We start from the raw sequence: 105,624 nt of genomic DNA on the forward strand, positions 1-105,624 counted from the left end.
GGTGATCGTCAAACCGATCCTTTTTTGGTTAAAAAACGTTCGCGATCTCGCCCTGGCTAACCACCTACCTAAAGCATTGTGCCATAAACACTCACTTGCTTGAGGTGAGAGCGCCGAGCGTTGTGAATCACCCTTAAATTTTATTGTTAGGCGCAAATTGCTTTACTTTGTATCCTTTTATTGAAGTGTTCATGAGCAGAATCAGACACATCGCAACCCAAGTATTTCCTAGATAAGTTATTTGCGGCTATTAAGGTCGAGCCAGAACCAAAAAATGAGTCTGCAACTATTTCATGTTCAGATGAACTTTGTTTGATAAGAACTTCTAGTAGCTCAACAGGCTTCTCTGTCGGATAACCGCGCCAAACACGCTTGTGCTCCAGAACATCAGAAATGCTCAGATCATTTAATTTTCTTTTGCCTTTTTCAAAAAATAGAACAAATTCATAACGCGCTCGATAATGATACCCCATACCAATAGCGCACTTATCCCAAACAATAGGCTTCCAAAATTTAAATCCAACTTGTTCAGCTATAGGTTTAGCTATAAACATTGTTTCTTGGTCACAGAACAAATAGAAGTGAGACCCTTTTTTCAACACTCTATAAATTTCGGTAAATAACTCTTCAAATCTAGCATTAGGGAAAACACTAAACCACTGATTACTTGAAGATTTACTCTCTTTTAACCGCGTTGTAGTGCCAATTTTTCTGTGTTTTTCTAGAGACTCATAAGGTGGATCTGTAATAAAAAGGTCAATGCTAGAATCGTCCAGTGTTCTTAGCCAATCAACTGCATCCATTTGATAAATTTGTGACATTAAATTGCCCTGAGTTACTCAAACCGAGTAATTTAACACAATAAAGCAGATACGGCTAAGCCGCATCTGCTTTATTGCTAATTAATTACATTTAGGGTCACTAGCCTCACAATGAAGGCTACGACATTCGCGACAGTAAGACTGCACACGAACTGTGCCATCACCCATACTTCTTAAACCAAATAACTGTTCAACTTCTTCAGCGTTTGTAGCAACTGTATGACACCCACGACATGGGCAACTAGCTTTAGTTAAATCTGGCATATGATTTTCTCCTTTAGCTTCATAACCATACTAGGTGTACGGGTAATCAATTGAATATCAACCAGTGGTGCATGATATTTTTGCGCCTAACGCCAAGTTCACCGGATTAGGGAAGTTGGCGTTTTTTTTGGAACAAAAAAAGTGACAGCTTACCTAAGTCCGCGTGTAACTTTTTGTTATGTCTTTTACTGATCACCTAAAATTCTTAATAGCCTACGATTCCTGTAATACTCAAAAATCTGCATTGCCAGCATTGAAAAAATTAGTAGCAATTGGATTGAAGCCATTATATAAAATTTAATATCAGCATCTGGCTTACCAAGGGAGGGATGCCCTTTGGTCTTCTTTATGAAGTCTGAAAATGACTCTTCGATTTCAAGATCACTTTCTGTAGAGACTACCTTTACTAGATCATTATTAGTTGTTTTGACCTTGACCAGCTCAACCTTGGAATCAGACACAGAATAAGAATATAACATTATCTTTGGGAAACCCTGATAAGCAATAAATCCCATTAAACCTGACATAAGTAAAAGCAGTAAAAGAAAAGGAATGCCTTTTCTTTTAAGTGTTTTTTGGCTGTCTTTCTTAGGCTTAGTTTCCGTTTCATCAATACTTTTTGTGTTTACAATTCTGTGCTGAAATTTGAGAGCATCTTTGAATCTCTTCGAGTTACTCTCATCTACCTCTTCTTCTGGTAGTTTTGCAAGAGCATGAAACCTAACATATTCCCTACAGCGAAAGAGACCCGTAGAGATTGAGATGGTATTTTCGTCTTCTTGTTCCAAACTAGCTTTAACATTTGAGTCAATAACTCTTCCGGTTAGCCATTTATAGCCATCTGGCAGCTTTATAGTTATGGGTTGCTCCACCATATCTGGAGTAATATCGAACTTTCCTGAATTAATGAAGGCTCCATTTAACAGCACTAAATTTTCATTTACCGCTGAACCATCATAAGTTACCGCTAGCTTATCGAGTGAATTACCGATTGCATCAAAAAGCTCTATTGTTTGCTCATTAACAAAAGTGACTCTCCCTGAATATCTACTCTTTACAGTAAGGTATATCCCCACAACACCAAATATTGTGGATACAGACACCCCTAAAATTGACCAAATCACTTCTGATGTCACTTTAAAACTCCATATTTAGACATAACATTGTATTAGCACGCACGCTCACTTTCCCAAAACCGTTATACGCATCTTTTCGTTCTTAACTGACTGTTATTAAAAACATTTATCGCTTTTACTGTCAGTCTCTTCCCCGCGAAAGTGTGCATACCGCCTATCACGGCTGGTGCATTCACACTATCCCCAAACCTAACAATGTAAATCATTGATTATTAAAACCTTTCTTTTTAGTGGACTGAGAAAGCGTGAATGTATGATGAGAAAGCGTGCATCCTATTTGGCTTTTCTATCCGATAGGCTGTTTGCCTATCCAGTTTCTCCACGCTACCGCCCGCCGGTTTGCGGCATCCAACAGGCCTTAAAAATGTCGATTGTGGTAGTAGCCTATCAAAAACCTTGTTAGCTTTTCATGTCCTAATGTCCAAAATGTTAGCGAGCGCTTATTCTGTGGGTCTGGTAAGGGGGCGTTGGCTTGAGTCTAGGGGCTTGTATAGGGGCGCCTTAAAAATCAGTCGATGGGGCTTTTTGTTGTTTACGTTGAAAAAATCAGCCAAGCGGTCTTTTTTTACCCAACTTTTCTGTGTATTTCACTAAATTTGTCCAACAAAATGTGATTAAGGTTGGTATAATTTTCACCACTTTAACCTCCTCCGCACGCTGCTGGATATTTGTGCTGTGAATATAGACGTCAATAACCTCCTGCTCCAAAACGATATTTTGCTCCTTTTTGTGGTACTTGCCATGGGCCTTGCGGTTGGAAAGGTCAAAATTGGTAATGTGCAACTCGGGGGATCCATCGGTGTACTGTTTACCGCGATCATTTTCGGTAACGCTGGGTTCACCTTCTCGCCTGATGCGCTCAGCATCGGTTTTATGCTGTTTATCTACTGTGTAGGTATTGAGGCAGGCCCGAACTTTTTTGGCGTGTTTTTCCGTGACGGAAAATCTTACCTATTGCTCGCGCTCACCGTGTTGTTAAGCGCTATTGGGTTGACGTTGTTTTTTCAAGATCAGTTGGGGCTGGATACCAGTATTGCCACTGGCATGATGGCAGGCGCACTCACCGCTACTCCGGTGCTCGTGGGCGCGAAAGATGCGCTTAACTCTGGCTTAACCGGCACCGATGGCGAGCAGCTGGGGATGATGATCGATAACCTCAGTGTCGGCTATGCCATGGCCTACCTTACCGGTTTGGTGAGTTTGATTGTGCTTGCCAAGTTAATGCCTAAGCTGCAACGCCATAACCTGGAGCACTCTGCTCAGCAAATTGCGATTGAGCGCGGGTTAGGCAGTGAGTCACAGCGTAAAGTGTATCTGCCTATTATTCGCGCCTATCGGGTTGGCCCAGAGCTGATTGATTGGATTGATGGCCGTAATCTGCGTGAGCTGGGTATTTATCGCCAAACCGGCTGTTATATCGAGCGGATTCGCCGTAACGGCATTTTGGCTAACCCCGATGGCGATGCAATTTTGCAGCAAGGGGACGAGATTGCCTTAGTGGGCTACCCAGACAGCCATGCGCGCCTCGACCCCAGTTTTAGAAACGGTAAAGAAGTGTTTGATCGTGACTTGCTCGACTTGCGCATCGTCGAAGAAGAAATCGTGGTGAAAAACGACAGTGTGGCGCAAAAGAAGCTGTCCGATCTTAGCTTGTCGGAATATGGCTGCTTTTTAAACCGCGTGGTACGCGCGCAAGTCGAGATGCCGATGGACCAAGGCATTATTCTGAATAAAGGCGATGTGTTGCAAATCAGTGGCGAGAAAAGCCGCGTAAAAGGGCTGGCGGATCGGATTGGTTTTATCTCGATTCATAGCCAGATGTCGGATTTGCTCGCGTTTTGTTGCTTCTTTATTCTGGGGCTTGGGTTGGGGATGATCACCCTCACTTTTGGCCAAGTGACCTTTGGGCTGGGTAATGCCGCCGGCTTGCTGCTGGCAGGGATCAGCCTTGGCTTTTTACGCGCCAACCACCCTACCTTCGGCTATGTGCCACAAGGGGCGCTGAATATGGTCAAAGATTTAGGCCTGATGACCTTTATGGCCGGGATTGGTCTGAGTGCCGGTAGCCGGCTATTTGATTACATCGCGGATATGGGCTTTTCGGTGATTTTGGCCAGCATTGTGATTAGCGTGATCCCCGTAATTATTGCTTATCTGGTGGGGGCCTATGTGCTTAAAATGAACCGCGCCTTATTGTTTGGTGCGATTATTGGCGCACGCACCTGTGCCCCGGCGATGGATATGATCAATGAGCACGCGCGCAGTACCATTCCAGCACTGGGCTACGCGGGCACCTATGCGATTGCCAACGTGATCCTGACACTCGCCGGCACCTTGATGATTATTTTGGTGTAAGCCGTCGAAGAGAACGACGTCACGTCAGGCACAATTCAGCCAACAAAACTTATAATCAATGCGTCCAACCATGGGCGCTTTTTTGTTTTAAAGAGGCTTTTATGCAGGTATTGATTATTGAAGATGATTCGATTTTAAGTCATCACCTAAACACTGAGCTCACTGAGCTTGGGCACCATGTTCGCTGTGCCAAGACGGCGAGCGAAGGGCTGTATTTTGCCGATCAATACCCTAACGATATTGCTGTTGTTGATTTGGGCCTACCCGATCAAGATGGGATCAGCTTGATTCGGGACATTCGCGCCAAAGGCTTGCGCCTGCCTATTTTGGTACTGACCGCACGGGCGAACTGGCAAGACAAAGTCACGGGACTAGATGCTGGCGCTGATGATTACTTGGTTAAGCCGTTTCAAAAGCCGGAGCTGGTTGCCCGCCTCAATGCCTTGGTGCGCCGAAGTGCTGGCTTTGTCAAACCCACGATTACCGCCGGTGATATTGAGCTCGATTTGTTAGCCAAAGCGGTGACGGTGAACGGCCAGCCACTTGAGTTAACCGCGTTTGAGTATGATTTGTTTGAGTATTTGATGCGTCATAGCCGTGAGGTGATTTCCAAGCAGCGCTTGCTCGATGTGCTGTATCACGATCAAGATGGCGATCCGAACACCATTGAGGTGATGATCAGTCGCCTGCGCAAAAAGCTGCTCCAAAGCGGCCATAGCAACCCGATCTCGACCGTGCGAGGTCAAGGGTATCTTTTTGAAATTCAAGCTGAGTGAATCATGAAACTAGGCCAATTTACCTTGTGTCGTTGTCGACCAAGATTGCGCACTCGAGTGCTTGCGACGTCTATCGGTATCATACTGGTTTTTTCTATCGCCCTAGCCGCTTTAATTAATAAGCTCTATCAACAAAGCTCGATGGCCGCTTATTCTCGCGATCTGGCCTCACAAGTTCCCATGGTCATGGCGCAACTGAGTAAAGATGGATTGATTCGCGCCGATGAGCTCACGGCGTGGATCCAATCGCTGGATCCCTCTAGCAGCGACTATATGTCCGTTCTTTGTACGCGAGATAAACATACGCTTTGGACCTCCCGCGATGTTCGCGCCTTTGATATCGACGATATTTGCGCGCTGTTGCCTGATCTGACCAAAAAACCGCAGTACCTTTCTATTGCGGGCTTTAACGTGGTTGCTCAACGGCTGTCTTCCGAGAAGCAACCTGGCGACAGTGATAACCGGCTGTTTGTGCTGCGTAACGTGGATACGCAAAAACAACAGTTAGCTGATTTAGAGACAGAGACCTGGTTTTATATCAGTTTGCTGTTTCTTTCGGCCTCTGCCATGGTAATCGCCGCCTGCCATTGGAGTTTTTCTCCGCTGCGCCGATTGGCACGAGAGCTGATTGCGATTACCGAATCACGGCAAAAAACCTTGGACGATGATTATCCTGATGAGCTACAAGATGTTACCCAAGCGCTTAACCGGATGATCACCCAACGCGAGAAGCAAAAAACGCGCTATCGTCACGCGATGGATGATTTGGCCCACAGTTTAAAAACGCGCTTGTCGGCCACCAACGCCTTGTTAGACGACAATCGCTTATCGCGTGAAGCACTGAACAAACGGATCCTAGAGCAAGTCAGCCAAATGGATGACATGGTGCAGTATCAACTAAAACGTGCGTTGGTGGGGCAATGTGGGTTAAAACGCGAAGATAGCCCACTGTCTGCGCCTATCGATAGCTTGGCCGGGATGTTAGATAAAGCGTATCGCGATAAACCGGTTAAAGTGATCCGCGCATTTGATCAACATGCCTCTTTGCCGATACACCACAGTGATTTGATGGAGTTACTCGGTAACTTGTTAGAAAACGCCTATCGATTCTGCCTTGAGCAAGTGAAAGTGCGCGTAGAGGATCAAGGCGAGGTGTTTCAGCTTATCATTGAAGATGACGGCCCTGGAGTGCCGGAGTGCTATCGAGAGAGCATTTTTCAACGCGGCGTGCGCGCCGATCAACTGAACCCGGGCACCGGAATTGGCTTGGCCGTGTGCGATGAAATTATCGCTAGTTACGATGGTAATATCCACGTCACGGACTCGGTATTACAAGGCGCGGCATTTGTGTTGACTATTCCTAAGCGCTAAACGACAAAACGCAGCCTTAACGGGGCTGCGTTTTTTGTTGCGCGCTGTCGCGCGTTTTTGTCGCTGGTGCGTTGGCGATATCGGTCGTTAGGGCTTAGTCGCCATCAGGATCGGCCAGCAAATCGTCTTTGGCTGCCATCATATATTGATACATCGACCAGTACGTTAGGCCTGCTGCGACATACAAAGCAATATACCCTAACCATTCAATCCAAGGGGCGCCATGCCACAACAGCATGGTCAGTGCGAACATTTGCGAGCCGGTTTTAAATTTACCTACCCAAGACACCGCGACACTGGCACGTTTGCCGATTTCGGCCATCCATTCTCGCAATGCAGAAATAATCACTTCGCGCGCAATCATGGTGGCAGCGGGAATCGTGACCCAAATAGACGCATAGTGCTCGACAATCAACACCATGGCAATCGCCACCATCACTTTATCTGCAACGGGATCGAGAAATGCGCCAAATCGAGTCGATTGTTTTAAACGGCGTGCTAAATAGCCATCTAACCAATCCGTCGCCCCCGCAATGATAAAAATCAGTGCCGCCACAAACGGCGCCCACGCGTAGGGAAGATAATAAGCAACAACAAAGACCGGGATCAGCGCAATGCGCAAAAAGGTCAGAATGGTAGGTATATTTAGACGCATGCTCAGCTTTTTATTTTAGGAGTAACTAGGTTATGGTGCCCCATTGCCGCTAACCTTGCAATGAGGAATGAATTTTCTCTGCCAATGTTGCACTGATGCCTGGCACTTTGGCGATTTCTTCGACACTGGCGTTTTTCAGCTCTTGGAGCCCGCCGAGGTATTTGAGTAGTGCTTGGCGGCGTTTCGGGCCAATCCCGTCGATTTGTGTAAGTACACTCTGTTTGCGTGCTTTGCCTCGCGCGGCGCGGTGTCCGGCAATCGCATGGTCGTGGCTTTCGTCACGAATATGTTGAATCAGGTGCAAGGCTGGCGAGTCGGACGGCAGCGAAAATTCTTCGCCTGAGATTTTAATTAAGGTTTCTAGCCCAGGTCGACGGCTGGTGCCTTTTGCCACGCCTAATATCAGCGGGTTAATCGGCCAGTCGGCGATTAGGGGCTCAAGCACTTCCCAGGCGCGGTTAAGCTGCCCTTTGCCGCCGTCAATCACGATAATGTCGGGGATTTTTTCCGGCTCAACTTGCTTACTATACCGACGCGTCAGCACTTGCGCCATCGCCGCATAATCATCACCGCCGGTGATCCCTTCAATATTATAACGGCGGTACTCTTTTTTCAGGGGGCCATCTTGATTGAACACCACACAAGAGGCGACCGTTTTTTCTCCCATGGTGTGGCTAATATCAAAACACTCCATCCGTTTAACCGGCTCCAAGCCCAAGGTTTGTTGTAGCGCCTGATAACGGTGTTGGATGGTCATCCGATGATTGATTTTACTGGTCAAGGCGGTGCGCGCATTGGTGTTGGCCAACTTTAAGAATCGCGCTCTAGCGCCCCTTGGTCGACTTTGTAGCTGGACGTTGCGCCCGGCGATTTCACTCAGGGTCGTCGATAGCCAGCCAAGATCATCGCCAATATCGTCTGAAATCAGAATATGGCTTGGAATGGTGCGCCCTTCTGCTTGCGCCAAATAAAACTGGCTGACAAAGCTTGAAACCACTTCACCTGGCTCGGTCTCGGCAGGCATCTTAGGGAAATGGCTGCGGCTGCCCAGCACTTTGCCTTGGCGCAAAAAGAGCACATGGATACAGGAGACACCATTTTCGACTGCAAAGCCAATCACATCCAGATCATCGTCACTGTCTTGCGAGACAAATTGCTGCTCTTGCACGCGCCGCAACGCTTGAATTTGATCGCGGTACTCGGCGGCCTTTTCAAACTGCAGCTGTTGGCTGGCAGTTTCCATCTTGGCGACCAAGCTGTCGATCACTTCGCGATCTTTACCTTGTAAAAACATGCGGGCAAAATTAACTTGCTCGGCATACTCTTCATCACTGATCAGCCCAGACACACACGGCCCGGCACAGCGGCCAATTTGATACATTAAACACGGACGGCTGCGGTTGGCATACACCGAGTCTTCACACTGGCGAACAGGAAAGATTTTCTGCAATAAGTGCAGGCTTTTACGCACCGCGTTGGCATCGGGAAACGGGCCAAAATATTCGCCCTTTTTCTTTTTCGCGCCACGATGGATCGCCAGCCGTGGGTGCTCATGGCCACTGAGGTAAATGTACGGGTAGGTTTTATCATCACGCAGCAAGACGTTGTATTTTGGACGATGCTGCTTGATCAGGTTGTGCTCAAGAATTAACGCTTCGGTTTCAGTGTGGGTGACGGTGACTTCCACATCAGCAATGTGACGGACGAGTGCTTTGGTTTTCTCACTCGACACCTGAAGCCGGAAGTAACTGGCTAATCGCTTGCTGAGATCTTTGGCTTTACCCACATAAATGATCTCACCGGTGGCGTTCATCATTCGATAAACGCCTGGCTGGTGAGGCACGGTTTTAAGAAAACTCTTGGCATCAAAGGTGTTTGGCACTGCGCGATCTCGTACTGCTTAACTTCGCTTTAAAGGCTTTCGGTATCTAACATGCCGTGACGAATAGCAAGGTGGGTTAGCTCCACATCACCATTGATATCTAGCTTGCTAAATAAGCGATAGCGATAACTGTTCACCGTCTTTGGACTGAGGTTTAACTGCTCTGAAATATCGGTCACTTTTTGCCCTTTGGTGATCATTAACATGATCTGCAGTTCGCGCTCTGACAGCTCTTTGAAAGGATTATCAGAAGAGGTAGAAAACTGACTCAGCGCCATTTGCTGGGCAATATCAGGTGAAATGTAGCGTTGGCCACTGTTCACCATGCGGATCGCATTCACTACTTCATCAGCCCCTGCGCCCTTGGTGAGATACCCTGCCGCACCGGCTTGCATCACCTTGGTTGGGAACGGATTTTCAGTGTGAATTGTGAGCACAATAATTTTGGCGTCTGGCGAGTAGCGAAGCAACTTACGTGTGGCCTCTAACCCGCCGATACCTGGCATATTCATGTCCATCAGGACAATATCGGCGTGATTTTGCCGGCACCACTTGAGTGCGGCTTCACCGCTGTCGGCTTCCCCTACCACTTTTATGCCACGAACGTCTTCTAAAAGACGCCGAATCCCTGTGCGAACCAGCTCGTGATCATCTACAAGAAAAACATTGATCAAACTTGTATCTCCACTTGGTTTGGTTCGCCAACATGCTGCGTGAACGCAACGGTTGGACTTGTCTTACGCATCTCTTAAGTTTTACCACGGATGAAAAGGCAACAACAGAGCAGATGTGCCGAATCACAAATATTCATACATTAAGCTGATAAAAAACAATCCAAGTGACGAGATCGTCGCCAATACGGCGACAATCTCACCAGTCTCGCGGCTATAACCCAGGTAGCGTGTTGATGATGTGTCAGTAATTTTCCACACCAGATTTACACGCTTTCCGTGTGTCGTTATGCCAGCACATGGTTACAGCGCCAAACATAGGTACTTCATTTCGAGGTATTCATCCAAGCCCCATTGCGATCCTTCGCGTCCTAACCCAGATTGTTTGACCCCTCCGAACGGTGCTACCGCCGTTGAGATCAAACCGGTATTAATCCCCACCATGCCATATTCCAGCGCCTCGGCAACGCGGTGTACACGGCTGATGTCACGGGCATAAAAATACGAGGCTAAGCCAAATTCCGTGTCATTGGCCATAGCGATGGCTTCCGCTTCATCGTCGAAAGCGAACAGCGGTGCGACAGGACCAAAGGTCTCTTCTTTCGCAATCCGCATCGCCGAGGTCGCGTGTTTAATCACCGCCGGTTGGATGAAGTTGTCGCCTAAATCGGGGCAGTCACCCCCCAATAAAATCTTGCCACCGTGTTGCTGGGCATCGTCCAAGTGTGCTTTCACTTTGTCGATGGCGCCACGATTAATCAACGGACCAATGTCAACGTTGCTGTCAGTACCCTGCCCAACGCGTAATTGGCTCACTGCCTCGGTGAATTTTTCAGCAAATGCGTCATAAATACGCGATTGCACGTAAATACGATTCACGCACACGCATGTTTGTCCCGCGTTACGGAATTTAGCGGCAATCGCCCCTTCTACGGCGGCATCAATATCGGCGTCATCAAAGACGATGAATGGGGCGTTACCGCCAAGCTCCAACGACAGCTTTTTAATGCTTGGCGCACATTTTTCCATTAGCTGCGCGCCAATGTCGGTCGAGCCGGTAAAGGAGAGTTTACGCACACGTTCATCGGCACATAAGGTATCTGCAATCGGACCCGCCGTCCCGGTGATAATGCTTAGCACGCCAGCAGGTACGCCGGCACGCTGCGCTAATTCACCCAATGCCAACGCTGATAAAGGGGTGTCGCTGGCCGGTTTGACCACCATGGTACAACCAGCAGCAAGCGCGGCCGCTGCTTTACGGGTGATCATGGCGGCGGGGAAATTCCAAGGCGTGATGGCTGCTGTCACACCTATGGGCTGCTTGATCACGGAGATGCGTTTATCGGCCTGCTCGGCAGGAATAGTTGCGCCATTCACACGTTTGGCTTCTTCAGCAAACCATTGCAAAAACGACGCGGCGTATTGGATCTCACCGGCAGATTCTTTCAGCGGTTTGCCCTGCTCGGCGGTCATGATCGCGGCTAAGTCCTCGGTATGCTCGAGCATGAGCTCATACCAGCGATAGAGGATCTCAGCTCGAGCTTTGGCGGTAAGTGCTCGCCACTCGGGCAAGGCGGCGTCGGCAGCATCAATCGCGCGACGTGTTTCCTCCGCCCCCATATTGGGCACCGTTGCCAAGCACTCACCGTTAGCAGGGTTCGTGACTGAACGTGTGGTTTGATGATTGGCATCAACCCATTGGCCATTGATTAAGGCTTGAGATTTGAGTAGTGCCTGATCGTGAAGCTGCATAATGGCTCCTTTTTTGTGTCAAAAGGCTGGAGAGTTCGCTTGAATCTTGATAGCACCTTGCCAGCTCACCTTTGGCACGGCAAGATAATCACTGAGATTAATCAGCATAAGCCTGTAAACGCCCAATGTCTGCTCAAATAGGCAACAGACGAAGCGAAAATAATAATAAGGCTTATCCTTCCGGCGCAAACACAGCTGGCCCTTCAACAGAAAAAGGATGCTCTATGCGTATTTTTAGTCAGTTCGATAGCGGGAATATTCGCGTTCTGAATGATAGCGACATCAATAATATCCAGCTTGCCATTCATCATGACAATCAATCTGAATTTTATCAGTGGTTCCATTTTCGCTTAGAAGCGGACGTGGATCAGGCTCATACACTCCACATTCAACAGCTCGCTGGGTCGGCCTATCCTGAAGGCTGGAAAGATTACCAAGCCGTTGCCTCATATGACCGCGATACCTGGTTCCGCGTGCCAACCGAGTTTGATGGCGACACCTTGACGATTAAGGTCACGCCGCAACATGGTTCGATGTACTTTGCCTACTTCGCGCCTTATAGCTATGAACGCCATTTGGATCTCATTCACCAGGCGCAGACCTATCCACAGTGCCAGCTCGAAACGCTAGGACAAACCTTGGATGGTCGTGATATTAGTTTGTTGAAAATCCGCGCGGATTTAAGCGAGTCTACTCAACCAAAAACGCCCATTTGGCTGATTGCGCGCCAGCATCCCGGCGAAAGCATGGCGGAGTGGTTTATGGAAGGTTTACTCGACCGATTGCTTGACGACACCGATACCACTGCACAGGCATTACTAGAAAAAGCTGATTTTTATGTGGTGCCGAACATGAATCCCGACGGCAGTGTGCGCGGCCACCTACGCACTAATGCGGTGGGCGCAAACTTGAACCGCGAGTGGCAGTCGCCCACCCTTGAACGCAGTCCCGAGGTGTATCATGTTCGTGCCCGTATGGAGCAAACTGGGGTAAAAATGTGTTTGGATATCCACGGTGACGAGGCCATCCCATATAACTTTGTCGCCGGCTGTGAGGGCATCCCCTCTTATGATGCGCGCATGGCGGACTTGGAAGACAGATTTAAGCGTACGCTGCTTACCGTGACGCCGGAGTTTCAAGACGAGCACGGCTATGAAAAAGATGCACCAGGCAAAGCGAACTTAACCGTTGGCTCAAATTGGATTGGTGAGCGCTTTAAGTGTTTGTCGTACACGGTCGAAATGCCGTTTAAAGATCATAACAATCATCCCGATCCTGACTTTGGCTGGTCACCCGGGCGCAGCCAAGCATTTGGCCGAGACATGCTCAGCGCAATCCTTGGCGTGGTTGATGGCCTTTAACAAGGCTAGCTAGCAAGCGGTAAGGCAAAAGCAAACGAGCCGGTGACACTGTCATCGGCTTTTTCTATTTAAGTGATTGATTATTTCGACTTGGGCTATCACACAAAGGCGCTTACATTAGGGGTAAATCATTCAACGAGGACGCACAATGACAACTCTTACCTCGCGCTGCCCCCACTGCCAAGCAACCAACCGTATTCCTGAAGCGCGCATTAATGACGCACCTAACTGTGGTAAGTGTCAATCGGCACTGCTCGATGGCAAGCCTATCGAAGGCACTGCAGATAACTTTGCCGCTTTATTAAATAGCGACAAGCCGGTTGTCGTCGATTTCTGGGCTACCTGGTGCGGCCCCTGTCAAAGCTTTGCACCCGCTTTTGAAGCAGTGGCAGAGCAGGAATCAGGTCGTGCCCGTTTTGTGAAAATTGATACCGAGGCCCAACAAGCCCTCGCGGCGCAATATCGCATTCGTAGCATTCCGACCCTGATGGTGTTTAAAAACGGCGAACGGGTTGATGTCTTAAATGGTGCTTTGCCACAAAATGCGTTCAGCGACTGGGTCAACCAGCACCTTAGCTAATCACACACTATCGGTTTATCGCCGTTTTTCCATCGTGTGATTCTGGCGCAGCGCTAGACTTTAAGCGCTGCGCTATACTTTGAGTGCTGCGCCTTGTTTTACCGCGCGGATCGCCACATTGGTATTGATGTCTTTCACCATGGCGAGCGTTTGCAGCTGACGCATAAAGGCTTCGTAGTGCGGCAGATCGCGACTGACTACTTCCAGTAAATAATCATACGTGCCCGATATCACATGGCCGTTAATCACTTCATCCATTTCCACTAGCGCATGCTCAAAGGTAACAATTGCCTCTTCTCGGTGGTTACTCAGGCTGACATTGACAAAAAATGTCATGTTTAGCCCAATCCGCTGACGGTTGAGTGTGACCTGGTATGAGGCAATGATCCCATCAGCCTCAAGCTTTTTAATCCGTCTTGCGCACGGCGAAAACGAGAGCCCAACCGCATCGGCTATCTCGGCAACAGTACGGCGCGCATCATCCTGCAATAACGCAAGAATCGCTTTGTCTTTATTGTCCAAACCGCCTCCTTGATGGTTTTTATTAATTTATAGCCATAAAAAGATGATAATCGCTAATCCTGGCTCAAATCATCCTTTATTTTGCCACCAATCTCTTCTTTGACGCTGTCACACTTAAATAACGAATCGACAAGGAAGTGATTAATGATGCCTGCACCTTCACAACGTTTATTGGGCATGCTTGCCATGGGCTTGACCGTGACCATCTGGGCAAGCTTATTTATTTCATTACGTCAGGCCAGCCAATCGGTATTGACCTGTGGCGATATTGCCTTATTGCGCTTCTTACCCGCCGCGTTGTTATTTGGTTGGTTGAGTCGTCATCGAGTACGCCATATTGTCACTACCCCCAAACGTTATCTGTTTGCGATTGCATTTGGCGCAGGATTACCGTTTTATCTGCTGGCTGCCACGGGGATGCAGTTTGCGCCTGTGGCTGACGGAGCCTCATTAATACCTGGGATCTTACCGCTGTTTGTTTCCACCATTGCTTGGACTGTTTATGGCGAATCGCTCTCCATGGGACGACGATTAGGCATTAGTCTGATTGTGCTCGGTATTGGCGCATTTTTATGGCACTCCTTGTTCTTTTCACCTTGGCCTGTCACCCAAGGCCATCTGATTTTGCTCGCAGCCAGTATCAGTTGGGCCTGGTTCACCATTGGCGTACGCGTGACAGGATTAAGTGCTGCGGAAGCCGGTGCGGTATTAGCGATATCGGCTGTATTATTGCTGCCGGTGGGCGCATTGAGTGGGCTTATTTCGTTTAACCTACTCCAAGCGCCATTCGATGAACTTGGTTATCACATTCTTGCTCAAGGCTTGGGCGTGGGGATTATTGCCAACTACAGCTACGCCTTTGCCATTCGCCGGTTAGGAGCTGAAATGAGTGCCGCGATGGGGGCATTTACGCCTGTGGTGGCCGCGTTAATGGCCATACCGGTTTTCGGTGAAACGGTTAGCATACTCACTCTGGCGGCGATGGCGTTGATCGTGCTTGGCGCTGTGTTAGCCAGTGATGTGATCAAATGGCGTCGTGCACAAACCAAAAGCGACCCGCAGGCCGCTTAAACTTGGTACTTATCATTTGCCAGCATGATTTGATGCTGGCTGTGGTCGAGCATGAAAAAGCGCCCGTTATAAGTGATCACCACGACGCAAGGCATCAATGCGTTTTTCTAGCGGCGGGTGCGTCATAAACAACTCGCTCAGTGTTTTCTTGCCGTTGATACCGAACGCCATCATCGATCCTTCTAGCTTTGGCTCTTGGCTCACTTTTAAGCGCTCAAGTGCTGCAATCATTTTCTGTTTGCCCACCAGCTGCGCAGATCCGGCATCGGCACGGAATTCACGATGACGGCTAAACCACATGGTGAGGATGCTGGCCAGAATACCAAAGACGATTTCCAACACGGAAGAGATCAGGAAATACATCATCCAGTTGCCGCCGCCTTCGCCTTCTTCGTCACTATTCATGCCACTGACTGCCCCTGCGATCACACGTGAAATAAAGATCACGAAGGTGTTCACGACGCCTTGCATTAAGGTCATGGTGATCATGTCACCATTAGCAATGTGACTGATTTCATGCGCCAGTACCGCTTCGGCTTCATCGCGGGTCATGTTTTGCATTAACCCGGTCGAGACCGCCACGACAGAATCGTTACGCTTAGCACCGGTGGCAAAGGCGTTGATATCGGGTGAGTTATAAATCGCGACCGTTGGCATGCCAATCCCAGCACGTTGTGCTTGTTGGCTCACGGTGTTCATTAGCCAGTGCTCGGTTTCGTTACGTGGATGCTCAATCACTTGCGCGCCGACAGAACGAAGCGCCATCGATTTAGACATCAGTAGCGAAATGATCGAACCACCAAAACCGAAGACGGCCGCCAGCACTAGCAGTCCGGACAAGCTCCCCGGCTGCATGCCAGTCACGGCATAAATAATATTTAGCACAATGCTAAATACAATCAGTACCGCAAAGTTGGTAGCAAGAAATAATCCTATGCGTTTCATTATGTCTCTCCGTCGCTTAAACCCAGTGTTCAGCGCTTGCTTGTTGTATTGGTAAAAATTGTATTGGTGAAAGCTGTATTGATGAAAATAGTATGGGCATTCAAGATAAAAACAATCCTTTGATGCATTTTGTTACCAATAAAGTGATGTCGTCATCAAGCTCCGACCAGTTAGTGTGGCACGTTATTCCCATCTAATCTAAACAAAATGTGACTTCTCGCCAAGCTATATATTTGTCTTATTTTTCATTGGTTTAAAAATAAACAATACAGAAAAAGCCAATAAAAAAGACAAAAAGCCACGACTATAGACTTTGGTCGAGTTGTCTTCGCGCTCGAGTCAGGCTAATTTATACCCAGCTGTTTAAAACTACGACACTCACGAGGCTGTTTCGCAACGCGCAGACACCCTCATCAGACAGTATAAATCACAAACTGTTGCATACTTCATCCTTGCAACGCGTTATCAATGGAGTGAGACCATGGCAGAGCAAGAAAATTACCGCGTCGCGATCGACATCTTAACCTGTCATCTCGGCATGAGCTTTGATGAAGCCTGTTCAGAGCTTGGATTAGCGTCAGATGACGCGTCGGCGGCACGTCAAATGGCAGAGATACAGCAAAGCTTAATGGGCGTGCGAGGCGACCAAAAGTAACTGTCTATCTGCATCAGCGACTGAATAGACAAAGCCAGCATAGCGCTGGCTTTTTTGATCGCTACATTTCCATAAATTGTTTACAACCGCGAAACATCTAAGTGACTCGCGCATTGTGTTGGCGAAGCATCGGCAGCAAACGGCAAGTGCCCGAGACAAGGCGCATCTAAATGGGCGTCTAAATAGCGCACCATCTCGTCACTGTGCTGCGCCTTGGGATCCACGGCGTTTGCCACCCATCCGGCTAATTCAAGCCCGCGGGCACGAATGGCCTCTGCAGTGAGCAAAGCATGGTTTAAACAGCCAAGTTTAATCCCCACCACCATGATCACTGGCAGCTGATGGGTAACTACCCAATCGGCCAGCGTTTCCGTCTCACTCAGTGGCACTTGCCAGCCGCCGGCACCTTCTACCAATACCGGGCGAGCCTGCTGTTTTAAATGTACGAGCCCATCGCTCAGCATCTGGGTATCAATGGGCGTATTGGCTAACGCGGCCGCCCAATGCGGCGAACATGGCATTTCTAACAACACTGGGTTGATCGCGGCATACGGCAATGCGATCGCACTGGCGCGCTGCAAAGTGACAGCGTCACTATTTAGTTGGTGATCAGGCGCTAAATCAGCACCAGCGGCGACAGGCTTGTAGCCCACCGCTTGATAGCCTCGCGCGATAAAAGCGTGCAACAGCGCCGCCGTGGTATAGGTTTTCCCTACTTCGGTGTCGGTGCCGGTAATAAAGTAACTGTCATGCATGATGGTGAATCACTATATAGCCAATTTGATAGGTCGCCGGTAAGGTGTTGGCGGCGAGCGCAAAACGCTGATACGCCTTCTCCACCGCGCTAAACTGCGCTCTTGTCGCCAGCCCTTGCTGCCCCGCACCTTGCGGGCGATAGGTGGCACCAATGCCTTTTAAGCTTTTCATCACCGCATGGGCATTGGCAAAGGTCAGCTGTTCGCTTTCTTGCAACACGGTTGCGTGCATCAGCCCGGCGCGTTGGGTCGCCTGCTGTAACCCTGATAAAGAGATAAAGCGGTTCACTCGTGACGTGCCGCATGCTTGTTGCCACGCGCTATCGAGTTCACACAAGGATCCGGTGAGCAGTGTCGAAACAAGAATTTTCCCGCCGGGTTTGACGACCCGACGCAGCTCCGCCAATGGCACGTGTAAATCATCACACCATTGCAGCGCTAACGAGCTAAATGCCAGATCGACACTGTTATCAGCCAGCGGCAAATGCTCCGCATCAGCTTGTACGGCTAGCATGGCATCGCCGTAGCGCGCTTTTGCCGTCGCAAGCATGGGGGCGCTGAGATCCAGTCCAATCACTGTTTTAGCGTGAGTCATCCACTGCTGAGTGAAATAACCGGTGCCACAGCCGACATCTAAGACGGTACCGAGACGGACAGCCTTTTGCTTTTGCTCTGACTCAGCCAATGCCATCAACCGCTGGCCGACACGGCGCTGCAGCGTCGCGCTGTCATCATAATGGGGCGCGGCTCGGCCAAACGCGCGAGCAATCGCTTGTTTATCGGCGACGGTCATGCTGTCACCCCACACGCTTTGTCGCTCGCTAATACCGGCTTAAGCGCCTCAATCAATGCGGTGATATCTGTTTTTTGATGCTGCGCAGACAGGCTGATCCGCAAGCGTGCGGTGTTAGCGGGGACAGTCGGTGGCCGAATCGCTCCTACTCGGATATGGGCCTTCATCAGAGCGTGATTTACCAGCTGTAACGCTGCCAAATCGCCGATAATCAGCGGTTTGATCGGGCTAGGCGTTGCAAGCAGTTGCGGGAAGGGCTGCTTATCTAAAGAATGAGTACTGAAGGCATGCGGTTCGAAAGCAGAGTCGGTTTCTAACCAGTCCTGGAGGCCTTGCGCTAGCTGTTCAGCATGGGCGCTGAGTATTTCTCGCCGCCAGTGCTCTGTTCGTGCCAGCCTCATCGCATCCTCAATGAGTGCCGCTTGCGCGGGTGGCATAGCCGTCGAGTACACATAATGGCGAGCGAACTGGCGTAAATAGTCAATAATGGTGGGAGAAGCCAGCACTGCCGCGCCGGCGACGCCCAGGGCTTTTCCAAACGTCACGATTAAAATATCCGGCCGTGCGCCACGACTGATACTGCCCTCGCCTTCTTGCCCTAACACGCCAATCCCATGCGCATCATCCAGCGCCCAAAGCGCGCCCGATTGATTGGCAATCGCGGCAAGACTCTCGGTTGGCGACACATCACCATCCATGCTAAATACCCCTTCCGAGACAATCAGCGATGCGGAAGGCTGGATTTGCTTTGCGAGCAGTTGGCGAAGATGTGCCATGTCGTTATGACGAAAACGCCGCTGCGTGGCAGGGCTCAATAAACCCGCCTCAATCAAGGAGGCATGGTTGAGCTTGTCTTGAAACAAGGCATCGTCTTTGCCTAACAGCGTAAAGAGCAACGCCTGATTGGCGGCAAAACCACTATTAAACAGTATCGCTTGCGGGTAACCCAGCCAATCACACAGCTGATCACAAAGGGATTGATGCGCTGCGGTAAAACCAGAGACTACCGGCGAAGCCGTCGCGCCCACGCCCCAGCGTTCAAGGTGCTGCTGCGCCTTTTTGACCAATCGCGGATCTTGCGCGAGGCCTAAATAATCGTTACCGGAAAAGTTGCGCCATGACTCGGCGACGGCATTGTCACCACTTTGCCGCCACAGGCCTTGTTGCTGGCGTACGGTCAGCTCGTCCTGATAACGACGGATCAGCGCTGATCTTGTATCAGTCATCGTGCTTAGACACTGGCATCGTAGAACAAATCGCCCTCTTGCGGGCGCGATGCCACTCGCTCGGCCACTTGCTCAAGTAAGTCGTACTCAGTGACTTGATCGGGCTTTTGGCTGACCGCTTCGCGATTAATACCCAGCTTTTTAAATAGCTGCATATCCGCATCTTCGTCAGGGTTTGGGGTGGTCAACAGCTTGCAGCCATAGAATATCGAGTTGGCGCCAGCCATAAAGCACAAGGTTTGCATTTGCTCGTTCATGTCTTCGCGTCCGGCAGACAGCCGTACCGCCGATTTGGGCATCATGATCCGCGCCACCGCGATAATGCGAACAAAATCGAACGGGTCGACGTCATCGACGTTCTCAAGCGGCGTGCCTTTCACCTTGACCAGCATGTTGATCGGCACGCTTTCTGGGTGAGCAGGCATATTGGCCAACTCCATCAGCAAGCCGGCGCGATCGCGGGTACTTTCGCCCAGTCCGATAATCCCGCCTGAGCAGACTTTCATCCCCGCCTCTCGCACGTTGGATAAGGTATCAAGGCGCTCTTGATAGGTCCGCGTGGTAATGACGTTGCCGTAAAACTCAGGCGACGTATCTAAATTATGGTTGTAGTAATCTAAGCCCGCTTCAGAGAGCGTTTGGGCCTGCTCGTTATCCAGCATGCCCAGTGTCATACAGGTTTCTAATCCTAGGCTTTTCACTCCTTGGATCATATCGAGCAGGTACGGCATATCGCGTTGCTTGGGATTTTTCCAGGCCGCCCCCATGCAAAAACGCGTCGCACCCGAGGCTTTGGCTTTGTGTGCCGCTTCTAGCACCTGTTCGACTTCCATCAGGCGTTCTTTTTCAACATCGGTGCGATACCGCGCACTTTGCGGACAATACTTGCAGTCTTCTGGACACGCGCCAGTTTTGATCGATAACAGCGTGCTGACTTGCACTTGATTGGCAGGATGATATTCACGATGCACTTGCTGCGCGTCAAACAGCAAATCCATAAAGGGTTTATCGAACAATGCTTGCACGTCCTGTGCGGTCCAGTTGTGTCTTATTTCCACGCGGTTTTCCCCGTTGTTGTCGTTTTAATGCTTGGCTAGTCTACCCACAGACGTTAACCTGTCAACACAACAAGATCACACTGGTTTACATCTGATTTATTTATGAGCATTAACACCCATTTTGACCGTGAGCATATCTGGCATCCCTACACCTCAACGCTCGACCCTTTGCCTTGCTTGCCCGTCTCACACGCAAGCGGCGCCGAGCTACACCTTGAGGATGGCACTGTTCTGATTGATGGCATGTCATCATGGTGGGCAGCCATTCACGGCTACAACCACCCTGCTTTAAACGCTGCGGCGCATCAGCAAATTGATAAAATGTCGCATGTGATGTTTGGCGGTCTTACCCACCAGCCCGCGGTCTCGCTTTGTGAGCGCTTAGTCGCACATTCACCCGCCCCGCTCACGCAAGTCTTTTTGGCCGATTCAGGCTCTGTATCAGTAGAAGTAGCGCTTAAAATGGCGATGCAATATTGGCAGGGACGCGGCGAGTCACGCGCACAGTTTTTGACCTTGCGTCATGGCTATCATGGCGACACGTTCGCCGCCATGTCGGTGACGGATCCTGATAATTCGATGCACAAACTCTACAAAGGGTTTCTGCCCCAGCATCATTTTGTGCCGTCGCCACAAAGCCGCTTTGACGGTGACTGGAACCCTAACGACATACAGCCTATGCGCGACGCACTCACCAAGCATCACGGCCAACTGGCCGCGGTGATCTTAGAACCGATTGTGCAAGGCGCAGGCGGTATGCGCTTTTATCATCCCGAATACCTGCGTCAAGTGCGTGCTCTGTGCGATGAATTTGATGTACTGCTGATTGTGGATGAAATTGCCACCGGATTTGGCCGCACCGGTAAACTATTTGCCTGCGACCACGCGGGGATCAGCCCAGATATACTCTGCGTCGGTAAAGCACTGACCGGCGGCTACATGACCTTGGCCGCCACGCTAACCACCCGCCATGTGGCCGATACGGTCTGCAGCGGTGATGCAGGCTGTTTTATGCACGGCCCCACCTTTATGGGCAACCCACTCGCCTGCGCCGTGGCCTGCGCTAGCATGGATACCTTGCTAGAAAGTGACTGGCCGCAGACCGTCGCGCACATCGAGCAGCAGCTGAAAACCGGCTTAGCCCCTGCTCGCGCATTGGAATGTGTGGCGGACGTGCGTGTGCTTGGCGCAATTGGCGTGATAGAGCTGACCGATCCGGTAAATCTGGCTGATATCCAGCCCTTAATGACCGCCCAAGGCATTTGGGTTCGCCCCTTCGGCAAACTGGTGTATGTAATGCCACCCTATTGCATCCGCGACGACCAACTCCACCAACTCACCCAAGGGATGATCACCGCAATTAAGCAGTTTTTTGGTGAGTAGACAAGGCGTCAGTCACGATCGGTGCCAAATTTAACCCCGATGTCGGATGGCGCCGTGCAACGGGCGCGCGGCACACATCGTGATAATGATTGGCATCGTGCTGGCGCTTATGCCGACCTACGCGATATTCAGGATTTTTGAATACAGAGCGCTTCGCTTACGGAGTACAGAAGAGAGCAGATCGCGCTTGCATCGGCTCTTTCTGTATTCTGTATTCTGTATTCTGTATTCTGTATTCCGTCAGATGGTGCCATTGGCGACGTTGACTTTCGGTGCTGCGAAGCCACGGAAGATATTATGAACGGAGAGCAGCGCAAAGACGCCAACCACCACACCAAGGTGCCATGCTTCGCTAACCCCCAAGCTCAATAGCGCCATACTCATCAACGCGGAAATAATCATCTGTCCACCACCGGAGAGCGCAGCGACGGTGCCGGCTTGGTTAGAGTAAGGCTGCATCACCTGCGACTGGGAGCACGGCAGCGAAATCCCGTTGCCAAACACCATAAAAAACTGCCCTATCATCAGCAGCAAGGGATCCATGGGGGTAAACCATAGCCATATCGCTGAGATGAGCTGCATCACCGGTGCCATCAACAGCATACGCTTGGTACCCAAACGCGGCCGAATGCGCGACACCAGCGTGCTGCCCAGCAGTAACCCACATGTCGGAATAAGCGCCCACAGCGCATATTGATCCGAGGTCATCCCGATGCGCTCTTGCATCAAAAATGGCATCAGTGACACCGTGGTGATCACCAAGGTGAAGTTCAACCAGCTGATACTGGCGAAATAAAGAAAGTAGGGCGTTTTTAACAGTGCGCCATAACGACCAAGGATCACTTTTATCTTAGGCAATGGCGATCGCGTATGCATACTCTCTTTAAATAAGAAAAAGAGCACGCACCACACCAAGCTGGTATGAACCATCAATAAAATAAAGATCGCCAACCAGCCTAAGTTATGGTTAACAAAGCCACCAATCACAGGAGCCACAATGGGCGTAAATGAGGCGACCATGATCAGGTATGACATGGCTTGAGGAAGCTGATCCCCCGAATACGAGTCACGGGTAAAGGCTCGCGAGAGGACGGCACAACATCCCGTGCCCATCCCCTGAATACAACGGCCAATCACCAACCCGGTAAAACTGGCGCTAAAGCTCACCATCACGGTTAACCCAACCAGTGAAAGCAAGACACCGGCTAATAGCACGCGGCGGCGTCCGAGTGCATCCGAAATGGGGCCATAGATAAATTGTGACGGGCCAAACCCGAGCAGGTAAGCGGAAATAAGCAGTTGGACATCGTCCATGCTGAGATTGAAGTCACGAGCGATCCAAGGTAATGATGGAAAAACCAATCCCATGCTGAATTGCCCGATACTGACCGTTAAGCATGCCAGCAATACGGGCGACCAATTAAATGGACGAGTAGCCGATTGCATCTCAATTCCTATGCGTTCTGTGTGTTAGGCGAGCGAGGAAACTGTGACTCTAGCGAATGCTAAAACCACAAGCTGAGAGGCATGTTAACGCAATAACTCCCTGAATGGTAAACAATGATTGAGAATGTATATCAATGGCCAGCTATCGCTGGCCGGTTTTAAAAACTAGAAAGCCGGTTCGATCGTGCCATCAAAGGTTTTTTGTAGAAACGCACGTGTTGCCTCTGATTGAAATAGCGCCAACAAACGCTGATAGGTCGGATTATCTTTATCCTCTGCCCGCGCTGCCACGACCATCACCGCGAGCGGTGCGTCTTTCGATTCTAAGAAAATACCTTGATCACTTGGATTAAGCCCTGATGACATCACATAGTTCATGGTAATTGCAGCAGCATCGACATCTTGTAGGCTGCGAGGCAGTTGTGCCGCTTCTACTTCGACAAAATCGAGCTGCTTGGGGTTAGCGGTAACATCTTGTAGCGTCGCTTGAAAGCCAACGTTATCGGCCAAGGTGATCAGCCCTGCGTCTTGCAGTAATAGCAAAGCGCGCCCGGCGTTGGTCGGATCGTTAGGGATCGCAATTTGTGCGCCTTGGGGTAAATCGTCCACGCGCTGTACTTTGTCTGAGTAAATCCCCATCCGCATAAGGATGGAACGCCCAATCGAGACCAATTCACTATCATGGTTTTGATTAAAGTTATCGAGAAACGGCTGATGTTGGTAACTATTTAAATCAAGACTGCCATCTGCCAGACCGGCATTCGGAGAGATGTAATCCGAAAATTCCACCACTTCGACATGAATTCCTTCTGGTTTAGCCTGTTTCGCAACCGCTTCTACGACTTGCGCATGGGGACCGACAGTCGCACCAATCTTTATCGTTTCTGGCTGATCTGAGCAGCCGCTGATAATCAACGCCAGTAACACTGACGCAATCCAAAATCCTGGTCGCTTTAACGTCATTTCGATTCCCTTACTAAAATAGATGTTTAGACGTCCAGAATGCCACAACTTATAATGATGTCAACCTGATTGTGGTAATGCAGTCTCTGTCTTGATCGTATCCAACCCTGGTCGCGTAGTGGCAGGCATGTTGAATCAATAAGGAGGCGTAGATATGACAAAGCTGTTTCCTCTACCCTTGTTCTTACTACCCGGGGGCAGAGCTAAGCTGCGCATTTTTGAACCTCGCTATTTGCGCTTGGTCCGCGAATGCTCGGCGAATCAACAGGGATTCGTGCTGGCGATGATGCAAGGTAAACGTTTATATCGATATGGCACACTGGTGGACATTGTCGATTTTGAAACACTACCCGATGGTTTATTAGGCATTACCATTGCAGGTCGTCAACGGGTAAAAATTCAATCGACAGAGCAAGAAGCCGACAAGCTCTGGGTGGGCGAGATACAGGCACTGAATGACTGGCCACATGACGAGTTTATTGACCAGGAAGAAAATGAAGAAAAAATGCGTATCGCCGCAGGACTTAAAAATGTCTTCGCCGCCCACCCGGATCATGCTGAGCAATATGAGGCGCCGTATTTCGAAGACTTAACCTGGAGTTGCCAACGCTGGTTAGAAATTTTGCCGCTTTCTAACGCGCAAAAACAATGGTTTATCGCGCAAGAATCGGCAGAAGAGGCGAAGCAATTTATCAGTCAGCTTCTCGAGCAAGAAGTCGAGTGATCCAATTGTTTTAAGCCTCGTATTGGAAGCGAGATGGACGGCTACGACAGATAGGACTCAACTATGACTGCGCCACAAACCATGTATACTGAGACCACCATTTCCAGACGGGACACGCGTGCCAACATGACTGACGTGACGAAGGAAGAGTTGTCTGAATTATTAGCAAAAGTTGCAGAAGACCGCGACCGCATAGCGTTCGAACGTTTGTTCCGATTTTTTGGCCCTAAGATACGCGCTTATGGTTCAAAACATTTAAGAGCTGACGGCCAAGCAATGGAATTAGTACAAGAAACCATGCTAGTGGTATGGCGCAAAGCCCACTTGTATAATTCTGACAAAGGCGCGGCGACGACATGGGTATTCACTATCATGCGTAACTTAAGCTTCGATATGCTCCGCAAGGTGCAATCGAATCGCGAAGACAATTTTAGCGATGATATCTGGCCCATTCTCGAGTCAGGGCAACAGGACAACGAAACAGATTCCGGTGCTCAGTACATGATGGACCAAGAGCTTCTCAGTTTTATTGACGAGTTACCCGCGGTCCAGCAGCAGGTGGTTAGAGGGGTTTATCTCAAGCAATTGACTCATCAAGAGTTGTCAGAACAATTAAATGTGCCATTGGGCACCGTCAAGTCCCGATTGCGTTTAGGTCTAGAAAAGCTTCGCAATCACCTGGAGGTAAAACAATGATTAAGTATCACCCATCGACCGATTTACTGGATGCTTTTGCTGCTGGCAAATTGCCGACTTCGATGGCGATTGCGTTGTCTGCTCATGTTGAACTTTGCCAGGAGTGCCAAGCTTACGTGGCCACTGCAGAAGAAAAGCTTGCATCAGTGGCGTTTGATCAAGAAACAGTCGGCGACGAAGCGTTGATGGTAAATGAGTGGGATCACAATGCTGAAGATGAAATGCTATCCGCCATTTTTGAACAAGCGGCTGCCAACGATGCCGATGCGCTGACGCAATCTGGCGCGGAACAACCTGAAGCGCGCGCAACACAAATCACTGTCGGTGAAAAAACATATGCCTTACCCCGGGCGCTGCAACGATTCGGCGATTCAAATTGGGCATCCTTTGGTAAAGTTCAACGTGCGCGACTTAATCTTGACGAAGGGGCAACGCGAGCCAGTTTTCTTCATATCGATGAAGGCGGTTCAGTGCCTGCGCACACTCACAAGGGCTATGAGTTAACCCTTTTGTTGGACGGTACCTTTGAAGATGAAAGTGGTCAGTATGTGCCAGGTGACTTTATTTTACTCGATAGCCGTCACCATCATACGCCATACACAAAAGAAGGTTGCCTTTGCTATACCATTGCAGATGCCCCTCTCTACTTCACAAAAGGCGTGAGTAAGTTGCTCAATACCGTGGGACATGCGATTTACTAAAAATTTCTGTGCTAGTTGTTATCCTTCGGCGACCGCTATGGTCGCCTTTTTTTATGCTAGATGGCCGCCTAAATCCACGTATTTGCTCGGCTAGACCTAGAATTATCACCATTTATTCTGCAGCGATAACAGAATAATTACACTAAATAAACCTCTCATTAATCATAACTCGCCACTTCAGTCCTACCTAACTAGTTCAAAGTAACAATTTTCCCTTTACATAGGGTGAATTTAACTGGTTTAATTCGTCACTTCTAACGATTCATTAACAGCCATTGATAATAAACACAGTGAAGTGAGAGTCACATGAGTCAAACACAACTCGCCAGTGTCAGTCGAGGTAACTCGCTGGTACTTCAAATACTCATCGGTATTCTTGCCGGTGGTGTTTTAGCCTATCTATCCCCCGAGCTTGCTGGCACAGCCGGATTGCTCGGACAACTTTTTGTCAGCGCATTGAAGGCCGTCGCACCCATTTTGGTTTTCGTTTTAGTGGCAGCGTCCATTGCTAACCAGAAACAAGGCCAACGGGCCAACATGCGCCCCATTATTGGGCTTTATCTTATCGGCACCCTTGCGGCTTCATTGACCGCGGTGACCATGAGTTTTTTGTTCCCGACTACCCTCGAGTTTGCCGCAACGGATGCTAGCATTACGCCGCCAGAGGGCATTAGCCAGGTATTAAGTACGCTACTTTTCAATATCGTTGACAACCCTGTTAACGCGTTGATGAGTGGTAACTATATTGGTATTTTGGCTTGGGCGATTGGCTTAGGTATTGCTCTTCATCATGCGTCGAACGAAACCAAACGTGTCTTCTCGGATGTATCCGAGGGGGTATCGATGATCGTCCGCTTTGTGATCCGGTTTGCGCCTTTGGGTATTTTTGGCTTAGTGGCAAGCACGTTAGCGAAAAGTGGCTTTGATGCTTTGATGGGGTATTTACACCTTTTGGGGGTGCTACTCGGCAGTATGGCAACCATCGCCTTGGTGGTAAATCCGCTGATTGTGTATATCAAAACGCGTCAAAACCCCTATCCCCTTGTTTTTCGCTGCCTGCGTGAGAGCGGTCTCACCGCTTTCTTCACCCGTAGCTCTGCAGCCAACATTCCAGTGAATATGCAGCTATGCCGCCGCCTTGATTTGGATGAAGATACTTATTCTGTCTCTATCCCACTCGGTGCCACCATCAATATGGGAGGCGCGGCGATCACCATTACCGTATTAACCCTGGCTGCTGTTCATACACTCGGTATCCAAGTGGATATCGCCACGGCTGTGCTGTTGAGTGTGGTGGCCGCGGTATCCGCGTGCGGCGCGTCGGGGGTTGCTGGCGGCTCCCTATTGTTGATCCCACTCGCGTGTAATTTGTTTGGTATTCCACAAGAGATTGCCATGCAAGTGGTTGGGATTGGCTTTACTATCGGTGTTTTACAAGACTCTGCCGAAACGGGCCTGAATAGCTCAACCGACGTAGTATTTACCGCGGCGGCATGCTTGGGTGAAGAGCGTAAAAACAGCTAACCAACGCCCTTAGCCAAGATCAAAAAAAAGCAGGTGCATCAACACCTGCTTTTTCTTTAACCGCTTTTTAATTGTCAACCAAGGCAACGATTAGCCCTCCAGCACTTTCATCAGCAAATTGCCATCGTACATCGCCTGCTTTACCATCGCCGCTCCAGGCATCGTCGCTTGGGTATAGAAATAGCTTTCTTCCAAGACTAGGTACTTGCTATACAGCGGAATCGTCTGCGTTTTTAAACATTCCATAATCGCAGGATACAAGACCGATTTAGCACGATTGAATTCGCCACCAAATAATATTTTTTCTGGGTTAAATAAATTCACCACAATCGCTATGGCGGTTCCCAAGTGATGCCCAAGCTCGGTGATCACTTGGTGGGCCAAACCATCGCCTGACACCGCTGCATCGCATATAGCCTCTATCGTGAGGGGTTGGTCGTGCAAGCAACTCGGATGCCCTTCATTGAGCAATGTCTCCACCTGCTCATAGATCGCGGACAGGCTTGCGACCGTTTCCAAACAGCCATAATTACCGCAAAAACACCGCTTACCAAAGGGCTTAATTTGAATATGACCTAACTCGCCAACGTTACCGATCCGCCCTTGAAGCACTTTGCCCTCGAGCACAATACCGGCCCCAACGCCGCTGTGAACCGCGACCAGAACGGCGCTGTCTGCTTCTTTCGCGTTACCAAACAACTTTTCCGCTAGTGCCCAAGAACGGGTGTCGTTCCCCACAAATACCGGCAAACCGGTCTCTCGATGTAATACAGGCCCTAGAGGCATGTAGTCGACCTCGAAGTGCGGCATTTGAATCACGGTGCCTTGGGCACTATTTACCAAGCCCGGTAGCGAAATCGCAATACTGGTGACACGACCCACCGTTTGTTGGTGACGAGAGAAAAACGCGTTGACATGATCGACCACGGTGGTGAGTAATGCACTTTGCGCCACCACCGTTAATTCATGCCGTTCTTGAATCAAAATTTCACTGCTTAGCGAATGCAGCGCCAGAGTGAGATAACCTCTTCCTAGACGCATGGACAAAAATTGCCAGCCTTCGTTATCCAGCATAAGCCCTACAGCTGGACGCCCGCGCATGCTCGTTTCTTGGATCGGCGCCTCTTTTACAAGGTGAGCGTCCATCAGTTCGCGCACAATTTTGGTGATACTGGCAGGCGCCAGTTGACTGCGTTTCGAGAGTTCGATCCGCGAAATAGGCTCAAAACGGTCGATTAAGTTATAAATCGTGCCCGCATTTTTGCGCTTGATATGATCGATATGTCCCGGCTGCCCAATAATCATGCCCTTTCCTATTACTACGTGGCTGTGGCGATAAACCCTGACACCGCCTATTTAGGTGAATTTTTTTACTTCGCGAACTAATTGTGAAGCAATTGGCCGCTAGCACGTGACATTTGTCACTTTGTATCTTTGAAATCGCGTACAAACTCACAAAACCTGTCTAAACAGTAACGCTGTTCATCCTCTAATCGCGGGCTAAAAAACAAGATCTCAAACTTATTCGTTGGCATAATGCGGAGCTCATATTCTATCGCTATTAATCACCATGTACCGAGTCAACGAGATATTTGAAACGATCCAGGGCGAAGGCACCTTCACAGGGGTTCCGTCGGTTTTTGTCCGCTTGCAAGGATGTCCAGTAGGATGTGCCTGGTGCGATACTAAGCAAACCTGGGAAACGGATGATAAGGATCAGCAAGATAAGATCTTTATTATTGATAAGTCAGAGGATTCACCGACTTGGTGCTGGCTAGGAGCCGAAGATATCGTCACTGAAATCACGCAACGCTATCACGCTAAGCATATCGTGATTACCGGGGGCGAACCCTGTCTTTATGATTTGGTACCTTTAACGGAAGCCTTAGAAGAGGCTGGATGCCAATGCCAAATTGAAACCAGTGGCACCTATACGGTCTATGCGAGCCAAGCCACCTGGGTAACGGTGTCGCCCAAAATCAATATGCGCGGTAAATTGCCCGTTCTCGCCAGTGCGATGGCGCGAGCCAATGAGATAAAACATCCGGTGGGGACAGAAAAGGACATTACACAACTAGAGATTCTGCTTGAGACCTGCCCAGCCTCTCCTAGTGCAACCATTGCGCTGCAGCCGGTAAGCCAAAAGCCACGTGCAACCAAACTTTGCATCGACACCTGCATTGCGCGCGGCTGGCGTTTATCCGTGCAAACACACAAGTATTTGAATATCGCCTAAGTGACGATGACGGTGACAAGATAAATCGCGCCGTCATGGAGCAAAGCACACGTCGAAAAAGCGACAAAAAACGCCGAGTACTAAAGTAACCTCATAAAGTTAGGCACTGCTACTCGGCGTTTTTTATTTCTCTCGACTGCTTCTTATTTACCTCGAGTATTGTTACTCACGTCGAGTTTCGTTACTCACCTCGATAAGTGCAACCTGCGGTACAAGTTTCTTTCACCATGACCTGGCTTAACAGAGGCAGATTCGGTTTTACCTGTTGCCAAATCCAGTGTGCTAGCACTTCACTGGTTGGATTTTCTAGCCCTTCAATGTCATTGAGATAGTAGTGATCCAGGCGCTGATAAATCGGTTTGAAAGCCGCTTTTATTTCGGCAAAGTCGATCACCCACCCCGTATACGGATCAACGTCGCCTTCTACATACAAACGCACCGTAAATGAATGCCCATGTAAACGCCCACATTTATGGCCTTCTGGCACATTCGGTAAATGGTGTGCCGCCTCAAAGGTAAATTCTTTAAACAACTCAGTGGTCATTTTACTTCATTCCAACAACAACAAGAGGCCGCATGCTACTTAAATTCGCTGGCCGACTCAAACGCATTCATCCGACCACACCCGTTAGTCTGTGCGGCCAGAATGCCTCGCAATACGGGTTTCCATCTCATTATTGGGACGATTTACGTCGATGAAATCACACATTTTATATGAGGATACCGCCACAAGTGCGCTCTCGGTTTAACATAGTCGCTACAGGCTAGAACTGATAACTCTATAAATTAATAACAAATGGTTGACTCATGCGTATGACCCTTGCGAGCAAAATTCTTCTTGCTCTTTTTCTTGTTTTCGCTCTTGTGCTCGCCACCTCGCTGGCCTATCAGTCGCATCAACAAAAAGCCTTGATGACATCGATTGTCAGCGAGCAAACCTTAGATAAAGCGTCCAACTACTTTGATAGCCTTAATATGCTGATGCTCACCGGCACCATCAGTCAGCGTAATACGTTGCGAGAGAAAATGCTGTCACACAAAGGCATCGACGACGCTCGCGTGATCCGTGGAGAGGCAATTACCCGCTTTTTTGGCCCAGGAAATCCTGAGCAATCTGCTCAGGATGCCATTGACCAACGTGCCCTCAAAGGTGAAACCATTGTCGAAACCTTTGATGCTGATGCGGGAAAAGGATTGGTGGTCGCCCTGCCGATGAAAGCGAGCAGCGATTATCGCGGTACCAATTGTCTGCAATGCCACGTAGCAGAGGAAGGCACCGTACTCGGTGTTATCCGGCTCGAGTATGATCTTGAGCCTTTGTATAGCACTATCGATAGAGAAATGTTAATTACCGCTGGGATCATGGGCAGCATCGCTGTGATTGGATTTTTAATCTCACTCACTGTGATTCGCCGCTGGGTAGTCTCCCCGCTTAAGCGCGTCTCTGCCTTTATGAAACGCACCAGCCACGACAAAAATCTTTCCGAGCGCCTCAACAATACCCGTGACGACGAGATTGGTGAACTGTGCAATAGTTGCGACCAGTTGCTTGATAACTTTTCTGCCAGCCTGCAACAAGTTCAGCGCACCTCAGAAACCCTGTCTGCTGAGGCCATGAATCTGATCCGTGTCTCAAGCCATACCGATCAATTAGCTGATAGCCAACGTCACGAAACCAATGACATGTCTTCAGCCATCGATGATGTGCAGCAGCATCAACACGACATTCAAAATCGTACTCAAGAAGCAGCGCAATTGAGTGAATCTGCCGCAGGCAGTGCCAATCAGGGCAGTGATCTGGCGAATGTCGCGGCCAATGACATTCGTAAGTTGGTGGCTGATATTGGCCAAGTACGCACACAAATATTGGATGTTAATCAACAAAGCCAGCAAGTAACGACGATCCTCAGCGTGATCCGGGAAATTGCCGAGCAAACTAACTTATTGGCGTTGAATGCCGCCATTGAAGCCGCTCGAGCCGGAGAGCAAGGCCGAGGGTTTGCGGTGGTTGCCGACGAAGTACGCAACCTTGCCAGTCGTAGCCATGATGCCACTGGTGAAATCCAAACCATCATTGAAAACTTGTGTGCAGGCAGTGAAGCCTCTGCGCAAGCGGTTGAAGCGACCAGTGAAAGTGCTAATCAACGTGCAGAAACCGTGATGGAACTTTCTACCGCTTTGGGTAATATCGCCGACCAAGTTAGAACGGTCAATGACAACGCCAATGACATCAGCAAACAAAGTGATCACCAGGCGCAAATGACCGATGCCTTGCTCGCTCAAGTGGGTCGTATTCAAAGTCACGCCAACGATACCGCAACCAATGCTAATGAGGTAAAAGCGATTAGTGCAAATCTCGAGCAGCTGGTTGAACAACTTGAAGGGTTAATTGGCCAATTTCAGCTCTCAGACACGCTCAAACCTTGAAGCTATACAGGATACAGGTAAACTTGCTAGTCTAACTTGCAAAATCACTGATGCGGTCACACCCCGTTGGCCGCATTACCTAAACGGAGATAGAAGCGAATTATGACATACGCGCCTGTAGTAGACGTCCTGCGCGGCAAGGCGGCAGTCGACACTGAAGTGACTGTGCGTGGATGGGTCCGGTCACGCCGAGATTCCAAAGCCGGTATTTCTTTTCTTGCCATTTATGATGGTTCTTGTTTTGACCCTATTCAGGCCGTGGTCCCTAATGAGCTGGATAATTATCAGCAAGACGTTCTGCGCCTGACCGCAGGCTGCTCCGTTGAGGTCACGGGTAAGGTTGTTGAATCGCCCGGAAAAGGTCAAGCCTATGAGCTTCAGGCAACGGCAGTGAAGGTCGTTGGCTGGGTTGACGATCCAGACACGTATCCAATGGCGAAAACGCGCCATTCGATTGAGTACTTGCGTGAAGTGGCGCATCTCCGCCCACGTTCGAACGTAATTGGTGCCGTTGCACGTGTACGTCATACGCTCTCACAAGCCATTCATCGCTTTTTCCATGAGCAAGGCTATTACTGGATGTCTGCACCGCTGATCACAGCGTCGGATTGTGAAGGTGCGGGGGAAATGTTCCGGGTGTCTACCCTAGACATGGCCAATGTGCCAAAAACCGAACAAGGCGAAGTCGATTACGATCAAGACTTTTTTGGCAAAGAAGCGTTCTTGACCGTATCGGGTCAGTTAAATGCCGAAACTTACGCCTGTGCACTCAGTAAAGTGTATACGTTTGGTCCCACCTTCCGTGCAGAAAACTCCAATACTAGCCGTCACTTGGCTGAATTCTGGATGGTCGAGCCAGAAGTGGCGTTTGCCGATCTTGATGACTCTGCCGAGCTTGCAGAAGCCATGTTAAAATATGTTTTCAAGGCCGTGTTGGATGAGCGCAAAGATGACATGCAGTTCTTTGAACAGCGGATCAATAAAGATGTTCTGACTCGTTTGGAGAAATTCGTCAACGCCGACTTTGCGCAAGTGGATTACACCGATGCGGTCACTATTTTGCAAAACAGCGGCCAAACTTTTGAATTCCCCGTTGAGTGGGGTATTGATTTAGCCTCTGAGCATGAGCGTTACCTGGCAGAAGAGCACTTTAATGCACCGGTTGTGGTAAAAAACTACCCGAAAGACATTAAAGCATTCTATATGCGTATGAACGATGACGGTAAGACCGTTGCTGCGATGGACGTACTCGCACCAGGTATCGGCGAAATCATCGGCGGCTCTCAGCGTGAAGAGCGCCTAGATGTGCTCGACCAACGCCTTGAAGAAATGGGTCTAGAAAAAGAAGATTTCTGGTGGTACCGCGATCTTCGCCGTTATGGCACTGTCCCTCACTCTGGTTTCGGTCTGGGCTTCGAACGTCTGGTTTCATACGTGACGGGAATGAGCAACATTCGTGACGTGATCCCATTCCCTCGCTCACCACGCAATGCCAGTTTCTAAATAGATACACTTATCCAAAGGCTGCAGGTTGCAGCCTTTTATTTGCATTTAGCTTTCATTCATCATAACCATGGACGACACCAATGTTTGAGAAAATCTCTGCGGCACCTGCTGATCCTATCCTAGGGCTAACTGAAGAATTTAAAGCGGATCCACGTGAAGATAAGATTAACCTCGGGGTCGGGGTCTATAAAAACGAGCACGGCGAAACGCCCGTTTTAACCTCAGTAAAAAAAGCCGAGGCACTACTACTCGATAAAGAAATCACCAAATCTTATTTGAGCATTCCAGGCACCGCCGAATATGGCCTTGCCGTTCAGCGATTACTTTTTGGTGAGCATGCGGATGTCATTAAAGACAAACGCGCACAAACCGCACATTCTCCCGGCGGCACCGGCGCCCTTCGCTTAGCAGGTGAATTTATTAAACGCCACCTGGGCGATGTCACCATTTGGATCAGTAACCCAACTTGGGCTAACCATAAAGGCGTGTTTACCGCGGCAGGTTTAACGCTCGCGGAATACAGCTATTATGATCCGGCCAAAAATGACAAAGATTTTTCAGCGATGGTCGCTGATCTCGAGAAAGCGGCAGCGGGCGATGTCGTGCTACTCCACGGCTGCTGTCATAACCCAACCGGTATCGATCCGACCGAGCAAGAATGGCAAACCTTGGCAGATCTCTGCCAACGTAAAGGCTTACTGCCTATGTTTGACTTTGCATATCAAGGCTTTGCCAAAGGCGTAGAAGAAGACGCAGTCGGTCTGCGTATTTTCGCTAACGTCTGCCCAGAGCTGCTGATCGCAAGCTCATTCTCGAAAAACTTTGGCTTATATAACGAACGCGTTGGTGCCTTCACACTGGTCGGCCGTCAAGAGCAAGAAGCGGTCACCGCCTTTAGCCAAGTTAAAAGTATCGCCCGAGTGATTTACTCTAACCCACCTGCCCATGGCGCAGCGGTGGTAACGACGATTCTGAATGACCCAACGCTCAAGGCGGAATGGTTACAAGAATTGGCGACGATGAGAGACCGCATTAAAGCCATGCGCACGGAATTTGTCAAAACACTCAAAGCGCAAGGCGTCTCACGTGATTTTAGCTTTATTGAGCAACAAAACGGTATGTTCTCGTTCTCAGGGCTGAATAAGGATCAAGTGAATGCATTAAAGGCTGATCATGGTGTCTACATTGTCGGTTCCGGTCGGCTTAATGTTGCGGGTATGACGCACACTAATATGGTGCCACTTTGCACTGCGATCGCAAAGGTTTTAGACTAAGCGTCGCTGTCTTAAAAATGAAACAAAGGGCCGCTAGGCCCTTTTTTTGTTGGCGGCATTTATATTTAAACAATTTATTAACAAAACAATTAATAACAAGCCCATAGCCGCTACACTAAAACCAACCAGGTTTTTTTATGAACTGTGACCAAAAAGATAAACCCTATGAGTAATAATGAAGTTGTATTTGGTGACGATGAACGCCTCGTCTCGACCACTGATAAGCGCGGCGTCATTACTTATTGTAATCCGGAATTCATTCGTATTGCGGGTTATGAAGACAATGAGCTGACCGGGGCACCCCATAATATTATTCGTCATGCCGATATGCCGAAAGCGGCGTTCGCGGATATGTGGCGTAACCTTAAGGCCAATCAACCGTGGCGGGGAATTGTCAAAAACCGCTGTAAAAACGGTGATTATTATTGGGTCGATGCGTATGTTACGCCGATTTATGATCGGGGCCAAGTCATGGGCTATCAGTCCGTACGTGTTAAGCCTGATCCCGCCGTGAAGCATCGCGCGGCACAGGTTTACCAAAAGCTCTGTGCGGCAGAAAAAGCAGGGAAATCGCTTAAACACTTTTCGATTGCAGACCTGCCCACAGGTGTAAAACGGGGTTTAATGGCAATCGGTTTAGCCGCCGCGCCCATTTCCCTGATCTTTGATCGCGTGATTTCCGGATGGGATATTGCCGGCGCCATTGCGATGCCATTGATACTGGGGACGATTTTTCGCGATGAGCTTTTTACCCTGCCTACGCTTAGCCGCCGCTTTCAAACGGACTACGACAGTATTAGTCGCTATATTTATTCGGGCACAGGGCTAAGTTCGGTCGTTGATTATAAGGTTAAGCTACTTAATGCCCGAATTCGCACCATTCTGGGTCGTATGCTCGATGCTTCCCTGTCGTTGAACCAGTTTTCGGACGAATTAAGCGCCTTGTCGAAACGCGTCTCCGATGCGATTAACAAGCAAAGCGATCAGATTTCGTCGATTGCTAGCAATATTGACCATGCCTCGGAATCGGCGAATAAGGTATCTGACAATGCGCAACAAAGCGTTGAACTGCTTCAGTCTGTGCAGCAGCAGAGCCAAGAAACTGAATCCTGGTTACAACAGACCGGGGAACAATTAAAAGCGCTTTCCCAGCAATCTGAACACTCGCTCACGGCAACCCAACAGCTATCGGCTACTGCTGAGCGTGTGACCGAATCGATGAGTGAAATCAGTGGCATTGCTGAACAAACCAATTTGCTCGCGTTAAACGCGGCCATTGAAGCAGCACGAGCCGGTGAGCAGGGTCGCGGGTTCGCCGTTGTCGCCGATGAAGTGCGTGCACTTTCCAGCCGCACTCAAAGTGCAACCGAACAAATTCAAGCGTCAATACAAGAGATGCACAACACGATTGCACATTGGCAAACTCAGATCCATGAAAGCCATGAACAAACACAGCAGTGTGTTGATACCACGTCTAACAGTATTTCAAGCTTACATGCTGTTGCGACGGCCATCGAAGATGTGGTGGGAAGAACGAATGAGACGCATCATTCCGCGCAAGCGCAACTAGAGACATTTACTGACATTAGTCGCGACATACATAGCATTGAGTCCGTTTCTCAGCAGAACCTCAATGAAGTAAATGATGTCTCAGAGGCAAGCAGCCAACTTCGCGATAAAGTACGCCAGTTCCATGACATCGCTAGACAGTTCGAATAATCGCTGAGCGCTTCACATACTAGCTAAGCAGCGCGGATAAAAGCCAAGCAGTACAAATAAAAGCTTAAGCAGTGCGAATAAAAGCGCCATCTGGCGCTTTTATTATTGGATACCGTGCAAGAACTCAGCGCGTGTCGCTGCATTTTTCTTAAACTGGCCCCCTAACGCCGTTGTAGTCGTTTCACTGTTCGCGTCCATCACCCCGCGTGATTTGACGCAATAGTGTGTCGCTTCGATACGCACCGCGACATTGTCGGTCTCTAGCAGCGTCTGTAACGCGACTAAAATTTGACGAGTCAACCGCTCCTGGACCTGCGGACGCTGGGCAAAAAATCGTACAATGCGATTAATCTTAGACAAGCCAACCACTTTATTGTCGGGCAGATACGCCACAGTCGCACGACCGTCAATGGTTACAAGGTGATGCTCACAGGTGCTAGTCACAGAAATATCTTTTACCCGAACCATCTCATCACATCCCATTTTATTATCAATCATGGTTACTTTGGGAAACTGTGAGTAATCGAGTCCGGAAAAAATCTCATCGACATACATTTTGGCAATACGCGCTGGTGTTTCTGCCAAACTATCATCGGTAAGATCCAAGTCGATCGACTGCAGAATTTCACGCATGTGAAACTCGATTTTTTCTTTTCGTTCTTCAGAAGACATCTTTGATGCTGTTGTCATTGGGGTTTCGATCCCACGCGCGAGCAGAGCTTCCTGAACTTTTTTTGCAGCATCGCTTAATGCCATGATGGATTCCTTTTTAGGTATGCCTTAAGCCGTTCTTTTACTTACACACTGTAGTCACTATCAGATCAGTGTTGTCATTAAATAGAAGCATAACGTTAATATGCCAAAAATACACCTCGCGGAGACTGTGGATTTATCCGCTGGCGTCGGATTGCCTAATCTCAGCAGTTCATTTTTGTCAAGCATCGTGAACATCCATTCGATTTACCTTAAGCCAGATGCAAACTTGCTTAAGATCACACCCCTTTCTCTATCTCAAACACCATCATATCAATGAAATCAAACTGTCATTTTTGTTTGATATCGTTTGCAGATTGTATCGTATCGTTGACGCATTCGAATCACAGTCGAAAGTTGATATCCAAATCGACCGCAGCACTCTCCTGCTTAGCAATTATGCTGGCAAAAGACACCTCCCTAGTGAGGTTATTTCAATAATAATAAACACGCGATGGTATATCTTGTCCCCTCTACCGGGGACTTTTTTTATCTCCCACCAAAAAAGACATTATCTTGACATAAAGCCAATTTTTTATTGGCATATTTGTTATTAAGTTAACTACGCTTGAATTAACACCCACCGTTAGTGACTAAGGAGTCATTATGAAGAGACACGTATTGATGGCGGTCATGCTTGCTGCTGGCGTCACCGCCTGTAGCAGTAGCAATGATGCGAACAATGCTAAAAACGAGGTCACAACCTCTGGCGTTGCTCAGCAATGGCAACTGACCATGATTGATCAACAGGCTATCAGTGCGGAAGGATCCCCAACGTTAAACGTCAATAAGGATATGGAAGTCAACGGCTATACCGGCTGTAACCGTTACTTTGGTAAGGCGGAACTCGACAACAATCGCTTCAAGATTGATCGTATGGCCAGTACGAGAATGGCTTGCGCGGAAAACGCAATGGCGTTAGAACAAACCATGAGCCAAGTGTTGAGTCAATGGAGCGACGCTAGCGTGCGCAATAACACATTGTTACTCAGTAATGATACGCACACCTTAGTCTTTACCCCAGTTAACTCATCCAAGGCGACAGATGATCCGTTACTTAAGAGCCCAGCGGTAAATTCACGCTTCAACAAGGGTGAGAAATATTAACTCTATATCTCAAAGATCGATTCCTGATCTTAAAGACCGGCTCGTGAACGTAAAAGCCGATGAGTTATCCTAGAGGGCGGTACTTGTTACCGCTCGCTTTTTCACGACACCACCATCCAATGCCAACCTTTATCGACATCAGCTTTCGCTCGCGTCAAGCCTATTTCGCCATAAGCGCATAGTCTTGAAGCCGTCATTTCTTTTTGCTCAGTCACGGTGACGCCGCCTACAAACACAGCAACCCGACTCTCCGGTTCGTCCTCAAAAGGTATCTGAAGCCGTTTAACCGCGGTGACGCATTCTTCACCTAATCGCGAGGCACCCTCAGTGCGAGGCAATATCGCAATAAATTGACTTCCCGTGTAACGACAGACGAGATCGCCTGGTCGTTTAAGCATCTCATCAATGGCTTGTGCCACTTGGCGGATCAACTGATCACCCGCAACCCGACCGTATTGGCTGTTGTAATTAGATAGGTGCTGGATTTCGACCAGCATTAAGCTCAGGGGTGTTTCATCACGGACCGAGCGCTGGATTTCGCGCTCTAATGCTTGCTCAAATTGGGTTCGGTTATATAACCCCGTCAACCCATCACATTTGGTCATTGATTCTAATCGGCTATTCGCATCTTTGAGCGCATGTGTTTTTTGCTCGACTTGGACTTGAACACTGTACGCCCGTGCCTGCAGGCGATAGAGCAGATAACAAATCACAAAAAAGATGCCACTACCGATCAAAAACGTCCACATTGGCACCCAGCTTTGTCTTTGTTGCATGTAACTGACTGTGGGATAGCCCACCAACTCCCACTCTCGTCCGGCAAATAAAATGGGTTCAGCGGGCTGTTGTGCCAGCGAATCCTTCATTTGTGCCAGTTCAACACGATGGGTATGCAACACTTGGCGATAATTAGGATCGGTGGTATCAATTAGGGTGTAATTGATACCGTCATTCATCACGGTTTTTATCGCAAGATTGACCAGGGTTTCTACATCGATCACTGCCACTAAAAATCCACGCAAATCCTGGGTATCATCCCCTGCTAGTTGTTCGGGATCGACGAGGATCGGCATAATGAGTAAAAAGCCACGCACATCACCATACGCCCGTTCAATGGTCGTGGCAGGCGTAGCCACTGGCACACCAGTATTAAAGCTGGTTTTAAGTGCCTGGCGTGTGATGGGTGTTGAGCCCAAATCATAACCCATCACAGCGTCTGATTCATTGTTACCTGAGGTAAATCTAAGGGGAAAATACATATCACGGCGAGAGGCGGGTACTAACTGGCTCTGATCGTTGAGTTCAACAATATTGAAGCTTGTTCGATCAGGCTGAGCCGCTGTCATACCTTGTGTGTAATGCCGGCGTTGATGATGCATGACAATATCGGCCCACTCGATCGATTTGAAACTAGGATGACGCTTTAATACCCCAGAGGTTAGAGGCTGAAAATTGCGGGCGTTTAAGCGATGCCCAGCATCGAAGTGATTCTTAACCGCATAAAGCAGTTCAAGACCCAGGTTGACCTCGCGCGCCAGCGCCATTGCCGCATTATTAACATCCTTGTGCAGCTCTTTACGAATGGCTTCTTGCTCTTTTTGATAGAGTAGATGCGCCGTGAATGCCGCAAACCCTACGCCAATAAGCGCCGTTATGATGATGATACTCCATGCACGCCGAGGCATTATTACTATCCTTACCCTATATTACCTACGCAATAAATATGCTAGCTGCGCGATAAATATGCTAGCTGCGCGATAAACATGTTACCTACGCGATAAACGAGGGGGCGTTATAACCCACTTATCTTGTAAGCGTAGTGGGCAAGACTATAAACGATCAATTTTTTAACACTATCTTGGCATGCAGGCTACATTTACCCCATGACAACTGAGTTGAGACAAGTAACGGCTGCAAACATAAACAAGACACCTGCATTTATACGCCACAATGTGGGCTTAATTCGCTTTATTAAGTGCCAAATTTGCGCAGCGAGAGCCAACAAGCCAAACCCAGCCCCGGCAACAAACGCATTAATCTGGCTAGGTGCGATATCTGAATGACTTAACGCCGCCACGCTTGCGACAAACACCATCAGTCCCATAAACGCCATCACACTTGCCAGTGGTAATAACGTGTCAAAAGCCTGCAAACGTGAACGCGCACGCACTAATAGACCATGCCCCAAGCTTGCACCAAGTAACACCAGCTGTAATACCCCGGCGACAACCAGTAGCCCACCCTCAGCCATCAGTATGGTAATCCATGTAACAACGCCCAATAAATTTGCGACATACAACAAAGGAATGGGACCTGACCGACGTGTTTTGCCCGTTTTTGATCGAAACGCAAATATCCCTAACGTTAAGAAGGGTAAGATGGCGAAAAAACTAGATGGAACCAAGATCAACCAAGCAAAAGTCGGCACCCAAAAAGCATGATGAAAACGCCCTCGCTGGCCGGGGCAAATATCGCCCTTCAAAAGGGCTAACGACAACACGAGTTGTGCCCCCAAAACAGCAGACACGATCGCGGGAACAAGTAACACGTACATAACAAAAATTACCTTACATAAAGCATTAAAAAAGAGTCAACTATTGAACTGATTACATTAAAAAGCGCCATCGATCACATTGAATGCACGAAACAGACTCAAAACCGCCAATAAACTGGCATGTTTGTACACTTATACCAACCTTTATGACAGATAAAAACAACATGACCGCACGACGCGATAATAACAAAGTGGCGCGAGCAGCGGGAACCTTTGCACAAACGGAAAGGACAATGGGTGCAATGATGAGTGAGACCTTAGGGCACATTATTTATAAGCTCCAAATATCATTTTTTGAACTTTGGAGTGCAAAAAAACACGCCAACAGTTTTAATAACACGCGTAGTACCTATCTGCGCAGTCGCTTATGTGTACTGTGTTACGTTTGGGCTGGGCTCACGATCGCTTGGTCTGTCGCTGATTTTCTATTCCTATCGGACACTACCGCCGCCGCCCAACTATCATTGCAACGCTTGCTATTAGGTGGGATGCTAATAACGATTGGTTACGCAGTGAGTCGAGCTAACAATCTAAAATCGGCTAAACTCGGTCTCGTCGCGATGGTGATTGCCACCAACGCCTTTTATTTCTCTGCCAGCCACACCCTTCATTTCCCTACGGAGAACACCGCGTTTTCCTATAGCTACACGCTATTGCCGATCATTCAGATAGTCATGCTCACTATCTTTCCGCTCACCATGCGCGAAAGTTTATCGTTAATGACAATTACTTTAGCTTGCCATCTCTGGGTGGATTCGTTCGGTGGCACCATGACCAGTCCCGACAATATTGCCTCATACTGGTTACAGACAGTGATTGCCTTCATGGTGGTCTGGTCACAGCTTTCGCAATTACATATGATTTTGCGCCTTTATCGCCAGGCGACACTCGATCCGCTCACTGGGATCTATAATCGCCGAATGCTGCTTCAACTGGCAATGCGCGCACTCGCCGTGAGCGAGGAACGACATTCTCCCTTTTCTGTGTTGTTGCTTGATTTGGATAAATTTAAACGCATTAATGACAAATGGGGCCATTACGCTGGCGACGTTGTTTTACAGTCGTTTACACGTACAGTGCAAGAGCGACTAAGAAAATCTGACATCTTTGGTCGTTTTGGTGGCGAAGAGTTTATCGTATTCTTACCTAAATGCAGTGGTGAGGTCACGGCACAAATCGCTAACCGATTACTCGAAGAAGTCGAAAGTATGGATGTGCCAATTGATGAAAGCCGAACGCCGCTCAAGGTGACCGCGTCGATTGGTATCTCCACCTTTCAACCCGGTGACACACTCTCATCATTGATTGAACGAGCGGACAGTGCGCTTTACCAAGCCAAAGCCGAAGGACGAAATTGTGTCCGTGCCTACCAACCGGGTCATCAAACCAGTGTTGATGCACGAAATTCAGTGAGCCGCGACAACATTGATATGCCGACCGAAGCATCACTTTAAATCAGCCGCACGGTGAGTCGACGGCGTTCATGCCATAAGCCCATCGTACGGCAAGCTCATGGCTCAGTATGATACGAGGCCGTGCTCATGGGGCCGCCGTTTGCTGGTGTATTTTGCGAGCGCGGCTTCGACTCACCACCCGGGATAACCCAAACACCAAACCTAATAAAACCAGTCCCAACGCTAATGCGGCAATGACCACGCCGAACCATGCATAATGCTGCCAAGCCGCGATGAGATAAAAGCCGCCAAGACTGCCACCGACATAATAATGTACCAAATACAAAGCCGTTGCGGTTGCTTTGCCTTGTGCAGCTTGGCGGCTCACCCACCCATAAGCTAAAGAGTGAGTGAAAAAAGCCCCACCGCTAACCACCAACAACCCAACAACTATCCAAGGTATATCATGACTTAATGTCACTAATACGCCTAGCATCGCCACCAAGGTGCCAAAGGCCATGCCTCTGATTGCACCATATTTGAGCACCCACCGGCCACTGAGCCGTGATGTCACCGTACCGGCGAGATAACAAACAAATACCGATGACACCAAGCTTACTGGTAACTGATAAGGAGGCGCTACAAGTCGAAAGGCGGTGACCGAAAATAAGTTAACAAACAATGCAAAATTCACCCCACCAATAAGCATGGCTATCCACAAACTTGGCGTACGTAAATGCGACAAGACCCCACGTGAATGGGTGAGCAACGATGTTCTACCTGGGGAGAAATAGCGTTGACGAGGCAGCAATTTTGTCACGATCATCACTCCCGCCAGTGTGAAGGCCGCCATGGCGAGGACCGCACCATGCCAGCCCCACCAATCGGTCATTATACCACCAGCAACGCGACCAGAAATGCCACCCAGTGAATTAGCACTGATGTAACTGCCCACGGCGATCGCTAACGCCTTGGGAGAAAACTCTTCGGCCATGTAAGCGACCGCCACCGCCGCGAATCCACCAAGAGACAAGCCCATCAACGCGCGCAGCAGAACAATCATCCAAAATGATGAGGTACTCGCCATCGCAAGCCCAACAAGCGGCAGCATCCATAAGCTGGTCAGCATCACAGGCCGACGCCCAATACGTTCAGAGAGCACCGCCCAAGGCACTAAGGAAAAGGATAACCCTAGCGTTGCCGCCGCAAGCAACCAGTTCGCACGCGTTTCACTGATCCCATCACTGGCTGCAAACACAGGCAACATCGGTTGGAACAAGTAAAGGTTACAAAAAATCAGAAAAGAGCCGAACGCAAGTGCAAATGCCGTCAGCCGATAACGTGATGAGCCAAGCTCAATCATGACAACCTCACCGTTTAGTCAGATGACCCTATACTAGCAACGGCAATGTGCGTAATAAAATAGATTCACGTTAAGTTAGTTTCATTGTCAGCTATTAGTGCGTCACAATGCCGAACATCACATATTGCCCCTATACTCTATGCAGGAATATCGCTAAAATCGCCGGCCAATTAATCGCCCGCTTTGGCGCATGACTGCAAATCATTTGCTCACACGCGCGGCAGACCAAGAGACAAAGACGTGACACCGACTGCTATATACGACTATACCCCCTACTGGGCCGCTTGCTTCGGGCCTGCGCCTTTTTTGCCAACCAGCCGAGAAGAGATGGATATTCTTGGTTGGGACAGCTGTGACATCATCATTGTCACGGGCGATGCCTATGTCGATCACCCCAGTTTTGGTATGGCCGTGATTGGACGCACCTTAGAAGCACAAGGCTTTCGAGTCGGGATCATTTCGCAACCCAATTGGCACACTAAAGAAGACTTTATGGCACTCGGTGAGCCTAACCTGTTTTTTGGTGTCACCGCGGGTAACATGGACTCGATGATCAATCGCTACACAGCGGATCGTAAACTGCGCCATGATGATGCTTACACCCCGAATAATGAGGGGGGTAAAAGACCTGATCGTGCTGTCTTGGTGTATTCTCAACGTTGTCGAGAAGCTTACAAACAGACACCCATCGTGCTCGGAGGCATTGAAGCAAGTTTACGCCGCCTGGCTCACTACGATTATTGGTCAGACAAAGTTCGTCGCTCTGTGTTGTGTGATGCAAAAGCCGATATCTTATTATTTGGTAACGCGGAACGTGCATTGATTGACGTTGCACACCGCTTGTCACGCGGAGATTCATTGGCCAATATGACGCGTATCGCGGGCACGGCCGTAATGATGAAGTCACCGCCTGAGGGAATGGCAGAAGTAGACTCAACTCGCATCGATAAGCCGGGTAAAGCAATGACGATGCCTAACCCTTATGCCACTGAGACCCAGTGCGAGACCAGCAAAAAAACGGAACCTGACGCGGCGAAACCGATTAGTATTCGTCCTTCTCGCCACGATGCCAAGAACACCTTTGTTCGCTTACCCTCGTTTGAAAAACTCAAAAACGATCGGATTTTATATGCGCATGCCAGTCGAGTGATGCATTTAGAGGCGAATCCCTACTCTGCACGTGCGCTCGCGCAACAGCATGGTGACCAACTGCTTTGGATTAATCCCCCTCCGGTGCCGCTGACCACAGAAGAAATGGATTACGTTTTTGGCTTACCTTACGCCCGCGTGCCGCATCCGCAATACGGCCAAGCTAAGATCCCGGCTTACGATATGATTAAAACATCGGTGAATATCATGCGCGGCTGTTTTGGTGGCTGTTCGTTCTGTTCAATTACCGAGCATGAAGGCCGGATTATTCAAAATCGCTCGCAAGCGTCGATCATTGAAGAGCTTAATGATATCCGCGATAAAGTGCCCGGCTTTACAGGTACCATTTCAGATTTAGGTGGACCGACAGCCAACATGTATCGCTTAGGCTGTGCCGATCCGAAAGCTGAGCGAAACTGTCGTCGTCCGTCATGCGTTTTCCCAAAAATTTGTGACAAGCTCAATACTGATCACCGTCATACCATCGATCTCTATCGTAAAGCCCGTCAAGTCGAAGGGATTAAGAAGGTGCTGATCGCTTCAGGCGTACGTTACGATCTCGCGATCGAATCTCCAGAATATGTCAAAGAGCTGGTCACGCATCATGTCGGTGGATACCTCAAAATCGCGCCCGAGCACACCGAGAAAAACACCCTCGATCTGATGATGAAGCCTGGCATGGGGGCGTACGATCGATTTAAAGCCTTGTTTGAGAAATACAGTAAAGAAGCGGGGAAAAAGCAGTATTTAATTCCCTACTTTATTGCCGCTCATCCTGGCTGTACCGACGAGGATATGGTGCACCTGGCGTGCTGGCTGAAAGAGAATGACTTTGAGTGCGACCAAGTGCAAAACTTTTACCCATCGCCAATGTGTAACGCCACAGCGATGTATCACTCAGAGACCAATCCACTCAAAAAGGTGCGTTATAAAAAACGCGAAGCACTGACCGTCGCCAAAGGAGAGCGCCAACGTCGCTTACATAAAGCCTTATTGCGTTATCACGATCCGGCGAACTGGCCACTGATCCGTGAGGCGTTGGTCTCGATGGGTAAAAAACATTTAATTGGTAACGGCCCGAAATGCTTAGTCCCCACAGAAGATAGCGTAGCGACAACAGGTCGCCAACGTCGCTCAGGGCGTCACGGCACTCAGCGCTTTGCCACTAAGCATCCAAAGCAGCCCGATATCCGCCAGCCTAACAGGCACAAACCGAAGACACATAAACAAGCGGGTTCCAACGCTAAGCGTCGAGATAAACGGACTTAAGATTTGTAGTCAAACGTCACTATACGGCTCAAGGACAAAAGACAAAGAACAGAAAATAGAAAGCAAAACGCCCCAACAATGGGGCGTTTACGATAACGTGTCGGCGTTAGGCCAATATAAGCGATGGCGATTACGGCCTTGGCTAACGGATAAGCTCCATAACGATGACGCCCAATGCCAGCACGCATGCAATGGCCCCAATGACCCAAGCAATTTTTTTCTGCGTGCTCTCTTCCAAGTATTGCGCAGCGGTAATACCGAGTAAAACTAGCAAGATAATAACAACTGTTTTAAGCATTTGTTTGCCTTAGCTTTTAGCTCTTTATTTTACTGTACGCGAAATAACCACAGGTGCAATCCTTTAATTTATACGTTGCCAGAGCGCGCAAGATCAGTGCGCGTATGCGCAAGTCGCAATAATACCTGCAGTGGATGCAACAGCGGTGTCTCACTAAATCGCTTCACTTGGCTACGGCACGAATACCCAGTTGCGACAACCCGCTCTTTAGGTAAGTCAGCCAGTTTAGGTGACCAACTTAAATCATAGATGGCTTCTGAGGTATCGCGCTTATCGGCTTCATGGCCATAGGTACCCGCCATGCCACAGCATCCTACAGAAACGGGTTTAAGCTCTGCGCCAAAATGGGCGAATAAATCAACCCACTGTTGCTCTGCATGAGGTAACTGCGTTTTTTCTGTGCAATGACCAAATAAGTACCAAGGCTCGGACGTATGCTCAGCCTTTGCTGGTAGGCTAGGCACCACATTCGTTAACCACTCATGGCTCAGTAGGACGTTAAAATCACCACGATAACGGCCCAGCGCCTCTTGATATTCATCGCGGTAACACAGCACTAAAGCAGGATCGACACCCATCATCGGAATATTCAGCGCCGCTAGCTGATTTAAAAAGCCAGCGGTATTACGCGCGGTTTGGGCAAAACGTCGTAGAAAACCTTTTACGTGTTGTGCTTTACCGTTGGGCTTAAAGGGAATCAGCATCGGCACTTTTCCCAGTCGGCGGACCAACTTGATCAAGTCGTGAATCAGTGGCGCTTCATAAAAACTGGTAAACGGGTCTTGCACGATCAACACATAGTTTTCACGCTCTTGCGTGGACAAGGCTTGTAGCCACTCGAGATCAAATTTGAGGGCATGATCGCCTGCCAATGCCTGGGCCAATGTCGGCACCGATAAAGCGGGTGTATCGGTGTAACCAATGAGTTTGGCTGTTAAGCCTTGTGCCCACTGGGGTTGGGTTGCGGCATTGACTAACCTAGGCGCTTTAGCCATTAATGGCAGCAAGCTTTCAATATTTGCGACCAGGTGATCTTTGATCGGACGCGGATAACGGCTGTAGTACAACTGCATAAACCGGGAACGAAAGCTGGGGACATCGACTTTAATCGGACACTGACTGGCGCACGCTTTACACGCCAGGCAGCCACTCATCGCTTCCATAACCTCATGGCTAAAGTCATCCGCCTCTTTTTGGCGGGTAAAGTAACGCCCGAATTTCGCCATCATTTCACGGACTGAGGGAGATTGCGTCATGAGTGCTTGCTCGACATCCAACGGATCAACGCCCTGCTCCGCGAGCAAACGTAACCACTCGCGCACAATCCCTGCCCGGCCTTTAGGTGAGTGTCGACGGTCATAACTGACTTTCATCGACGGACACATGGGTGACGACGTATCATAGTTAAAGCACAACCCGTTGCCATTGCATTCCATCGCGCCTTTAAAGCTATCTCTAACCTCAACCGGGATCTGGCGGTCATAAAAACCACGCTTGGTATCATCGACCTGCACCAAAGCATCGTCGCTGTGAATCGGGGTACAAATTTTTCCAGGATTCATCCGGTTTTGCGGATCAAAGGCCGCTTTTACCCGACGCAATTGCCTGAACAGAGTCTCACCAAAAAAGGCAGGACCGTACTCAGAGCGATAGCCTTTACCATGTTCGCCCCACATCAATCCGCCGTATTTCGCCACCAGTGCTACGACCTGATCAGAAATGGTTTTCATCACCCGCTCTTGTTCGGGATCGCACAAGTCAAGCGCGGGGCGCACATGCAATACCCCTGCATCAACATGGCCAAACATGCCATAGTGCAGATGATGGCTATCGAGTAATGCGCGGAACTCACTGATAAAGTCCGCCAAGTTTTCTGGTGGCACACAGGTGTCTTCGGTGAAGGCTACAGGTTTGGCCTTGCCTTTCGTCGCGCCCAGTAATCCAACCGATTTTTTGCGCATGGCATAGATTTTATTAATCGACGCCAGATCACGGCAGATCTGATAACCAATCACGCCTTTTTGCTGTTTCGCTATCAAGCGATCGAGTTGCTCACACAGGGTCGTAATTTGTGCCTCAATGTCGTCGGCATCATTGCCAGCAAACTCGACCATATTAATGCCGTGCATGACCTTACCCGGCACATCCTCCAGCAGATCACTGACGGTATGCCACACAATATCATTACGCGCTAAATCAAGGACTTTAGCATCAATGGTTTCAACTGAAAGCGCCTTAGCTTCTACCATCATGGGCGCATTACGCAACGCTGAATCGAAGCTGTCATATTTAATATTTACCAAGGTGCGTACACTTGGAATGGGCGTAATATTGAGCTTGGCTTCGGCGATGAAGGCTAAAGACCCCTCGGCGCCACAGAGCACACGGCCAATATCGAACTCCGTTACGGTTTGATCGTAAACATGTTTAAGATCATACCCAGTCAAAAATCGGTTGAGTGGCGGAAAGGTGTCGGTGATCAGATCACGATGTTCGCGACATACGGACGACACGGTTTCCAGAGCACGTCCGGCTAAATCACCTCGCGCCATCGCTTGCTTGAGCGGCTCCGGCTTAAGCGGTTGGGTCTCCAACACACTGCCATCAATCAATACAGCTTTTAATCCCAGCACATGATCCGACGTTTTGCCGTAACGTAACGACCCCTGCCCCGATGCATCGGTATTGATCATCCCACCGATCGTGGCGCGATTACTGGTCGATAAATCCGGCGAGAAAAAGTAGCCATACGGACGCAACACATCATTGAGCTGATCTTTAATCACCCCGGCTTGAACACGCACCCACCCTTGTTCAGGGTTGACCTCTAAAACCTGGTTCATATGACGGGAGATATCCACCACCACATGTTGGGTCAGTGACTGACCATTTGTTCCTGTGCCGCCGCCGCGTGGCGAAAACTTAATGTCACTGAAAGGTGGGGCTTGAACGGTCTCACCAATGATGCGCAGATCATCAACCGACAACGGGAAAAGAACGGCTTGAGGCAGTGCTTGGTACACACTGTTATCCGTCGCTACCGCCAGACGGCTTGCGTAGGTCGATTCGATATCGCCCTGAAACCCGCGTCTTGCAAAGCGGTAAGAAAATCAACGACGGCGGACGACAAGCCCGCCTGTGGGTGTATTGCCGGTATCATTGCGGTTCCTGTGCGAGTATCACCATGCCTGGTGCAATTTTAGTTATGCGCCTACTTTACCTTAACTCTTGGCACAGCCAAAGCGATCACAGGGTAAATCCTTCGCGAGTCAATCCTTAAATCCTCATCACCATTCCCGCCAACCGAGCCTAGTGCTTGACCATCTCGCAAGCTCTGGGCTCGCAATCAAAACCCAAGGCCCTAAACTCCACGCTGCCATGGATACAACGATCAATACAATCCAACTCATTCCCGTCACCTGCACCACGCCCCAAGCGGCCAGAAGCAGCCCAGCGACCCCCAAGAAAATCCAGGCCAAGGTCAATAGTTTTCCCATCATGCTCGCAGCCGGTTTATGACTGGGGAAAAGCTTGTGCCAGACCTGACCGGTATATATCCCAGCGCTTAATGCGGCTAAGTAGAGCAGATCGGGTAACTTTAATGCTAACGCCAATAATGCTAGCAACGCACAGACCAATAGCCACAGCCGACCGGTGGTCAGTAGCGGTCGATCTTTCCCTATGGTCACTGCATCTATTTTCACGGTTGCCCAGGCTAGGCTGCTTCCCACTAAGGCGCCAATCACCACATCACTAGCAAAGTGAACGCCCAAATACATGCGGTTGAGCCCCATCAAAATCATCACCGCCAAAGCAAGCACTAACGACCCATATGCCTGTCCATGCGTATCACGACGCTTTAGGTACCAGGCGGTGACAACGGCTGCCGCTAATAAGGTGTGACCGCTTGGTACCGTAAAGCCATCTGCCTTACCGATTTGCAAGTCAGGCCATAGGTAAAACGGTCTTGGCATCGCAAATCCTGTTTTTAACGTGATAGAGACAGTCGCCGCACTGATCAAAAGAAAAAGCAGCGACAGCGCCGATTTATGGCCACGAAAAATAAGAAATAGTGGAACCAAGGCAACGTAAAATGCAATTTCTCCTAAGATGTTGATCAGTCTGAATAAGTATTTAGTCATCGCGCTCGCGACATCGCCCAAGTGCGCGACCACCGTTTGTAGGCCAGAGACGAGGCCATACTGACTTACGTAAAAGGCAGGCGCTAGGGCACTAAAATCCGCTAAAGCAGCGACATCACTGCTAGGCGTTTTTGCCGCCAGAGACCATAGCAACTCACCGCGATCTTTAAATCGATAGCGATAGTCGCCTGCCTGTGCAGGCGGTATTAACAAGGCTTTATCGATTTCAGATCCAAAGTGCAGCGCCTGCCAAACCGGCAACACGCCTGTGCCATTGGCGTTCGAGACAACCGGTAGCGGCGTTTGGCTTTGGCAAGCAAACAATACCCCACGTTTATCTTTGTGAGCGACCTTCCCCACATTGACGCGAAGAGCCGTTTCTTCAAACACTTCACGCGCCAGGGCTCGGGTCGGTGATTCAGTCAAATTCACTCGTCCACCGGGTAAACCATATCGCCCGGTGACTCTATCTTTTATCAACAGTAGTCGCCCAGCAGGATCGGTAATCACACAGGCGACCCCTGCGATCCCTTGCTCCGTTGAAAACGTATCGTCACCTTGTGCTAAGGCATAACTCGACACCCACCAACTAAATACTGACAATAGTACAGCGATACTCCATTTCATTCGGCGGCTCCTGAATGCACCTGTCCTGATAAAAGATAAGGGAAAAGAATGACACAGCCAGACCCTCTCAGCCCCTATTATTACCATCATAACTTTCAAAGCTTGATCGGTTTAGTGTCTGAACGTGACTGGGATCTGCTCACAGGCAAAGAACGGGCTTGGCTTACCTGCTTTCAACAGCTTAGCTTCAAAGCCCAATGTTTGCTGGTCCGTTTATTGATGCGCCGCCATGATTACTTCTTAGCCGACAAACTGACCTATCCCGAGCTCGGAGACACCAGGCCACTGCTCCACAACTTGGCCGATAACGGATTTGTCAGCATCACCGATACTGCTCCCGCTGACGTCTTATTTAACCTACTGAGTAAGGCGCAATTGATCGATGCGTTTCCAGCGGTGGCCTTAGCGAAAAGTGCGAGTAAGACACAGTGGCAAACAGCGATCACTGACACCTATGACGATCCGCTCATCAGTCCCTACGCGCTAGTCGTCTGCCACCAACCGGACCTACTCCCCGTCTTGTTGTTATTGTATTTTGGTAATTCACGCCAAGATTTGAGCCAATTTGTCGTCGCCGAGCTCGGTATTCAGCAATTTGAATCGTATCCTGTTAGTCAGTCTGAGCGTTTGTTTCAACACCGCCAACACATTGATGATTGGCTGCACTTGTCTGCGCTTACCGACACGGTTTGGCAAGCAAAGAAAGCCAAGCGTCCAGCGTTGATTCTTGCGCTACAATCACGCCTTCCTCAGCCGTTTGAGTGGCCGCCACTTGAGCGCAAAAGGCAACGGTTAGTTAATCGTATTGCACGTGAGTTTGAGCGCCACGATGACTTCCCTTGTGCCACATTGCTTTACCAAACCACCACGCAACCGCCAAGCCGGGAGCGACAAGCTCGCATGTTGATTAAACAAGGTTATATTGATGACGCATCACGCATCATTGCGGCCATGCTCGACGCGCCTCACGATGAGGAAGAATATGACGTCGCTTGTCGTATCGCCAAACAAAAGCCCCTCAGAGAGCATGCCCGTTTGGTGCCGACAAACTCAGTCAATCCTGCCATTGTGGATAGTGAGACATTGACACTCCCCCTTGAACATCGGGTGGAATGGGACGTTGCGGCGTATTATCGATGCCAAGGCTGGCAAGTATGGTATAGCGAAAACAGTTTGCTGAATGCGCTGTTCGGGCTCTTTTTTTGGGACATTCTATTTTTACCCATCAGTGGCGCCTTTGTGAATCCATTTCAACGTGGCCCGCGCGACCTGTATAGCGACGACTTTGTCACCAAAAGACAACCCCAAATTCATGCGCGCTTGGCAAACATTAATCAAGCACGCGATTGGATAGCACGACACTATCAACAAAAACAGGGGCTCAGTAATGATTGGGTCAACTGGTCTGTGATTGAATGGCCGCTGCTTGACGCCGCCTTACACGCCCTCAGCGACACACAGCTAAGCGCGTGTTTTAAGCGTATTTTGTTCGATCGACGCCATAATCGACGCGGTCACCCCGATTTGTTTATGTGTCGAGGCGACGCTTATCAATGGGTAGAAGTGAAAGGCCCAGGAGATGTGTTGCAGCCTCATCAAAGCCGCTGGCTTCAGTTTTTTCACCAGAATGGCATTTGTGCCAAAGTCGTCTATGTCACTTCAGCTACGTCAAACAGCTAGTCAGGTCTAATCGTCAATAGAAACGATCAATGTATGTGACGTTGTCACTTAGCGTCTTCAGTATGAGGATTAAAGATGTAGTGCGAGCCATCGTAAACAAGTCGTTTAATCAAGGCTTCACAGTGTTTAAGGCCACCGCGGTCAAACGATACGCCGTAGCGTTGCATTCCCCATTTTTGCTGACGGTTTTCCACTTGCCCGCTTAATACAAAGCAATCGTCGCTATCGGGCGCTTGGATTTGTATCGCGATTTGATGGTGCTTTTCAAAAACGGGCGCAATAGCATCAAAACTAAACCCACAGCCACCTGCAGAAATATCGGTAAGATTGACCGACAAACGACGACTACCTAGAGGAACTTCACCTTTCACATTTAATTCATAACGATTATCTTTGCGCTGTTGAATCAATTTGGCTTGCTGTGGTAACTCAACCACCACCAAATTAACGGGCGCTTTGAGTACGGTGGAAATTTTGGATGCAAACCGTACTTTCGCGCCTTCACCCTCATCAGAAACGGCATCCACGGCGAGGCGATAACCTTCAATAAAAAATTGATTAACCTGATTGAGGTTTTCCGTGGGCAGAGAAAAGAACAACCGTTTTTCGCCATCAAAACCGATAAAGGTACAGTCAGAGCGATACGTTTGCCCCACCGGGGTTTTAATTTGTACCTGGGTGGTCGTTCCGTGTTTCATGAATGCCACGGCTCGCAGACCAATGACGGTGTCTTCTCTTACGGTTCTATATTTTTTGGCCTTAAGCTGAGGCAAAGACTGCATCATTCTCAATTCTTGCGGTTAAGAGAACAAAGGTAACGGCAAATTCAATCCCCGTTACCACTTGGAAGCCATGACGCGCACGTAATGCGTTATTGGCACGTCCAGCTGTTGACACGTCAAGCTGTTGACACGTCAAGCTGTTGACACGTCAAGCTGTCAACACATCAAGCTATTACACGTTAACGATAACAGCCGTTGGCTACAGCAGGTACATAACAAACTGCATTAAAGGTACCGTATTGCCGCTCGAACCAACCACTTGATTACCTTCAATCCGGGCGGTAAGCGTGGTTGTTCTTTCCGACTGCGTGACGAACCCCGCACTGGATAAGTTACTGACTTTTTCTCGCCATGGCGAGCGTGAAAGCAACACGTTTGGTACCGCCACATCCAGATTGCCAGACAACTGACTCACCAGCTGATTCAGGCCAAACTCACCCGTGGCGTCGCCACCGCTTAGCTCAAGGCGCATATCAACGCTAACGTCCCCTTCTGGAAGCGTCAGGCTTGCCGGCGACAAATTAACCGATAACCCCGACTGCAACAAATCCACAACGGCTTGTTCCATCGCAGACGCACTTCCCGGCGCCGGGCCCTCTTGCCACTGTGACGATAGCAATGCGATCTGAGACATAGCCGTATAATCAAGGTGGTTAGCATCTAACGCGACCACCAAGTTGCGCCAACGGGTTTGATCTGGCAACGTTATCTCACCAACGGTGAGTTGATTGGTATTATTCAGCGACCGCGCTGACGCCGATTCAACCAGCTCATTGCCAATTTCAAGCTCAACCTGAGCAAGCTGGACCGATTGACCATTGCCGTTATCTAGCTGCGCTTGCTCAATCGAGAGCGACTGATTACCAATCCATAATCCCTCTTGCAGATAACCTTGGCCGCTCCCTGTGATGGTATCAACTTTCAACTGCTGGCCATTATCATCATTAAAGGCGAGAGCAGGCAGTGAGAAGGTTGCTTTACCGCGTCCTTTGCGGTCAATCTCGCCTTTAACACTCAGTTCACTTGCGGTTAGATTACTGTTTGACTCCGAAAGCGAGAAAGGCGCCACCGTCAGATGATAGTCAGAGGCGCCGGTCAGCAGCGTATCAAGGTCTAAGCGAACCGGTGTCGGATTACCTGGCCATACCTTTTGAGTAATTTGTTGTAGCTCTGGGGTCATTACCAAAGTATTGCTCGACGAGACCCCCAATACACCGTGAGATATCTCTGATGTGATCTCGTAGGCAACCGGTAACCCTGACTGCTCCAATAATGCTTTACTCTCGCCCTTAAACTGGACACGCGTAACCGCTTGTGAGCTTAAGTAGCCTCGCTCATAGGTCTGTTTCTCGAGCGTAAAATCTGCGGTTGTGCGTTGATCCACTTCACGCTCATACATTGAGTGCGCAATTTGGCCCGTTGCAAATGGCCAACATGCAACCACCGCAAGGCCGCCGGCAATGGCGCCATACTTTCCTAAAAACATGTCTTTTTTGCTCCAAGGACACGAAAACCATTAGTGTAACCAAAAATGGACGCTGACGATAATATACTAATAGATTGGGATACAGGTTTAAGTCAGTCAGCAAGCATCATTTGTCTATCCATCGAATAGGTCACGATGGGCGCGCGCATTAAGGTTGCGAGGTTTAGCAGGATATGTTCATGAATGTCGACTATTTCGCATCATTGAAGCGAATAAATGCCTATAATCAAAGCGAATTCGCGACAAATCGGCAGAGTGTATGAACCCTTATGTGATATTGTGCATTGACCAAGACCCTATCGCGGTGGAAAAGCTCTCTCACGACCTCGCGCCGTTTCGCGATGTCTTTGATCTATGCAGTACTGATACCCCTGACGATGCCTATGCGTTGTTAAATGATTTGAAAGCGAACGAGCAACAGGTGGCGTTATTGATTTGTCATAACGCGCCTGGGAACAATGATGGCATTGATTTATTAGTCAACGTTGACAACCATGCCGCCAGTAAAGGGGCGCGTACTATTTTGCTCAGCGAAGCGCCGCAGTACGATGTCATTTTGCAGGCAGTCAATGAGGGCCGGTTAAATTATTGCATGCACAAGCCGTGGCGAGCAGATGAATTACGGCGGGTCGCAGAGAAAGAACTCACAACCTATGTCTTGCGGCATTGCCAACACGATCTATTGCGTTATAGCGAAGTGCTGGATCATCGCACCTTACTGGATGCGCAAGTCGAACGTGAGATTAACCAATTTCAGTCACAATTGCTCGCGCCAGCCGAAAGCAATAAAGCAGACATTGCCGACCGAGTGATTGCTGGCCTTTATGCCTTTTTTGACGGCAATGACGAAAGCCGTGCCTGCCGAACCTACAGCGCCAACCATGTACTCACGAAAGAAAACCAAGATAACGCATTTTTGTGGTTTATTGCCGAAGGCGACGTTGGGCTCTATAAAACCGACGATAAAGGGCAAGTGCACCATGTCTCTACCCTCTCTGCCGGCAGTTTGATTGGTAGCATGTCGTTTGTCACTGGCGAGGTCTCTTTCTCGACTGGGCGCACACTCACTCGCACCCGAGTGATCAAAATCGACCATACGCTATTTAGCAAAATAATGACCAGCCGCTCAGAGCTGTTACCCCTGTTTATTCAATACCTACTATTGCATTTTAACCAACGCTTAAAGCGCAGCATTGATACCGAAATCCAGCTACAGCAAACACTCGCTTCGCTGGATGAGGCCAATCGCCAGTTGTTAGAAAAAGAAAAAATGGCGCTCCTGGGCCAGCTGGTCGCCGGTGTCGCACATGAACTCAATAACCCTGTTTCCGCGATTTTACGTAATAGCGACGCACTTGCCGACGCTTTAGAGCACGTCGCAAAAACGCCCCTTGATGCTGCCAGCCGCGAACAAGCCCTTACCCTTTTGCAAAACAACCGCGACAGCACCCCGCTATCAACCGCCACCGCGCGAACACATACACGTACGTTAAGTGAAATGACCGGGAATAAACGCACGGCACGAGACCTGGTGAATATTGGCCTGTATCAACAAGATACGGTGACCAACTGGCAACAACGTTTGGGACCACATTTTGACACTGAATTGGCGACTTGGAAGCAATACGCCCGTTGTGGTCGCCTATTACGCTCTAATCATGTATGTGCAGGTCGGATCGCCGATCTCGTCAAAAGCTTACGCACCTATGCGCGCCAAGACAGCGAACAGCGCCAGCGTACTCATATTATTGAAAGCATTGATGACACCCTGACGTTATTCGAACACCGACTCAAACCGCACCAATTAGAAAAGTACTATGACTGGGTGCCTGACATTATCACTCAGCCATCAGCTTTGGCACAGGTTTGGACCAACCTTATTGCCAACGCACTGGATGCGATGCCAGAGCCGGGCACACTTACCGTGACAGTTAAAACCCTTAACGACCAAGCATCTGGCATGATTCAAGTATCGGTGACGGATACGGGGATAGGAATGACGCAAGAACAGCAAGAAAAAATGTTCGCGTTAAACTACACCACCAAGCGCGAGGGGCATTTTGGTTTGGGTATTGGCCTGACCATGTGTCAAACCATTGTTCATCAGCAAGGGGGCGATATTCAGGTCCGCTCCCAACTCGGGAACGGCACCACGATGACAGTCACCTTGCCCATAGCACTCCCCGCCTCTGCCAATAAGGAGCCACAAGCATGAGCCAATATTTAATTTTATGTGTGGATGATGAACGCGATGTCCTCGATAGCGTGATAGACGATTTGCAAGGTTTTACCGATCACTTTGAGGTCGAAGCCGCCGAGTCCGTTTCCGAGGCACGCGATGTGATTCGCGATATGGCCACGGAAGGAACACAACTGGCACTTATCTTGTGTGATCACATTATGCCAGGTGAATTAGGCGTCGATTTTCTCATTGAGCTGGCTAGTCAGCCTCAAACCGCTTCGGCACGCAAGGTCTTACTCACGGGTCAAGCAGGGCTGGAAGATACAGTATCAGCGGTGAATCATGCCAGTTTGCACTATTATCTCGCAAAACCGTGGCAGAAAGACACCTTAGTGAGCGTGGTGACCGATCAATTAACCAGCTATGTGGTTGCTCACGAACCCAATTTGTTCCCTTGGGCTAGCGTACTCGATACCCCGCGTGTCGTGGAGGCGATTAACCGCAACAAATGGAATATGGACGGCGAATAGTCCCAATTTATTGCCATAACCGCGCATTGGGTCAGAAATGCGTAAAAAAGCCTAAATGACGGGCGGATGTGCTTGTTTCAGCGCGCAATCGTCTTATAGAATGATTTCAACACCAATAACAAGTGGAATTGATAATGCGTAAATCTCTTTTAGCTAGCGCGATTGTCGCGTTGGCTTCTTTCAGCGCCGTGGCCAATGAAGAAGACGCCAACCTCACCACCATGAGTAATTTTAGTTACGATTACTTGGAAGGACGTGTCGGTGTTAGCCCCCTCACCTATGGTGCAGGATTTAGCATGTCTATTCACCCTAATGCGCACATTCGTGTTGAAGCAGATACCGAGTTTGATTCGGATTGGGATACCGCTGCAGGGATTGGTTTTCATGCACCGATCAATAACTGGGCAGACTTGACCGGTGAATTGCTTGCGCGCGGCGTCAATAAAGAGAACTTCAACAGCGATGTGGGTTTAGAAATCAATCTTGGTATTCGCCAATGGTTGGGGCCACAAGTTGAAGTGGGCGGTGAAATCGGTCTACTCACCGTGGATGATGAAGAAGATACGTTTGGCTCTGCTTACGGTCGATTCCACGCAACCGAACTGTTCTCGTTAGGCGCGGCATACCGAGTTAACGAGTGGTATGGCGACCAGTTTATGTTTACGACACGCTTTAAGTACTAATAGCCATACAGCCAAGATCAAAAAACCCGCTTTGATGCGGGTTTTTGTTTTTCTGTCAGTGACGAAGGTTCGCTTCTGCCCAGTCCTCAGCGAATCAATAACATGGGTACCGTCGATTCAATCAGCAGCTTGGTGGTGTTACTTCCGACAAAGAACTGACGTAGTTTTGAATGCCCGTACGCCCCCATCACAATCATACCCACTTGATTTGACGCTTGATAATCTAAGATAGCTCGGTGTACCTCACCCGTGAGTTGCGCTTGCACGACATTGACGCCTGCCGCTTGCAATCGCTCAGCCGCCCGTTTAAAAGCAGCCAATTTCTCTTGCGAATCTTCTACCATCACTAAGTGACAAGTCATTCCCGCTAATAATGGGGTGACGAGCGCCTTCTCCACCAGCTTTTCACTGATGTCACTGCCGTCAAATGCGAGCAAATAACTGTCAGGTGTCGAGAACTCACCATTAGCAATCAGCGTGTGTGCCTTAATTGAACGCACGACACTTTCAAGTTGTGAACCGATGGCTCTAGCATCACTTTGATGTACTTCACCAGATTTTCCCAGCACCAAGACACGCGTTTGTGCTTCCAGCTCAAGCAAGGTTTCAACCAAGTTGCCATGACGTTGCAAGGTGCTAACATCACCCAAACCTTTCGCTTTGGCGTCGTCTGCCAGCTCAGAAAGTAGCACTTTCCCATGCTTCATTTCGAGCTTAGCGCGCTGACCATCTAGCTCAACCAATTCTTGTAATAGTTGCTCTCGACTGCCTGCAGCTAAGTTACCGGATAGTTCAGGCTCCGGCTGGCGAGACGATTTATCCAGCACATGGAGTAGTGTTAAGGGTACAGACAGACGGCTTGCCGCCCAAATGCTCAACGCTGCCACTGGCTTTGAATAATGCGGGCCATCGACGCATGCTAGGATCCGTTGCTCCAAACCTTCTCTCCTCTTTGTTGAATATCGCTGCCCATTCACTCAATCATTTGCTGACAACGATCAGCTCTTTATCACATTTGCCACTATGCCATTGATAGTGACAGACACTCGCGTTTCGTAAAGCGTAAACCGGTAAAAAATTGATCCCGCCACTTTTATACTTAGATATCCGGTATCCTGACAGTAACAGGGCAAATCACACCTTGGTTCACCAAACTGACGATGTCTTTTTCTCACTGACGATGCCTTTTAACGCAGGTTGGTGAGGAATCAGGCGTTCATTCGAATTTTCACACCTGACTAACACACAAACGCCACGATCTGCGCTAGGCTTTGCGACTTCTTCATTTCGTCAGGATAAAAAGACAGCATGAATCCAGTTGCCGGGCCTTTCCCTCGAGATACCTATCGTTTCCCAAAGGGCCGCTTTTCGATAGTGAGTGTTTACAGCTTTACCAGTGCCGCGATTGTGGCCTCAACGATTTTCTCGCTCCTTTTATTTCTCTCGCTTGATGACAACCCGTTAATGCAGTGGTTGTTTGGCGCGCTTGCTGTCATTTTTGAAGCAGGTAAGTTTTATGCTTGGTATGAGTTTGGCGAACGTCGTGCCCACGGTAACTATACTGGCGCCGCCTCGGCACTCGGTTTTTATCTCATTTTGGCTCTAATCTCGATTGGCGGTAGCATCGGCGGCATTAACAGTGCCACGAATGCAGCACAGAGTGAGCAGCAACAAGGCCAAGCCAAGGTCGCGGCTTATGACCGCCAAATTGAAGCAATTGAGCAGCAAATTGCACTGAATAACGAGGCCGCTGAACGGTATATTGAGCTAGATAGAATTGCGACGGGTGTTGCACGGCTGCAACGGGAAAACACCCAGTTGCGCAAAGAACAACAACAACTGGCATTAACGCGTGACAGTTTACCGGCGGTGGCTCAAGGCTCCGTTTTAGGACTCATCAGTAATCTCGCCAATACCTTAGGGGTGAGCACGGATCAGGCCCAATCTTGGCTGGTGATATTTCTTTCCGTATTATTAGATTTATTCGCGGCTTTTTTTGTTGGCGTCATCGGTGAGGAACAACGCTTTCGCCACTGGTACCATCACCCACACAGCGATCCTTTAAACGCGACTACACCTGCAACATCGAGCGAGACCCAGACGACCTCAGGCCAGGCAACCTCCTTGCCTGAAACGCCTAACGATGAGACGCTTGGGTTCCCCTACACCGATATAAAAACCGCACTTGCTGCCAAAACGATACGCTGTAGTAAAAAAGCGGTAAGCACTGAGTATGCGCTAAGCCAAGACACTGTCGATAATCTTTTTACTCAATTGCAAAAAGAGGGGCTCGTCGCCAAAAAACCTAACCATCATTATCATTGGGTCGGTTAGACTAGACGAAAAACACAACAAGAAGGTGACCTATGCATAACGCTGCACAAGAGCTGCATGCTCCCAAAGCATCGCTATGGCGCGCATTAGGCGATGTTAGTCCGCTTTGCCTCGCCGTTCTCCCGTGGGGAATTTTATGTGGCTCATTAGGGCTGCAAATGGGCTTTAGTGCCTTGCAAACACAGGCGATGTCATTACTCGTTTTCGCGGGTGCAGTGCAGTTGTCCGGCACCATGATGGTCGGCAGTGCGGCTGGCCTACCCGCCGTGTTGGGCTCTACTTTGGTGATCAGCGCACGCCACCTGTTATATGGCGCACACTTTCGTCAGTACATTACCCCTTTGCCTCTCAAGTGGCGCCTCGGCCTTGGCTTCTTATTAACTGACGAAATGTATGCACTTTCAACCGCACACACTCGCAAGCACGACAGGTTTTCTAAACATTATGCCCTTTATACCGGCGCGGCGTTTTACATCGGTTGGAATCTAGCCACCTTAGCGGGCATTTTGGCGGGGTCACAACTTAAAGCATTGGAGGCCATTGGGCTCGACTTTGCCATTGCGGCAACATTCATCGCGCTCACGGTACCCAGTATAAAAACACGGCCCGTTTTACTGTGCGCCTTAGCGAGCGGTTTAAGCATGTTGCTACTCACCTATTACCAGATCCCTCATGCGCTGATTATGGCAACCGGAATTGGCATGGCGTCGGGGTTGCTCGCTGAATCGCTACCCGCTAGGAGGATGACATCATGAACTACTGGTTAATGATCGTTGCCATGGCGTTGATCACCTTCTCCGTGCGCTACCTTCTGCTTGCACGCAGTGTACCTGTGCGCATCGGTCCTCGATTGCAACGGCTACTTACCTACTCAGCACCGGCGGTATTGACCGCGCTGTGGGTGCCGATTGTCTTCTTTCCCGAAGATAAACTGGCTATCTCTACTACCAACCCTTATTTGCTAGGCGCGATGGTTGCCATTGGCTTAGCGTGCACCCGTTTATCAACGTTATTAGTCGTCGGGATATCGATTGGCTTCTTTGTTGCCCTTCAGCTACAGGTGTTCGGCTAACGCATAGAAAAACAAAAGGCGGGAGCATTTACCCGCCTTTTTCATCATCTTCAATATATCTGTGATTCACATATGAACATCAGTTATTTTGAACACGTTGCTTTTGAACACCTTGCTTTTGAACACGTTGGTGTACGCGTGAGACGTGCACCAATCCTGTTAATTTGATACTCGGCTTGAGCAGAAGCTGCGCACTCCCGACGATAAAGAGCCAGGTGCCGCTTTCTATCAATGCATCATTGAGAAAAAAGAAGCTTCCAATCAAAAACCAGATCGCAATCAACAGGTCGTTAAATGCACCAAAGGCTTCATAACGACGCTGAATCGCAAAATGCTTATTACCAATATCAATATCCAGCTCTCGGCCATTACGCTGTATCATTTGCTTCCTCTGGACCTTGGTATTAATAATCGATGGCATTAACAGTCAATGTGTTGGCGTTTAATCCCCAGCATCGTCTGCACCATATTCAAGAAGAAGGTGACAGCACTCATGCCTAAAAACAACCATGCAAGAGGAATGAAGGCGAATAGCTCTTGTATCGAACTGTTTGCAGCTATTTGTGGTGTGGAAAGGTTGAAAGCGAGCAGGCAACCGATGCCGAGTAGAAAGAAGATAAAAGATGTACGAAAATGTCGCAGTAGGGTTAACATAAAACCTTTTTTAATTACTTCAGTACCCTTTGTGACTGACTACTGTCTCAGAAGTTCCCTGTTTTTTGCATTTTTTTCAAAAAAAAGCGTTCACCATGTTGGTACCAAGGTGAACGCTGGCCTACGTGATTAGCTTAACACCAATAAATCATCGAACCTACAGCTTGTAGGTCGAGACTTTGTCGTTCAGTTTGGTGGCTTGATGACGCAGATTATCCGCCTCTTGTGAGGTATCGTTAGCGCTGTGTACTAAGTGCTCAGACACATCCTTGATTGAGGTAATATTCTGTGTGATTTCACTCGTGACATGAGTCTGCTCTTCCGCTGCCGTGGCAATTTGCGTCGCCATATCACTGATCTGATTTACCGCCGCATCAATTTCACTCAGCGCCGCAGTAGCTTTATCAACATCAGCAACCGAATCGCCCGCCAGGGATGAACTGCTTTCCATGGTCGACACAGCGCTAGCAGTCGTGGTTTGCAAGGTCTCGATCGTTGATTTGATTTCTTCTGTGGAGGCGTGTGTACGTTGCGATAAGATACGAACTTCGTCGGCTACCACCGCAAAACCGCGACCTTGTTCACCCGCACGTGCCGCCTCGATCGCCGCATTCAACGCCAACAGATTGGTTTGCTCGGCAATACCTTGAATGGTCGATAATACGGTTGAAATCTCTTGCGAGTGTTTGTCCAACTCGGCAACGATGGTGCTCGCCTGCTTGAGTTCATCCGATAAGCGTGTGATCGATATTTTGGTATTTTCAACCACCGCACGCCCGTTATCGGTACTTTCCGTCGACGCTTGCGCTGTGCTGGCCGTGTGCTCCGCGTGAGAAGCAATCTCTTGCGTGGCGGAGGCCAGTTCAGTAACCGCCGTGGCCACCATAGTGACTTCTTGTTGCTGTTGATTAATATCATCTACGTTACGGCGAGCGCGTTCAGTACTGCTATCTGATTGCGAGGTCAACTGCTGCGCTTGTTCACGAATATGGCTGATGAGCTGATGCATACTGCCAACGAAAGTGTTGAAGTTTTTTGCCAACTGCCCCACTTCATCGTCGCTTTCTACCTCAATCCGTTGCGTAAGATCACCGCTACCATGAGCAATTTGCTCCAACGCGTTAGAAACATTGGTTAACGGCCTAAACAGTATATTAACCAGTAAGTTAAATAACAGCGTACATGCAATAACAACCGCAATAGTGACCGCAATTTGTCCCCACACTGCATCAAACAGTGGTGCCACTAAGGAGTCGTAATTAATGACGGTCACTGTGATCAAGTCGGTATCTTTGATCGCTTTTGCGTAAACGACACTTTCAGCGCCGCCTACCTCAGCGGTGACACTCCCACCGGAATTCATCGCCGATTTTATCGTATTAAACGATAACCCTAGTTCACTGATGGATTGATTAAGCAGATCGGTGTTCGCATGCGTAAAAACATTGCCATCCTGGTTGGCAATAAACATATAACCACTACCAGGCAAAATAACTTTCTCCAAGCCCTCGATGATATCGCCAATCTCTACATCTGCGCCCAACACCAAGGTTTGCCCATTAAACTGCAATGCCTTACCCAATGAGACAACATTCGCCCCCGTTGCTGCAGCTACCGTTGGATTATCCATAAACACATTAGACGGCGAAGCCTTGGCATTGGTGTACCAGCCCCATTTTCTAGGGTCGTCATTACCCGGCGGCAACACCACCCCATTGGCATTATCTTGGCTACCGTCCGGATACGCGAGAAAGACATTATCAAATCCGCCCGAATCGCGAACCTGTTTGAGGTGAGTAACCATGTTGTCTGGATCCGCTTCGCGGGTCAGTGATGTCATGGCTCGCTCTTTGGATGCCACCCAATCCGACACATACTGATTATACGACGCTGTTGTACTCTCTAGTCGTTGCGCCACTTCTGTATCGAGTCGCGACAAAGAGGCTCTAAAAGAAAGCGCCTCGACCAGAAAGCCACCGATAATAATGGCAAGCCCGGCAGAGACCGCCAGCTTGTGCTTGAGGGAAAGTTTTTTAAACATAACTGCCTTGTTAGTCCGTCATAATGTGTTAATTATAATTTCAGTAAAACAGTGTTCCTGACGCCCGGCAAAATGGGCGCCAAACAACTGATAGGTCCATCACAACATTTTTGTGAAAGGGTTACTCAGTCTGTTGTTAACTGGCTATAAAACAGACCACATGCTGCAACAAACCTAAGCTTACGGTCACTGTTATTGTATCGCACTCACAGCTTAACAGGCATGGTAGCGGGTTGCCTGCGCCAGATCAGATAAATGTAACAAGCTGAAAAGTTGAATATTACGTTCAACATCCAAATCCTCATTCTCACCTCGCAACTTTTAATGACCTACACTACGCTTTAACTAATTGAGATAAACGCTAATAGGGGCGAATTGAATGGACTTGTTTGCAGATCAACGTGACGGCGCAGCGCCCAAGTCTACTGACACAAATACAGCGTCGGCGGCAACGCCATGGCGTATACTGCTGATTGATGACGATGATCTGATGCATGAAGTGACACGGCTAGCGCTGACAGGGTTCACTTTTCAAGGACGCCCGCTAGAGCTGCTTTCTGCCTTATCAGGTCAGGAAGCAAAAGAGATTTTACAGCGAGAGCAGGACATTGCCTTAGCGCTTGTCGATGTGGTGATGGAAACCGAACATGCTGGACTTGACCTGGTACGCTATATCCGTAACGAAATGAACGATCATGTTATTCGGCTAGTGCTACGCACAGGTCAAGCGGGACAGGCACCAGAAGATAGCGTAATTCGAGACTATGACATTGATGACTACAAAGAAAAAACCGAGCTGACGACACAAAAGCTGAAAACCTTACTCTACTCGATGCTCCGCTCGTATCGCGATCTATGTACGATAGAAGAACAAAAGCAAGGCCTTAAGCGCGTGATTGAGGCATCAGCCAATGTACAGAACACCACGAATCTGCAACATTACGCCACCGCGGTGTTAGAACAGCTTACCTCACTGCTTCATATTCACGATTCTGCCTTTTATTGCGTGGTACAACCACGCCCAGGCGCCGAAGAAACAAGAGCGTTAACCCTCGCCGCGACCGGTGAATATGTGGACTGCTATACCGAGTGCGCGTTTGAAAAACTGCCTCCTATTGTATCAGCTCGATGCAAACAAGCCCTCGAAACTCGGACGAGTATTCAGTTTGATGATGGGTTTGTTCTATTCCATCGTGATGATGAGGATGTCGAATTTCTGTTGTACGTCAACCACGCGAAAACTCTTTCGGAATTAGATCAGCATTTACTCAAAATCTATATGCAGAACATTGGTTTAACCTTTGAGAATCTCAGCCTCATGGTGGATCTTCGCGAAACCTCCAAAGAGTTGGTGTACAACCTTGCCAATGCCGTTGAAGCGCGGAGTAAAGAAACCGGCGCTCATGTACAACGTGTGTCTTTATTTTGTGAAAAACTGGGCGAGCTGTATGGGCTGGATGAACAAAAAACGATGCTGATGAAACATAGCTCACCGCTGCATGATGTGGGTAAAGTCGCCATTCCTGACGCGATTTTACATAAACCCGGTAAGCTCAATGCAGAAGAGTGGGACATCATGAAAAAACACGTTGAATATGGCGTAGAAATACTGAGCCACTCAAAGCGACGATTAATCTTAGAAGCCAAGGAAATAGCAGCCACACATCATGAAAAGTGGGACGGCAGTGGCTATCCTAACCAGCTAGCCGCAGAGGCAATCCCGATTAGCGGGCGCATTTCAGCTTTGGCCGATGTATTTGATGCGCTAGGGTCTAAACGGTCTTACAAAGAAGCGTGGACAGATGACGATATCCGTCATGAGTTATTCGCGCAACGCGGCAAACATTTTGAACCTAAGCTCGTCGATTTACTCCTTGAGCATTGGGATGACTTCGTTGCCATTAGGGAAGCGTACCCAGATTGAATTGAAGATTTACATTTAGATTTTTCTCTTAATCATCATTACAGCGCGCCAGTCTATCTATGACCCGAAGCCATAAATTCGATGACAGCATTCGTAACCCTTTCTTCAGCCTGGTAGGCCGACGCATTCTGCTGATTATGGTTTGTCTCAGCGGTTTTTTCACGCTATTGACCACAGTGTTGCAGAGCTATTGGCAGTATGATGAAGCCTTTAGTCAAGTAGAAAATCGCCATGATGAAATTGAGCATATCCACGCCGAATTAATCGCGAGCTCACTGTGGATTTACGATCTCACCAGTGTTCAAGAGCGAATCGATGGATTAGTCAACCTTCCTCATGTTGACTACCTAGCCATACGGTCCGAAAACTATCTTTTTGAGGCAGGCAAGCCAGTCGACCTGAAAAAGATGGTGAATGAGTACCCACTGGAATATGATGACCCAGATACAGGTAAAACGCAGCGCGTCGGTACCGTCTATGTTGAGTCAAATATCCAGACCATCTATACCGAATTGACGCAGCGTTTTTTTATTACCTTGCTACTCAACCTCATAAAAACCTTGCTGGTTTGCTTCTTCATTCTCTTAGTCTTTCATTATACCGTCAGTCAAAGAGTCTTTAAAATTGCTCAATTTCTTCGCCACTACAACCCACTCGATCCCAAGGACGACAAACTCATTTTGCCGCGAAAACGCTTCATTATGGAAAGAGAGGATGAGCTCGACTGGCTTGCCGACGAAGCCAATAAAATCACCAATAATATGTCAACGCTTTACCGTAATATTATGTTAGAGCGTGAGCGGCTATCGGACTTTACCCATGTATCTTCTGACTGGCTCTGGGAAACCGATGCCGATCTCAAGCTCACTTTTTGTTCTGAGCCAATGCGACAAGCATTCGGTTTAGGGGCCAATCGCTTTCCCAACCTCAAAGACTTAGTGCATGGCATTGGCTGTCAGCAATTTGTGACTTATCTTAATCATCAACAAGACTTTGCCATGTGTGAAGAAACCATCCCATTCGGAGAGCAAAGCCGTTATTTTGTATTTCAAGCGATCGCCCATCATGGTGTGAATGGCTTTCGGGGGTTTCGTGGTACCGGCATTGATATCACTGAGCTTAAAGCCGCGCAATTTGAACTGGAAGCATTGAACCAAAATCTAGAGTTAACGGTGGATGAGCGAACTAGAGAGCTGCAAGAAAGTATGGAACACCTAACAGCGGCGCAAGAGCAGTTAGTTGAGTCAGAGAAACTGGCCGCGTTAGGCAGCTTAGTCGCCGGCGTTGCACATGAAGTTAATACCCCGTTGGGGATCGCGGTTACCGCCTCCTCGGTTGTTCAAGACGTCACCAAAACGCTCAATCAAGCATTTGAAAACCAAACCCTGACCAGCACGCAGTTTGCTTCTTTAATGAAGCAGGCGAATGAGAGCATACAAATGCTCGAGCATAACCTAACACGTGCCACACGTCTTATTCGCGACTTTAAACAAACCGCGGTCGATCAAGTCTCTGAAGCACTCACTGAATTCGATGTCAAACAAACCTTAGATGCATTGATTGCTAGCCTGCACCCAGAAACGCGTAAAGTCCCAGTGACGCCGCAGGTTGTAGGTGATAACAATATACGGATGTACAGTTTACCTGGTGTGATCACTCAAATTATCTCAAACCTTGTCATGAACAGTATCAATCATGCTTTTGAAGATACTCAATCGCCTGAAATCATTATTGAATTTGAAACACAAGACGACCATCTGTACCTCTGTTATCAGGACAACGGATGTGGTATTGATCCCGCTCTACATCATCGTATCTTTGAACCTTTTTATACCACTAAACGCGGACGGGGCGGATCAGGCCTAGGGCTGAATCTGGTATTTAATTTGGTTAGGCAAAAGTTAGAAGGCGAGCTTCAATTTGAATCAGAGCCAGGAAAAGGCGCTAAATTTATGTTTTTAATCCCTTTGAGCTTATCGACTCGCAGCTCGCGAAACGTAAGCAAAGACAAGCACTAAGGCGATAAAAAGAGCATGGGAAAGCTGCAAAAATTTGAACAAGGGTTAAGTCATCCACTGTTTAGCATTGTTGGACGGCGGATCATTTTATTGATGGTGCTTCTCAGTGGCGTTTTCACCATCATGACAACGCTCTTGCAACTATCATGGGACTATGAAGAGGCGTTCAATAACGTTGATAAACGCCAATATGAAATCAAGAATGTACATGCAGATCTGCTTGCATCCTCACTCTGGGTCTTTGATCTGGTCAGTGCGCAGAACCGCCTCAACGGCCTGGTTAATTTACCCTATATTGATTACCTATCCGTTGAGTTTGATGAGGTTGTTTTAGATGCCGGTCAACCCAACACACAAAGTACGGTCACGAGCGAAACAGTGCTCACTTACGTGCACCCAGACACCGAGCGTCGTATCGAGCTCGGGGTTTTAAAGATTGAATCAGACACACAAAAAATCTATGACGTGTTACTACAACAATTTTTAGTCACGCTGCTTCTTAATGGCGTTAAAACACTAATTGTCTGCGCGTTAATCCTGTGGGTATTTCACCAAAGTGTCAGCCAGCGAGTATTCGCCATCGCCAAGCATTTACGTCAGTTTGATCCGTTAGCACCGACTCATGAGCCGCTAAACCTAAAACATCGCAAGTTTATCATGGAGAAAAATGACGAACTGGACTGGCTCGCTGACGAAACCAATAAAATCACCTTACGGATAAGTAACCTTTATCAAAATATTATCTTAGAGCAACAACGGTTAGCGGACTTTACTAACGCTGCGTCAGACTGGCTTTGGGAAACCGACGCGACACAGCGACTCACCTTTTGTTCAGAAGCAATGCAGTCTGCGTTGGCTATTTCCATTGAGTCCCCTACAAAAATAAAAGCGGTTCCAGCACTTATTCATTGCGCGTCGCTGCTAAACAAAATGGATGCCTGTGAAAGCTTCACCATGTGTGAGGAGCATATCACCCTCGACGGCAATACCCATTATTTTGTTTTCCAAGGCGTCGCGCATTTTAACGGTCAAGGCTTCGTCGGTTTTCGAGGGACAGCAATTGATATTACCGAGCTAAAGCAAACACAGTTTGAGCTAGAAAAACTGAATCAAACCTTGGAGGCTACCGTCGAAACGCGGACTCAAGATTTAGAACACAGTATGGCCCATCTCAAAGCGGCACAGAATCAGTTGGTCGAATCAGAAAAACTCGCGGCGCTCGGACGTTTAGTCGCCGGTGTCGCCCACGAGGTCAATACACCACTTGGGATAGCCGTAACCGCCAACTCAGTCATTAAAGAGGCCGTTTCACGCTTGAATACCGCGTTCGAGCAGCAAACGCTAACCAGCCAACAATACACAGAATGGATGCAACAAATCACAGACGGCACTGGCATGCTAGAAAATAACCTCAATCGTGCCGCCCGATTGATTCGAGATTTTAAACAAACCGCAGTCGACCAAGTCTCTGAGAGCCGCAGTCAATTCCGCCCTGTACAAACCCTGGATGCGCTCGTAGGGAGCCTGCATCCTGAAACGAAAAAAGTCCCAGTGACACCTGTTGTCGAGGGCGATGCGGAACTACTGATGAATAGCTTGCCGGGCGTATTAACGCAAGTCATTTCAAACTTAGTGATGAACAGCGTTCGCCATGCCTTTGAAGGGGTAAGCAATCCGAATATCCACATCAAAGTGATAGACCATAACGACGAGGTTGACATCGTATATACTGACAATGGTGTGGGGGTGCCTCCCGACTTACATCAACGCATTTTTGAGCCCTTTTATACGAGCAAGCGCGGCAAAGGAGGATCAGGATTGGGACTGAACCTTGTTTTTAATTTGGTGTATCAAAAGCTGCAAGGCCAGCTCAAATTTGACTCTGACGTTAACCAAGGCGTGGCGGTCACATTAACGTTACCCAAGTTTCTTCAAGCATCTCCCCATTTGGAAGACACAGAGACAAAAAATGGCGGGGCTGTAAACGAGTAAAGAGCCAGCATGGCTGGCTCTTGGTGATTAACGCCTAACGCAGACCGAATTTAAGCCAGCGCCGCGTCTTCTTCCGGTGCGGAGGCATGCTCAGGAAGATAGCGGTAGTATTCCGCATCTTTCGCCGGCGAAAGCGTGTGGCCCATGATCATATCAGCGGCCTTTTCTGCCACCATAATCGTCGGCGCATACAGGTTACCATTGGTGATCGCCGGGAACACGGAGGCATCCACCACACGCAAGTTATTCACGCCATGGACGTTCAGCGATTCATCCACCACGGCCATTTCGTCACTTTCAAGGCCCATCTTACATGTGCAGCTTGGGTGATAGGCACTTTCCCCTTCTCGAGCCACAAAGTCGAGGATCTCCTGATCCGTCTGTGCCTCGCTGCCCGGCGAAAGCTCTTTGCCACGTAAATGATCAAAAGCCGGCTGGGCGATGATATCGCGAGAGACACGGATCGCTTCCACCCACTCTTTACGCTCTTGTGGCGTTGAAAGGTAGTTAAAGAAGATCTCTGGCTTCTCATCCGGGTTGGTACTACGAATTTTGACATGGCCACGCACATCGGTATTCATCGGCCCAACGTGTAACTGGAAGCCATGTCCTTTGTTCGGTGCCGAACCATCATAACGGATCGCCAACGGCAAAAAGTGGAACTGTAAATTCGGGTAGGCGACTTCGTCGTTACCGCGCACAAATCCACCCGCTTCAAAGTGGTTAGTCGCGGCAGCACCTTTACGACGGAAAAGCCAATCAAAACCAATTTTAGGCTGATTGTGAAACTTAAGCGCGGGATACATGCTGACCGGCTCTTTACATTCGTACTGCACATACAGCTCTAAGTGATCTTGTAAGTTTTCTCCCACGCCTGGCAAATGATGCACTGGTTTGATACCTAAGTTTTTCAGCGTATTCTCATCACCTACACCGGATAATTGTAAGAGCTTGGGTGAGTTAATCGCGCCGCCGCAGCTGATAATTTCAGCTCCATAAGCGGTTTTTTTGCGACCCCACTTACGGTATTCCACCCCAATCGCGGTTTTACCTTCAAACACGATCTTATCGGTCGTTGCCCCTGTCAGTACTGTCAGATTTTTACGGTTCATGACCGGGTGTAAATACGCCCGGGCAGCACTGTGACGACGGCCGCGATAGATATTTGATCAAAATACCAAAGCCTTCTTGCTGATAACCATTCACGTCGTCAGTCAATGGATAGCCCGCTTGTTGCGTCGCGTCAAAGAACGCACTAAACAGAGGGTTATCACATTGTGCGGTTTCAATCGCCAGCGGACCATTGTTGCCATGATAGTCATCTTGGCCTTTTAATCGCGTCTCACACTTGCGGAAATACGGTAAGCAATGGGCATAATCCCATTTTTTCAGCCCGTGATCGTTGGCCCACTTTTCATAATCCAACGCATTACCACGAATATAAATCATGCCATTAATACTACTGCTACCACCCAGCACTTTACCGCGCGGCTGCGCAATGCGGCGATTATGCATATTCGGTTCGGGCTCGGATTCATAGAGCCAGTTATAGGTGCTATCTGTTAGCAAATAGGTTAACGCCGCAGGCATGTGAATACGAAAATCAATTCGATAGTCAGGGCGTCCCGCCTCGAGTAACAGCACCTTGTTATCTGGATTGGCACTTAAACGATTCGCCAGTACGCAGCCTGCCGAGCCTGCACCAACAATGATGTAGTCGTAATTTTGTTGCTGTCCCATAAAACCTCCAGTTTTTGTCCTTCCCGCGCGCAGGGGCATAAGCCCGAAATAATCGCAACACGGGTGATGGGTATGATTGTGTAGAGGTTTCCTTTTTGATGATTTTTATAATTCGCTTGATACTTGTGCATCAATGCATTGTTGTAGCAACCGATAATGGTGGCTAATCGTTGCTTGTGCCTTAAACGGCTCCGCAGCGATAATGTGGTTAACGGTCTGTTGCCAGTTTTCCACTGTAAGACGACGGTAATCCGTCGCCTGATAAAGCGCATAGTCGTGTGAGCTAAACCCTTGCTGTATCGCATGCATCACCCACTCAAAAATCGGATTTCCCGACATGGTAGCAATCAACAAGTTCAGTGCTCGGTCGAGCTCCCCTAAGCGAGCGAGATCGGGCTCATCATCTTTAGCAAGTGCCGCAAGCTCGGCGACCTTATCGTTTAACTGTTGCTTTTGTTCTATTGTTCCACGACTGATCGCGAGCAGTACTAAGCTGTGATCGACGGTTTCACGAAATTCCGCCACTTTGTCTGCTTTGACGTGATTTTGTTTTAAGAACAATGCCAGTGACTCGCTAATATTGTGCACGTCAACCTGGCGGACAACCGCTCCACCTTTTTGCCCTTTACGAATTTCAATCAAGCCTTTTTGTTTGAGTGATTGAATCGCCTCGCGTACCACTCCACGCCCCGTCCCAAACTGTTGCTGTAGCTCACGTTCACTGGGTAACTTGTCTCCCGGCTTCAGCGCTTCCGATAAAATCGCAGATTCGATCTGCAAGGCAACGTCTTCACTGGCACGTCCCATTTGTACCGGATGAAACAGACTGGTTGTGGATGCTATCATGATGGCCCTCGCTTTTGGTCCTACCAAACTAGCAAAATTATCGTAATATCGTCAAATTTATCTTTAAAAACCTCTTTTGGTAGTACCTTAACGATGAGCTTGGCGATTAAACCTCGATATTTGGGGTTGGGTCTTGAATAGAGAGTAGTCAGTGACTATCATCACGTTTTTTATTTATAAAGGAGAGTTGCCATGCGCATGACGCCGCCCTAGTCGTTCCCGCCTTATTTTTTCACCTTGTATAATCATATTCCTTTAAAAGACTGAGACTGTTCATGATTGAAACGATGAAACGTGATTGGTTCTCCAATCTGCGTGGTGACGTGCTGGCTGGCATTGTGGTAGCTCTAGCGTTAATTCCAGAAGCGATTGCTTTTTCTATTATTGCGGGTGTCGACCCAAAAGTGGGGCTGTATGCCTCATTCAGTATTGCAGTGATTATTGCCTTTGTCGGTGGCCGACCTGGGATGATCTCTGCGGCAACCGGCGCCATGGCGTTACTGATGGTGACACTGGTTAAAGAGCACGGCCTTGAATATTTATTGGCCGCCACCGTACTAACGGGTGTTTTGCAGATTCTAGCCGGTTACCTCAAGCTCGGCGATCTCATGCGCTTTGTATCACGCTCGGTGGTCACTGGATTTGTTAACGCCCTTGCGATCCTCATTTTTATGGCCCAGTTACCCGAGCTCACTGATGTGACGTGGCACGTGTATGCCATGACGCTGGCAGGATTAGCCATTATCTATTTGTTCCCATACGTTCCTGTGGTCGGTAAATTATTGCCATCGCCATTGGTGTGTATTTTGGTCCTAACAACGCTTGCCATTAGCGTTGGGTTAGATATTCGGACTGTGGGTGATATGGGCGAGCTGCCAGATACCTTACCGGTGTTTTTATGGCCCGATGTGCCGCTTAACCTTGAAACCTTGATGATTATCTTCCCGTACTCAGCGGGACTAGCGGTAGTCGGTTTGCTCGAATCGATGATGACCGCTACCATTGTGGACGATTTGACCGACACCGGCAGTGACAAAAACCGCGAGTGTAAAGGCCAAGGTATCGCGAATATTGCCACCGGCTTTATTGGTGGTATGGCCGGTTGTGCGATGATTGGTCAATCGATCATTAACATCAAATCCGGCGGTCGTTCACGCTTATCCACCCTGTGTGCCGGTACACTTCTGTTGATCATGGTGGTGTTTTTAAGCGACTGGATTAAGTTGATCCCCATGGCGGCCCTAGTGGCGGTGATGATCATGGTCTCGATTGGGACATTCTCGTGGAGCTCTATCAAAGATCTTAAAACCCATCCTTTATCGACCAATATTGTGATGGTCACCACCGTGATTGTGGTGGTGGCAACCCATAACTTAGCCATTGGTGTTTTGGTCGGTGTGTTATTGGCATCCTTGTTCTTTGCCAATAAAATTGGTCGCTTTATGGTGGTTAAAAGCGAGCAAACCCAAGCTGACGAGCGTACCTATCGCGTTGTTGGGCAGGTCTTTTTTGCCTCTTCCGAGCAGTTCATTGAATCGTTTGATTTAAAAGAAGCCGTTGAACGCGTCACCATTGATCTCTCTGATGCGCACTTTTGGGATGTTACTGCCGTCTCATCGCTCGACCGCGTGGTGATTAAATTCCGCCGTGAAGGCACCGAGGTGAATTTAGTGGGCATGAATGAAGCAACGGCCACCATTGTGGACAAATTTGGCGTCCATGATAATCCGGAAGAAGTAGAAAAAATGATGGGTGGACACTAAGGAGCGCACGATGAATAAAATTATTGCTTGTATTGATGGTGCATCGTACACCCAATCGGTAACGGACCTCAGCATTTGGGCGGCTTCACGCCTGTCTGCACCGCTGACCTTTTTGCATGTGTTGGAAAAGCCCGCGAGTAGCGATTCTGAGTTATCAGGCAGTATTGGTTTAGGCAGTCGCGATCAGCTCATGAGTGAGCTGACCGAGCTGGATGAAAAGCGTGCCAAACTGGCCTTGCAACATGGTAAGGCCCTGCTGCATGAGTGTGAAGAAGTGGCACTATCAAAGGGGCTGACCGAGGTCACGCGCTTGCAGCAACATGGCCACTTGCTTGAATCTTTGCTAGCGCTTGAATCGACCATGCGGGTGCTGGTGATTGGCCGGTCCGGTGATTTGCACCAGAACGATGCCAAAGCGATTGGATCGCAACTCGAAAGCGTCGTCCGCCGTATTCACAATCATATTTTGATTGCCACCGGGGATGTCACCCCACCCGATAGCTACCTTCTCGCGTTTGATGGCAGTGAGGTCAGTGAAAAACTGGTGGAGAAAGCCCTGAACACGCCCCTTCTCAAGGGCATGACCTGTCATTTGGTGATGGTGGATAACGACGCACATTCAGAGGCGTTTGAACGTGCAGCCCAACGCTTAACCGCCCAAGGTGTCGATGTTGTTCAAGCACGTTTATCGGGTGAGCCCGCTCAGGCTCTGTTGGCGTACCAAGCGCAACAAAATGTGGGCTTAATCACCATGGGCGCTTACGGTCATACCAAGCTGCGTCAGCTGTTTGTGGGTAGCACCACCACACGCATTGTGATTGATTCGCCCGTTCCTCTGTTATTGATTCGATAGCGGTTATCTATTGAATCATACGTAAACGCCATGAGCCTTGCTCGTGGCGTTTTTGTATCAAGCCAATTCATTTACTTTAACGCGTTCATACTTATCACTGGTACAACGAAAAAGACACTGACATAACGAACAAGACAAACGTGGCCGTTAAGCTTCGTTAAGCACCTTGGTCATAAAGTGCAGTGCATGATCAACAGGATAGTCCGTCAATGTCATTTGGCACTGATAACCGTGCTTTTCATAGAAGGGCTTGGCTTGAAAGCTGAAGGTATCGACAAACGCCATTTTACAGCCTATGTCCTTGGCATATTCTTCCAGATTATCTAATAGATGGCTGCCGACATGACGATGGCGAAAAGCATCATCGACCCAAAGGTATTTAATCAATAGCCATTGGCCCCAGGTATTGGCAACAATGCCACCGATGCGCTCATCATTGTCATTATAGGCGTAGCCGGCAAGCGTGCCCTCAGGGAGACCTGCCAAGAAGGGGGCGTTGCTTTGTTTTAGCCCCTGACGGATAGCGGTAATATCGTCATCACTCGGGCTTGCGTCCATGCGGTATTTCATTGTCGTCCATTTACTTACCAATCAGAAGATTGGGGTAGTATGCCCTTTGTGTTTTCGCCAATCTGTGCCAAGGCGCACTCTATTTGGCTTTACTCTTCATCAATCGGCTTGGCAGCGACTGAGCACTGGGTGGTCACGGTCAGTTTAGGCCAATGGGTTAACCATTGTTTTTCTTCAATACGCTGCTGAAAAACCGCCCATGGCCGTGCCGGGTTATGGCTCAGCTTCAACTCGAACAGCGACTGAACCCCAAACGCGGCAATGATCTCACAGCGCTGATTCATATCGAGACGGACCGCAATGGCCGTTTCTTTTTCAGGCCAAAATCGCATGGCGTCCAGGGTGCCAGCATACGCGGGGTCGTGATGCTTTTCGTGCATCCGTGCTTGGTTACGGACTTGCCAGGTAATCTCTGGCATGGTTTTTTGTAGTAACCCTTGAAGATATTGCTCACGCTCACGACTGGTATCGCTCGGATCATAGTAGATCACATCGATATCATTCAGCGCACTAGGCGGATATTTATGCATCGCATCCCAGACAAGGTTTCTCACAAATCCGGCGGCGATATAGCACTGAGGCAAATTGAGAGACTGAACACATCGTAATGCTCGCATCCTCATAGGATCTGCTTCAATTAAATCAATTAAGGCGCGACGATATGTCTTCTGGCATAAAAAGAATTGATGCTGGTGGCGTTTACGGATCCGACGGCGCTTCATGGATTAATCACCGTGGCGGACGTGTTCATAAATTGAGCGTGATACATGGTAGTTGTACTGCCTGGCAATTTTTTGGGCCAAAAAAGCTGTGGTAATTCAAATAGCACTAAACCAACCAAAATCAGAGCGAAATATGGCTGGCCCATCACTAAGCCAATAATGGCGATTACCAATAACGTACATTCTACGATAAACAACCGGTACTTTCGCAAGTAAAGATGATGGAATCCGCCTAAGAAAGCCCAATTGAGTACCGCATAGGTGTCTGGATCTTTCAGTTGTCTGATTTGCTCGGCAAAATAGCGTTTTTTCTGGCTTGGGGTTAAGCCATTCACTTGATCACGCAGCAAGGCTTCCTGTGTTTCCAGCTCTTGCCATGGTTGCGTTATCCGCATCTAAGGCACCTCATCGTGAATTATTTCTACTGCATCGGGATCATTACAACGACGAATGCGCGCTAAGCCGAGTTGCCAGCCGCGAAGTGCGCCGTACTTTTCGATCGCTTGGCGCGTGTACTCCGAGCAGCTCGGCTCGAAATTACACGCAATATTGAACCGTTTCTTTGATCCACCTTTAGCTTGGTAACGATGGATTAAAGTAAGCGACAAATACTTGAGCATTAGCGACCTAGGGTGACAATCACAGCTTCACGTTGCCAAAATAGCATATAACGTTTCTTTTCAATCACTTGAAAAACAACCTGCCAGTCATCTTGCGCGTATTGATTGAGTTCGGCTTCGAGGCGTTGCAACGGCAAGCCACTTGAGCCCAGCAATAAGGTGCCGCAACCACCTTCAACAATATGAACAACTTTGTACTCGGTAAACTTGCTCATCAATATTCTCCCTCTCCGAAACAAAAATGCCGCCTTCAAGGCGGCATCAGAGATTACCAGATATTCACCCGCTGATCTTCGGGTAAATACATGCCATCACCTTCTTTAATACCAAAGGCTTCATAGAATGCAGGGACATTGCGCGGCGCACCGAGCACGCGATATTGCGGTGGCGCATGCGGGCCTAGCGACACGCGCTCACGTAGGGCATCTTCACGCATCTTCATTTTCCAAATCTGCCCCCAGCTGAGGAAGAATCGTTGCTCGCCGGTATACCCGTCCATCACTGGAGACGCTTCTCCGTGCAACGATTTTTGATAGGCGCGAAAGGCGGTGGTCAAGCCAACTAAATCACCAATGTTCTCACCCAAAGACACTTTGCCGTCAATGAATAAGTCCGGCAATGGCTCAAACTGGCTAAATTGCTCGGCCAGCTTTTGGGTGCGTGCATCAAAGCGCGCCCGGTCCTCATCCGTCCACCAATTGGATAGGTTGCCATCGCCATCATAACGCGAGCCCTGATCATCAAAACCATGCCCCATTTCATGGCCAATCACCGCGCCGATACCGCCGTAGTTCACGGCGTCATCCGCATTCATATCAAAAAACGGTGGTTGCAAGATCCCGGCGGGGAACACTATCTCGTTGGCAGTTGGGCTGTAATAAGCGTTGACCGTTTGCGGGGTCATGCCCCACTCTTTACGGTCAACCGGTGCACCAATCCGCGACAGCATATCTTGATAGCCCCAGCGTGCGGCACGTTTGCTGTTGCCAATCAAGTCATCGGCGTTGATGGTCAGCGCGCTGTAATCTTCCCATTGCTCTGGATAGCCGATTTTTGGCGTGAATTTACTCAGCTTATCCAATGCTTTCGCTTTGGTTTCATCGCTCATCCACGCCAATGATTCAATCGAGTCTTTAAACGCGGCACGCAAGTTATCAATCAAGGTTTCCATACGCGCTTTGGCTTCTGGCGGGAAATAACGCGCGACATACTCTTGGCCGAGCGCTTCACCCAGCACCCCTTCGGTGGCTTGCACGCCCCGCTTCCAACGGTCACGCTGCTCAGGAATGCCGTTAAGGGTTTTGGAATAGAACGCAAATTGACGTTCAACCAGCTCATGATTTAGGCGCGGCGCAAACGCATTGAGGGTACGAATGGTGAGATAATCTTGCCACGCTTGCAAACTGGTTTGCTCAAACACCTGCCCTAGCGCCTCAAAATAAGATGGCATGCGCACCACAACCTCACCGGCTTTATCGATACCCGCGCGTTTGGCAAAGCGCGCATAATCAAACCCACCCATCAACTGATTGAGCGCTTCAATTGGCATTTTGTTATAGGTTGCTTGCGCGTCACGGCGTTTAGCGCGTGTCCAGTGGTGTTCTGCCAGCGTTTTCTCCAGCTGATAAATTCGATCAGCGCGTTGTTTGGCCTGATCGTAACCCGCTAAGCGCAGCATATCTTGGAGATAGCGTTTGTAAGCGGTGCGGATACGCTCAGCGTCCTCGGTGTCTCGAAAATAATAGTCTCTATCCGGCAAGCCCAACCCACTTTGGCTCAGATACAGGGCGTTATAGTCAGGATTTTTTGCATCGGCCCACGCATAAAAACTAAACGGGATCCCAACCCCAACTTGTCGCAAATCGGCCATCGCGTAAATCAGCGCAGGCTTCGAGGAAATCGCGGCAATACGATCAAGCTCAGGTTTGATTGGCGTGACCCCTAGGGCATCAATTTTATCTTGGTCCATATAGCTAAGATAAAAATCACGCAGCTTTTGCTCGTTGGAGCCAGGCTTGAGATCATCACGCGCCACCAGCTCATCAATGATGCCTTTCAGACGCTTTTCATTCTCTTCGGCTAAGATACGGAACGCACCATAGCTGGACATATCACTGGGGATTTGGGTTTGGTCGTACCAAGTGCCGTTCACGTGACGGAACAAGTCATCTTGCGGACGAACCGATCGATCAAAATCTTGTAGATACAGACCGGATTCGCGCTGTACTTCAGCGTGTGTGGTGTTAGCAGCGTACACCTGCCCAGGCACCAGGCTCATCACGCCTAGTGCAAACGCGACCCCCATCGCGGCTCGCTTAAATCGCACTCGGTTGACTGATTTATTTTTCATCATTCGTTTACCTAATTCCTTCCATAACATGGCTCAAGCGACGTAATCTTGTCGATTCCCGAAAAGACATGCGCTGTTCACGACATAAGGTCTCGATAGAGCACCACACAGTGATAATCACGCCCCTCGTCTTGCTCGGGTTCAAAATGGGTAATACGACAAAACCCTTGCTGATACCAGAATCGAAACGCGCGAATGTTCTCGGCATAAACATTCACCCCCATGCGTCGATAGTCCCCATAAGCTTGCACGGTTTCAATCACGCTCGCAACCGCTTCGCTGCCATAGCCATGCTTTTGATATCTTGGAGAAATAGTGAGCATGGGCAGCCAAACACTCTGTGTATCCGGCGCATTGAGCGAGATTTGCAGATAGCCGATATCTTTACCGTCATGGGTTTGAATGCGACGAAGATAAAAGGCGTCTTCCACATCAGGCGCCTTTTTCTCCGCACTGTCGGCAATCAATGATTGATAGGTGGATAACGACCAAGGCTTAAACGTGGGATCTTGATATTGCAGATGCTGATTTTGCTCAAACAGTGCTTTAACGCGCTTTGCATCACTGTACTCAAACGCACTAAAACATAGGCGTTCAGACCGCCATGTGGCTGGAAACATGTTTAATTCCTATTTTATCAGCGCATACATTGATTGATATCGCGCACAGTTTTAAAAACTAGCTGGTTGTCTGGCGTAGAAATCGCGGCTTTTGCGCAATTATTGTGCCCCAAAAGGGGTAAATACGTGGCTCACGCTTTTCTGTTTTTCGAAAAATAAAGTCCTTAATATGGTGGCTACGTTTCGACCTCTTCAGAGACACTTCGATGGATGATAACGCTCGGCAATTGCTTGACCACCTATGCCTCGGCTATGACCAATTGGCCCAACGTCACCAGATGCGCGCTTTTCCAGAGCTCTCCACCGCGATCAAGCACCCACTCGGCTATTGTCTGGTTCACTGTCCGATCGGTAGTCAGCGATTATCGATTGTTTCGCTACAATTTGCTCCCGGCGTTCGCGGCCAAGGGGTGCTGACGGCGTTTATCGACTATATTCAAGCGCATCCGCATCACTACCGCGGCATTGAAGTTGCCACCATTCAAAATCAAAGCTTAGCGAAACGACTACTGGCATTGGGTTGGCGATATAAGTCTGCCCTAACCAAGCTATTTCGCGCCAACACCCCCACCTTGGTGCATGATTTCTAATCAAAATACGGAAGTTTTCGCTAAGTAGGGTTCCTATTATTGACAACTTTTTTTCTTTCGCAAGGTATTACAAGTAAGCGTCAAACCCAGTTCGTCAAGCGACGGTTACTTAAAGCAGACTTCCGCCCAACGCGCTAAGCCCGCGGTGACTGAGCCAAAGTAGTCGCCACTCACTACAGGAATGTTCGGCAGCTCTGCTTGTACAGCCTCCCGTAAGAAGGGCGAGCGCGCCGAGCCACCTGTCATAAAAATCACGTCAGGCTTTACATCGGCCTGCGCGACCACATCGTGCACTAAGGCGATCATCTTACGTTTGGGCGCCTCAATCGCATCAATCATGTTATCGCGCGATACATCAACATCCACGCGCTCGGAGAACAGTTGAATACCCGCTCGGTATGCAGCTTGATCTGACAACGCAATCTTTGCCTCTTCCGCACGACGGACAATGTTGTGACCCAGTGACTCGTGATACACCTCAAGCAAACGGGTCAGTTTATGTGGCTCTTGCGCTTGCTTGTGCAGCCCTTTGAGCACCGCCAAGTTTTCAAACGCATAGAAATCGTTTTGCGCTTGTACGTTGTTAATCGCGATAGGGTTGGAAAACTGCGTAATCGGCATCTCAATGCCAGACTCCATTTTGCTGCCCATTCCAAACGGAAACATCATTTGTTTGAATGCCAACGCAATATCTAGGTCATTACCGCCAATACGCTGGCCTTTGTGCGCTAATAAACTTGCACTGCGATCGCTACTACCGCGCCACGATGGCCCCATCTCAATCAACGAACAGTCTGTGGTCCCCCCTCCGATATCGACCACAAGAACGATTTGGTCTTCGCTCAATGTGGCTTCATAGTCCAGGCCGGCAGCGACTGGCTCAAACTGAAATTCAACCTGTTTAAAGCCCGCCCGCTTAGCCGCATTGAGCAAAATACCCTCGGCTTGGCGGTTTGCCGTCTCGCCTCCACGGCCTTGAAAGTTGATCGGCCGACCGATCACCGCATCATGAATACTCTGTTGAGTTTGGTGTTCGGCTTGCGTTTTGATGTTATCCATCATTGCGCATACGAGGTCTTCAAAAAAGCGAAGCTGAGCATCACGCAAACCTGACGCACCAAGGAAAGATTTAGGCGATTTCACGTAGTACATATCGCGCGGATCATCGAGATAGCGGTCGAGCGCCGCTTGACCAAACGCCATGTCCTCCGCCTCAAGTTCAATGCTTTCCTCTCGGTTTACATGAATGGCGCGGCGCAACATCTGCTCGCCAATCGCATCTAGCGGCTTGATGCCCCGATGACGAAACAAATACTCAGACACTGATTCGCGCGTAGGTGCGGCAAGGGAGGAAGGAATAAACGTGCTGTCCCCTTCTAGACGTAACAGCGTCGGCTGACCGTTTTCAATCTTCGCCACCGAGCAATTTGCTGTACCATAGTCAAAGCCGATATACATAAATGCCTCTCACCGCAGAAAAAGTCGGCAATGCTACCTCAACCGTGGCGGGATTTCTAACATCCGTCTACAGAGACCAATCAGTCGCGGCGTCGCTGCGAAACGCCACGCGTTAATTCCCTACGGATTGATTGCTGCCTCTGGGGAACTAACGCTCGCCTAAGTGGTGAGCAACACAATACCGATGTTGCCGCAAACCACTGGGGCCCAAAAGGCCATGTAAGGGACAGAAATATAAGAGTTAGCGTACCAGAGTGCAGAATAGCTGTTTAGGCATAATCGCCTAAAATGTTGGCGCAGTCAGGGTTTGGGGAGTTATGGGGGGGGATATAAACGCAAAAAAGCCGCTGACTGAGCAGCGGCTTTTTAGTATGTGGCGGAGAGATAGGGATTTGAACCCTAGAAGGGCTATTAACCCTTGCCGGTTTTCAAGACCGGTGCTTTCAACCACTCAGCCATCTCTCCGGAACGGGGCGTATAGTAGAGGCTACTCAGTGCGATGTAAAGTGTGTTTTTACTTTCTCGCGCTTAAGTGCTGAAATTATCAGCAAACACCTATTTGAATAGGTTTCCCCTCTGCCAACCCGTTGCTTATTTAACCAAAACGACCATTGATATAGTCAGACGTCAGCTTATGCTCAGGATCATTAAACACTTTTTGTGTTGTGTTAACCTCAACCAAGCTACCGAGATGAAAATAAGCGGTGCGATCAGACACACGAGCTGCTTGCTGCATGGAATGCGTCACAATCACAATGCTGAAGTTCTTCTTCAAATCCGAGATCAGCTCTTCAATCACCCCAGTGGCAATCGGATCGAGGGCTGAACACGGCTCATCCATCAAAATAACTTCCGGTGCGACCGCAATAGTACGTGCAATACAAAGTCGCTGTTGCTGACCACCAGATAAGCCGGTTGCCGGCTGATCCAGACGATCTTTGACCTCATTCCACAAACCGGCACGTGTTAGGGATTGCTCCACCAGTTCATCCAAGTCAGTTTTACTGTCGACTAAGCCGTGAATACGCGGGCCATAAGCAACGTTGTCATACACGGATTTAGGAAACGGGTTAGGACGTTGGAACACCATGCCGACTTGTGAGCGCAATTCGACAATTTCACTCTCGCGGTGGTAAATGTCAGTGTCTCCCAAAATGATGTCCCCCGTCACCTCACAGCCCGGGATCGTATCATTCATACGATTTAAGCAACGCAAGAACGTCGATTTACCACAGCCTGATGGCCCAATCATCGCAAGCACTTCTTTCTCGCCGATATCAAGGCTCACATTTTTAATCGCCGGCTTAGACCCGTTGTCATAATTAACGAACACATTTCGTGCTGTCATGCGTGGCATATCAACAAACGGAATACCACAGGTTTCACTCGGTGCTTGTGTGCTTTGTGGTGCGGCTTCCACTACATCTTCAGTCATGGTTAGGTTGTTCATTGTTGTCGTCGTCATGATTCTCTCTCCCGACTTACCAGCGTCGCTCGAGACGCTTACGCATAATCACCGCACAGGCATTCATAAAGGCTAAGAATGCCAGCAGTACCATGATTGCGCCTGAGGTGTTTTCGACAAAGCCCTTTTCAGGATTCTCTGCCCATAAATAGATTTGCACGGGTAACGCTGTGGCCGCATCAAGCGGACCGGATGGCACATCAACGATAAACGCGATCATCCCGATCATCAGTAGCGGTGCCGTTTCTCCGAGTGCTTGTGCCATCCCGATAATGGTACCGGTTAACATGCCTGGCATCGCCAATGGCAAGACGTGGTGAAGCACCATTTGCATCTTAGATGCACCCACACCCAAAGCCGCATCACGGACCGAGGGCGGAACCGCTTTAATCGCCGAACGACTCGATATAATAATCGTCGGTAATGTCATGAGCGTGAGCACTAAGCCACCAACGACTGGCGCCGAGCGTGGCAGATCAGCAAAGTTCAAGAAAACAGCCAGACCCAGCAAGCCAAACACAATCGAGGGGACGGCTGCTAAGTTGTTAATGTTAATTTCAATAATTTCGGTAATGCGATTACGTGGCGCAAATTCTTCCAAGTAAATCGCGGCTGCTACACCAATCGGGAAACTCAACGCCAGTGTTACCAACAAGGTGTAGAAAGACCCAACAGTCGCGCCCCAAATGCCCGCTAACTCAGCATCACGGCTATCACCATTGGTGAAGAAGCGCGTATTGAACACGGTGCGCACGCGATTATCATCTTCCAGTTGGTTAAACCAGTTTATGTGCTTGTCTTTAAACTGACGATTTGACTCTGGGAGTTTGCCGTCGATGTTGCCTTTGTTGAATTGGTTGACGTTATCACCCGCCAATGCCCAAATCTCAATCTTCTGTCCGACCAGATCGGGGTTTGCGGCAACACGGTCACGCAAATCATATTCCGCGCCCGTAGAGATAAAGCGAAATAGATCACGTTTATCGCCCCGCGAGGTCACCTCTGGCATCGCATTAAATATGGCCTTCGCCAATACCGAACGATAACTGAGGTACTCCAATGTTTCATCGTTCAGTGGTTTTCCCTCAATGCCCAAGCTTTGCTCACTGAGATCAACCGTTAAACGGATTTCGGTGGTGTAAAACGCCGTATACCCTTGGGAGACAATCGACCCAATCAGCAATACCAAAAAGGTGAAGGCGAGAAAAATCGATGTCATACCATACCAGCGGAAACGCTTTTCTTTTCCGCGACGTTTCGCAAGGCCTGCTTTTACCCTAGCACGCTTCTCTTGCGCAATTTTTTCGATTTTATCAGTCATATTGTTCTCGATATTTTTTCACGATGCGTAGCGCCACGAAGTTGAGCGCTAGCGTCACAACAAACAGCGTGAGACCCAAAGCAAATGCAGCCAGCGTTTTAGGGCTATCGAACTCTTGGTCACCGACCAACAATGTCACGATTTGAACCGTGACTGTGGTCACCGATTCCAAGGGGTTCGCCGTTAAGTTAGACGATAATCCCGCCGCCATCACCACGATCATGGTTTCACCAATTGCGCGTGATACCGCCAGCAATAAACCACCGACAATGCCTGGTAACGCGGCAGGAATCACAACCTGACGCACGGTTTCAGAGGGGGTAGCGCCTAGCCCTAATGAACCATCACGCAGTGACTGAGGCACGGCGGATATCACATCATCGGACAGCGAGGAGACAAACGGAATGATCATAATGCCCATCACCGCACCAGCTGCGAGTGCACTTTCTGACGATGCACTGGTAAAGCCGAGCGCATGGGCAACATCACGAATAAATGGCGCCGCAACTAACGCTGCGAAAAAGCCGTAAACCACTGTCGGGATCCCCGCAAGGATCTCTAAAATAGGCTTAACAATGCCGCGAACACGGGGCGACGCGTATTCGGCCAAGTAAATGGCACTCATCAACCCAACCGGTGCCGCGATACACATGGCGATGAATGAAATCATCAAAGTGCCGGTAAATAGCGGGATCGCACCAAAAGAACCACTCGAGGCTTGTTGATCTGCACGCAGTGCAATCTGTGGCGACCATTCGGTGCCAAAGATGAACTCGGTCACGGGGATCATTTGGAAAAATCGCATCGCTTCAAACAACACTGAGAGCACAATGCCGAATGTGGTTAAGATTGCGAGGGTTGAGCAGAACAATAAAAAGCCCTGCATCACGTTTTCGACCCGATTGCGGGCACGTAAACGCAGTCGTAGCGAGCGCCAGCCAAAGGCTAATCCCGCCAACGCAAGTGCAGTCATTGCGGTGAATCGTAATGTGGTCCCTAAATGGTTCAGGGTTTGATAATGGTCCGCCGCAGCCAACAAGACAGCATCGTCAGTTTGGGTGATGCCACGAGCAATATTACCGATTTGACTGTATAACAAATCCGCATTGCCGAACTGCGTGACGTACGTATCGGAAATTTGTGCCATCACCAAACTGTGGATCAAGTTCGGTTCTACCGCTTGCCACAACAATAAAAGAACCAGTGCCGGAATCGCCGCCAAAATGGCGACATATGAGCCGTAATAGTTAGGTCGAGAATGCAGTTTGCTCAAGCCACCAGCCATGTTGGCAAGCTTAATAGAACGCGTTCGAGCAATAAAAAAGCCGGAAATTGCAATAATAGCAATCACGGTCATCAGCATGGGTGTTGTCATTGTTCCTCCTGAACACGAATAAAGGGGGTACGTGACACGTACCACCCTTTCGTATTCACAATGCGCTTACAAGTTTGGTTTTAAATCGACGGCAGCACTGCGTACTTGTTGCCACTCGTTTTCACCCAGTGGAATAAGGCCACGGTCAGCGAGATATCCCATGCTGCCCATTGCTTCTTCTGAGGTGAACGCTTTCACATAATCGGTCAGGCCAGGAATCACGTTCTCATGCGCTTTTTTAACGTAGAAATACAGTGAACGTGATACGGGATACTCGCCGGTACCAATGGCATCAAATGTTGGCAGAACACCCGAGATTTTAGAGCCTTGTACTTTGTCTGCGTTTTGCTCAAGGAAGCTGTAACCGAAGATGCCAAGCGCATCTGGGTTTGCTTCAAGCTTTTGCACAATCAAGTTATCGTTTTCACCGGCTTCGATGAAAGCACCGTCTTCGCGCATGCCGTGACAAATCGCTTTGAATTTGTCTTCGTTACTGTCTTCAAGTGCTGCGACTTCGGGATACTCGGAGCAGCCCGCTTCCATGGCTAGCTCAACAAACGCATCACGTGTCCCTGATGTTGGTGGTGGACCTAGCACCTCGATTTTGGTGTTAGGCAGTGATGGGTTCACGTCTTTCCACGTGTCATTGGGGTTGTCGATAAAGTTGCCGTTAGCGTCTGGGACGGTTTTAGCGAGTGCGGTGTAGATATCTTTTAGGGTGAGATCATACTGTTGCGATACTTTCGAGTTTGCGATAGCGATACCGTCATAACCGACTTTGATTTCGACAATCTCGTCGACGCCATTTGACTGACAGCGTTCAATTTCCGAGCTTTTGATTTTACGTGATGCGTTAGTCACATCTGGGGTGTTTTCACCGACGCCCGCACAGAACAACTTAAGTCCACCGCCTGAGCCAGTCGATTCGATTTTTGGTACTGAATATTGCGACGTGCGACCGAAGCGCTCAGCAACAACAGTAGCAAAAGGGTAAACAGTAGAAGAGCCAACGATGCTAATGTAGTCACGGCTTGCAGCCGTTGCGCTACCTGAGGCCAGCACGGCCATTGATACTGTCGTCGCTGCAAAGAGAGCTTTAAGTTTCACATCAACCTCCAAGTCGATTATTTAAGTTAGTGCTGTGTAAATCAATTTATCTACACATAACGAAGAACTCGGTTAACGGGGAGACACATTAAGCGCACAAAGTGACAGTTCCTTTATGCAATGATGAAGGTTTGATGACAGCCAGAGGCATTGGTAGCACACTCAAAAGTTGCTCAAGGTGCGCTAGCGCTGCGCGCGGAAGTGGCTAGGATAGATGAAACATCGATAACATAGCAGCGAGATAACATCACAATTGAGATGTTAGCTGCGAACAATTTGGATAAAGAAGGCAATGACAGATGCTAACCACAATGAGGACACACGGTTGAACACTGATGCCAAGCCATTGGTACTCTTTTTGTGTGATGGAAAATACGGCGCGTCGTTAATGGCAGCCGCAATGATGAAAAGCAAAGCGAACAGTTTTTTTGATGTGCACTGTTATCACACAACGCAAACCATGAGCACCGATAAGGCCGCACAAGCGCTGATCCAGTTTCAAATATCGACTTACGATCTGGCGCCGGCGCCATTGGATGCGCTGACACTCGACTATGTCGATTATTTAATTGCTCTGAATCCCGCATCAGTACAATCGGGCCTGCCATTGCCAAGCTACGGAAAATTTATTCCCTGGGATGTGACCGAAAACAGCGACGCCGGACTTGCTGCCGTTTTGCGTGCTATTAACCAAAATGTGAATTACTTTCTCTCTCTGTATTTATTTCGATAAAAAATGCGCCACTTAGGCGCATTTTTTGTTGTTAACACGGCTCTCACAATGAGCCTTGGCTTTTCGGTTTATAGTCTAAACGCTTGAGCCTGCTCACTCATACTCGCGTTTTCTTTTTCTAACCGCTCGTACGCTTGGCGCGTTTGCTCTGCCGTTTCAGCCAAAGATTCCGCCGCACGGTGAATTGCTGCGACGTTTTGGTTTAAATCAGCAGCGGCAGTGGTTTGTTCTTCGGTCGCCGTCGCAATCGCCCCTGTCATTTCTGACACCTGCTGCGTTGACGCATTGATGGTCTCAATCGCCTCTGCCGCGCGTTTGGCATCATCCAATCCTTTTTGGGTTAATGTTTGGCTGTCACTCATCACCTGATACGCCTGACGCGCTTTGGTTTGCAGCCCTTCGATGATTTGATTAATCTCATCGGTTGATGACTGCGTCTTGGTTGCCAAACCGCGCACTTCATCAGCGACCACAGCAAAACCGCGACCTGCCTCACCGGCGCGCGCCGCTTCAATCGCCGCATTAAGGGCAAGTAAATTCGTTTGCTCGGCAATAGTACTGATCACCTCTGAGACCTTACCGATATTTTCACTGTCTGCGGTTAACGCCTCAATCACTTGCGACGCTTCGTTAACTTGATCTTTCGCGGCTACGCTTTGCTGGTAAGACTGTTCAAAGGTTTCTCGACCTTGCTGGGCATACTCGCGCGATTTATCAGTGTGCTCGGCCGCCGCGACCGTATTACTCGCCACTTCCCCAAATGTTGACTCCATTTGTGTCATAGCACTGGCGAGCTGTGATAGCTCACTACGCTGTTGCTCAACACTGTTGACCGTATCCGTCACCTGAGTCGAAAGCTCGTTACTGACCGTTTGTAGCCGCTGTGTGCCTTTTATCAGCGAACCAATTAAGTGGGTGATACTACTTTGCATCTGATCGAATGTATTGGCGGCCTGTCCTAATTCATCACGGTTAAACTGAGCAAGATCGAGCCGTTGCGTCAGATCGCCACTTTCTACCCGCTGCATTTGCGTAACCAGTAAGGACAATGGTCCGCGGATACGGTTTTGGAGTAAAAGTGCAACGATAACCATCAACACGATCAGCGCGACAATTACCGCTATCCCTATGATAATCAGCTGTTCGATTTTCTTAGACTCTTGTGCTTTGATGGTATTGGCCTGTGCTTCTAGATCAGCTTGTAACGACGCTAGGTTATCCACTATTTGATCAAAAGGCGCTAACATTGGCCCAAGCATTTTGCGTCGAGCGTCGTCTATTCGCCCATTATCGATTAGACGAATATAATCATTTTGCATCTCGCGATAGCCATTCAAACGTGTCTCAATGGTGGTGACTTCATCGCTGTTGCTATCTCGAACCGTCAGCGTTTTCATATCCGTCAGCGCGCCACGTACCGATTCGTCATTGCGCTTAATTTTCACCAGGATGTCGCGATGCGCTTGTTTATCATCGGTTAGGCCATAATCGAGCGCAAAACGGCGGTAGGTTACCGTGTAATAGCGTAAATCTGACACCGTGCTGAGCAAACGCACATTGCGCTCGACAACGTCATTGAACTGGGTTTTAACTGAGCTAATTTCACTGAACAAATAGGCGCCACTCAGGGCGACTGCAATCCCGAGCGCAATAAACACCGTCCGCAAATACTGAATAATTGTCATAGATTCCCCATTACCCTTAAATACCATCACTAAATTAATTGTTTTTCTGCGCCAAGGGTAACGGATACGGCCAATAGTTGTAATAGGTTCAGCCAACTATGTAAAAACAAACCAACTAAAAAAGAACCAGCTTAAACGTATTAATTTGCAAAGAGCAGCAACGCATGAAAGGCCATCACACTAAGTGTGAGCCGATCGCGCATCGTTTGGTACCCCGCTGGCTGATCGTTTTTTTGTTGGCGATATCGAATCCACCGTTCGGTAAGCCACACTAAAAAGTAACCTGCCGTAAGCACGCTTACGGTCAGGGATAGAGGTGTCGCCCCTTTGACCAATGCGCCCCATGCAAGCAGGGCGAACACATTACTGAGTACCAACGCATACCGATTCGATGTAGGAGGTGGGTTATCCAGGCCGCTCCCCCACAACACGCCGGATAAAAAGCTTAAAATCACGGCACTGTAGGTAATAAACAATTGTTCGCCAGCTAAGCCAAAAACTGTCAGCCCAGTCCAACTGACCACGAGGGCCCCCGCGAACGGTAATAGGCCAAGATAGCCTAAATTCAACATGGTGCGATCCGCTGACGATGAACGAACATCGGGTTGGGGCATTGTTTTACTCCTACTCATAAATCAGTTCAGCTAGTTTATACGGTATCACTGCCATGATGGCTGATAGCTCGTGTCGGTTTGCTGCTTTTCTCATCACTTTGCACTTCACTACCGTGATAAAGGCCTCTTTTTTTTGCAAAGAAAACGCACCTTGCGTAAATTGTTGCGCGTTTTGTTGTTTAAAAAGGAGTTACTCATGTCAGCACGAAGTACGTCGGATGCGAGCAATGCCAGCACATTGCAGCATCCGTTTGCCGATTGCGTCACCCAAACGGGGCCGTTTAAGGGCGTTCATAAAAATATGATGATCGCCGCTACCCTTCTGGTTTTCGTCTTCGTTTTTTTTACCGGGTTTAACACTCACCTAGCAGCCAGTGTGTTTGCTGCTGCTCGCGGATGGGTAGAGTCTACGTTCGGTTGGTATTACATGTTGGTGCTTGTTCTCTTATTGGCCGCCAGCTTCATTATTGCAGTCACCCGTTTTGGTAATATTCGTTTGGGTGACGACGACGATCGCCCCGAATTTAGTACTTTTTCGTGGCTATCGATGTTATTTTCCGCCGGTGTCGGTGTTGGCATATTGTTTTTTGGGGTAGCCGAACCCACGCTCTACTTTGATACAAGTGGTGCGTTCGGCTACCCCAACAACCCATATGCTGATATGGCAGGCGCAACCACCATGGGATTTGATCGCGCGGCCGCTGCTCTGCGTGTTACCTACTTTCACTGGGGCTTTCATGGCTGGGCCGTGTACGTCATTGTTGGCCTCGCGCTGGCGTATTTCTCGTTCCGTAAAAAACTGCCGCTCGCGCTACGATCCACCATTTATCCGCTGATTGGCGATCGGATCTACGGCCCCATTGGCCATATCACCGATATTTTAGGTGTCCTGGGCTGCGTATTCGGTGTCGCTACCTCGCTCGGGTTAGGTGTCAGTCAGATCGCAGTGGGGCTCGATCGCTTATTTGGCATCGATCCCGGTGTCATGACTCAGGTTATCCTGATCGTTTTGATTTCCGTGGCCTCAATCATGTCGTCTCTGTCTGGCGTCGGCAAAGGGATCCGCATTATTTCCGAGTGGAACATTATCGTCTCGGCATTGGTAATCGCTTACTTCTTATTTGGCGGTCCAACCACCTGGTTGATCCACGTCTTTGGTGCTTCACTCAGTGACTATTTGGTCGGTTTTATCCCAATGGGACTGTGGTTTCCTGAAACGCCAGGCCCAGCCGCATGGCAAAATGCCTGGACCATTTTCTACTGGGGTTGGTGGATTGGCTGGGCGCCCTTTATTGGCTTATTTATTGCCCGCATTTCTCGCGGACGTACCCTGCGTGAGTTTGTAGTTTGTGTGCTTTGCGCGCCAACGCTGATGATTTTTGCCTGGTTGGCCATTTTTGGCGGCAATGCGTTGCATCAAGAGCTTGTTGCTGAGATGGGTGTCGGTACAGCGGGAATCATTGATTTGGTGAATGGCTGGGACTTGCCTGCGGCATTGTTCGCCACAGCCGATGGCATTACCGGCGGCGGTATCTGGGGTTGGATACTGAACGCCATGATGATCTTTTTGCTGTTTAGCTGGTTTATTACCTCGTCCGATTCCAGCACCTTGGTGCTCACCACCATTCTGTCGATGGGCAATGATGATCCGCCGAAACGCTTCCGTGTTTTCTGGGGCACTATGATCGGCGCCGTCGCCGCGGTGCTTTTGGTCGCAGGCGGCTTAAGAGCCTTACAAACGGCCAACATGGTGACTGCATTACCTATCAGTGTATTGGTGATCTTAATGACCATCAGTGTGATGAAGTCTTTACTGGCAGAGCCGGTTGGCAAGCCCACCGCCTCGACGCCATCACAAGCGAATCGCTAGACCGGTTTCATCGACCAACGAAAGCGCCACCTCATACGGTGGCGCTTTTTATTCGAGGTCGTCTTATTCGAGGTCGTCGTCGCTTTTATGGATTCGCATCATCCACGGCCATCGCCAGCACACTGACCGGATGCAAGGCTTCCAACGGTGTGTTCTCTTCAATTTGCCATTTGCAGGTTTCACAATCGGTGATAGCAAAGTCAGCTTCTGCAGCTTTAATCTGAGCAAACAAACCACTACCGATGGCAATCGAGGTTTGATAGTTCTCGGTTTTAAAGCCATAGGTGCCTGCCAAACCACAACACTCGCTATCGAGCACAACCACGTCTAACCCGGGGATCATCCGCAATAGCTCAATGGTGAACATCGCATTGCCACTGCGCTCCAAGTGACAAGGAGTGTGATACACCACCCGTTTATTGATGGGTTTTAGCTTGGGCATCTCGCCATTCATTGCCGCTTTGAGTAAAAAACGGGTCACGAAGCTAATTTGTCCTGCCACATGCTGATTGTCGACGCCCAATACATGCGGATACTCTTCTTTGAGTGTCAGCGCACACGATGATGACGTCGCGATCACTGGGCGCTCGTCGGCAACAGAATCGGCAATCATCGCGGTATTGGCGGTGGCATTACGTCTTGCTTTATCATAAAAACCGTTAGCAATTAAGGGGACACCACAGCATTTGTGTTTCTCTAATAGCTGAACGCCATAGCCCATCGCATTCATTACTGTGACCAAGTCTTTGCCGAGCTGCGGATTGTTAAAATTCACATAACAACCGTGAAAATAGCTGACTTGTTTGGGGTATTCAGCTTGTGCCGCCGTTTGGCTTTTCATCCAGCGGCGGAAGGTACCAAAAGAATACTTAGGCAAGGATTTATGTTTATCTACCCCAATGGTGGCATGCATCACCGCTTTTACCGGTTTTAGATCCGTCATCGCATTCACAATCGGTGCCACCGGGTTCGCCAAGGTACCAAATAAATCGGTGTGGCTGAGCACGTAATCACGCATCAACTTAGGATTGATGTTTTTCTCGCCATGTTTACCCCGTGCCACGGCAATGATATCACCAATTTTCACCCCAGAGGGACAGGCGGTTTCGCAGCGTTTGCAGTTGGTGCATAGTTTGAGTAGGTCGTCATAATACTCTGGATTTTTAATCCGCAGACGCTCGCCGTCCGGCCCACACTCTTTGGGGCCCGGATACGCCGGATTCACTTTCGACACTGGGCAGTACACAGTGCAGACGGTACACTTGATACACTGGTCAAAACTGGTGGGCTGCGGTGCATGGTCGCGATATTCTCGCTGTTTAAGCCATTCGGTTAACATATGGCCTCCTTAGCGTTTGCCATCACGGCAAGTGCTCGTTGTGCCGCGGCGTAGCCTGTTGCAACCGCAACGCCTCCGCCGCAACCTTCAAATACGGGGTCGTAACCACTGAGTACTGCCCCACATACAAACAAGTTTTGACAACGTTTTCCGCGCGCGGTAGGCCGCAGTTGGTTATCGGTGTTAATACCGAAGGCCATAAACGGATGACTTTGCTGGCTGAAAAAGTCCTCATTGCGCCATTCGTTGCGATCAGGGCTTTGTACCATATCTAACCCCAGTGTTGGCTCGCTAACTTGGGTGCGATCCGCATTCAAGCCGCGACTAAAATAGCTTCCCGTCGCCAAGATCACTGCCTCTGCGGTTAACGGAATATCCTCTAACTGACGGGTATGTAATGCAGTGAGGCGGCCACTGTCGTCAAACTCGCCGCTGGTGACTTGATCACCGCGCAGCAACATGCCACCTGCACTGGCAAACGCGCGCTGCAGGGCCTCTTCTATTCGAATCCCGAGTAACGAAGGCGGCATGGTGGGCACTTCATGGAAGCAACGATCGGTGCGCTGTTTAAGTGCATCCATACCCTGCTCGCCCGCAACGTTGGCAATGATGGCAGGCAAAATCACGAGCTCGTCCGGTCCAGATTGCGCGATTAACTGCTCGCACAGGCTGTCAAAGGCGTTAGGCTCGGCCAGTAAGCGTGACAGATCAACCGAGCGCAATTCATTGCGGTTACGGCGCAAACGCTCCGCACCAGGAATCGAAAGCGTGATGGTGCGACTCGGGCAGGAGGCAAAATCACGCTGCGCGGTAATAGTGTCTTTGGCTAACGTCGGTTGCGCATCGCGATAGCCGTCAATGGCGGCAAAACAGAGACCCGAAAAACGGCGCGGGCCACGATGTTGATACACGTGCCCTTGCGATAACCACGTCGGACGCACAGTGCCCAGCGGCGTGATCCGGCCATGATTGGCGTTGTCTTCTTGATGATACAAACACACTTTTTGCGCACTGAGTTGCTGTTGGAACCAGGTTAACGAATCGGTGATCTCATCAAGGCTAACCTTGGCATAAGGGTGCTCAGGATGCTGGCGCACCAATTTGGGAATCGCCTCAAACGGTTGGGTAACCGGCTCACCATTAGGAAAATGGCCCAGTACATCAATTGAACCCGAGGAAAAATGCAGTGCACTTTGTCCCGCACTGATCATTACCGTTTTTTTGCCGGCTTCCAATGCACGTATCGCTGCCGTATACCCAGCAATGCCACCGCCAATCACCGCAATATCATAGTGAATCATTGTGAGACCTCCTGATCGACAGCTTGAGTGGACACTTGCTCATTCATTTCCGTTTTTGATTCCTCGCTCGACGACTTAGGCACATCACCGGCGCCAAATAATCCTTGATAAATCCAGTAACTAAATTCGGCTTCGCGTAAAGCGTCCCCCCAGAAGATAGGCTTGACGCCCTTCCAGCGCTCTTCAAGAAAGTCCACCAGCAGCCCAGCACTCGCTTGCCCATCTAATCCTCCGCACTCACTGAATAAGCTGGCGGCGCGATAACTGCACAACTCGCCCTGACACGGCCCCATTCCAAGACGGGTGCGACGGCGTAAATCAGTGATGTTTTTTGCATCCAACGATTGAATGGCGTAATTCACCTCGCCTTTGGTCACCATTTCGCATTCGCAAATCACCGCTTGGCTGTCGTCACTTTCATCCAAGAAATGGCTGACGCGTTCGCCATGGCGATAATAGGCGGATTGATAGACGGGTTTGACCAAGCTTGCACTGGCTTTGCTGATCCCTTTGGAGGGCTCAGAGCCCGGTAGCGGCCGTGTCGCGGTTTGGCAGGCATTGCGGTTACCCAGTTTTTCAGCCACCAAATCTGTGGCTTGCTCGGCCATCAGTCGATAGGTCATGAGTTTGCCACCGGTAATGGTGATCAAACCGTCAAGGCCATCGCGCGCTTGGTGGTCAAGCAACACGATGCCGCGGCTGATATTACGACCACTGCCATCATCGTCCACCGAGACCAACGGGCGTACGCCTGCATAAGCCCGTAACACCCGAGTATTGGCCATGATGGGAGCCAGCTTGGCGCCCTCGCGCATCAGCACATCCACTTCTTGTGGCGTCACCGCCAACTTATCAATTTGGTCGTACTCAATATGCTCGGACGTCGTACCAATTAAGGAAATAGTATCGCCAGGCACCAAGATGTCCGCATCGGCCGGTTTGCGACAGCGGTTGATCACCCGATTATTAATGCGGTAATCGAGGATCAGCAGTGAGCCCTTGGCAGGAAACATTTTGATGTTGAGATCGGCATACTCACAGATAGTCTGGCCCCAAATCCCTGCCGCATTGATCACTTGCTGGGCCATAATCGAAAAGCGCTCACCCGTAAGAGTGTGGATACAATGAACCCCTTGTACCGTCGCGCCTTGGCGAATTAATCCAGTGACTTGGGTATGATTAAATACCTTGCCGCCATGCTCTTTACCGTCTAACACATTTGCCGCACACAAACGAAAGGGGTCAACCGTGCCATCGGGCACTTGCACGGCGCCTATCATGGCCGGGTTAGCATTGGGCTCTAGAACGAGCGCCTCATGCGGTGTGAGTTTTCGTGTCGGAATACCGGCTTTATCACAACTGGCGATAAAGGTATCTTGGTAGGCCAGATCGTCTTCCGGCAAGGTAATAAACAGCCCCTTGGTATCTTCCACGCAATGACGCGCCACAGATTTAAGAATGGTGTTTTCTTGGATGCATTCGCGTGCCGATTCGGTATCCGTGACCGCGTAACGAGCCCCAGAGTGCAACAACCCATGGTTGCGACCCGAAGTGCCTGCCGCAATATCGTCACGTTCGAGCAAAATGCACGAGATGCCGCGAAGCGCACAATCGCGCATGATGCCAGTGCCGGTCGCACCGCCACCAATGATGACCACATCCGTTTCAATATAATGGCGAGTTGGCATGGGGCCTCCTTGTTACTTTATCGTAACCAGAGTGTGGCATTTCCCGTGCAACAATGACGGCGACAACATCACACTATGCGCGAAAGCGAAAAGGAAACTGCGGCTTGTTTGATTTAGGACAAACTTTTCAGTGGCGGATAGCGCGCGAATGGTGACACGGCAAATGAGCACTACAAGAAACCAGGCCACGTTTATCCGCCATTTGAGGAAAACACCTAGGGATAGCATGGTCGTGAAAAAGAAGACAAAGAAGACAAAGAAGACAAAGTCACCATGCTCGAAAACGCGCATTGTTAATACATTGTGTATTTATTGGCTATTATTGCCCGATCTCAAATGTTGTCGAGTCATGGTGGCGCGATAACACAGTGCCACCACGAAGCATAATCCCGCCGGAAACAACAAGGCCGTAAAGTGGAAATGCGCAAATAACGCCGCCCCTACCACGCCGCCGACAATAAACCCCGACGCAATCAGTAAAAACAGCATCAGTTTACGCTTATCAACGCGGTTACCGCGCAGCTTGCCGCCTAACATTAAGCCTAAATCGGTGACAATACCGGTTAAATGGGTTGAGCGTACAATCGCACCACTATAGGTGGTCGCCATCGCATTTTGCAGGCCACAAGCCGCCGATGCCGCCAGTTGACCAATGGCAAAGCCGCGGGATAAAAAATAAAACGCCACCACAATTAACCCGGCTTCAACAAAGAGTGCCGAGTCATAATGGCGGCCCAGCTTTAGCGTGCTACCATGCAACAAGCAGCCGGACACCGCAGCACCAAGGAAAAAGGCCAACAATAAGCCACCCAGCTGAACAACGTGCATCCACTGGCCCGCAAACAGCCCCGAGCCAAATTGCGTCGCGGTGCCTGACACGTGTGAGACGGCTTGGTGTTCAAAGCCCAACAAGCCGATCGCATTGATGGTGCCGGCGATCAGTGCCAACACGAACGCCCCGGATTCAACCCACCGAGGCAAACGGGTAATCATTGGCTTTCCTTGCGTTAGTTAGTCGATGACGATGCTGGCGGGTCGAGCCTATCAAGTTGGTTATGACGGATCATCGCTTGCAACTCTTCCACATAGGCCTGCCCACGCTCAGAGTAGCGCCCTAATCCATTGGCGAGCACCGCGCCTGAAAGCGTTTTGTTTTGCTCTCGCAGACGGGCGCGGATCTCGCGTAGTCCTTGATATGCGGCATGGGTATTAAGGTTGTTGATATAGCTTTCTACCGAGGCTTGTGGCCCTTCAAACGCAGCCACTTCATGGGTTTTGCCTTCCGTTCGCTGCTTAGGCACCAGACCACACCCTTTGCTAAAACACCACTGGCCAAAGTAGTTGTTGCCTTCACGTGCAAACCGCGAGGTACCCCACGCACTCTCATTGGCTGCCTGCGCTAACACCAACGACGGCGGAATGATATCCACTCGTTGGATCAGCGCCATCCAATTCGCTTCCTGGCTAACATCAAAGTCTGCTAACTCGTACTGATTCGCCAGCGCTTGGACGCGTTTTGTTTCTCGGCTACTTAGCGCATTTTTACGCGCATGCCATGCCAACAATGCGGTACGATCGGCCCGTATTTGGTTATTAATCGTATTGACAACGGGCGTGAAGTAATCAAAAAACGCCTGCTTGCGCTCTGCCCCCGCGGCAAAAGATTGGAAATCAGGAACAAGGGGAGCTTTGGGCTGCTGACGCGAGATCAAAATGGTGATAGCCACAGCAACAATAGCCATGCCAATCAAGACAAAGTTACGATGTTTCATGATGCCCCTGATGTTGTCGATGTGAGCGGTATTATACGCGAAATACCCGTTGGCGACGAATACCGCCCGCTCAACTTTATACTGGCAGTGCCACATCTATGTTAACAGGGAAAAATCACCCGAAAACACGCCCCACCTAAATCACTATGGTCAACCTCAACATGGCCGTGATGGCGGGGGCTCTCACTAAGTAATTCGACCACCGGTCAATGGTGGCTCGTTTTGTTTCATATTGCCTTCCGCAATATAATATATTGTTTATCATGTAAAAAATACTTTCCTGCACCCACTAACTGTATTTATAGGCTGTCATTGAAGCCTTCAATAACATTTTGTTACATTTACTAATCATCATACAGTTGCACCTTACTTGGAATTATTTTCTTATCGCCATCCGCGCTTCAATTGGCGACATACTCGCGACTTTTCAAACACTCACGCGCTAGGCTAACCATGAAAAACATTTTATTTTTACCCATTGCGATGTTTGCGTTCGGTATGGATGCATATGTCGTTGCGGGCATTATCCCGGAAATTTCGACCAGTTTTCATATTACTGAAGCCCAAACAGCACAGATGGTGACTGCCTTTACGTTGTGCTATGCCCTTTCCGCACCCATACTGGCTACCTTATTGGCTGGCTTTCCTACTAAAAAGGCCCTCGTGCTGTCGATGTTGGTATTTATTGCCGCTAACCTTGTCACGATTTTCAGCACTCACTTAACCATGCTACTTGCAAGCCGTGCGCTAGCCGGTATTGGCGCAGGCATTTTCTCACCTTTAGCGGCGGCGAGTGCGGCATCTTTGGTGCCTGACGAAAAGAAAGGTCGCGCATTAGGTCTTTTACTGGGTGGAATGAGTGCTGGCACTGTCGTAGGCGTTCCTGCGGGCCTGGCTTTATCTGCTTGGTTGGGATGGCAAGGTGTTTTTGCTGTCGTGATCGGTATCGCGCTTATTGGGCTTGTTGGCGTGGTGCTCGGAGTGCCGCATATCTGTGTCGCGCCGCCGCCATCATTAAAAGCGCGCGTCGCGCTACTCACCGATCGTTCAGTATCTGCGACGATTACTGTCACGTTTCTGACGGCTGTCGCCAGCTTAGGACTCTATTCTTACCTCGCACCGGTGATTACGGGTATCACACAACAAACCAACCTTACGCCATATTTATGGGTTTGGGGGCTGGGTGGTATGATTGGCAGCTTCACCATCGGCCATTTAATCGACTGGGTAAAACACCCAAGGGCGATCCTGCTAGGCATACTGGCGCTGATGTCAGTGGCAATATATAGCATCCCGAGTAGTTTGCCTCTGTCTTCACTGATTGCCTTTGTGCCATTCTTCTTGTGGGGTGCGGCCGGTTGGTCGTCACTCGCGCCACAGCAACACACACTGATTAGCCTCCAACCTGATCATAGCGCCGCGGTGGTGGCACTGAATAGTTCTTCAAACTACCTAGGGGGTGCGGTGGGTACCCTATTAGGTGGTTTGTGGCTCAGCCACGGCCTTTCGGTGACTCAGCTTGTCTATGCAGCCGCGGCAGTTGGTGGCGTTGCTATCGTTATTCAAATTGGGATTCTACGCCAAAGCGCCCACTCAGTAGCGACAAGGTGCAAAAGCACCTAGCTCGACAATATTCCAAGTATCCAAAACCTTTATTAGACGTTGAATTTACTTGCCTCAGTCGGCAGTAATTCAGGTGGTGGCATGTTCACGGTTTGCAGTCCTGCCGTTTGCAAGGCGACTTTTATGATATCAAGATGCGCTTGTGTTGCCTCTAGCCAATTGCTGGCATCGCCCTTCACACCTGCTCGGTGAAAGCCATTTAAACGCACGAAAAAGCGCCTGAGAGGCGCCTTTCGGTTTAAATCTGGTGCTTAGTTTTGATCGTCGCCGTAGTATTGTACGCCGAGCTTAATTCGCTCGCGTCCTTGCGCTAGGCGGTGTTTATTCGTATCCCGCAGCGAATAAATACACCCGCAGTATTCCTGCTGGTAAAAACGCTCGCGCTTGCTGATTTCTATCATTCGCTGACTACCACCTTGCTTGCGCCAGTTGTAATCCCAGTAGCTTACATCTGGATATGGGGCGGCTGCGCGATGGCCACAATCATTAATTTGCTGCATGTTCTTCCAGCGCGAGATACCCAGTGAACTACTGATAAACCGGAAACCATGTTCGGCGGCATATAGCGCTGTGCGCTCAAACCGCATGTCAAAGCACATGGTGCATCGGATGCCGCGCTCAGGTTCAAACTCCATCCCCTTAGCTCTGGCGTACCAGTTATCGGTATCGTAATCCATATCGATAAACGGCACGTCATGATCTTCTGCAAAGCGAATATTCTCCTGCTTACGGATTTCGTATTCTTTAGCCGGATGAATGTTGGGATTATAGAAAAAGATACTGTAGCGGATCCCGCTTGCTTGTATCGCTTCCATCACTTCTCCCGAACAAGGGGCACAACAAGAGTGAAGGAGTAACTGGTCGTTGTCGCGATCAAAGTCAGGCGGCAAAGGCAACGGCGTACGTGTAAATTCAGGCATGGCAATTCCGTGTTCACAATGCAAAAAATAAAACGCCAATATTCATATATTTGCGTATGTAACGGATTCTAGCACGCCATCGCCCAAATTTGCAGACGTTGTGATTGTCGAACGGTGTTTTGCGCTTATTTATGATGAACTTTACATCACTTACTCGGGCGAGTGTGAACAGACTTCGGAAAGAGAGGGTTAAAATAGATACAAAAAAGCCGCTGATTTCTCAGCGGCTTTTTTAGATTTGGCGGAGGGACAGGGATTTGAACCCTGGAAGGGCTATTAACCCTTGCCGGTTTTCAAGACCGGTGCTTTCAACCGCTCAGCCATCCCTCCGAACAGTTTTGTATACTAATGATGCCCTAGTGCAATGTAAAGTACTGCAACACTATTTTTTGTTTAAGTGATGGATATTCATCCATTACTGACATGACGCGGCTTCACATTCGGTGAACAAGTTGGTACAACGTGCATATACTCTCCATTGAGAGCTCGCATGTTACTAACTCAGGAACCGACATGACCTTAGACAGCTTTCTCGCCAAGGTAACGCAAACACCCGATATGGTAATGTTTGATGAGACGATGGCGGTGATAGATGCACATTACGACTACGCGCCCACGCGATTTACTAACGGTAACCTCGCCAATAAAGCTGGACAAAATACAGGCTCTTGCAAAGTGCTCGCGTTTTGCCAGCTGCATGAGTTAACGGAAGCGCAAACGCTCGCGTGTTTCGGAGGGTACTACCGCGAGGACGTGTTGAGCCATCCCTCTGGGACTGATCATAAAAATATTCGTAATTTTATGGTAACCGGATGGAAAGGTGTGTCGTTTGACAAAATGCCCTTGAAAGCAAAAACGCGAACGCATTCTTAAAGGACGTCCGATCAAAAACGGCGACCCGCGGTCGCCGTTTGCCTATGACGCCAGACTTGATCGAACGCTAGCTAGTATGCTGACGCGGCAGAAATATCTCCCCCATCATACAACGTACGCTACCGCCGCCAATTGTCTCTATTGTTGTGACATCGATAGGAACCAGTTTCCCAAACTGGCGTAATGTACGCTTTTGCGCTTCTGTAAAAGCACTGTAAGCAGACAACGACATCACAATCACCGATTCGCCATGTCGATTTCGCAATTGCAAGATATTGCCACAAAGCTGATTCATTTGTGATTCACTGATCGAAACGAGCGTTTTGTCTTCGCTCAGTGTATTGCAGACCAAATCCCGCTGCCCGGCCTCTATTACCTCATCACAAACCACGGCAAACGCTTCGCCCACAGCCATCATCACATTAGTATGATAAACCGGATTGCCATCGCTCATCTCGGTGTTGAAGCTCACGACTTGTCGCATGCCCACCTTTGCTGCCCATTCGGTCAATAAAATACTGTCACAACGGTGTGAAAGTGCCGCATAAACACGCTGGTTAAGGTGATCGATAACCATTGCGCCTGTGCTTTCGAGAAACGCCTCTTCTTTATCGTGACATTTGACCTTATGCACATGATTAACGTCATAGCCGGCACGATCCAATGCTGCCATTAAACGCTCTGGCTTTACCTCTAACTGACGGTTTGGGCATGCCATAGGGTAAAGATAAAGCTCACCACTGGGCAAGGTGCTAAACCAGTTATTCGGGAAGACGGCATCCGGTGTCGCCGGATCCGAGTCAGGGTATTCCATCACCACCACATCAATACCATGGCGACGCAAAATCATCACCATGTTATTAAACTCTGCCATGGCGCGCGTTTTTACTTCCTCGTCGGGCAATGAGGGAGCGTGTTGAAAACCATTATCCTCACTGGTTTGTGCATTAAACTTAAAATGAAGCGGGGGTACCATCAACACGGCCGACGCTGCGTGGGGATGGGATAGCGGATATTGGGTATCGTAGCTCGCTAAAAACGCCATAAGCAAACCTTCTAAAACAACATGACTTAAAGAGTATAGATGGGCTATGGGGTACGCGATCAGTTTTAAACGCGCAACAGCCTCACCCAGTGGAATGAATAACCGCAGGAAAATATCATTGAAACAAGTTTTTTACAAATCCAGGTGAATCCGCACATTGCAGGGCGGAAGTTTAGTTAACTACACTATTAAAATAAACAGGGAGAACAAAGCATGAAACCAGCGCAGCCAACTCGCCACGAAGATAAGCGTCTTCACGCCTTATATGATCTAGGGATATTAGATACGGGCCGTGAAGATCGATTTGAGCGAATTGTGCGTGTCGCTGCCTACGTATCTGATTGCCCGGTGGTTGCGATTAGCCTGGTTGATGAAGATCGCCAATGGTTTAAAGCCAAACGTGGGTTAGCCGTTAATCAGACTGGGCGCAGTGAGTCCATTTGTGGGCATGCTATTCATCAACTCGAACCATTTATCATTGAGGACACGCTTAATGATCGTCGATTTGATGATAACCCATTGGTAACCGGCCCTCCTAACATCCGTTTTTATGCTGGATTCCCTTTTAGTCTTGATAGCGAGCACTTGCTTGGTACCCTCTGTGTCATCGACCACAAGCCTCGTCAGCTCAGTGACGCCTGTGAGCGCGCGCTGTCAGATCTCGCGCGAATCGTGGAACATGAGCTGGTCATGACTCAACAAAATGTGATCGACCCTTTGACAAGCGTATTTAATCGCCGTGGCTTTTACCGAGAAGTAACCAGCTATTTGACCGATGAGATGGTGATCGAAGATCAACATACTTTGCTGCACTTTGACGTCCGTCAGCTACAAGGCATAAATCGGCACTATGGCAAGCATGCGGGTGATGGCGTCCTGAGAGCATTTGCCGCCTGTTTAAGGGATGTCTTTGATGATACAGGCTGGATAGGACGTTTAGAAGGCTGTGAATTCGCCGTATTATTGATTCAACAAGACGTTGACGCCGTCGAAGCCCAATTAGATCGATTTTACCTAAGGCTCTGCCGGCGTTTATCGTCAGAACGTTATCCGTTTGTCTATTCGGTCGGCCTCGCCCACTTCACCCAGATCGATGAAACAGTGACATTAGAAACCATGTTATTAGACGCAACGAACGACACTCGGACATACCCTGTGCCTTCGGAAACACGTGATATTGGATAACGCTAACAAAATAGATGAGAAAAACGATGAGAAGATTGGAGCGACATACGAGGTTCGAACTCGTGACCTCGACCTTGGCAAGGTCGCGCTCTACCAGCTGAGCTAATGTCGCTTGTTCAATCAAGCGCCTAAAAGCGCTTAGAAAATTGGTTGCGGGAGGCGGATTCGAACCACCGACCTTCGGGTTATGAGCCCGACGAGCTACCAGACTGCTCCATCCCGCGTCCGTAACATCAATCATGCTTGATGTGGGCAAAACTTGGAGCGACATACGAGGTTCGAACTCGTGACCTC

Annotated in this window: 92 protein-coding genes, 4 tRNA genes and 1 pseudogene; 38 read left to right on the forward strand and 59 right to left on the reverse strand. The window is 49.1% G+C overall.

The features are described 5' to 3' along the window. Positions 1-146 precede the first annotated feature (146 nt). Entirely contained in the window at positions 147-821 is a 675-nt protein-coding gene (locus HLG76_RS09840; RefSeq protein ID WP_175993558.1) for a site-specific DNA-methyltransferase, read from the reverse strand. A 449-nt stretch (positions 822-1,270) separates the two neighbouring features. Then, positions 1,271-2,221: a hypothetical protein gene (locus tag HLG76_RS09845; RefSeq protein ID WP_175993559.1), complete on the reverse strand. Its 951-nt coding sequence runs from the start codon at positions 2,219-2,221 to the stop codon at positions 1,271-1,273. Between the two features lie 675 nt (positions 2,222-2,896). On the opposite strand from HLG76_RS09845, the gene HLG76_RS09850 reads away from it, so the two are divergent. The 3 genes from HLG76_RS09850 to HLG76_RS09860 all read left to right on the forward strand — a co-directional run bounded on the left by HLG76_RS09850 (position 2,897) and on the right by HLG76_RS09860 (position 6,723). Beyond that, positions 2,897-4,576: an aspartate:alanine antiporter gene (locus tag HLG76_RS09850; RefSeq protein ID WP_175993560.1), complete on the forward strand. Its 1,680-nt coding sequence runs from the start codon at positions 2,897-2,899 to the stop codon at positions 4,574-4,576. Between the two features lie 101 nt (positions 4,577-4,677). Next, positions 4,678-5,352 carry a response regulator gene (locus tag HLG76_RS09855; RefSeq protein WP_021024412.1) on the forward strand — a complete coding sequence of 225 codons (675 nt, stop codon included), beginning with the start codon at positions 4,678-4,680 and terminating at the stop codon, positions 5,350-5,352. 3 nt (positions 5,353-5,355) lie between these two features. Beyond that, complete coding sequence (locus HLG76_RS09860; protein WP_175993561.1) at positions 5,356-6,723, forward strand: ATP-binding protein; 1,368 nt, start codon at positions 5,356-5,358, stop codon at positions 6,721-6,723. 94 nt (positions 6,724-6,817) lie between these two features. Here the strand turns inward: HLG76_RS09860 and pgsA are convergent, their stop codons facing one another. The 4 genes from pgsA to HLG76_RS09880 all read right to left on the reverse strand — a co-directional run bounded on the left by pgsA (position 6,818) and on the right by HLG76_RS09880 (position 11,683). Beyond that, complete coding sequence (gene pgsA / locus HLG76_RS09865) at positions 6,818-7,378, reverse strand: CDP-diacylglycerol--glycerol-3-phosphate 3-phosphatidyltransferase (RefSeq protein ID WP_077461317.1); 561 nt, start codon at positions 7,376-7,378, stop codon at positions 6,818-6,820. A 49-nt stretch (positions 7,379-7,427) separates the two neighbouring features. Then, on the reverse strand, positions 7,428-9,260 hold the full coding sequence (uvrC, locus tag HLG76_RS09870; protein ID WP_175993562.1) for an excinuclease ABC subunit UvrC: 1,833 nt from the start codon (positions 9,258-9,260) through the stop codon (positions 7,428-7,430). Between the two features lie 29 nt (positions 9,261-9,289). Beyond that, positions 9,290-9,934, reverse strand: a complete 645-nt coding sequence (gene uvrY / locus HLG76_RS09875; protein ID WP_077461315.1) for a UvrY/SirA/GacA family response regulator transcription factor — start codon at positions 9,932-9,934, stop codon at positions 9,290-9,292. Positions 9,935-10,234: 300 nt separating this feature from the next. Further along, positions 10,235-11,683: an NAD-dependent succinate-semialdehyde dehydrogenase gene (locus HLG76_RS09880; RefSeq protein WP_175993563.1), complete on the reverse strand. Its 1,449-nt coding sequence runs from the start codon at positions 11,681-11,683 to the stop codon at positions 10,235-10,237. Between the two features lie 224 nt (positions 11,684-11,907). On the opposite strand from HLG76_RS09880, the gene HLG76_RS09885 reads away from it, so the two are divergent. Both HLG76_RS09885 and trxC read left to right on the forward strand, forming a co-directional pair. Continuing rightward, positions 11,908-13,044, forward strand: a complete 1,137-nt coding sequence (locus HLG76_RS09885) for a carboxypeptidase family protein (protein ID WP_175993564.1) — start codon at positions 11,908-11,910, stop codon at positions 13,042-13,044. Between the two features lie 148 nt (positions 13,045-13,192). Next, a complete protein-coding gene (trxC, locus tag HLG76_RS09890) occupies positions 13,193-13,624 on the forward strand; it encodes a thioredoxin TrxC (protein ID WP_175993565.1) in 432 nt (143 codons plus the stop codon). Positions 13,625-13,696: 72 nt separating this feature from the next. On the opposite strand, the gene HLG76_RS09895 is transcribed toward trxC, so the two are convergent. After that, positions 13,697-14,146 carry an Lrp/AsnC family transcriptional regulator gene (locus HLG76_RS09895; protein ID WP_077461312.1) on the reverse strand — a complete coding sequence of 150 codons (450 nt, stop codon included), beginning with the start codon at positions 14,144-14,146 and terminating at the stop codon, positions 13,697-13,699. A 144-nt stretch (positions 14,147-14,290) separates the two neighbouring features. Between HLG76_RS09895 and HLG76_RS09900 the strand changes: the two genes are divergently transcribed. After that, positions 14,291-15,217, forward strand: coding sequence for a DMT family transporter (locus tag HLG76_RS09900; protein WP_175993566.1), 927 nt, complete (start codon positions 14,291-14,293; stop codon positions 15,215-15,217). Between the two features lie 66 nt (positions 15,218-15,283). Here HLG76_RS09900 and htpX read toward each other — a convergent pair whose 3' ends face one another. Further along, positions 15,284-16,162, reverse strand: a complete 879-nt coding sequence (gene htpX / locus HLG76_RS09905; protein ID WP_025673171.1) for a protease HtpX — start codon at positions 16,160-16,162, stop codon at positions 15,284-15,286. Positions 16,163-16,643: 481 nt separating this feature from the next. Here htpX and HLG76_RS09910 point away from each other — a divergent pair, with 481 nt between their 5' ends. Then, positions 16,644-16,817, forward strand: coding sequence for a hypothetical protein (locus HLG76_RS09910; RefSeq protein WP_021024399.1), 174 nt, complete (start codon positions 16,644-16,646; stop codon positions 16,815-16,817). Between the two features lie 80 nt (positions 16,818-16,897). Here the strand turns inward: HLG76_RS09910 and bioD are convergent, their stop codons facing one another. From bioD to bioB, 4 genes are read right to left on the reverse strand one after another with little or no spacing between them, the layout of a single operon-like run. Next, positions 16,898-17,572: a dethiobiotin synthase gene (bioD, locus tag HLG76_RS09915; protein WP_175993567.1), complete on the reverse strand. Its 675-nt coding sequence runs from the start codon at positions 17,570-17,572 to the stop codon at positions 16,898-16,900. Further along, positions 17,565-18,365 (reverse strand): malonyl-ACP O-methyltransferase BioC, encoded by an 801-nt coding sequence (bioC, locus tag HLG76_RS09920; RefSeq protein ID WP_175993568.1) that lies wholly within the window; start codon positions 18,363-18,365, stop codon positions 17,565-17,567. The genes bioD and bioC overlap by 8 nt, the downstream gene beginning before the upstream one ends. After that, positions 18,362-19,591 carry an 8-amino-7-oxononanoate synthase gene (locus HLG76_RS09925; RefSeq protein WP_175993569.1) on the reverse strand — a complete coding sequence of 410 codons (1,230 nt, stop codon included), beginning with the start codon at positions 19,589-19,591 and terminating at the stop codon, positions 18,362-18,364. The genes bioC and HLG76_RS09925 overlap by 4 nt, the downstream gene beginning before the upstream one ends. A gap of 5 nt (positions 19,592-19,596) precedes the next feature. Then, a complete protein-coding gene (gene bioB, locus HLG76_RS09930; RefSeq protein ID WP_175993570.1) occupies positions 19,597-20,649 on the reverse strand; it encodes a biotin synthase BioB in 1,053 nt (350 codons plus the stop codon). Positions 20,650-20,757: 108 nt separating this feature from the next. On the opposite strand from bioB, the gene bioA reads away from it, so the two are divergent. Continuing rightward, entirely contained in the window at positions 20,758-22,032 is a 1,275-nt protein-coding gene (bioA, locus tag HLG76_RS09935) for an adenosylmethionine--8-amino-7-oxononanoate transaminase (protein ID WP_368656355.1), read from the forward strand. A gap of 240 nt (positions 22,033-22,272) precedes the next feature. Here bioA and HLG76_RS09940 read toward each other — a convergent pair whose 3' ends face one another. Together HLG76_RS09940 and HLG76_RS09945 are read right to left on the reverse strand one after the other, a co-directional pair. After that, positions 22,273-23,478 carry a multidrug effflux MFS transporter gene (locus tag HLG76_RS09940; RefSeq protein WP_175993572.1) on the reverse strand — a complete coding sequence of 402 codons (1,206 nt, stop codon included), beginning with the start codon at positions 23,476-23,478 and terminating at the stop codon, positions 22,273-22,275. A 165-nt stretch (positions 23,479-23,643) separates the two neighbouring features. Beyond that, on the reverse strand, positions 23,644-24,441 hold the full coding sequence (locus HLG76_RS09945) for a MetQ/NlpA family ABC transporter substrate-binding protein (protein ID WP_175993573.1): 798 nt from the start codon (positions 24,439-24,441) through the stop codon (positions 23,644-23,646). Between the two features lie 154 nt (positions 24,442-24,595). On the opposite strand from HLG76_RS09945, the gene HLG76_RS09950 reads away from it, so the two are divergent. From HLG76_RS09950 to sstT, 4 genes are all read left to right on the forward strand, one after another. Further along, positions 24,596-25,165 carry an LON peptidase substrate-binding domain-containing protein gene (locus HLG76_RS09950; protein ID WP_021022797.1) on the forward strand — a complete coding sequence of 190 codons (570 nt, stop codon included), beginning with the start codon at positions 24,596-24,598 and terminating at the stop codon, positions 25,163-25,165. A 126-nt stretch (positions 25,166-25,291) separates the two neighbouring features. Beyond that, positions 25,292-25,861: a sigma-70 family RNA polymerase sigma factor gene (locus HLG76_RS09955; protein ID WP_101494590.1), complete on the forward strand. Its 570-nt coding sequence runs from the start codon at positions 25,292-25,294 to the stop codon at positions 25,859-25,861. Continuing rightward, positions 25,858-26,562: a ChrR family anti-sigma-E factor gene (locus tag HLG76_RS09960; protein WP_077461302.1), complete on the forward strand. Its 705-nt coding sequence runs from the start codon at positions 25,858-25,860 to the stop codon at positions 26,560-26,562. Before HLG76_RS09955 ends, HLG76_RS09960 begins: the two co-directional genes overlap by 4 nt. Positions 26,563-26,868: 306 nt before the next feature. Then, positions 26,869-28,086, forward strand: coding sequence for a serine/threonine transporter SstT (sstT, locus tag HLG76_RS09965; protein WP_028569616.1), 1,218 nt, complete (start codon positions 26,869-26,871; stop codon positions 28,084-28,086). Positions 28,087-28,176: 90 nt separating this feature from the next. On the opposite strand, the gene HLG76_RS09970 is transcribed toward sstT, so the two are convergent. Beyond that, on the reverse strand, positions 28,177-29,391 hold the full coding sequence (locus HLG76_RS09970) for an ROK family transcriptional regulator (RefSeq protein WP_175993574.1): 1,215 nt from the start codon (positions 29,389-29,391) through the stop codon (positions 28,177-28,179). A 265-nt stretch (positions 29,392-29,656) separates the two neighbouring features. Here HLG76_RS09970 and queE point away from each other — a divergent pair, with 265 nt between their 5' ends. Beyond that, positions 29,657-30,322: a 7-carboxy-7-deazaguanine synthase QueE gene (gene queE / locus HLG76_RS09975; RefSeq protein WP_077669898.1), complete on the forward strand. Its 666-nt coding sequence runs from the start codon at positions 29,657-29,659 to the stop codon at positions 30,320-30,322. A 181-nt stretch (positions 30,323-30,503) separates the two neighbouring features. Here queE and queD read toward each other — a convergent pair whose 3' ends face one another. Further along, entirely contained in the window at positions 30,504-30,866 is a 363-nt protein-coding gene (queD, locus tag HLG76_RS09980) for a 6-carboxytetrahydropterin synthase QueD (protein ID WP_021022792.1), read from the reverse strand. Positions 30,867-31,129: 263 nt separating this feature from the next. Here queD and HLG76_RS09985 point away from each other — a divergent pair, with 263 nt between their 5' ends. The 4 genes from HLG76_RS09985 to HLG76_RS10000 all read left to right on the forward strand — a co-directional run bounded on the left by HLG76_RS09985 (position 31,130) and on the right by HLG76_RS10000 (position 37,248). Continuing rightward, positions 31,130-32,749, forward strand: coding sequence for a methyl-accepting chemotaxis protein (locus tag HLG76_RS09985; RefSeq protein ID WP_175993575.1), 1,620 nt, complete (start codon positions 31,130-31,132; stop codon positions 32,747-32,749). A 102-nt stretch (positions 32,750-32,851) separates the two neighbouring features. Then, entirely contained in the window at positions 32,852-34,252 is a 1,401-nt protein-coding gene (gene asnS, locus HLG76_RS09990) for an asparagine--tRNA ligase (RefSeq protein ID WP_021022790.1), read from the forward strand. A gap of 83 nt (positions 34,253-34,335) precedes the next feature. Continuing rightward, complete coding sequence (locus HLG76_RS09995) at positions 34,336-35,529, forward strand: amino acid aminotransferase (RefSeq protein ID WP_175993576.1); 1,194 nt, start codon at positions 34,336-34,338, stop codon at positions 35,527-35,529. A 165-nt stretch (positions 35,530-35,694) separates the two neighbouring features. Next, complete coding sequence (locus HLG76_RS10000; protein WP_021022788.1) at positions 35,695-37,248, forward strand: PAS domain-containing methyl-accepting chemotaxis protein; 1,554 nt, start codon at positions 35,695-35,697, stop codon at positions 37,246-37,248. 102 nt (positions 37,249-37,350) lie between these two features. On the opposite strand, the gene folE is transcribed toward HLG76_RS10000, so the two are convergent. Further along, positions 37,351-38,007, reverse strand: coding sequence for a GTP cyclohydrolase I FolE (gene folE, locus HLG76_RS10005; protein WP_033379171.1), 657 nt, complete (start codon positions 38,005-38,007; stop codon positions 37,351-37,353). Positions 38,008-38,607: 600 nt separating this feature from the next. On the opposite strand from folE, the gene HLG76_RS10010 reads away from it, so the two are divergent. Further along, positions 38,608-39,108 carry an META domain-containing protein gene (locus HLG76_RS10010; protein ID WP_175993577.1) on the forward strand — a complete coding sequence of 167 codons (501 nt, stop codon included), beginning with the start codon at positions 38,608-38,610 and terminating at the stop codon, positions 39,106-39,108. A 101-nt stretch (positions 39,109-39,209) separates the two neighbouring features. Here the strand turns inward: HLG76_RS10010 and HLG76_RS10015 are convergent, their stop codons facing one another. Together HLG76_RS10015 and HLG76_RS10020 are read right to left on the reverse strand one after the other, a co-directional pair. Continuing rightward, complete coding sequence (locus HLG76_RS10015) at positions 39,210-40,793, reverse strand: diguanylate cyclase (protein ID WP_175993578.1); 1,584 nt, start codon at positions 40,791-40,793, stop codon at positions 39,210-39,212. Between the two features lie 191 nt (positions 40,794-40,984). Further along, positions 40,985-41,662 carry a hypothetical protein gene (locus HLG76_RS10020; protein ID WP_077461294.1) on the reverse strand — a complete coding sequence of 226 codons (678 nt, stop codon included), beginning with the start codon at positions 41,660-41,662 and terminating at the stop codon, positions 40,985-40,987. Between the two features lie 146 nt (positions 41,663-41,808). Here HLG76_RS10020 and HLG76_RS10025 point away from each other — a divergent pair, with 146 nt between their 5' ends. Next, entirely contained in the window at positions 41,809-43,116 is a 1,308-nt protein-coding gene (locus HLG76_RS10025; RefSeq protein ID WP_158011338.1) for a GGDEF domain-containing protein, read from the forward strand. Positions 43,117-43,201: 85 nt separating this feature from the next. Here the strand turns inward: HLG76_RS10025 and HLG76_RS10030 are convergent, their stop codons facing one another. Beyond that, on the reverse strand, positions 43,202-44,419 hold the full coding sequence (locus tag HLG76_RS10030; RefSeq protein WP_175993579.1) for an MFS transporter: 1,218 nt from the start codon (positions 44,417-44,419) through the stop codon (positions 43,202-43,204). 240 nt (positions 44,420-44,659) lie between these two features. Between HLG76_RS10030 and HLG76_RS10035 the strand changes: the two genes are divergently transcribed. After that, positions 44,660-46,837, forward strand: a complete 2,178-nt coding sequence (locus HLG76_RS10035; RefSeq protein ID WP_175993580.1) for a YgiQ family radical SAM protein — start codon at positions 44,660-44,662, stop codon at positions 46,835-46,837. 142 nt (positions 46,838-46,979) lie between these two features. Here the strand turns inward: HLG76_RS10035 and HLG76_RS10040 are convergent, their stop codons facing one another. The 3 genes and pseudogenes from HLG76_RS10040 to HLG76_RS10050 all read right to left on the reverse strand — a co-directional run bounded on the left by HLG76_RS10040 (position 46,980) and on the right by HLG76_RS10050 (position 51,904). After that, complete coding sequence (locus tag HLG76_RS10040; protein ID WP_021022780.1) at positions 46,980-47,135, reverse strand: hypothetical protein; 156 nt, start codon at positions 47,133-47,135, stop codon at positions 46,980-46,982. 68 nt (positions 47,136-47,203) lie between these two features. After that, positions 47,204-50,295: pseudogene (locus HLG76_RS10045) on the reverse strand (FAD-binding and (Fe-S)-binding domain-containing protein). Positions 50,296-50,422: 127 nt separating this feature from the next. Further along, a complete protein-coding gene (locus tag HLG76_RS10050; RefSeq protein ID WP_175993581.1) occupies positions 50,423-51,904 on the reverse strand; it encodes a phosphatase PAP2 family protein in 1,482 nt (493 codons plus the stop codon). A 48-nt stretch (positions 51,905-51,952) separates the two neighbouring features. On the opposite strand from HLG76_RS10050, the gene HLG76_RS10055 reads away from it, so the two are divergent. Beyond that, complete coding sequence (locus tag HLG76_RS10055; protein WP_175993582.1) at positions 51,953-53,584, forward strand: VRR-NUC domain-containing protein; 1,632 nt, start codon at positions 51,953-51,955, stop codon at positions 53,582-53,584. Positions 53,585-53,628: 44 nt separating this feature from the next. On the opposite strand, the gene HLG76_RS10060 is transcribed toward HLG76_RS10055, so the two are convergent. The 3 genes from HLG76_RS10060 to HLG76_RS10070 form a co-directional block, all read right to left on the reverse strand. Beyond that, on the reverse strand, positions 53,629-54,369 hold the full coding sequence (locus tag HLG76_RS10060; protein ID WP_021022776.1) for a flagellar brake protein: 741 nt from the start codon (positions 54,367-54,369) through the stop codon (positions 53,629-53,631). Further along, positions 54,344-54,481, reverse strand: a complete 138-nt coding sequence (locus HLG76_RS10065; RefSeq protein ID WP_175993584.1) for a hypothetical protein — start codon at positions 54,479-54,481, stop codon at positions 54,344-54,346. Before HLG76_RS10065 ends, HLG76_RS10060 begins: the two co-directional genes overlap by 26 nt. 84 nt (positions 54,482-54,565) lie before the next feature. After that, positions 54,566-55,852 (reverse strand): DUF945 family protein, encoded by a 1,287-nt coding sequence (locus HLG76_RS10070; RefSeq protein ID WP_175993585.1) that lies wholly within the window; start codon positions 55,850-55,852, stop codon positions 54,566-54,568. 271 nt (positions 55,853-56,123) lie between these two features. On the opposite strand from HLG76_RS10070, the gene HLG76_RS10075 reads away from it, so the two are divergent. From HLG76_RS10075 to HLG76_RS10085, 3 genes are all read left to right on the forward strand, one after another. Continuing rightward, positions 56,124-58,067, forward strand: a complete 1,944-nt coding sequence (locus HLG76_RS10075; RefSeq protein ID WP_175993586.1) for an ATP-binding protein — start codon at positions 56,124-56,126, stop codon at positions 58,065-58,067. Beyond that, complete coding sequence (locus HLG76_RS10080; protein ID WP_077660198.1) at positions 58,064-58,564, forward strand: response regulator; 501 nt, start codon at positions 58,064-58,066, stop codon at positions 58,562-58,564. Before HLG76_RS10075 ends, HLG76_RS10080 begins: the two co-directional genes overlap by 4 nt. Positions 58,565-58,698: 134 nt before the next feature. Continuing rightward, positions 58,699-59,247, forward strand: coding sequence for a hypothetical protein (locus HLG76_RS10085; protein WP_021022772.1), 549 nt, complete (start codon positions 58,699-58,701; stop codon positions 59,245-59,247). Between the two features lie 86 nt (positions 59,248-59,333). On the opposite strand, the gene HLG76_RS10090 is transcribed toward HLG76_RS10085, so the two are convergent. Beyond that, positions 59,334-60,185, reverse strand: a complete 852-nt coding sequence (locus HLG76_RS10090; protein ID WP_077461285.1) for a universal stress protein — start codon at positions 60,183-60,185, stop codon at positions 59,334-59,336. Between the two features lie 370 nt (positions 60,186-60,555). Here HLG76_RS10090 and HLG76_RS10095 point away from each other — a divergent pair, with 370 nt between their 5' ends. Genes HLG76_RS10095 through HLG76_RS10105 form a run of 3 tightly spaced genes read left to right on the forward strand, consistent with a single transcriptional unit; the run spans position 60,556 to position 62,653 of the window. Next, positions 60,556-61,581 carry a Preprotein translocase subunit SecY gene (locus HLG76_RS10095; protein ID WP_175993587.1) on the forward strand — a complete coding sequence of 342 codons (1,026 nt, stop codon included), beginning with the start codon at positions 60,556-60,558 and terminating at the stop codon, positions 61,579-61,581. 32 nt (positions 61,582-61,613) lie between these two features. Further along, positions 61,614-62,336 carry an AzlC family ABC transporter permease gene (locus HLG76_RS10100; RefSeq protein ID WP_077461281.1) on the forward strand — a complete coding sequence of 241 codons (723 nt, stop codon included), beginning with the start codon at positions 61,614-61,616 and terminating at the stop codon, positions 62,334-62,336. Further along, on the forward strand, positions 62,333-62,653 hold the full coding sequence (locus HLG76_RS10105) for an AzlD domain-containing protein (RefSeq protein ID WP_021022769.1): 321 nt from the start codon (positions 62,333-62,335) through the stop codon (positions 62,651-62,653). The genes HLG76_RS10100 and HLG76_RS10105 overlap by 4 nt, the downstream gene beginning before the upstream one ends. A 79-nt stretch (positions 62,654-62,732) precedes the next feature. Here HLG76_RS10105 and HLG76_RS10110 read toward each other — a convergent pair whose 3' ends face one another. From HLG76_RS10110 to HLG76_RS10120, 3 genes are all read right to left on the reverse strand, one after another. Further along, entirely contained in the window at positions 62,733-63,035 is a 303-nt protein-coding gene (locus tag HLG76_RS10110; protein WP_175993588.1) for a YrhK family protein, read from the reverse strand. 38 nt (positions 63,036-63,073) lie between these two features. Beyond that, complete coding sequence (locus tag HLG76_RS15200; protein ID WP_021022767.1) at positions 63,074-63,307, reverse strand: DUF3955 domain-containing protein; 234 nt, start codon at positions 63,305-63,307, stop codon at positions 63,074-63,076. Positions 63,308-63,464: 157 nt separating this feature from the next. Next, complete coding sequence (locus HLG76_RS10120; protein ID WP_175993589.1) at positions 63,465-65,348, reverse strand: methyl-accepting chemotaxis protein; 1,884 nt, start codon at positions 65,346-65,348, stop codon at positions 63,465-63,467. Between the two features lie 379 nt (positions 65,349-65,727). Between HLG76_RS10120 and HLG76_RS10125 the strand changes: the two genes are divergently transcribed. Genes HLG76_RS10125 through HLG76_RS10135 form a run of 3 tightly spaced genes read left to right on the forward strand, consistent with a single transcriptional unit; the run spans position 65,728 to position 71,282 of the window. Next, positions 65,728-67,272 carry a DUF3369 domain-containing protein gene (locus HLG76_RS10125; protein WP_077461278.1) on the forward strand — a complete coding sequence of 515 codons (1,545 nt, stop codon included), beginning with the start codon at positions 65,728-65,730 and terminating at the stop codon, positions 67,270-67,272. Between the two features lie 59 nt (positions 67,273-67,331). Beyond that, entirely contained in the window at positions 67,332-69,290 is a 1,959-nt protein-coding gene (locus HLG76_RS10130) for an ATP-binding protein (protein ID WP_175993590.1), read from the forward strand. Between the two features lie 15 nt (positions 69,291-69,305). Beyond that, positions 69,306-71,282, forward strand: coding sequence for an ATP-binding protein (locus HLG76_RS10135; protein ID WP_175993591.1), 1,977 nt, complete (start codon positions 69,306-69,308; stop codon positions 71,280-71,282). 50 nt (positions 71,283-71,332) lie between these two features. On the opposite strand, the gene HLG76_RS14805 is transcribed toward HLG76_RS10135, so the two are convergent. The 3 genes from HLG76_RS14805 to HLG76_RS10145 all read right to left on the reverse strand — a co-directional run bounded on the left by HLG76_RS14805 (position 71,333) and on the right by HLG76_RS10145 (position 73,868). Next, positions 71,333-72,394: a GMC oxidoreductase gene (locus HLG76_RS14805; RefSeq protein ID WP_217706548.1), complete on the reverse strand. Its 1,062-nt coding sequence runs from the start codon at positions 72,392-72,394 to the stop codon at positions 71,333-71,335. After that, positions 72,384-73,022 (reverse strand): GMC family oxidoreductase N-terminal domain-containing protein, encoded by a 639-nt coding sequence (locus HLG76_RS14810; RefSeq protein ID WP_217706549.1) that lies wholly within the window; start codon positions 73,020-73,022, stop codon positions 72,384-72,386. The genes HLG76_RS14805 and HLG76_RS14810 overlap by 11 nt, the downstream gene beginning before the upstream one ends. 105 nt (positions 73,023-73,127) lie before the next feature. After that, the gene (locus HLG76_RS10145) at positions 73,128-73,868 is read right to left on the reverse strand and encodes a FadR/GntR family transcriptional regulator (protein ID WP_175993592.1); all 741 of its coding nucleotides are present in this window, start codon (positions 73,866-73,868) and stop codon (positions 73,128-73,130) included. A gap of 275 nt (positions 73,869-74,143) precedes the next feature. Here HLG76_RS10145 and HLG76_RS10150 point away from each other — a divergent pair, with 275 nt between their 5' ends. Next, positions 74,144-75,631 (forward strand): SulP family inorganic anion transporter, encoded by a 1,488-nt coding sequence (locus HLG76_RS10150; RefSeq protein WP_175993593.1) that lies wholly within the window; start codon positions 74,144-74,146, stop codon positions 75,629-75,631. A 10-nt stretch (positions 75,632-75,641) separates the two neighbouring features. Beyond that, entirely contained in the window at positions 75,642-76,484 is an 843-nt protein-coding gene (locus HLG76_RS10155) for a universal stress protein (protein ID WP_175993594.1), read from the forward strand. Positions 76,485-76,631: 147 nt separating this feature from the next. Here HLG76_RS10155 and HLG76_RS10160 read toward each other — a convergent pair whose 3' ends face one another. From HLG76_RS10160 to HLG76_RS10190, 7 genes are all read right to left on the reverse strand, one after another. Next, the gene (locus tag HLG76_RS10160; protein WP_077646876.1) at positions 76,632-77,054 is read right to left on the reverse strand and encodes a GNAT family N-acetyltransferase; all 423 of its coding nucleotides are present in this window, start codon (positions 77,052-77,054) and stop codon (positions 76,632-76,634) included. Between the two features lie 89 nt (positions 77,055-77,143). Then, positions 77,144-77,677 (reverse strand): nucleotidyltransferase family protein, encoded by a 534-nt coding sequence (locus HLG76_RS10165; RefSeq protein ID WP_051109677.1) that lies wholly within the window; start codon positions 77,675-77,677, stop codon positions 77,144-77,146. Between the two features lie 95 nt (positions 77,678-77,772). Next, on the reverse strand, positions 77,773-78,171 hold the full coding sequence (locus tag HLG76_RS10170; protein ID WP_254877669.1) for a hypothetical protein: 399 nt from the start codon (positions 78,169-78,171) through the stop codon (positions 77,773-77,775). Then, on the reverse strand, positions 78,172-78,396 hold the full coding sequence (yidD, locus tag HLG76_RS10175; protein WP_077461263.1) for a membrane protein insertion efficiency factor YidD: 225 nt from the start codon (positions 78,394-78,396) through the stop codon (positions 78,172-78,174). It abuts the gene before it with no gap. Next, complete coding sequence (locus HLG76_RS10180) at positions 78,396-78,611, reverse strand: DUF4177 domain-containing protein (protein ID WP_175993595.1); 216 nt, start codon at positions 78,609-78,611, stop codon at positions 78,396-78,398. Before HLG76_RS10180 ends, yidD begins: the two co-directional genes overlap by 1 nt. Before the next feature lie 53 nt (positions 78,612-78,664). After that, positions 78,665-80,749 (reverse strand): M13 family metallopeptidase, encoded by a 2,085-nt coding sequence (locus HLG76_RS10185; protein WP_217706550.1) that lies wholly within the window; start codon positions 80,747-80,749, stop codon positions 78,665-78,667. A gap of 74 nt (positions 80,750-80,823) precedes the next feature. Then, the gene (locus HLG76_RS10190; protein ID WP_077461261.1) at positions 80,824-81,366 is read right to left on the reverse strand and encodes a GNAT family N-acetyltransferase; all 543 of its coding nucleotides are present in this window, start codon (positions 81,364-81,366) and stop codon (positions 80,824-80,826) included. Between the two features lie 206 nt (positions 81,367-81,572). Between HLG76_RS10190 and HLG76_RS10195 the strand changes: the two genes are divergently transcribed. Next, a complete protein-coding gene (locus HLG76_RS10195) occupies positions 81,573-81,956 on the forward strand; it encodes a hypothetical protein (protein ID WP_077576506.1) in 384 nt (127 codons plus the stop codon). 105 nt (positions 81,957-82,061) lie between these two features. Here HLG76_RS10195 and yegD read toward each other — a convergent pair whose 3' ends face one another. The 6 genes from yegD to HLG76_RS10225 all read right to left on the reverse strand — a co-directional run bounded on the left by yegD (position 82,062) and on the right by HLG76_RS10225 (position 88,682). After that, positions 82,062-83,414 (reverse strand): molecular chaperone, encoded by a 1,353-nt coding sequence (gene yegD, locus HLG76_RS10200; protein WP_175993596.1) that lies wholly within the window; start codon positions 83,412-83,414, stop codon positions 82,062-82,064. Between the two features lie 374 nt (positions 83,415-83,788). Continuing rightward, positions 83,789-83,879: transfer RNA gene (locus tag HLG76_RS10205), tRNA-Ser, on the reverse strand. 130 nt (positions 83,880-84,009) lie between these two features. Next, entirely contained in the window at positions 84,010-84,771 is a 762-nt protein-coding gene (gene pstB, locus HLG76_RS10210; protein WP_236719568.1) for a phosphate ABC transporter ATP-binding protein PstB, read from the reverse strand. A gap of 124 nt (positions 84,772-84,895) precedes the next feature. After that, positions 84,896-86,200: a phosphate ABC transporter permease PstA gene (gene pstA, locus HLG76_RS10215; protein ID WP_077576674.1), complete on the reverse strand. Its 1,305-nt coding sequence runs from the start codon at positions 86,198-86,200 to the stop codon at positions 84,896-84,898. Continuing rightward, a complete protein-coding gene (gene pstC / locus HLG76_RS10220; RefSeq protein WP_175993597.1) occupies positions 86,193-87,575 on the reverse strand; it encodes a phosphate ABC transporter permease subunit PstC in 1,383 nt (460 codons plus the stop codon). The genes pstA and pstC overlap by 8 nt, the downstream gene beginning before the upstream one ends. Before the next feature lie 66 nt (positions 87,576-87,641). Further along, positions 87,642-88,682: a substrate-binding domain-containing protein gene (locus tag HLG76_RS10225; protein WP_077461247.1), complete on the reverse strand. Its 1,041-nt coding sequence runs from the start codon at positions 88,680-88,682 to the stop codon at positions 87,642-87,644. 292 nt (positions 88,683-88,974) lie between these two features. Here HLG76_RS10225 and HLG76_RS10230 point away from each other — a divergent pair, with 292 nt between their 5' ends. Further along, entirely contained in the window at positions 88,975-89,415 is a 441-nt protein-coding gene (locus HLG76_RS10230; protein WP_021023116.1) for a hypothetical protein, read from the forward strand. Positions 89,416-89,483: 68 nt separating this feature from the next. Here the strand turns inward: HLG76_RS10230 and HLG76_RS10235 are convergent, their stop codons facing one another. Together HLG76_RS10235 and HLG76_RS10240 are read right to left on the reverse strand one after the other, a co-directional pair. Continuing rightward, positions 89,484-91,100, reverse strand: a complete 1,617-nt coding sequence (locus HLG76_RS10235; RefSeq protein WP_175993598.1) for a methyl-accepting chemotaxis protein — start codon at positions 91,098-91,100, stop codon at positions 89,484-89,486. A 140-nt stretch (positions 91,101-91,240) separates the two neighbouring features. Then, entirely contained in the window at positions 91,241-91,714 is a 474-nt protein-coding gene (locus tag HLG76_RS10240) for a DUF3429 domain-containing protein (protein WP_254877670.1), read from the reverse strand. Positions 91,715-91,910: 196 nt separating this feature from the next. Here HLG76_RS10240 and HLG76_RS10245 point away from each other — a divergent pair, with 196 nt between their 5' ends. Next, positions 91,911-93,584, forward strand: a complete 1,674-nt coding sequence (locus HLG76_RS10245; RefSeq protein WP_175993599.1) for a BCCT family transporter — start codon at positions 91,911-91,913, stop codon at positions 93,582-93,584. 85 nt (positions 93,585-93,669) lie between these two features. On the opposite strand, the gene glpC is transcribed toward HLG76_RS10245, so the two are convergent. The 5 genes from glpC to HLG76_RS10270 form a co-directional block, all read right to left on the reverse strand. Beyond that, entirely contained in the window at positions 93,670-94,923 is a 1,254-nt protein-coding gene (gene glpC, locus HLG76_RS10250) for an anaerobic glycerol-3-phosphate dehydrogenase subunit GlpC (protein WP_021023121.1), read from the reverse strand. Then, positions 94,917-96,224, reverse strand: a complete 1,308-nt coding sequence (gene glpB, locus HLG76_RS10255) for a glycerol-3-phosphate dehydrogenase subunit GlpB (protein ID WP_175993600.1) — start codon at positions 96,222-96,224, stop codon at positions 94,917-94,919. Before glpB ends, glpC begins: the two co-directional genes overlap by 7 nt. Further along, the gene (glpA, locus tag HLG76_RS10260; RefSeq protein WP_175993601.1) at positions 96,221-97,912 is read right to left on the reverse strand and encodes an anaerobic glycerol-3-phosphate dehydrogenase subunit A; all 1,692 of its coding nucleotides are present in this window, start codon (positions 97,910-97,912) and stop codon (positions 96,221-96,223) included. The genes glpB and glpA overlap by 4 nt, the downstream gene beginning before the upstream one ends. A gap of 309 nt (positions 97,913-98,221) precedes the next feature. Next, a complete protein-coding gene (locus HLG76_RS10265; protein ID WP_175993602.1) occupies positions 98,222-98,905 on the reverse strand; it encodes a YoaK family protein in 684 nt (227 codons plus the stop codon). Between the two features lie 14 nt (positions 98,906-98,919). Continuing rightward, positions 98,920-99,684 (reverse strand): glucosaminidase domain-containing protein, encoded by a 765-nt coding sequence (locus HLG76_RS10270; protein ID WP_217706551.1) that lies wholly within the window; start codon positions 99,682-99,684, stop codon positions 98,920-98,922. Positions 99,685-100,137: 453 nt separating this feature from the next. Between HLG76_RS10270 and HLG76_RS10275 the strand changes: the two genes are divergently transcribed. Then, positions 100,138-101,307, forward strand: coding sequence for an MFS transporter (locus HLG76_RS10275; RefSeq protein WP_175993603.1), 1,170 nt, complete (start codon positions 100,138-100,140; stop codon positions 101,305-101,307). A 32-nt stretch (positions 101,308-101,339) separates the two neighbouring features. On the opposite strand, the gene HLG76_RS10280 is transcribed toward HLG76_RS10275, so the two are convergent. The 3 genes from HLG76_RS10280 to HLG76_RS10290 all read right to left on the reverse strand — a co-directional run bounded on the left by HLG76_RS10280 (position 101,340) and on the right by HLG76_RS10290 (position 102,557). Beyond that, positions 101,340-101,516 carry a hypothetical protein gene (locus HLG76_RS10280; RefSeq protein ID WP_175993604.1) on the reverse strand — a complete coding sequence of 59 codons (177 nt, stop codon included), beginning with the start codon at positions 101,514-101,516 and terminating at the stop codon, positions 101,340-101,342. A 42-nt stretch (positions 101,517-101,558) separates the two neighbouring features. After that, positions 101,559-102,227: an epoxyqueuosine reductase QueH gene (locus HLG76_RS10285; protein ID WP_175993605.1), complete on the reverse strand. Its 669-nt coding sequence runs from the start codon at positions 102,225-102,227 to the stop codon at positions 101,559-101,561. A gap of 239 nt (positions 102,228-102,466) precedes the next feature. Further along, positions 102,467-102,557, reverse strand: a tRNA-Ser gene (locus HLG76_RS10290). A 183-nt stretch (positions 102,558-102,740) separates the two neighbouring features. On the opposite strand from HLG76_RS10290, the gene HLG76_RS10295 reads away from it, so the two are divergent. After that, the gene (locus tag HLG76_RS10295) at positions 102,741-103,100 is read left to right on the forward strand and encodes a HopJ type III effector protein (protein ID WP_077461234.1); all 360 of its coding nucleotides are present in this window, start codon (positions 102,741-102,743) and stop codon (positions 103,098-103,100) included. Positions 103,101-103,167: 67 nt separating this feature from the next. Here the strand turns inward: HLG76_RS10295 and HLG76_RS10300 are convergent, their stop codons facing one another. Next, positions 103,168-104,145, reverse strand: coding sequence for an arginine deiminase-related protein (locus tag HLG76_RS10300; RefSeq protein ID WP_077461233.1), 978 nt, complete (start codon positions 104,143-104,145; stop codon positions 103,168-103,170). 213 nt (positions 104,146-104,358) lie between these two features. Between HLG76_RS10300 and HLG76_RS10305 the strand changes: the two genes are divergently transcribed. Further along, complete coding sequence (locus HLG76_RS10305; RefSeq protein WP_175993606.1) at positions 104,359-105,330, forward strand: sensor domain-containing diguanylate cyclase; 972 nt, start codon at positions 104,359-104,361, stop codon at positions 105,328-105,330. A 36-nt stretch (positions 105,331-105,366) separates the two neighbouring features. On the opposite strand, the gene HLG76_RS10310 is transcribed toward HLG76_RS10305, so the two are convergent. Beyond that, positions 105,367-105,442 (reverse strand) — tRNA-Gly (locus tag HLG76_RS10310). A 35-nt stretch (positions 105,443-105,477) separates the two neighbouring features. Further along, positions 105,478-105,554 (reverse strand) — tRNA-Met (locus HLG76_RS10315). Positions 105,555-105,624: the final 70 nt, after the last annotated feature.

This window comes from Salinivibrio sp. EAGSL, from assembly GCF_013366455.1.
In the GTDB taxonomy this organism is placed as follows: Bacteria; Pseudomonadota; Gammaproteobacteria; order Enterobacterales; family Vibrionaceae; genus Salinivibrio; species Salinivibrio costicola.

Coding starts and splice junctions, on each gene's coding strand:
- HLG76_RS09840 (WP_175993558.1), bottom strand. CDS start 821: ATGTCACAAATTTATCAAATGGATGCAGTTGATTGGCTAAGAACACTG.
- HLG76_RS09855 (WP_021024412.1), top strand. CDS start 4,678: ATGCAGGTATTGATTATTGAAGATGATTCGATTTTAAGTCATCACCTA.
- HLG76_RS09860 (WP_175993561.1), top strand. CDS start 5,356: ATGAAACTAGGCCAATTTACCTTGTGTCGTTGTCGACCAAGATTGCGC.
- pgsA (WP_077461317.1), bottom strand. CDS start 7,378: ATGCGTCTAAATATACCTACCATTCTGACCTTTTTGCGCATTGCGCTG.
- HLG76_RS09880 (WP_175993563.1), bottom strand. CDS start 11,683: ATGCAGCTTCACGATCAGGCACTACTCAAATCTCAAGCCTTAATCAAT.
- HLG76_RS09885 (WP_175993564.1), top strand. CDS start 11,908: ATGCGTATTTTTAGTCAGTTCGATAGCGGGAATATTCGCGTTCTGAAT.
- trxC (WP_175993565.1), top strand. CDS start 13,193: ATGACAACTCTTACCTCGCGCTGCCCCCACTGCCAAGCAACCAACCGT.
- HLG76_RS09900 (WP_175993566.1), top strand. CDS start 14,291: ATGATGCCTGCACCTTCACAACGTTTATTGGGCATGCTTGCCATGGGC.
- htpX (WP_025673171.1), bottom strand. CDS start 16,162: ATGAAACGCATAGGATTATTTCTTGCTACCAACTTTGCGGTACTGATT.
- HLG76_RS09910 (WP_021024399.1), top strand. CDS start 16,644: ATGGCAGAGCAAGAAAATTACCGCGTCGCGATCGACATCTTAACCTGT.
- bioD (WP_175993567.1), bottom strand. CDS start 17,572: ATGCATGACAGTTACTTTATTACCGGCACCGACACCGAAGTAGGGAAA.
- bioC (WP_175993568.1), bottom strand. CDS start 18,365: ATGACCGTCGCCGATAAACAAGCGATTGCTCGCGCGTTTGGCCGAGCC.
- HLG76_RS09925 (WP_175993569.1), bottom strand. CDS start 19,591: ATGACTGATACAAGATCAGCGCTGATCCGTCGTTATCAGGACGAGCTG.
- HLG76_RS09940 (WP_175993572.1), bottom strand. CDS start 23,478: ATGCAATCGGCTACTCGTCCATTTAATTGGTCGCCCGTATTGCTGGCA.
- HLG76_RS09945 (WP_175993573.1), bottom strand. CDS start 24,441: ATGACGTTAAAGCGACCAGGATTTTGGATTGCGTCAGTGTTACTGGCG.
- HLG76_RS09950 (WP_021022797.1), top strand. CDS start 24,596: ATGACAAAGCTGTTTCCTCTACCCTTGTTCTTACTACCCGGGGGCAGA.
- HLG76_RS09955 (WP_101494590.1), top strand. CDS start 25,292: ATGACTGACGTGACGAAGGAAGAGTTGTCTGAATTATTAGCAAAAGTT.
- HLG76_RS09960 (WP_077461302.1), top strand. CDS start 25,858: ATGATTAAGTATCACCCATCGACCGATTTACTGGATGCTTTTGCTGCT.
- sstT (WP_028569616.1), top strand. CDS start 26,869: ATGAGTCAAACACAACTCGCCAGTGTCAGTCGAGGTAACTCGCTGGTA.
- HLG76_RS09970 (WP_175993574.1), bottom strand. CDS start 29,391: ATGATTATTGGGCAGCCGGGACATATCGATCATATCAAGCGCAAAAAT.
- queE (WP_077669898.1), top strand. CDS start 29,657: ATGTACCGAGTCAACGAGATATTTGAAACGATCCAGGGCGAAGGCACC.
- queD (WP_021022792.1), bottom strand. CDS start 30,866: ATGACCACTGAGTTGTTTAAAGAATTTACCTTTGAGGCGGCACACCAT.
- HLG76_RS09985 (WP_175993575.1), top strand. CDS start 31,130: ATGCGTATGACCCTTGCGAGCAAAATTCTTCTTGCTCTTTTTCTTGTT.
- asnS (WP_021022790.1), top strand. CDS start 32,852: ATGACATACGCGCCTGTAGTAGACGTCCTGCGCGGCAAGGCGGCAGTC.
- HLG76_RS09995 (WP_175993576.1), top strand. CDS start 34,336: ATGTTTGAGAAAATCTCTGCGGCACCTGCTGATCCTATCCTAGGGCTA.
- HLG76_RS10000 (WP_021022788.1), top strand. CDS start 35,695: ATGAGTAATAATGAAGTTGTATTTGGTGACGATGAACGCCTCGTCTCG.
- HLG76_RS10010 (WP_175993577.1), top strand. CDS start 38,608: ATGAAGAGACACGTATTGATGGCGGTCATGCTTGCTGCTGGCGTCACC.
- HLG76_RS10015 (WP_175993578.1), bottom strand. CDS start 40,793: ATGCCTCGGCGTGCATGGAGTATCATCATCATAACGGCGCTTATTGGC.
- HLG76_RS10020 (WP_077461294.1), bottom strand. CDS start 41,662: ATGTACGTGTTACTTGTTCCCGCGATCGTGTCTGCTGTTTTGGGGGCA.
- HLG76_RS10025 (WP_158011338.1), top strand. CDS start 41,809: ATGACAGATAAAAACAACATGACCGCACGACGCGATAATAACAAAGTG.
- HLG76_RS10030 (WP_175993579.1), bottom strand. CDS start 44,419: ATGATTGAGCTTGGCTCATCACGTTATCGGCTGACGGCATTTGCACTT.
- HLG76_RS10040 (WP_021022780.1), bottom strand. CDS start 47,135: ATGCTTAAAACAGTTGTTATTATCTTGCTAGTTTTACTCGGTATTACC.
- HLG76_RS10050 (WP_175993581.1), bottom strand. CDS start 51,904: ATGAAATGGAGTATCGCTGTACTATTGTCAGTATTTAGTTGGTGGGTG.
- HLG76_RS10055 (WP_175993582.1), top strand. CDS start 51,953: ATGACACAGCCAGACCCTCTCAGCCCCTATTATTACCATCATAACTTT.
- HLG76_RS10060 (WP_021022776.1), bottom strand. CDS start 54,369: ATGATGCAGTCTTTGCCTCAGCTTAAGGCCAAAAAATATAGAACCGTA.
- HLG76_RS10070 (WP_175993585.1), bottom strand. CDS start 55,852: ATGTTTTTAGGAAAGTATGGCGCCATTGCCGGCGGCCTTGCGGTGGTT.
- HLG76_RS10080 (WP_077660198.1), top strand. CDS start 58,064: ATGAGCCAATATTTAATTTTATGTGTGGATGATGAACGCGATGTCCTC.
- HLG76_RS10085 (WP_021022772.1), top strand. CDS start 58,699: ATGCGTAAATCTCTTTTAGCTAGCGCGATTGTCGCGTTGGCTTCTTTC.
- HLG76_RS10095 (WP_175993587.1), top strand. CDS start 60,556: ATGAATCCAGTTGCCGGGCCTTTCCCTCGAGATACCTATCGTTTCCCA.
- HLG76_RS10100 (WP_077461281.1), top strand. CDS start 61,614: ATGCATAACGCTGCACAAGAGCTGCATGCTCCCAAAGCATCGCTATGG.
- HLG76_RS10105 (WP_021022769.1), top strand. CDS start 62,333: ATGAACTACTGGTTAATGATCGTTGCCATGGCGTTGATCACCTTCTCC.
- HLG76_RS10110 (WP_175993588.1), bottom strand. CDS start 63,035: ATGATACAGCGTAATGGCCGAGAGCTGGATATTGATATTGGTAATAAG.
- HLG76_RS15200 (WP_021022767.1), bottom strand. CDS start 63,307: ATGTTAACCCTACTGCGACATTTTCGTACATCTTTTATCTTCTTTCTA.
- HLG76_RS10120 (WP_175993589.1), bottom strand. CDS start 65,348: ATGTTTAAAAAACTTTCCCTCAAGCACAAGCTGGCGGTCTCTGCCGGG.
- HLG76_RS10125 (WP_077461278.1), top strand. CDS start 65,728: ATGGACTTGTTTGCAGATCAACGTGACGGCGCAGCGCCCAAGTCTACT.
- HLG76_RS10130 (WP_175993590.1), top strand. CDS start 67,332: ATGACCCGAAGCCATAAATTCGATGACAGCATTCGTAACCCTTTCTTC.
- HLG76_RS10135 (WP_175993591.1), top strand. CDS start 69,306: ATGGGAAAGCTGCAAAAATTTGAACAAGGGTTAAGTCATCCACTGTTT.
- HLG76_RS14805 (WP_217706548.1), bottom strand. CDS start 72,394: ATGAACCGTAAAAATCTGACAGTACTGACAGGGGCAACGACCGATAAG.
- HLG76_RS14810 (WP_217706549.1), bottom strand. CDS start 73,022: ATGGGACAGCAACAAAATTACGACTACATCATTGTTGGTGCAGGCTCG.
- HLG76_RS10145 (WP_175993592.1), bottom strand. CDS start 73,868: ATGATAGCATCCACAACCAGTCTGTTTCATCCGGTACAAATGGGACGT.
- HLG76_RS10150 (WP_175993593.1), top strand. CDS start 74,144: ATGATTGAAACGATGAAACGTGATTGGTTCTCCAATCTGCGTGGTGAC.
- HLG76_RS10155 (WP_175993594.1), top strand. CDS start 75,642: ATGAATAAAATTATTGCTTGTATTGATGGTGCATCGTACACCCAATCG.
- HLG76_RS10160 (WP_077646876.1), bottom strand. CDS start 77,054: ATGAAATACCGCATGGACGCAAGCCCGAGTGATGACGATATTACCGCT.
- HLG76_RS10165 (WP_051109677.1), bottom strand. CDS start 77,677: ATGAGGATGCGAGCATTACGATGTGTTCAGTCTCTCAATTTGCCTCAG.
- HLG76_RS10170 (WP_254877669.1), bottom strand. CDS start 78,171: ATGCGGATAACGCAACCATGGCAAGAGCTGGAAACACAGGAAGCCTTG.
- yidD (WP_077461263.1), bottom strand. CDS start 78,396: ATGCTCAAGTATTTGTCGCTTACTTTAATCCATCGTTACCAAGCTAAA.
- HLG76_RS10180 (WP_175993595.1), bottom strand. CDS start 78,611: ATGAGCAAGTTTACCGAGTACAAAGTTGTTCATATTGTTGAAGGTGGT.
- HLG76_RS10185 (WP_217706550.1), bottom strand. CDS start 80,749: ATGATGAAAAATAAATCAGTCAACCGAGTGCGATTTAAGCGAGCCGCG.
- HLG76_RS10190 (WP_077461261.1), bottom strand. CDS start 81,366: ATGTTTCCAGCCACATGGCGGTCTGAACGCCTATGTTTTAGTGCGTTT.
- HLG76_RS10195 (WP_077576506.1), top strand. CDS start 81,573: ATGGATGATAACGCTCGGCAATTGCTTGACCACCTATGCCTCGGCTAT.
- yegD (WP_175993596.1), bottom strand. CDS start 83,414: ATGTATATCGGCTTTGACTATGGTACAGCAAATTGCTCGGTGGCGAAG.
- pstB (WP_236719568.1), bottom strand. CDS start 84,771: ATGCCACGCATGACAGCACGAAATGTGTTCGTTAATTATGACAACGGG.
- pstA (WP_077576674.1), bottom strand. CDS start 86,200: ATGACTGATAAAATCGAAAAAATTGCGCAAGAGAAGCGTGCTAGGGTA.
- pstC (WP_175993597.1), bottom strand. CDS start 87,575: ATGACAACACCCATGCTGATGACCGTGATTGCTATTATTGCAATTTCC.
- HLG76_RS10230 (WP_021023116.1), top strand. CDS start 88,975: ATGACAGATGCTAACCACAATGAGGACACACGGTTGAACACTGATGCC.
- HLG76_RS10235 (WP_175993598.1), bottom strand. CDS start 91,100: ATGACAATTATTCAGTATTTGCGGACGGTGTTTATTGCGCTCGGGATT.
- HLG76_RS10240 (WP_254877670.1), bottom strand. CDS start 91,714: ATGCCCCAACCCGATGTTCGTTCATCGTCAGCGGATCGCACCATGTTG.
- HLG76_RS10245 (WP_175993599.1), top strand. CDS start 91,911: ATGTCAGCACGAAGTACGTCGGATGCGAGCAATGCCAGCACATTGCAG.
- glpC (WP_021023121.1), bottom strand. CDS start 94,923: ATGTTAACCGAATGGCTTAAACAGCGAGAATATCGCGACCATGCACCG.
- glpB (WP_175993600.1), bottom strand. CDS start 96,224: ATGATTCACTATGATATTGCGGTGATTGGCGGTGGCATTGCTGGGTAT.
- glpA (WP_175993601.1), bottom strand. CDS start 97,912: ATGCCAACTCGCCATTATATTGAAACGGATGTGGTCATCATTGGTGGC.
- HLG76_RS10265 (WP_175993602.1), bottom strand. CDS start 98,905: ATGATTACCCGTTTGCCTCGGTGGGTTGAATCCGGGGCGTTCGTGTTG.
- HLG76_RS10270 (WP_217706551.1), bottom strand. CDS start 99,684: ATGAAACATCGTAACTTTGTCTTGATTGGCATGGCTATTGTTGCTGTG.
- HLG76_RS10275 (WP_175993603.1), top strand. CDS start 100,138: ATGAAAAACATTTTATTTTTACCCATTGCGATGTTTGCGTTCGGTATG.
- HLG76_RS10285 (WP_175993605.1), bottom strand. CDS start 102,227: ATGCCTGAATTTACACGTACGCCGTTGCCTTTGCCGCCTGACTTTGAT.
- HLG76_RS10295 (WP_077461234.1), top strand. CDS start 102,741: ATGACCTTAGACAGCTTTCTCGCCAAGGTAACGCAAACACCCGATATG.
- HLG76_RS10300 (WP_077461233.1), bottom strand. CDS start 104,145: ATGGCGTTTTTAGCGAGCTACGATACCCAATATCCGCTATCCCATCCC.
- HLG76_RS10305 (WP_175993606.1), top strand. CDS start 104,359: ATGAAACCAGCGCAGCCAACTCGCCACGAAGATAAGCGTCTTCACGCC.